An 84669-nucleotide genomic window follows, 5' to 3' on the forward strand; every position below is an offset into this window, starting at 1 on the left:
CCGCGTCGTCGGTCTGCGCCTGCGTCTCGGGAGCAAGGGTCGGCTCGGATGCCGGCGCACTGTAGAAGACCGACCTGCCCTGCTTGGTGCGTTCGGCCTGGCTCTTGGCTACGAGTCCCTCGAGCGTGACGCGTACGACCTTGGCGGCGATGTCGCGCTTGGGGTGTGCCTTGCTGAGCGCTGTGGAGATCTCCGCGGCGGATCGGGGCTCCTTCTGGTCGGCGAGGTGTCGCCGAATGAGCTCCACGAGGGTGGGCTGGGCCGCCTTCGCGGTGCCCGTCTTCGCGGTGCCCGTCTTGGCGGTGCCCGTCTTCACCGTGGTCGCCTTCGCAGTTCCCGCCCCTTCGGCCGAGGGCTTCTTGGCGGCGGCGCTCTTGCTCGGGGCGGCGGTGGAGGTACGCGCCTTGGCCTTCCCGCCGGATGCGGCACCGGCCTTCTTCCGCCGTGGAGAAGGAACCTCGGCCCTCTGGGGCTCGGCGGCACGCTCGGCCTGGGTCCCTGCGATACCGAGTGCCTTCTGCACGTTCACCAGTACGGTGTGGTCGCGTTGCAGAGCGGCGAGCTGCTCCTGCAGCGCGGCGATCTCCGCACTGATGCGTTCCTGTTCCTTGACGTTCGTCTCAAGGTCGCCGGTCACCTGGTTGATGTACTGCGATGCCAGTTCGGTGGCGGGAATTGTTGTCTCGGGCATGGTGGTGAACCTTTCCTGGGCTGTAGCCGTGCCGCGATGACGTCTGCTCTCGGGCAGGAGTCTCGTCGGCCGGCAGCGACGCCGCATGTGCCGCAAGATGCCTTGGTGTAGTGATGGTACGGACAAGGGGGGCCGGTTGTTCCCGTCGAGCGATGTTCTTTGCCCGGCACGATCCTCGGTGCTGTCTGTGCGGTGCCCAACGGGTCGGCTGTCAACGGAAGTTGTCTCATGCGATCGAGGCGACAGGTGCCCGAAGATTTCAAGCGACCAATGCGCACCGCGAAAAGGGTGGTGAGACAACCTGACGATCACCGGTCATCACCCCTGCTCCTCTACCCGATCCACAGAGACCGGCGCCAGAGTCTGGTTCATGTGGTGCTCGGCGATTCCCCGCCAGAAGGCCCGGTCGGGGAAGCCGCCCTCAAGCAGCCGGAGCGGCGCGGCCGTCAACGACAGCCGCCGGACCTACTGTCGAATCCGCTATCGAGGAGGACTGCTGATGCGCAGCGTGACCTATTCCATGAGCGTTTCACTGGACGGCTACATCGTCGGGCCGGACGGCGACTTCAACTGGACGATCCCGGACGACGACGTCTTCCGCTTCTGGATCGACGAGATCCGGGACGTCGGCGTCCACCTGTTGGGACGACGGCTGTACGAGACGATGCTGTACTGGGAGACCGCCGATCAGGACCCTTCCCTCGACGACTCCAAGCTCGAGTGGGCCGCGCTCTGGAAGCCGCTCCCGAAGGTGGTGTTCTCCACCACGTTGTCGGCGGTGCAGGGCCATGCCCGTCTGGCTTCCGGCGCTCTGGCGGAGGAGATCGAGCGGTTGCGGGCCGAACCGGGGGAGGGCGACATCGCGATCGGCGGCGCGACCCTCGCCGCCGAGGCGGCCGCACTGGATCTGATCGACGAGTACCGGACCATCATCTACCCGGTGTTGGTGGGCGGTGGCATTCCGTTCTTCCCCCGGCACGAGCGCCGGGTGGATCTCGAACTCGCCGAGACCCGCACCTTCAGTTCGAAGGTTGTCCACCTCCGTTACCGCGTGGTGCGGTAGGACGTCCTGGGACGCCGGCCTGCGTCGTCGGCTGATGCCGTACCGAGGGTGCCGGCCTGGCCCCCGTTCGGCCTATGCGTTCTTGGCGCGTTGCGGCCGTGACCTGTAGCAGTACCGGCATGAATCACAGATCAGTCAGGCGACTCGGGGTTGTCGCCGGTGTGCTGGCGCTCCTCCTGGGTTGTGCCGGATCAGGAAACGCCGCGGCGTACGGATCGGCTCGTCCGGCTGTGTCCGCACGGGACACATACAGCGGCCAGGCCACGTACTACGACGTCGGCCTCGGGGCCTGCGGCACTTTCCACCAGGACACCGACTTCGTCGCGGCCCTCAACACGGCGCAGTACAACCCGGGCCTGTGCGGCAGCAAGATCCGGGTGACTGGTCCGGGCGGCCGGGTGGACGTCACCGTCGCGGACCGCTGTCCGGGCTGTGGGCATGGCGACCTCGATCTGTCACCGGCAGCGTTCCAGGAGATCGCTCCCCTCAGCGCGGGGAGGGTCGCCGTGACGTGGACCTTCCTCTGACGGCCGACAGGTGGCCGGCGCGGGTTCCTTCACCGTCATGGGGCCGCCGTAGACGATCGTGCACCGGCTCTCAGGGACGGTAGCCGACGTCGTGCCGGAACCGGCGCCGCCGTCGGCCGGTATGCACCCACGCCACCGGTGCGCACACCATCCGTGCGGCATGCGTGGCGGATCAGGGGGTACTGGCACGGCAAGCGGGAGTGAGGGCGAGGCCAGTGGCATGTGCTGTTGATGGTGACGGATGTACAACTCCGGAAGGGCATCTGACGCGTGTCGGCATCGCCCTGGGCGGTGACGACGGCTGCATCGCGGACGCCCGCCAGCATGCCGTCGCCTTCCTGGACCAAGCCGGTGACGACTACGGCCTGTTGGTGCCGGCGCGCGCGATGGATCTCACCCAACTGGTGGTCAGCGAACTGGTCACCAACTCCTGCAAGTACGCCTCCGGCCCCGTCCTTGTGGAGTTCGGTCTCACCGTGCGTGCGGTGGAGGTCGTCGTGCGGGACAGCGACCCCACGGTGCCTGCGGCCCGGGCCGCGGACCCCGGCCGGATCGGCGGCCACGGGCTGGAGATCGTCGAAGCGGTGACCGAAGGCCTGTCCATCGATCGGGAGGCGGTCGGCAAGCGCATCACGGCCCGCATCGCTCTGGCCGAACCCGAGGCCGTCTTCTCCGGAGGCTCGCCGCTGTAGAGGGCCACGCCCCTCGAAGGTCTTGCCCAGGCCGAATGACGGCGCTTCAACGACGACCTTCTGCCGTCGTCGCTTCCCCTTCCCTCCGGGACTGTGGCTGCGGCGAGAGCGGTGCCCGGAGGCGGCATGACCCTCCAGGACGGCGGCGAAGGAGCTCGTCCGTTCGCGCTCGTCACGGGTCGCGCCGCCTGCGGCCACGGCGAAGCGGGGTTACCGCCAGTGACGCATGAGCAGCGCCGGAGCATGACGCGTGAGCCAGGCGCCGGCCAGACCGATCGCCGCGCCGGCGGCGACGTCGGTGGGATAGTGGGCCCCCGACTGCACCCGCTCCACGGCCACCATGGCGGCCGGAACAGCGCACAGCGCGCCCGCGACCGGCCAGATGGGGACGACGGCGGCGGTGAAGGCGACTGCGGCCGCGGTGTGCCCGGAGGGGAACGAGGAGGAGTCGGGGCGGTCGGCGACCTCGTCGTGCGGGATCCACTCCGCGGGCGGCCTGGGGCGGTCGGCGAGCTGCTTGCACAGGCCGTTCGACGCCAGCTGTGCCACGGCCATGGCCCCCAGTCCGGCTGCCGCTGCCTTGCGTCCCCGCCATCCGCCCAGCCAGGCCATGGCCGCGGCGGCCCCGCACCAGAGCTTCGTGTTCTCCGCGCACTCTTCCACCGCGGACAGCGCCTTGGCGACTCTCGGCGGGGTACGGGAAGCCGCTTGCTGTGTCAGAACGCGATCAGCCTCGAACAAACTTGTCAGTGACGTCATGAACTGCGGTTATCCCGAACGCTGCGAGGTAAAGCAACCAGACCTTCCGAATCTGTCCGGCATCCGCTGGGCGACGGTCATGGCTCGTCCAGTCGGCGCAGGTCCTTCGCGGTCCACTTCCTGGTGTCGCGCGGCTGGGTGTAGGGCTCCTCGTCCGGGCGCAGACCCCCGGCGATCGCCCGCTGCCGGACGATCTCCGCGTCGAATTCCAGGCCGAGAAGAATCGCCAGATTGCTGATCCACAGCCAGACGAGAAAGACGATGACACCGGCCATGGTGCCGTACGTCCTGTTGTACGAGGCGAAGTTGGCGACGTAGAAAGCGAAGGCACCGGACGCGATCATCCAGATGACCAGGGCGAGGAAGCTGCCCGGCGTGATCCACCTGAACCCCTTCACCCTGGCGTTCGGGCTGGCCCAGTACAACAGCGCGATCATGATCGTGACCAGGACCACCAGGACGGGCCACTTGGCGATCGACCACGCCGTCAGCGCGGTGTCGCCGATTCCGAGGGCCCTGCCGGCCTGGCGGGCCAGGGCGCCGGTGAAGACGACGATCAGGGCGCTGACGACGGCGAGCACCATCAGCACGACCGTCAGCCCGACCCGGACAGGAAGGATCTTCCACACCGGGCGGCCCTCCGGCATGTCGTAGACACGGTTGGCCGCGCGGATGAAGGCGGCCACGTATCCGGAAGCCGACCACACCGCCAGGACGATGCCGACGATGGCCATGATCGACCCGATACCCGCGTTGCTCTGCAACTGGGTGACGGCCCCGGTGATGATGTCGCGCGCGGAGCCGGGAGTGAACTGCTTGAGATTGTCCAGCACCGCGTCCGTGGCGGATTTTCCGGTGAGTCCGAGCAGCGACATCAGCACCAGCAGCGCGGGGAACAGCGACAACAGGCCGTAGTAGGTCAGCGCCGCAGCCCGGTCGGACAGCTCGTCGTCCTTGAACTCACGCAGGCCGCCTTTCAGCACCGCCGCCCACGCCCTCTTCGGCAGCTTCGTCGGCTTGTCCGGTGCGCGCCGCTCCACCGCGGGGCCGGGGCCCACTTCCTCGGGCGGCGGGATCTCACGTTCGGGTGCGTCGTCGCTGCCGTGGTGCTCTTTCCGCCTGGGAAGATGCGGCTTCATGTCGGCCGAGTACCCGCGGGCGGCGGCTCAATCGGGTGCCGGGGCAGCTGGGGACGTAGGACACACGCTTTCAGGACACACCTCGTCCCCGGGACCGGGCGCCTCGGGGCGGGCAGCCCTGTGGCTGCGTCAGGCTGCCTCGCCGCGTCGTGCGGAATGCCTGGCCGGACTCCGCTCGCTACGGGACGGGCCGGCGCTGTGGACCAGTCGAAGGTGACGCTTACGCGCGTGACGGGCCGCCGTCGGGCGGGCCGACAGGCGGTCCTCGACACGATCCATGACATACAGCAGCACACCCAGAGCCGGCAGCAGCAGCACGGCGACAGTGATCACAGCCCAGTTCCCTCCGGTCGGTGACACCCGGGTTCCCCGCCCAGGCTCCGTCGGCTGCGGACAAACGTGAAGGTGTGGTGACCGCATGGTGCAGGTGGCGCGTGGCCCCGGGGCTCTGTGTGCCGCCCGCGCATGGAACGCGGTGGCGGAAGCATCCGAAGGGGCATGGAGTGCGCGATCTACCGAGAGCAGACGGGCGAGTGCGAAACGATCGAGTGCCGGCCGGAGGGCGAAGGTTGCCAGGTCGTCCTCGACCGCCTGGCCGTGCTGAAGCCGGACGAGTTCGCCTGGATCAGGATGGACGAACCTGACCAGGACGAGCTGCAGCGGCTGGGCGAGTACCTGGGACTGCATCCCCTGGCGATCGAGGATGCCGTCCAAGCGCACCAGCGACCCAAACAGGAGCGCTACGGTGACGTACTGGCGGTCGCCGTGAGGACACTGTGGTTCGTCGAGCAGACCGCAGACGTGGAAACCGGCGAGGTGATGATCTTCCTCGGGCCGTCCTTCGCCCTGACCGTCCGGCACGGTGCGGCCGACCCCACGGTGGAGGCTGCCGACCGGCTGGCAGACGCCCCCCGGATGGCAGGACTCGGACCGGTGAGTGTCCTGCACGCGGTCACCGACGTGATCGTCGACGCCTACGCGCAGGCAGCGGCACAGGTCCGCTCGGACCTCACCGACCTGGAACGGTGCGTGTTCTCGCCGGCCCGCGACGACCTGACGGAGCAGATCTACTCACTCAAGCGGGAGGTCGTGGAGTTCCGCGACGCCGTCCGGCCCCTGGTGCCGGTGGTGCACGACTTCACCACACCGCGGGACGCCTGGCCGCGGCAGATGGTGCCGTACTTCCGCGACGTCGCGGACCACCTCACCCGCACCGACACCGAAGTTCGCGCCCTGGACGACCTGCTCGGCTCCGTCCTGGACGCCCACCTGGCGAAGGTGAGCACCTGGCAGAACGACGACATGCGCCGCATCAGCGCGTGGGCGGCCATCCTGGCCGTCCCCACTCTGGTCGCAGGAATCTACGGCATGAACTTCGCCGACATGCCTGAGCTGAACTGGCGCTACGGCTATCCGTGCGCGCTGGCCGTGATGGCCCTCGGGGCCGGACTGCTGTACCGAGCCTTCCGCCGCAACGGCTGGCTGTGACAGGCCGCGCCCTCCAACAAGGCCCGAACATCCCGTTCGTGTCGACGTGTTGTCGAGGGGTGCCGGGGCCGTCCCGGCATTCCTCGGACAGCACAACCCTCTGGGCGTGCGGTGAGTCTTCTGACCGATCACGTCGTGATCGGAGCCATGAGGAGACCATCATCAACCCCATACGCAAGACCCTGACCGCCACCGCAGTCGTCGGTGCTGTCCTCGCGGGCGCGGCCGCCTGCGGAACGGTGGAGCAACTGTCCGCCGGCAAGAAGCTCGACCGGGCCTTCGACAAGCTGGGCAAGAAGAACACACTCTCCTTCGAGCTCGATCTGGACACCGATGTCGCGTCCCTGAAGGCGCTGGACGCCAAGTCCGACCCCGGGCCCGGGGAGGAGATCCCGGACGAGGTCGCCGAGCTGCTCAGCGACGCGAAGATCACGGTGACGGTGCAGTCGAAGAAGTCGCTCGACGAGTCCGGCGAGAAGGACCTGGTCGGCACGGCCATGAAGGTCAGCACCCCGGACGGCGACCTCGCCGAGTACCGGGTGATCGGCGACTCCGCCTACATCCGCGCCGACCTGGACGCCATGGGCAGGATGATGGGCAGCCCCGTGCCGGAGGCCGACGAGCTGCCCCCGGAGGCCGGGGCGCTGAAGGACGTCATCGAGGGCAAGTGGGTGACGTTCAGCACCAAGGAGATGGGCAAGGCCGTCGCCGAGGGCCAGCAGGCCGAGGGCGGCCCCGCGCCCGCGCCGTCCCTCGATGCCGCAACGCAGAAGAAGCTCGTGAAGGCGCTCCGTGAGGTCGTCGCCCGCGATGTGAAGTTCAAGACGGGCGGCGGCAGCGACGGCACCGAGCACATCACCGCCACGGCCCCCTTCCGCACGCTGATCACCGACCTGTTCGGCGAGATCCGCCCGCTGGCGAAGGACCTGCCGCCGGGCATGGGCCTGCCGACGGACAAGGATCTGAAGGACGTTCCCGACGCCAAGGTGACGGCCAACTTCACGCTCAAGAACGGCGAGCTGTCCCAAGTGGATGTGGACCTCGCCAAGTTGGCCGAGAGCGCCACGGTCAAGAAGCTGGGTCTGACCGTGCGGCTGCGTGCGGGCGCCAAGCCCACCGCTCCGGCCGGCGCCACGAAGCTCGACCTGAACGAGCTCATGAACGGCTTCTTCGGGGGGCCGGTGTTGAACGACGCCGAGTTCGGTGAGACCGGTCCCCGCGACGGGGACGTCCCGCTGGACGAGATCTGATCGAGCGGAGCGCGGGTTTCCGCTGCTCGCCCGAGGGGTGAGCACGGAGCGGACCCGTGAGCGAGGGCTCCTGCCAGGCCGACTGCCTGGCAGGAGCGTGGGAGGCACAGGGACTCCGCGGTGTCCGGTTGGACGCGGTGTGGTGAGCCGGCTCGGAGTGTCACCGTCCTGGCCGTGGCCGCAACGGCGGTGGGGAACCCGGCCCGGGGGGTTTCGCCGCGTGCCGGTGGCGCGAGGCTGTCGGACGCCGACGACAAGAGCGGCGGCTACGCCAAGGACGGCGGCACATGAGGCGGCGAGCGCGGACATCGCCCCGCGCTGCACGCTCAGCATGATGTGAGCGTGCCGGCACCGGTACGTCCCCAGGGTGTTGGCCCGCCACGCCGGGTCGGCGCGATCGGAGACGGAGGCGATGAGGGCCGGGTGGACCATGGTGGTAACCAGGCCGAGGAAGGCCGTGGACAGGGTGTCCGCGAGCAGGGGGCGCTCCTCCGGCAGGGCGAGCGCCGGCAGGAAGCCGACGGCCGGGACGAGCATGCCGTGGACGATCAAGGGCTTGTGGCCGATGCGGTCGGCGAGGTGACCGGTGGGGATCTGCCCGGGCCCTCACAGGATCGGGCAGAGACCCTGACGGGGCCGACGGCGGCGAACTCGAGACCGTGAGCCGGCCTGCGCCGCTTTGAAGCGCGTGGCGGACATGGTCAGGACGCGCCGGAAGTCAGCCGGCGGTGAGGTGAACGCCGGTAACGGAATTGGGTCAAGTTCCCGCAAAGAGAGTGAAGAAACCAGGGAGATCGGCCGTGTCTTCTTCGAATCGCCGGGCACGAGGAGTGACGGAGGTTGATAACTATGGTTCCCCTGCTTCTCGTTCTGCTTCTGGCCCTGATCCTGTTCGGCGCGGGATTCGCGCTGAAGGCACTGTGGTGGATCGCCGTCATCGTGCTGGTCGTCTGGCTGCTGGGCTTCGTGATGCGCAGCGCGGACACAGGTGGCCGCAAGGGTCGCTGGTATCGCTGGTAACCCACCACAGCGCTGTCGGCCGGTGGGCCCCGGGATCACCCGGGGCCCACCGGCATGTCTCGCCCCTCCTCATGGCAGCCGGCATGTGGCCAGGCACCCGATGGGTGACGCGAACGAGTGGGCGTGGCCGCCTCCGCCCGGCCGGCGTGTCGCCTTTCCGGTGAACTCGATCGCGTTCAAGCGGCCGGATCCCGGCGACGGGACGCAGGCGCCGGGCACGTCGTCCGGGACGTGGATCCCCTTACGGATACGCGGGCGTGCAGTCGTGGCTCCGGTACCAGGTGACGTGGTGCATCCGGGCCGGACCGGCGTTGCCCGCGCCGCGGCGCAGGCGGGTGAAGCCTGAGCCGCCGTCACTTTCGCGGGGCATGCATGAGGATCTCCGCCGTATCCGGCCGGGTCGGCGGCATCGATGCGCTGGAGGCGAGAGTGATGAACGAACGAGCCGGACGGACGGGCCCCCACACCATCAGCGTCCCGGTTCTCATCGTGGGCGGCTCCCTGGTCGGCCTGTCGACCTCGTTGTTCCTGGGACGGCTGGGAGTACCGCACATGCTGGTGGAGCGCCACGCAGGCACCTCCATCCACCCACGAGGCCGTGGCAACAACGTCCGCACGATGGAACTGTTCCGGGTGGCGGGTGTCGAGAAGGCGATCCAGGAGGCGGCCGCCACCCTGTCCGTCAACCACGGCATCCTGCAGACGCCCACCCTGGTCGGCGACGCGGGCGAGTGGCTGTTCAGGGACATCGACCCGGGTGGTGGCCTGGCCCGCTTCAGCCCGAGCGCCTGGTGCCTGTGCAGCCAGAACGACCTCGAACCGGTCCTGCTCGACCATGCCCGCGAGCACGGGGGCGACCTGCGGTTCTCCACCGAACTGATGTCGTTCGACAGCGACCCCACCGGTGTGACCGCGGTGGTCAAGAGCCGCGAGACGGGTGAGCACACCACCATCCGTGCGGACTACCTCGTCGCCGCGGACGGCCCGCGCAGTCCCGTGCGTGAGCAACTCGGCATCGGCCAGAGCGGGCCCGGCGACCTGTTCCACAACGTCAGCCTCACGTTCCGCTCCCGCCGTCTCGCCGAGGTCGTGGGCGACCGTCACTTCATCGTCTGCTACCTGACGAACCCGGAGGCCGACGGTGCCCTGCTCCCGGTGGACAACCGCGAGAACTGGGTCTTCCACGCCCCCTGGCACCCTGAGCACGGGCAGGCCTTGGAGGAATTCACGGACGAGCGGTGCGTGGAGCACATCCGCCGGGCGGTCGGGGTTCCCGACCTCGATGTGGAGATCACCGGCAGGGCCCCCTGGCACGCCGCTCAGCGGGTCGCCCGCAGCTATCGGTCGGGACGGGTGTTCCTGGCCGGTGACTCGGCTCATGAGATGTCCCCCACCGGGGCCTTCGGTTCCAACACCGGCATCCAGGACGCCCACAACCTCGCCTGGAAGCTGGCCGCGGTGCTCGACGGCTGGGCGGGGGAGGACCTGCTGGACACCTACGACGCCGAGCGCCGTCCCGTCGCCGAGGCCACCAGCGCGCGGGCCGCGGCCCGGTCCGCCGAGCACAGCCACCCCGGGTTCGCCGCGCCCCCCGCAGCGGGCGGCGGTGGCCCTCAGAAGGGCATCCTCAACGTCGCCCTCGGCTACCGCTACCCGCAGGGTGCCGTGGTCGGAGCCGACCCTGAGGTCCCGGTGGTGCCGGAGCGCCTCGACCTGACCGGCGGCCCCGGCAGCCGGGCCCCCCACCTGTGGGTACGCCGAGGGGACGAACGGATCTCGACGCTCGACCTCTACGAGCGGTCCCTCGTGCTGCTCAGTGACGCCACTGAGCCGAACGAGTGGCACGAGGCCGCCCTGCGCCTCGCCGACAAGCTGTCCCTCCCGCTCAGGTCGTACCGAGTGGGCACGGGAGCTCAGGCCGACCTGGTGCCGGAGGGCACCGCCGACTGGGCGGAGCACCACGGCACGGGGCCCGGGGGCGCCGTGCTCGTCCGGCCCGACGGGTTCGTCGTCTGGCGGTCGCAGGGGCCGGACACGGATGCCGAGACGGCGCTGCACGAGGTTCTGCGGACCTCGCTGGCAGTCGCCTGATCACCGAGAGATCTGACCGCGGCCGGGGTCGGCTGCGGTCAGATCGTGTTCCGGTCCGGGCGAGCCGACGGGCGGGATGTCGGCTGCCCCGACCGGGACAGAAGACCGGCGACGCCGTTTCCCCTGATCGGTGTACCACGAAACCACTGGGACGCGGACGGGTGGTCGTCACCTGTGCGGGGGAGTGCGGCCGACAGGCCGAGGAGTGCGCGGATCGCCTGCTCCGTCGGGGCACTTCTCGTCCCGGGCACCCCCGCCCCGTCACTCACCTACTTCGTCCGAGTCGCGCGTGTGCGGGGGCGGCAACAGGATCGAGGAACGCTGACGTCGCACCACTGCGACCGGCGCTCACTTTCCCCTTTGCGAAGGAGATGTGCGCAGGATGACCACCACGTCCGAACAGGTGGCAGGTTCGCGGGCGCGTCAGGCGTCGCACCATGTCTCCCAGTCCGTGTTCGACGGTTCCCGGCTCCGAGTCGTCCTCCTGGTCGACGTCCACGACGGAGCCCAGCAGGAGTTCCTCGAGGCCTACGAGCAGTTGTGCAATCAGGTCGCGTCCGTCCCCGGTCACGTCAGCGACCAGTTGTGCCAGTCGATCGAGAACCCCTCCCAGTGGCTCATCACCAGTGAGTGGGAGAGTGCCCCGCCGTTCCTCGCCTGGGTCAACAGCGAGGAACACGTGCGGATGGTGGAACCGCTGCACAGCTGCGTGCGCGACACCCGCTCGCTGCGCTTCCACGTCGTGCGCGAGACCGGCGGCCCGGCGACGGACGCCGGCCAGGCGGACCGCCGGCTCCAGACCGCCCCCAGGATCGGCGACGGTGTGATCCGGCACGCGCTCACGTTCACCGTCAAGCCGGGCAGCGAGGAGATCGTCGCCAAGATCCTCGCCGACTACGAGTCGCCCGAGCCGAAGGTCGACGACACCACCCGGCTGTGCCGCACCTCGCTGTTCATGCACGGCAACCGGGTGGTGCGGGCCGTCGAGGTCCGGGGCGACCTGCTGGCCGCGCTGCGTCACGTCGCCCGGCAACCCGAGGTGCGGGCCGTCGAGGAGGCCATCAACCCCCATCTCGAGCAGGACCGGGACCTCAACGACCCCGAGTCCGCCCGGGTCTTCTTCACCCGGGCCGCACTGCCGGCCGTCCACCATGTGACAGCGGGAGAGCAGAACCCGCAGGCCGAGCGGTACGCCCTGTACTACCCGGCGCGGCCGGAGCGCGGAATGCAGCTGGCCGAACTCCTGGCCCGTCGTGACGAGACGGCGGCGGACGACCCGAGCAGCCCGGTGCTGCGCAGCACGATCTTCCAGCGCGACGACGTCGTCGTCCGGCTGATCGACGTACGCGGCCGACTCCAGGACGCCGACCCCGGCCTCCTTCTCGGTCTGTCCGACTCGGCGCAGGTGGCCGAGCTGACGACGCTCCTGGAGGACGCCGCGGGCATGGACGGGCCCGTGCCGAAGGACGGCGGCTTCGACCGCCTCCTCGAACTGGCACGCATGGATCTCGTCACCGACCGCCGGTCGCCCGACGCCTGACTCGTCATCCGGCGGGAGAGGCGGTGTCTGCCTCTCCCGCGTCGGTGCAGCACCCCAACGGAGGAACGCGTGATCACATCTCGTCCCAACATCGTGAGTCTGAGCGACGTCGAGCCCAACCGCCGGCGAGGCGGAGACCTGCGCGCCATGCTCACTCCGGCCACGGCGGGCGCCACCAGTGGATTCATGGGCGTGGCCCTCATCGAACCCGGTGACCGCATCGGTGAGCACTACCACCCGTACTCCGAGGAGTTCGTGTACGTGGTGTGCGGGCAGCTCGAGGTGGACCTGGACGGGGAGCCGCATCCCCTCCAGCCCGAGCAGGGGCTGCTGATTCCCGTCAACATGCGCCACCGCTTCCGCAACGTCGGCAAGGTGGAGGCCCGGCTGGTCTTCCACCTCGGCCCCCTGGCCCCGAGTCCGCCGCTGGGCCACGTCGACACCGAGGGGACGGAAGCCGAGGCCGCGGTGGTGGGAGCGGAGGCGGCCGAGCGACGTCAGGTCCGGTCATGACGAGGCGGGTGGTGGTCACCGGCATAGGCGTCGTCGCTCCCGGCGGCATAGGGGTGCCGGCCTTCTGGGACCTGCTGTCGGCCGGGCGTACGGCGACCCGGGCCATCACGTTCTTCGACCCGTCCGGACTGCGCTCGCGGATCGCCGCCGAGTGCGACTTCGACGCCCTGGCCCACGGCCTGGATGTGCGGGACGTGGAACGCTGCGACCGCTACATCCAGTTCGCCCTCGTCGCGGGGGACGAAGCGGTGCGGGACGCAGGTCTCGACCTCGGCGCCGAGGACCCGTGGCGTGTCGGTGTCTCACTGGGCACCGCGGTCGGCGGCACGACCCGGCTGGAGAACGACTACGTTCTGGTCAGCCACGGCGGGCAGCGCTGGGACGTGGACCACCGGGAAGCGGGTCCGCACCTGCAGCGCGCCTTCACGCCCAGCACGCTCGCCTCCACCGTGGCGGAGCGGTTCGGAGCGCGTGGCCCGGTGCAGACCGTCTCCACGGGCTGCACATCCGGCCTCGACGCGGTCGGATACGCCTTCCACACCGTGGAGGAGGGCCGGGCCGACGTCTGCATCGCCGGCGCCTCGGACTCGCCGATCTCGCCGATCACCATGGCCTGCTTCGACGCGATCAAAGCCACCTCCTCGAACAACGACGACCCGGCGCACGCCTCGCGTCCCTTCGACGCCGACCGCGACGGATTCGTCATGGGCGAGGGCGGCGCCGTACTCGTCCTGGAAGAGCTGGAGCACGCCAGGGCCCGCGGCGCCCATGTGTACTGCGAGCTCGGCGGCTACGCAACGTTCGGCAACGCCTACCACATGACCGGCCTCACCAGCGAGGGTCTGGAAATGGCCCGTGCCATCGAGGACGCCCTCGACCACGCACGGCTCGACCCCACCGCGATCGACTACGTCAACGCGCACGGGTCGGGCACCAAGCAGAACGACCGACATGAGACGGCCGCGGTGAAACGGGTGCTGGGCCCGCACGCCTACGAGACGCCGATGAGTTCCATCAAGTCGATGGTGGGCCACTCCCTGGGCGCCATCGGAGCGATCGAACTGGTCGCCTGTGTGCTGGCCCTGACTCACCAGGTGGTCCCGCCGACCGCGAACTACCAGACACCCGACCCCGAGTGCGACCTGGACTACGTCCCGCGCGTCGCCCGCGAGCGCAAGCTCGACAGCGTGCTCTCGGTGGGCAGTGGATTCGGCGGCTTCCAGTCCGCGGTGGTCATGAACCGGCCGAGGGAGAAGACACGATGAGCGAACCTCGCCCAGGGCGCGCGGTCGTCACGGGAATCGGTGTGATCGCGCCCAACGGAGCCAGTACCGAGACGTTCTGGAAGTCCACCAGGGAAGGCATCAGCGTCCTGGACCGGGTCACGCGGGAAGGCTGTGATCATCTGCCGCTGCGGGTCGCGGGCCAGGTACGCGACTTCGACCCGTCGGCAGCGATCGAAGAGCGCTTCCTGGTCCAGACCGACCGGTTCACACACTTCGCGATGGGTGCGGCCGACCTCGCGCTGGACGATGCCCAGCTCCACCGGTCCGAGACCGACGGCGCTCCGTACTCCGTCGGAGTGGTCACCGCGGCCGGCTCCGGCGGCGGCGAGTTCGGGCAGCGTGAGCTCCAGCAGTTGTGGGGCAAGGGCAGCCGCTTCGTCGGGCCCTACCAGTCCATCGCCTGGTTCTACGCCGCCAGCACGGGCCAGATCTCCATCCGCCGCGGCTTCAAGGGTCCCTGCTCGGTCGTCGCCGCCGACGAGGCCGGCGGCCTGGACGCCCTCGCCCACGCGGCGCGCGCCGTACGGCGCGGCACCGATGTGATCGTGGCCGGGGCGACCGAGGCGCCGATCGCGCCCTACTCGGTCGTCTGCCAACTCGGCTACGAGGAACTCAGCACCCTCGACGACCCGGCCCGCGCCTACCGCCCGTTCACGTCCGCGGCCTGCGGGTTCGTGCCCGCGGAGGGCGGAGCCATGGTCGTGGTGGAGGCGGAGAGCATGGCCCGGGAACGGGGCGCGCGGGTGCGGGCCCACCTGGCCGGGCACGCGGCGACCTTCACGGGTGCCTCCCGCTGGGAGGAGTCCGGGGAAGGGCTCGCCCAGGCCGTCCGGGGAGCTCTCGCGGAGGCCGACTGCGCCCCCGAGGAGATCGACGTGGTCTTCGCCGACGCCCTCGGCGTGCCGGAGGCGGACCGCGCCGAGGCCCTGGCCATCGCCGACGCTCTCGGGGCCCATGGCACCCGTGTGCCCGTCACGGCGCCGAAGACCGGGATCGGCCGGGGCTACTGCGCGGCGCCGCTGATGGACACCGCGGCGGCGGTGCTGTCGATGGAGCACGGACTGATCCCGCCCACCCCCAACGTCTTCGACATCTGCCACGACCTCGACCTCGTGACCGGCCGGGCCCGTACCGCCGAGGTACGCACGGCGCTGGTGCTGAGCCGCGGACTCATGGGGTCGAACTCGGCGCTGGTGCTGCGGCACGGCGCCACCGACGCCTCGCGGTGAGGTGCCGCGGAACAACAGAGGAAGGGAATGGCATGACGGACCGCATCACTGTGGAAGAGCTGGCCGAACTCATGAAGAAGTGCGCCGGTGCCAACGTCACCGCGGAGGAACTCCGCCGCGACGGGTCGGCCTTCGAGTCCATGGGCGTCGACTCACTGGGCCTGCTGGGCATCGTGGGCGAGCTGGAGAACCGGTACGGCACGCCGATGCCCACCGACGCCGAACGCTCCAAGACACCCCGGCAGTTCCTCGACCTCGTCAACAGTGCCCTTATGGCAGGAGCATGAGATGGCTGGACACACACAGAACGAGATCACCATCGCGGCACCCGTGGACCTGGTCTGGGACGTGACCAACGACCTGGAGAACTGGCCGCAGCTGTTCAGCGAGTACGCCTCCGTCGAGATCCTCTCCCGGGAGGGCCGCAGGACGACCTTCCGGCTGACGATGCACCCGGACGAGAACGGCACCGTGTGGAGCTGGATCTCCGAGCGTGAGCCGGACCGCGAGACCCTCACCGTCAAGGCCCGCCGGGTCGAGACAGGCCCCTTCGCCCACATGGACATCCACTGGCGGTACGAGGAGGTACCGGCCGGCACGCGCATGGTCTGGACGCAGGACTTCGCGATGAAGCCGGATGCGCCGGTCGACGACGAGTGGATGACGGACAACATCAACCGGAACTCGAAGGTGCAGATGGGCCTGATCCGCGACCGCATCGAGAAGATCGCCGCCGAGCGCGGTGCGAGCCCCGGTCTGACCGACTGAGCCGGACGGAGGACAGACCCATGCACCAGGCTCTGATCGTCGCCCGGATGGCACCGGGATCGGCGCCCGACATCGCCAAGGTGTTCGAGGAGTCCGACCGCGGGGAGCTGCCGCACCTCGTCGGCGTGACCCGGCGCAGTCTCTTCCAGTTCGGCGATGTGTACCTGCACCTGATCGAGTCCGAGCGCGAGCCCGGGCCCGCCATCGCCAGGATCACCGGACATCCCGAGTTCCGGGACGTCAGCGAGCGGCTGTCCGCGTACGTCAGCGCGTACGACCCCGACACCTGGCGTTCCCCGAAGGACGCCATGGCGCAGCGCTTCTACCTGTGGGAGCGCGAGCCGGCCGGCTGAGCAACGCCGGCACTCGACGGCCGCCGGGTCCGCAGCGTCGCGGACCCGGCGGCCGTCGTTCGGTCTGCATGGCGAGTCCCGGGATCACCGGGCCCGCGGGGCGCGGTCGGGTCAGCCGGGGATGTGGCAGTCGAACGCGTGCAGGTAGGGGTTGACCGGGCTGATGTCGTCGATGACCAGGCCCGCCTCGGTGAGCCGGTCCACCATGCTCTGGGTGGTGTGCTTCGCCCCGCCGACGTTGAGGAGCAGCAGCAGGTCCATCGCGGTGCTGAACCGCATCGACGGCGAGTCGTCGACGAGGTTCTCGATGACCACCACCCGCGTCCCGGGGCCGCCGGCCTCGCGGACGTTGCGCAGGGTGCGGGCCGTGCTCTCGTCGTCCCACTCCAGGATGTTCTTGATGACGTAGACGTCGGCCTTCACCGGGACGGCCGTCCGGACGTCGCCGGGGACCACGTGCGCTCGGTCCGCGAGGTCGCCGCCCGCGCGCAGTCTCGGCACGGCGTTCTCCACCACCCGGGGGAGATCGAGCAGCGTCCCGTGCATGCCGGGGTACTTGTCCAGCAGACTCGCCACCACGTGCCCCTGACCGCCGCCGATGTCGGCGACCGACGCACACCCCGTGAGGTCGAGGAACTCCGCGACGTCGCGAGCCGACTGCACGCTGGAGGTCGTCATGGCGCGGTTGAAGACGTCGGCCGACTCCGGGGCGTCCTCGTTCAGATAGGGGAAGAACTCCTTGCCGTACAGGTCCTCCACCACGTTGCGGCCGGTGCGCACCGCCTCGTCCAGCTTCGGCCAGACGTCCCAGGTCCACGGCTCGGTGCACCACAGCGAGATGGCGCGCAGGCTGTTGGGGTGGTCCTCGCGCAGCAGCCGGGAGACCTCGGTGTGCGCGAACGTCCCGTCCGGGCATTCGGCGAAGACGCCGTAACTGGACAAGGCCCGCAGGAGCCGTCGCAACGGGCCGGCTTCGGTCTTCACCGTGGCCGCGATGTCCTCCACGGACATGGGGCTGTCACCGAGAGCGTCGGCGACGCCCAGCCGGGCGGCCGCGCGGAGGGCGGCGGCACATGCCGCCCCGAAAGCGAGCTCCCGCAGCCGCATGGACGGCGGAGGAGCGGGCTGAGTGGTCGTCATGTGCCGCCTTTCTACTTGCATTCCACGTGGGTCATGTGAAGCACGAGGGTTTCCGTACGGTCGTGGGAGCCCTCAGGTTCGCGAAGCTCGGCGGTGGGTGTTCAGCACAGGCCGGCGGGCTTGGACGACAGGCAGGAGTTCCCTTGGAACGTGTTGTCCTTGCCGGGGTCGGTGTTGACCAGGTCCGCCGGGGAGTTGCCCAGCAGCAGGTTGTCGCTGATCCAATTCCGCTCGCTGGTCGTGCCGACGAAGCTCTTGAACACGACGACGCCGCCCGACAGCGGGGACGTGCCGACGTTGTCGCGGATCATGTTGTGGGTGATCAGGTTGTCCTCGGTGCCCGTCAGGACGATGCCCGATCCCTGCAGGGCGTCCAGCCGGGCGGTCTTCGGGCAGGACTTGTTGTTGCGCTCGATGCGGTTCTCGCGCACGGTCACGAGGCCGGCCTTCGGCTTGTTCTCGTCGCCGACGACGAAGACCCCCGCGCAGTTGCCGGTGAGGTGGTTGTCCGCGACGGTCAGGTTGCGCAGCCGGCGGACGGTGACGCCGATCCGGTTGCCCTCCAGCCGGTTGCGCTCCACCACCGTGCCCCGGGTGTCCGTGGCGCCCTCCTCTTCCGTCACCGTGTTGGCGAGGAAGAGGCCGGCGTCGCCGTTGTCCTGGGCGGTGTTGCCGCGGAACACACCACGGGCCGAGCGCTCCGAGGCGATGCCCCACACCCCGTTCTTGACCGCGGTGACGTTCCGCACGGTCAGCCTGTCAGCCGCATGGGCCTGCACGCCGGTCTTGCGGAAGCCGGTCACCGTCAGGGAAGCGATGGTGACGCCGTCGACGGTGTGGTCCTTCGTGCCCGTGACGCAGATGCCGTTCCCGGCCGCGGCGCAGCTGTCGGCGGCCTCCCGGGCGTCCGATCCGCTGCGGGCGGCGCTTGTGCCCGCCTCGGGCTGGAGCACCGTGCCGTGGCCCATGCCGCGCAGGGTGAGTCCGGGCGTGGTCACGGTGACGCTTCCGCGGTGGGTGCCGTACGCCAGCAGCACGGTGTCCCCCGGCCGGGCGGCGTCCACCGCCTTCTGGATCGATTCCCCGGGTCTCACCAGGTGGAGCGTGTGGGCGGCGGTCGACGGAACGGCACCGAGGCCCGTCCCGAGCAGCGCAGCCGCGCACGACAGGTATGCGATATGGCATTTGTTCATACCGGGCAGATTATGTCCGTTGAGGGCGTTAGCCAGTGATATGGGCCATCCGGCGGCGTGGCCTTACGGGGACGTACCGGGCCGGGCCGTGTGGTCGGGGTGTCCACCGGTGCGCCGCTCTTCCTTCAGCTCGGCCTCGTACAGGTGGTCCTTCCCGTCGGCCAGTTCCTGACGTGCTTCCCTTTCCGTGGCCTTGAACGGCTCGTAGTAGGTGTCGTTGTAGGCCTCGATGATCTGGAACGTCCAGTGCCCGGGAATGACATTGCGGCCCAGGATGTCGTGCCGGACCCGTTCCGCCCATCCGGGGTGTCCGGCCGCGTGCAGAAGGTCCACCGCGCGGTCCAGCTCGAAGTCGGCCCCGCCTGTGAGTTGGTGAAAGGCGTAGAGGTGGCCTCGCGCGCGCTCGGTCGTCTCCAGGGCCTTGGACAGGGCACCCAGGGCTCGCACGGTGGTGTCGGTCATGCCGGGCGGGCGGCGGTGGGCTGCGTCGGGTCTCTCGTGGTGATCGCTCATGCAGGACTGAATGCCCTGCCGGCGGCTGCTCGCATCACCCGCATTCGGGCGATGCCGTCTCCGCGCCCCGGACACCGGCTGCCCCATGGGTGCATCCGGCGTACGGGGCGGCCTCGAACGGTGGGTGAGGGTTCGGGACGACGTCCCGTTCGAGTGCCTGCCGACGCGAGGGATACGGGGAGGCGGCGCACTCCCGGGCCCCCGCGCGGCGGCGCGGAGGGCCCGGTCCGCGACGCGCCACGGCAGGCACCGTCGACGCCCGGCGCCCTCGCTCCAGCGACGCTGCCCGCGCAGAACCGCCCGCGACGTCAGCTGTTCGGTGGCGTAACCGCGGATGACCGTTGACGAAGCGCGTCATGTCCCGCGGAGTGGAGACGATCCCGCCCGAGGCCCACACGCCGGACGCGCCGGGCGCCTCACTGACGTCCTCCGGCGGCACGGGCGGCTCGACAGCGTAAGCGCGCATGTACGGTTCCGGGATCTCGTAGCCCAGGGGGAGGCTCGTGTCGCGCAGGCCGAGCCGCCGCCAGACGATCCGGCGCAGGCGTTCCCCGTACGGCCACTGGGCCGCGGCCTCCGCCGTCAACGCTACGGCGACGGTGCCGGAGTACCTGTCCTGCGACCCGGGGCGGAAACGCAGTGGTTCGTCCGCGACGATCACCCCCGGTGGCCCTCCGGGCGTGGCGACGCACTCATCGAGCTGCCGTTGCAGGGGCGTCTTCACCGTTGCCGCCGGAGCTGGCGGCAACGGCGCCCGCGGTCAGGGCGAAGGAGCAGCCCGCCGAGGCAGGAGGCGCCGAGCAGGGCCGGCAGGGACAGCCGCGGGAGGCGGGACGAGGACGGCACCCCCGGTACGGATACGGGCGCCCGGGCCGGCGAGGAGCATCACGGCATGAGGGTCCCGGAAGGCTCGCAGGACAGGAGCTTGCTCAGCATCGGCCGGGACCGAGCTCACGCGCTCGGCGAGCTCGCCCTGTCCGGCCTCGCGACCGCTCTCGTCGGGCAGGCCCTTGAATCTCTCACCGATGCTGGGGCCCGCTCCCGGCGCTCAGAAGGCATACCGCACGCGCAGCCACGGCGCGTGGCGGTCGATCAGGGTGCGCAGGGTCCGCACCGCCTCGCCCTTGACCGTGTCGCGGTAGCGGAGGTTCAGGGCTCCGTTCTCGGAGCGCTTGGCCTGCTGGAGTTCCGGCCGCCACAGGACCTCCTCGGCGCGGGGATGCCAGCCGAGGTTGACCTCGTGCAGCTCCCGGTTGTGGGTGAGCATGATCACCTCGGCGGCGGCCTGCCGCTTCACCCGCTCGGGCAGGACGTCGTCGAGGTGGACGAGCAGCTCGGCCCAGGCCTCTTGCCAGCCGGGGCGGACGACCACGGGGGAGAGGTTGAAGTGAACCTCGTACCCCGCGTCCAGGAAGTCCGCCGCGGCACCGATACGCTCCGCGACCGGCGAGGTGCGCACGTCGAGCAGCCGGGCGTCGTCCGGCGGCATCAGCGAGAAGCGGATGCGGGTGCGGCCCCGCGGGTCGAGGGCCAGCAGGTCGGGATTGACGAACTTGGTGGCGAAGGACGCCTTGGCCGTGGGCCACTGCCGGAACGCGTGCACCAAGTCCGCGGTGTTGTCGCAGATCAGCGCGTCCACCGAGCAGTCGCCGTTCTCCCCGATGTCGTACACCCACGCCTTCGCGTCGCACTGGTTCGGCTCGGGCTTGTGGCCCTGCCGCGCCACGTGCCGGGCGAGCTGGGCGATGATCCGGTCGATGTTGGTGAAGACGGTGATGGGGTTGGCGTACCTCTTGCGCCGGGGCACATAGCAGTAGGCGCAGGCCATGGCGCAGCCGTTGGAGGTGCCGGGAGCGATCCAGTCCGCCGACCGGCCGTTGGGGCGTGTGGTGAGGGTCTTCTTCTCACCCAGGACCAGCGTCTCCCCCTTGACGCGCACCCAGCGCTCGATGTTCCCCTCGTTGCCGTGCAGCCCGGGGACGCGCCAGTGGGACTCCACTGTCGTCACCCGCGCGTCGGGGAACCGGGCCCTCACCTGCCTCCCCCGCGGGGACGCGGCAGCGGCGGGCTCGGCGTAGATCTCACGCACGGGCAGCAAGCGGCGGGCCGTGTCGGAGGTGCGGAAGGACGGCCGCCGGCCGGTCACCGCGGGTCCAGGGGAGAGGGCGTCGAGCCCGAACAGTGCGCCGGAGTCGTCGTCCGGGCTGCCGGACGGGTGGTGCATGAGTGCTCTTCCGTACGGATCGGGGCGAGGGATGAAGGGATTCCCGTCACTCAACTGTACGAGGGGCGTGAGGCGGGCTGGGAACAGAAGGGCGCGTGGGTTCCGGCCGCGAGGGAACCCGTCGCTGCGACAGACCCGAGACGAGAGCGGGGTGACCGCAGATGTCGAATCCACAGCAGCCGGAACAACGACGCAGCGGCAAGGGCGGCGCGACACCGCAGGAGAGCGCGGACATCAAGGCCGGGCAGGACCGGACCGAAGGCGGCCAGGCCCATGGTCAGGACAAGGGCGACAAGGGTGGTGGCGAAGGCGGAGGCGTGCCGCCGGACCAGCGGCCGGAGCACCCTTGATGACAGGGCATGGAGCCGGTCGGGTCGGTGCTGAGCCCGGCTAGCCGTCCTCAGCCGCTCTGCTGCGGCCTCCACCGATCGAAGGGCCGCCAGGTGTGTCCTGGCGGCCCTTCGGCGTGGGTACTGCCGACGGCGGTGGCCGAAGCGCCCACCGCAGGGAGCGGAAGCCCGCGGCCGACGCGGTGATCGGCACGCTCTGCCCGAACTCCGCCCCAGGTCAGCCGTCCGGCCGGATGACCGCGCGGACGCAGCCGTCGCTCTTCTCCTTGAACATCTCGTAGGCCCGTGGCGCCTCCTCCAGGGAAACCGTGTGGGTCGCCAGATGGGAGGTGCTCAGTTCCCCGGAGGCCAGTCGGTCCAGCAGCATCGGGATGTAGCGCTGGCCGTGCTGCTGGGCGCCCCGGATCGTCAGGCCCTTGTTGATCACCGCGCCGAGGGGGAACTTGTCGACGGCCCCGGCGAAGACGCCGAGGATAAAGACGGTCCCGGCCTTGCGGCAGGCGTGGATGGCCTGGCGTACGGCGGTGGGACGGTCCGTCTGCAGCCGCAGTTGCTGTTTCACCTGGTCGTAGAGGTGTACGGGGCTGTCGCTGTGCGCTTCCATGCCGACGGCCTCGATGCACACGTCAGGACCGCGGCCGCCGGTGCGTTCGCGGAGTTCCGCACCGACGTCGGTGGCGGTGTAGTCGATGACCTCACTGCCGATGTGGCGTTCGGTCATCTCCAGCCGCTCGGGGATGCGGTCGATGGAGATCACCCGTTCCGCGCCCAGCAGGATCGCGGCGCGGGCCGCCATCTGCCCGACGGCTCCGCAGCCCCACACGGCGACGACGTCACCGGGCTTGACGCCCCCCAGGTCGGCACCCATCCAGCCGGTCGGCACCGAGTCGGACACGAACAGGGCGCTGGTGTCGTCGACGCCCTCCGGGACGGAGAAGGCACCGTGGTCGGCGAAGGGGACGCGCACGTACTCGGCGTGACTGCCGCGCAGCCCGCCCATGGCGTGCGAGTAGCCGAAGATGCCGCCGGTGTCGGCACCGAAGAGAGCCTGCCCGATGCCCGGGTTGGTGTTCGTGTTGTCGCACAGGGACCACAGGTCGTGGGTGCAGTACCAGCAGCGGCCGCAGCCGATGAACGAGCAGACCACCACCCGGTCGCCCACCTTGTGCTTGCGTACCGCCGGACCGACTTCGACGACCTCACCGATGAACTCGTGACCGATGACGTCACCGGACCGCATGAACGGGATGTAGCCGCCGATGAGGTGCAGGTCGGAACCGCAGGTGGTGCCGGCGACGAGCCGGACGATCACATCGTGGTCGTTGCGCAGGGCCGGATCGGGCACCTGCTCGACGGAGAGCTTGTTGACGCCTTCCCAGCACAGGGCCTTCACAGCACTCCCTCCCCTCCGGCGCGCCGGCTGAGCAGCCCGACGAGTTTGCCGCCGGGGGAGTCGTGAGTGGTGGGCGGTGCATCCGGTTCGAGGACCTCGCCCACCTCCAGCAGCGCTTTGGCGTCACGCAGGGCCCGGCGCAGGTCCTGGCGCGGGTCCTGGCCGGCGAGCCGTGCGGGCACGGAGTGTGTGATCGCCGGCTGCGGTTCCTTCAGCCGGACCGCGAGTTCCGTGCCGCGGTCGCCGGGGGCGGGCGTGATCCGTGTCTCGATGCGGTCGCCGTACTCCTGCAGAGGGGAGGGTAGTTTCCCGGGCTGTATCTCGCCGGGGGCGATGTTGACCGTCACCGTCAGCCAGCGCTCGTCGGTGACGGGGCCGTGGCCGCGTGCCGCCGAGCGCTGCCAGGCGATGACGGCGCCGGCGGTGAGTCCCGCGGCGGCCGTCCACAGTGTTTTCCGGTGAGTCATCGTCGGTCCTGTCCTCCAAGAGGTGGCCGGGCGCCGGGTGGGCAGCGCTCCGGCGGCCGTCATGCCGAGGCCGGGCGGGCCCGGTTCACCTGCCGTCGGGGACTCCGCGCCGTCCGGCAGGGCCCCCTGCGGGACAGGGGTGCGGGCGCCTCCCGCGACTGGGTGCGTGGGGTCATCTGGACGGTCTTCCGGCACAGGGGCGCGTCACCGTGAGCGCCCGGTGCGCGGCGGGTACCCCGCTTCCGGCCCCCATGCGTGGCCTCGCACCGCGAGGTGCGGAGGGTTTCGGCCGGGCGGATCGGGAACGCGTTGCGCAGTAACGCGTTGCACTGTCCGGAACCGCCCCGGTCACCGCAGGCCGTCGCCATGACACACGCTGGCCCCGGTGGTGCCCGCGTTTCCGGCCGGTGCCGGCGGGCACTCGCCGCGCCATGAATCAGAGTCGTCCACCGATCGCTGACAGCTCACTCGCGCTCCTGGCCAAGGGATATGCGTGGCTGCCCGACCGGAGGCGCCGCACCGACGCCCCACTCGTGCGCACCCGGCTCATGGGACAGCACGCCGTCGTCCTGCACGGCCCTGAGGCGGTGCGGTTCTTCTACGACGAGCGGCATGTGGAGCGCTGGACAGCGCTGCCCGGGCCGGTGCTGAGCACGCTGTTCGGGCACGGAGCCGTGCACACCCTGGACGGACGGGACCACCGCGTGCGCAAGGAGATGTTCCTGTCCCTCCTGACCGGGGCGGAGGCGGTCGCCGGTCTGGTGGACCGCGTGGCAGCGGAGTGGGACGAGGCGGTGGAGTCGTGGTCCGGCCGTCGGGTCGTGCTGTTCGACGAGACGAGCCGCGTGCTCACCAAGGGCGTGTGCCAGTGGGCCGGACTCGTCGTCGAGGATCCCGGCCCACTGGCCCGGGACCTGGTCGCCATGGTCGACGGTTTCGCCACGCCGGGGCCGCGCCACTGGCGGGCCCGCCGGGCCCGGGCCCGCTGCGAGGCCTGGCTGGGGCGTCTGGTCGAGGACGTACGGGCGGGTGCCGTCGCGGCGCCGGCCGGGTCGGTACTGGAAGGGATCGTCCGGCATCGGGACGCCGACGGCAGGCCCCTCGACCCGCACACGGCCGCGGTCGAACTGCTCAACGTCATCCGCCCGACCGTCGCCGTGTGCTGGTTCGTCACCTACGCCGCTCACGCGCTGCGCCGCAGGCCGGACCTTCGGGAACGCCTGCTGGGCGACGACCCCGCCTTCGCCGTGGCATTCGCCCACGAACTGCGGCGCTTCTACCCCTTCGCGCCCTTCGTCGGCGGCCGGGCCGTCACCGACCTCGAGTGGAAGGGCGAACCGATCCCGTCCGGCACGCTGGTTCTGCTCGACCTCTACGGGCAGAACCACGACCCCGCCCTCTGGAACGATCCGTACGCCTTCGAACCGCAGCGCTTCCTGGCGCGGCCGCCCGAGGGCGATGAACTGATCCCGCAGGGAGGCGGCGACCGGGACGCCGGTCACCGCTGTCCCGGTGAGGACGTCACGATCGCGCTGCTGCGGGCCCTCGGGCCACGGCTGGCCCGCCTGGAGTACGACGTGCCCGAACAGGACCTGCGCATCCCGCTGAACCGCATGCCGGCCCGTGTCCGCAGCGGCTTCGTCATGGACGCCGTCCGGGTGCCGGTGCCTGCGCACGGGGCTGTGCGGGCGGCATCGTGAGGACGAACCCGCCCTGGCCCGGTCGGCCGGGGCGGGAGCCCGAGCCGACCGGCCCGGCTCCTACGGCCCGGGCCGGGGGGTTGCGTTGGCGCGAGGCGGCTCAGCGCACCACGGCCTTTCGCTGCCCCGCAGCGTCGGTACAAACGGCGATCGGCGTAGGTGTTGCCCCGGGTGTCTGGCGGGTAGCCCTCGGCACCGCCTCAAGGGTGAGTCCGGCTGAGCGAGGGGGCGCGCAGGTTGTCGGTCGGTTCCGCCTCGTCCCTCTTGCGCTTGCCCGTCATCAGCCCCGCTTGAGACGGGGCAGGCGCACGGCCGCAGAGCGCGGGCACCGGGTCGGGCGGCCCTCCGGCTCGGGCCCCGATCCGCCCCTGCCCCCCGGCACGTGGCCGCGTCGGGCGCGTCCGCGGCAGCCGCGCCCGCGCGGCTCCCGTCGACTGCCGGAGCCGCCCGCTCCTGCTCAGCCGTGCCGCGCGGGTCCGGGACCATCAGGGCCCTGATGGTCCCGGGACCGGACCCGTCAAGCGCCGGCCGGGCGACTCATCCGCCGCCCGGCGGCCACGGCCGCTCCCGCCAGCGCGGCCGCGACGGCGGTCCTGCGGATCGCGGTGCGCCGTCGGCCGCCCCAGCCTCCGTGCACCGCCCCTTCCCCCGGGGCCGGGACGTGCAGCGTGCCGTGCGTGGCCGGAGCCTGCTCGTCGTGGGACAGATGGGTCCGGTCCGTCTGCCGCGCCATGGCCCGCTCCGCGAGTCCCGGAGCCATCCGCGACTGGCGCACCAGCGCCCGGCCGGCGGGTCCGACCACCACCTCGCGATGCGGCCGGCGGACGAGACGCACCACGGCCCGGGCGACTCGCTCGGGAGCGTAGACGGGCGGCATGGCCACCACCTTGCGGCCGGTGTAGTTGGCCGCTTGCTCGAAGTGCGGGGTGTCGATGGTGGCGGGCAGTACCGTGCAGACGTGAATGCCCTTCACCCCCTCCACCCGGAGCTGCTGTCGAAGGCTTGAGCCGAGGCTGCGTACGGCATGCTTGGACATGCCGTACGGGTGGCTGTACGGCTGTGCCACGGCACCCACGATGCTGGATATGTTGATCAAGGTGCCGGTGCCCTGCTCGCGCATCACCGGCAGAGCCGCTCGGGCCCCGTGGACGTAGCCCATCACGTTGACGTCCAGGACCTTGCGGAAGTCCTCCAGTGGCACGTCCTCGAAACGGCCGAAAGCGTTGACGGCCGCGTTGTTGACCCAGACGTCGATCCGGCCGAACTCCTCAACCGCACGCCGCGCCAGGTCCTCGACCGCGTTGACGTCCGTCGTGTCGGTCGGCACGACCAGGGTCCGCGCCCCGCGATGCTTCGCGCACTCGTGGGCCACGGCTTCCAGCGCCTCCTCGCGTCGCGCGGCCAGCACCACGGCGCAGCCCTTGCGTGCGAAAGCCACCGCCGTGGCCCGTCCGATCCCGCTGGACGCCCCGGTCACCACCACCACGTGGTCTCGCAAGCGCATCGCCAACCTCCTCACCTCGCCCGAAGCCGGGCGCTCGTGCCCGCCTTCGCGGCGGACCGAGTACCCGGCAGAGCCGAGTCACCGCCTCCGTCACCGTTTGCGGGGAGACGGGGGAGCCTTGGTGGCGAGGCAGGGTGAGGGTCCCGCGCAGGGGCCACAGCCGGGCGATGCGTCCCGGTGGAAGCCCTCCACACGCTTCGATATCTGTGTCCGCCGGGTCAGAATTTGACGAACCGGGCAGGCAGCTTTATTGCGGTGTTGATCCGGCGGAGATCTTTACATGTACTCGGGCCGTTTCAGCGTGCTACTGTCGTTGTCAGTTGCAGTTGTGGTTCCCGAATTTCACATGCTCCTGACCGGCCTTCGGGTTGCAGGAAGCGCATTTGTTTTCCGGTCTTTTTCCGGGCGGGGTCATCATCGCGGCGACACGGTGTCCGTACAGTGCGGGCACCGATGCACTGCCCCAAAGGAGATTGACATGGCTACTGGCACCGTGAAGTGGTTCAACGCGGAAAAGGGCTTCGGCTTCATCGAGCAGGAGGGTGGCGGCGCTGACGTGTTCGCCCACTACTCGAACATCGCCGCCCAGGGCTTCCGCGAGCTGCTGGAGGGCCAGAAGGTGAACTTCGACATCACGCAGGGCCAGAAGGGTCCGCAGGCCGAGAACATCGTTCCCGCCTGACGCTGACTGTCGCGTACGTGCAGCTGGGGCCCGCATCCTTCGGGGTGCGGGCCCCAGCTGCGTGCTTTTTGCCGCAGTGCTCCCTTGCCGGACACCCCGGAATCGGAGACACGCCGTAACCGGGGTCCACTCGGTTTCGATTGTGCAGTTCGGTCATTTTGCGTTTCTCCGTGCTCATCGCTGCGGAAATTCCTTGACTGCGCCGCATCGAGGAAGGTTCTGCATGAACCGCACACGCACGAACGACCGCTTCACCCCTACCCGTGGCGAAAGCGCCGCCCCCGGGAAGAGCAGCGGACGATTCGTCGTCGCAGCTCCGAGCCGCCACTCGACCCGCTCGGGTGCCCCTGGCCGCCGTCCCGCCCAGGTGCAGGGTGAGTTCGCCCTCCCCGCGACGATCACCCCGGCGATGCCCGCCGCGGCGAGCTTCGCCGATCTCGACATGCCCGCGGAACTGCTGGCCGAGCTCGGCCGGCAGGGCGTGACCGTGCCGTTCCCGATCCAGGGTGCGACCCTTCCGAACTCCCTCGCCGGACGCGACGTCCTCGGCCGGGGGCGTACGGGTTCCGGCAAGACCCTCGCCTTCGGGCTGGCCCTGCTGGCCCGCACGGCTCGGCAGCGTGCCGAGCCCCGTCAGCCGCTGGGACTGATCCTCGTGCCGACGCGTGAACTGGCGCAGCAGGTCACCGACGCGCTCACGCCGTACGCCCGAGCGCTGAAGCTGCGTCTGGCCACGGTCGTGGGCGGCGTGTCGATCGGCCGCCAGGCGAGCGCGCTGCGCGGCGGTGTCGAGGTCGTCGTCGCCACCCCGGGACGTCTCAAGGACCTCATCGAGCGCGGTGACTGCCGACTGGACCAGGTCCGCGTCACCGTGCTCGACGAGGCGGACCAGATGGCCGACATGGGATTCATGCCGCAGGTCACCGCCCTGCTCGACCAGGTGCGCCCCGAAGGACAGCGCATGTTGTTCTCCGCCACGCTCGACCGCAACGTCGACCTGCTGGTGCGCCGCTACCTGAGCGACCCGGTCGTACACTCCGTCGATCCGTCCGCCGGCGCGGTCACGACGATGGAGCACCACGTGCTCCAGGTCCACGGCGGCGACAAGCACGCGGCCACCACCGAGATCGCCGCACGCGACGGCCGGGTGCTCATGTTCCTCGACACCAAGCACGCCGTCGACCGCCTCACCGAACACCTTCTGGCCAGCGGGGTGCGGGCCGCCGCCCTGCACGGCGGTAAGTCGCAGCCGCAGCGCACCCGCACGCTGACGCAGTTCAAGAGCGGACACGTCGACGTGCTGGTCGCCACGAACGTCGCCGCGCGCGGCATCCACGTCGACCATCTCGACCTCGTCGTCAACGTCGATCCCCCGACCGACCACAAGGACTACCTCCACCGCGGCGGTCGCACGGCCCGCGCCGGTGAGTCCGGCAGTGTCGTCACCCTGGTCGTTCCGCATCAGCGCCGCGCCATGGCCCGTCTCATGGCCACGGCCGGCATCGTCCCGCAGATCACCCAGGTCAGCTCCGGCGATGAGGCCCTGCACCGCATCACCGGCTCCCGGACGCCCTCCGGCGTCCCCGTCGTCATCGCCGCACCGGTCGCCGAACGCCCCAAGCGTCGCGCCACCACCCGCGGTCGGCGCAGCCCCGCCTCCGCAGCCCGGCGTGCGTCCGCACAGCGGTCCACCGGCGTCGCGGCAGCGTAGAACCGTCCAGATCAGGAAGCCGACGCCCCCAGGAGGCACCTCTTGACGCCGACCCGAACGCAGCACCACGCGATCAACGCCGATCTTCAGCACAGGACGGTGGCCGACGCCATGGAGGCGGCCGGGCCGCAGGTCTGGGACGACATGACCGTGGAGGTGGCGCTGTCCGTCATGGCAGCCGCCCGCTCGGGCCACCTCGTCGTCTGTGACGAGGACGGCCAGTGCACGGGCATGGTCACCCACGCCCGGCTGACCGCCGTCTGCGACGGCCTGGGATACACCGGCCGGGTCCCCTTGCGCGACATCGTCGGCGACAACGAGTCCTTCGCCACGCCGCTCACCACCATCGCCGACGCCGAGCGCACGATGCGCCACCGGCGGATCGGGGCCCTGCCCGTGGTCGACGAGCACGGCAACGCCCTGGGCGTGCTCGCCCTCTCGCACTGAACCGCCTGAACCGCGGCCGGCTCTCGCCCCTCTCCCTTCCCTCCTTCTCCCTGTGAGGCATCATGCGCTGCGTCATCGCCCGCTTTCCGTTCGACCTGACCAAGAAGGGCGTGCTGGAAACGATGAAGGGTGTCAAGCCCGAGCCGGTCGTCGGCGACTCCGTCATCGTCGGGCGGCGGCACTACCCCGCCAAACAGGTCGGCCAGGTGATCACTCGCCAGGACCCCCGCGACTTCAGCACGGGCGAGGTGCTGCGGGCCATGACGCAACTCGGCTTCACCTGTCGCACCCTTCCCAAGGCCGCGCCCGCGAGGATCGTCGATCCGCTCCAGCGGGCCTCCGCGATGCTCGGCGGCTCCGAGTCGGCGTGACACCCACGCCGGGGGCACCCGTTGTCCATCAGGCGAACCGTCATGCCGCCGAACGGGGACACACCTTCGCCACCTCCGACGCATGCGCGGGGCGTCCATGACACGACGTGATGATCCGTTCGGTGGGAGATCCCCGTCTTCTGCCTGTCGTCCCCATAGCGTGGGCGGCAGCCATCGAAGGGAGGTCGCCATGTCGGACGAGCCGACGCGCCCGCTGGGTACGGAGATGCGGGAGGTCACGTTCCCGGACCAGTCCCGCGGGATCATCCTGGTGCAGGCGGGAACGCCGCAGGACGAGGCCGATGTCATGGCCGCACTCGTGTGGGCCGACCTGCCGAAGGGTTAGAGACGACGGTGGCGCCTCACCCGTCGGACGGGTGAGGCGCCACCGCCCGCGGCGGTGGCCCCTGGTCCGCCGTGGTCGACCGGGTCGTTCACATCAGCCGGCCCGCCGGATGCCCGCCGGGATCGTCGGCCAGCACGATGGCGGCCTTCACGCGCTTGCCGACCGGTTCGCGACGGATCTCGAAACTGCGGCACACGGCCATCACGATCTCCAAGCCGTGTTTGCCGACCCGGTGCGGATCGGCCTCCTGGGGCACCGGCAGGGCGGGTTCGCTGTCCCAGACGCTGATTTCCACGGCGCCGTCGCGGACCTCCACATCGAGCAGGCACGGGCCGGGGGCGTACTTGTGCGCGTTGGTCACCAGTTCGCTGACCACCAGCTCCGCCAGGCCCATCACACGTTCCGAAACAGGAATCCCGTGAACGGTCTGCACCTCGGTCATGAAACGGCGGGCCGCATCCCGTGCTTCACCGATCCGCTCCCCGCTCTCCAGGGCGATCGAGGACCGGGGAGGACTGCCGGCCAACGGCTGATCCTCGTTTTCGGGCACCACTGACCCCATACCGCCACCCTCGTCCTGAGCAACCCGGCTAAGGCGTTCGACTACCCCCGAAACCCGCCCGCACACCACTGACGGAGTCGGTGGGCCGTTCCCTTCGCGCGGGGGCGTCCTGGGGTGTATGATCGGAGCGGGGCGACGCTCTCATCCGCCGTGCGCGCACCCGCCCCGCGGGAGCGGCGGACGACGGCACACTCGATCCTCGATAAGGGCCCATGGCCGGCGAGGCTTCGGTTCGTGAGCTCTGTGGCGCGGAGGGAGGGCGGGGCGGCGCGGGGCCGCGACCGGTCCCCTGCTCCGGTCGCGGCCCCGCGAGTGGGTTGCCCGGGTCGGTCAGGAGCCGCAGCAGCCATGCGGCGGCGCCGCCTCGTCAGGCACCCCGACCGTGCCGGGGGCGACAAGCCGGAGGGACTGCGGTGCCGGGGCGCAACAGCCGCCGCTGTCGGCCCGCTCGGTGTCGGGGGCGTCGAAGAGTCCGGCGCCGCCGCATACTCCGGTCTCCGGGAGGGCGAGTTCCACGCGGTCGGCCGCGTCCATGTCGCCGGCGATCGCGGCGGCGACGGAGCGGACCTGCTCGTAGCCGGTCAGGGCGAGAAAGGTGGGTGCGCGGCCGTAGGACTTCATCCCCACGAGATAGAGGCCGGGTTCCGGGTGGGACAGCTCGCGGTGGCCATGGGGGTAGACGGTGCCGCAGGAGTGCTGGTTGGGGTCGATCAGCGGTGCCAGGGCGACGGGCGCCTGGAGGCGTTCGTCGAGGCCCAGGCGCAGCTCGTCGAGGAAGGACAGGTCGGGGCGGAAGCCGGTCAGCACGATCATCTCGTCGACCGCGTCCAGGCGGCGGCCGTCCTCGCCGACCAGGACCAGGCGGCCGTCGGTGTCGCGCTCGATCACGCCCGTACGGAAGCCGGTGACCACATCCGCGTGCCCCTCGTCGACGGCGGCCTTCGCCGCCAGACCCAGAGCGCCGCGCGCCGGGAGCTGGTCGGCTTCTCCGCCCCCGAAGGTGGAGCCCGAGATGCCCCGTCGCAGGATCCACACTCCCTTCGTCCCGGCGCCGTCCCCCGACGTGGCGAGGTCGGCGAGGTAGGCCAGGGCGGTGAAGGCGGAGGCGCCGGAGCCGATGACAGCGGTGCGCTTGCCCGCGTACCGGGCCCGGACGGCCGGGTCGCCGAGGTCCGGCACCCGGTAGGTGATCCGGTCGGCCGCGGCCTTCTCGCCGAGGGCGGGCAGCCCGCTGCCACCGGCCGGGCCGGGCGTGGCCCAGGTGCCGGAGGCGTCGATGACGGCGCGGGCGAGGACCCGCTCCTCCCGGCCGTCGGCGTAGGCGATGTGCACGATGAACGGCTGCTGCTCGCGGTCGGCGTCCACGATGCGGTCCCGGCCGCTGCGCGAGACGCCGGTGACCGTCGCACCGAGACGGAGGCGGGTGCCGAGGACATCGGCCAGCGGGCGCAGGTAGAGGCCCGCCCAGTCGCCGCCGGAGGGGTAGGTGGCCGGGGCGGGGCGTGTCCAGCCGGTGGGAGCGAGGAGCTTCTCGGCAGCCGGGTCGACGACCTCGCCCCAGGTGGAGAACAGGCGCACGTGCGCCCACTCGCCCACCGCGGCGCCGGCGGTCCGGCCGGCTTCCAGGACCAGGGGCTCGATGCCCTGGTCGACCAGGTGGGCGGCGGCGGCCAGACCCACGGGCCCGGCCCCGATCACCACGACGGGCAGTTCGGCAGGCGCGTTCACGGCGACTCCTTGCGTGTTTCGACATCTGTCGATGGCTTGTGCGGCCCAGCATGGCACTTGTATCGATGGGCGTCAACATAGACATGTATCGAAGTGGCGGCAGGGTGAACGTGCCTCCTTGGCCGGCGGTGGACGGTCCGGTGTGGACGTCGCCGACGGGCTGCCATGCCGTGCTCGCATCGGGAGGACCGCGGTCGGCCGTCCTGGTTCGATGTGTGTCAACATAGACGCATGTCGAATGCGAAGGCGTTGCCGCTGATCGAAACCGTAGGTCAGGGCGTCGTGCCGTGCTGCCCGCCGCTGACCGAGCGCCCGATGAGTGCCGAGGAGGCCGAGACGGCCGCACGGATGTTCAAGGCGCTCGGCGACCCGGTGCGTCTGCGACTGTTCTCCGCCGTGGCCTCGCACGAGGGCGGGGAGGCGTGCGTGTGCGACATTTCCGACGTCGGCGTCTCCCAGCCCACGGTGTCCCACCACTTGAAGAAGCTGAAGGAGGCCGGGCTGCTGACGTCCGAGCGGCGTGGCACCTGGGTGTACTACCGGGTCGAGCCGGCGGTGCTGGCGGCCATGGGCAAGCTGCTGGCCATGCCGGCCGCGGCCTGAGGGCCGTCGGGGGCTTTGTCGGCGTCGTGCCACTCGCGGCCTCACGGCCGGTGTCGTCGCCGACTCGACACCTCTCGCGTCCAGCGCCGACTCGACACCGCTCGCGTCAGCGCGGCAAGAGCGTCGAGATCCAGCGCGGTAAGGGCGTCGAGACGACCGGCCCGACCGGCCCGACGGCCTCGGCCGCGGCTGGTGGCTGCTCGGTGTGCTGATCCTCGCCGGCTTTCTCGCCGGTCTCGTCTGGGGCTGGCTGTCGCGCTGGCGGGTCGCGGTCTGGAGGACCAACTGATGAGAACGGTTCAAGCGTTGAGCGCGGCATTGCTGACCCTCACGGTGGCGGCCGCCCCGGCGGCGGCCCCGGCGCCCCGGTTGCACGGCAGACTCGGCGGCGGGCCCGCGGCCGGCCGCGGACCGCGCTGTGGACGACGTCGGGCCGGCGTCCATGCCGGACGGACGCCGGCCCGACGGGGCTGTTGCAGAGCAGCGGCTAGCCGCGCAGGAGCTGTGCGATCTCGCCGGCAGCGTCTCGGGCCGGGCGTCCCACACCGATCAGGGTGGCCGACGCCGGCCCCGTCCAGTCCCCGTAACCGAGCAGGTGCAGCCGGGGCTCGGCCCGGGCGCGGGTGCCGTCGGTGGGAATGTGTCCGCGCTCATCGCGCAGGTTCAGCGGGGCGAGGTGGCCCAGAGCGGGCCGGAAGCCGGTGCACCAGATCACCGCGTCCGCGCCGGTGTGGCGGCCGCCGGCCCAAAGGGCACCGTCGGCGGTGAGCCGGGCGAACATCGGCTTCCCGGCGAGGAGCCCGGCGTCGCGGGCGGCGCGCACGGGCGGGACGGCGACGATGTCGCCGAGCGAGGCGATGCCCCGGGTGTCGCTGCGGCCTTCCTCCAGCGCGCGGCGGCGAGCGGTGGCGACGTCGAACAGGGCGCGGCCGTCGATGTCGTCGGCCAGGAACCGGGGCGAACGCCGGGTCACCCAGGTCACCTCGACGTGGCCGTCCAGGGCGAGGTCGGCGGCGATCTGGGCGCCGGAGTTCCCGCCGCCGACCACCAGGACGCGCTGCCCGGCGAAGTCGGCCGGCGAGCGGTAGTTCACCGTGTGCAACTGCCGGCCGGCGAAGACTCCTCGCCCGGGTACGGCGGGTAGGAAGGGGCGCGACCAGGTGCCGGTCGCGCTGATGACCGCCCGGGCCCGCCAGGCGCCGTTGTCCGCCTCGGCCACCAGCGTCTCACCGTCGCGGCGTACGGCACTGACGCGGGTGCCGTGCAGCACGGGCAGGGCGTAGCGCTTCTCGTAATCGGTGAGGTATTCCACCACGTGCCTGGCGTCCGGGTACGTCTCACCTCTCGGGGCGGGCATGAGCCGTCCTGGCAGGGAGGAATGGTTGGGCGGGGAAAAGAGGTGCAGAGAGTCCCACATGTGCTGCCATGCCCCGCCCGGCGACGCGGCGGCGTCCAGGATGACGAAGTCCAGGCCTCGGCGGCGCAGGTGATAACCGGCAGCGAGCCTGCCTGGCCGCCGCCGACCACCACCACGTCCGAGTGCCGCGTCACGGAATCGTGGTCACGGAGGCGGCGGCGAAGCTCCTGCGCCAGGCGAGCGCCACGTACACCAGCCCGATGAGGACCGGCACTTCGATGAGGGGGCCGACGACTCCGGACAGGGCCTGGCCGGAGGTGACGCCGAAGGTGGCGATGGCGACCGCGATGGCCAGCTCGAAATTGTTGCCCGCCGCGGTGAACGCCAGCGTCGCCGTGCGGTCGTAGGCGAGCCCCAGGCCCTTGCCGAGGAGGAAGCTGCCGAAGAACATGATCGCGAAGTAGACCAGCAGCGGCAGCGCGATCCGGGCGACGTCCAGCGGCTGGGAGGTGATGGTCCTGCCCTGCAGGGCGAAGAGGATGACGATCGTGAACAGCAGCCCGTACAGCGCCCACGGGCCGATCCTGGGCAGGAACTTCGCCTCGTAGTCGGTGCGGCCCATCCTCTGTTCGCCGATGCGGCGGGTGAGGAAGCCGGCGAGCAGCGGGACGCCGAGGAAGATGATGACGTTCAGCGCGATGTGCCAGACGGACACGTCCAGGCCCTGGCCGTCGCCGAGGTTCATCCAACGCGGCAGCACATCCAGGTAGAACCAGCCCAGCAGGCCGAACGCGAGGACTTGGAACACCGAGTTCAGCGCGACGAGCACGGCGGCGGCCTCGCGGTCGCCGCACGCCAGGTCGTTCCAGATGATGACCATGGCGATGCAGCGGGCGAGCCCGACGATGATCAGGCCGGTGCGGTACTCGGGCAGGTCCGGCAGGAAGATCCACGCCAGCGCGAACATCACCGCCGGGCCGACGATCCAGTTGACGACCAGCGAGGACGCCATCAGTTTCTTGTCGCCGGTCACGCGGTCGAGCCGGTCGTAGCGGACCTTGGCCAGGACCGGGTACATCATGACCAGCAGGCCGAGCGCGATCGGCAGGGAGATCCCGCCGATCTCGATCTTCGCCAGCGCGTCGTTCATCCCCGGGACGAGCCGGCCGAGGCCCAGGCCGACGGCCATGGCGAGCAGGATCCACACCGCGAGGTAGCGGTCCAGGGTGGAGAGCTTCTTGACGATTGAGTCGTCCCCGGCCGGGCCGGCGCCTTCGGCGGAGGCGGTGGTGGGCTCGGTGGAGGTCACGGGCAGGCCCTCTTGTTCTCGTCAGCGGTGCGGGCGGAGGCGGCCAGCTCGGCGAACTGCTCGGACAGGCCGGCCAGGACCTCGGGCTTGAGCCTGTAATAGGTGAACCGGCCGCACGGCTCGGTCTCCACCAGCCCGGCCTCGCGCAGCACCTTCATGTGGTTGGACAGATTCGTCTGCTTGGCTCCCGTCTCCTCCACCAGGTGCGTCGTGCAGAGCGTCTCGCGCGCCAGCAGGGTCACGATCCGCAGGCGGAGCGGATCACCCAGCACCCGGATCACATCAGCGTCGACTGAAGTCAGCATGCGCTGATATTCTCACATCATCGACCGCTGATGTCAGCGGGGGCTGAAGTCAATTGGCGGCTGGGTCCGTCCTGGACGAGAGAGAACGATCACCATGGCCGACAAGCCGTCCGTCCTGTTCGTCTGCGTGCACAATGCCGGACGCTCCCAGATGGCCGCCGCGTGGCTGACTCACCTGGCCGGAGACCGCGTCGAGGTCCGCTCGGCCGGCTCCGACCCGGGCAGTGCCGTCAACCCGGCCGCTGTCGAGGCCATGGCCGAGGTCGGCATCGACATCTCCGGGGAGACGCCGAAGGTCCTCACCGTGGACGCGGTGAAGGAGTCGGACGTCTGCATCACCATGGGCTGCGGTGACGCCTGCCCCGTCTTCCCCGGAAAGCGCTACCTGGACTGGAAGCTTGAAGACCCGGCCGGCCAGGGAGTCGAGGCCGTCCGGCCGATCCGCGACGAGATCAGGACCCTTGTCGAGGGCCTGATCGCCGAGATCGCCCCGGAGCGGACGGCATGAGCGAGATGCGAGACGCCGTCGTCATCGGCCCCGGCCGCGCCCGTGGCTCCGCCGCCTTCGCACGGCCCGCACCGTCGCCGTGCACCTCGCCAAGCGGGGCGTTGGTGCCAACGTGGTCGCGCCGGGACCGGCTTGGACCCCGCTGAACGAGGCGGACCCGCACAGGCCGGCGGACGGACTCGCCCGGATCGGCAGCGAGGCCCCGCTCGAGCGCGCGGCCCAGCCGGAGGAGATCGCGTCGGCGTACGTCTACCTCGCCTCGGACGCCGACTCCAGCTGCACGGTCGGTGAGGTGATCGCGGTGACCGGCGGCATCGTCGACACACGGTAGGTGCCGGCTCGGGGGCCGGGACCTGCGAGGTGGTCCGCCACCGGGACGGGAGCCGCCGCGGCCCGATGCCGGGCCGGCCTCACTCGTACCCGGCCTCCGGGACCGGTCCCTGCCGCCGTCCCGCTGTGAACGCCACCGGGGTCGGCCGGCAGGGCAATGCCGACCCCGAACGGGTCGTCCGGCAGGGACACGACGAACCCACCCGGAGACGGCTTCAGCACCGTGCTCTTCGCAGGGCCGTGTTGAGGGCCTGCTGAACATCGTCGGGCATGCGTTCGCTGCTGGCCCAGTCGACGATGTGGTCGGCGATCGTGCGGAGCTTGATATTGGTGTGCTGGGAGATGTCCTTGAGGACGTCGAAGCCCTGCTGGGGCCGCAGGCCGCCGACAGCGATGATGACGCCGATCGCCTGATCGATCACGGCGTGTGAGGTGATGGCCGCCTGCAGGTGATCGTTGTCCCGTTCCAAGATCTCGATCTTGGTCGCGGGATCGTCCGCCTTTCCAGGCCGGCGCACTTCAGCCGTCTCGGTGTGGCTGCTGTGCGGGCGATCCATCGTTCTCACGCTCCTGTCGGTCGGCATGTGACTGCGGCTGCGGCGCCAGGGGATGGTGAAGGCGGCGCCGCCCCTATCGCTTACCCCCAACCCTGCTCATCGTGCTGGCTTTGTGGAGCGCGCCCGCCGAGCGCCACGGCGGGCTGTCTCCGGCGGCGAGCGGGGGAGTAGCCTCGTTGGTAAGCGGAGGTAGGTTCCCGGGAGCCCATCAGCGCCAGGCTCCCTCGGTTCGAACCGCGAGCCGAGGGAGCTGCCCCCGGCCCCGTGGATCCCGGGCCTTCTGCTGTCGGCCTTTCCCCGGCCGGCCCACCCGGCGAGAACGGGACACGAGGGGTTCAGTTTCCCGTGCCGAGAGCTTCTCCGACCAGCCCGCGTACGGCCTCCATCGCCTCGGCCCGGTCTGCCGGGACCAGTCCGATGCGCGTGCGTCGGTCCAGCAGGTCGGCCTCGTCCATGGCGCCCTCGTGCCGCAGTGCCCACAGCACTTCGGCGCCGGTGACGGGATGGCCCGGGACGACGGGCTCGCCCAGTCGCGGTTCTCGCACGGACAGGGCGTGCACCGCCGGTGCCTCGGTGCCGTAGCGCTGGACGAGGCGGCGGGGAGCGCGCAGCGCTGCGAGGGTCCTGGGGGCCGCGGCGCCGACCAAGGGGAGAGTGGCGGTGGGTGAGGGGCCGGCGGCCAGGCCGTGTGCGTCGATCGCGGCGTCCACGGCGTCCTCGGCCATCCGGCGGTACGTGGTGAGCTTGCCGCCGACCACGCTGACCACGCCGTCGGACGAGGTCAGCACCGCGTGCCGGCGGGAGATGTCGGCCGTGCGGGAGGCGGCGCCGGACGATGCCGTGTCGCTGGTGTCCAGCAGGGGGCGCAGACCGGCGAACGTGCCGACGATGTCGCTGCGGCGGACGGGGACGTCGAGTACGCAGCCGAGAACGTCGAGCAGGAAGCCGATGTCGGTCTCGGGTGCCTCGGGGACGTCGGGCACGGGCCCCTCGAGGGGTTCGTCGGTGAGTCCGACGTAGACGCGGCCGTCGCCCTGCGGCAGGACGAGGACGAAGCGGTTGGTCTCACCGGGGACGGGGATGTGCAGGCCGGCGGGGAGCGGGCCGATGCGCTCCGAGCGCAGGACGAGGTGGGTGCCGCGGGAGGGCCGGATCCGGATGCCGTCCACGAGCTCGCCGGCCCACACTCCGGATGCGTTGATCACCGTGCGGGCTCGGATCTCGCCTTCCTCGCCGGTGCGTTCGTCGCGTATGCGGGCACCGCTCGTGGTGAGTTCCAGGACCCGGGCGCGGGTCAGTACGCGGGCGCCGTGCGCGGCGGCGGTGCGGGCGAGGGCGGTTACCAGGCGGGCGTCGTCGGTGAGCTTTCCGTCCCACGACAGCAGGCCGCCGCGCAGCCCGTCGGGGCGCAGCGCCGGGGCCAGATGCCGGGTCTCGAGCGGGGAGAGCCGGCGCGGGGCGGGCAGTGTGGCGCGAGCCGTGCGGGCCGACAGCCGCAGGGCGTCGCCGGCCCGGAAGCCGGCCCAGGCCAGCGCGGCCTGGCCGCGCGAGACGAGACGGGTCAGGGGCAGGACGAACGGCTGGGCACGTACCAGGTGGGGGGCCGTACGCTCCATGAGCACACCGCGTTCGACGGCGCTCTCGTGGGCGACGTCCAACTGCGCCGAGGCCAGGTAACGCAGCCCTCCGTGGATGAGCTTGGAACTCCAGCGGGAGGTGCCGAAGGCCAGGTCGTGGGCGTCCACGGCGACGACGTCGAGTCCGCGGGCGGCGGCGTCCAGGGCCGCTCCGGCACCTGTGGCGCCGAGGCCGACGACCAGTACGTCCACCACACGGCCGTCGGTCGCCTCGGACAGTTCGCGCGCGCGCCGGGCTGCGGACAGGGAGGCCCCGGCGGCCGGGACGGCGGTCTGGCTCATGGGGTGAGGGTCCTCTCCAGGACGGTGCGCAGTTCGGCGAGGAACGCCTCGGTGGTGAGCTCTTCGTCGTCCTCGTCGGTCATGGTGCGCAGGGACAGGGCGAAGGACTGGAGGATCAGAAGCACGGTCCGGGCCTGGCGTTCGGCATGGGCTTCCCGCACGGAGCCGTCCGCGTGACCCTCGCGCAGGGCCCCCGCGAGCAGTTCCAGCAGGGCTTCCTGACTGGCGCCGCGCCGGTCCAGTACGTAGGGCAGGAGGAGTTCGGGGTCCACGTCGACGATCTTCTGGAAGAGCGGGTGGGCGCGGAACGCCCTCACTCCCGCGACCAGTCCGTCGATCAGCGGCGGGCGCGTGCCCACCTCGGGCCGGCTCTCGGGCATGGCTCCGGTCGCGGCGGCGATCCACTCGCGGGTCATCAGATCACCGACGAGGGAGCGGACGTCGGGCCAGCGACGGTAGAGCGTCATACGGGAGACGCCCGCCCGGCGGGCCACGTCGGTCATGGTCGTCCGGCGCACCCCGACCGCGAGGACGCAGTCGCGGACGGCGTCGAGCACCACGTCGCTGTCGGAGGACTTCTGCTGAACCGAGCTGTTGTGACGATTAGGCGTCATGTGTAACAGTGTAACGGCTAGAGCCGCTCCAGCGGCAACCCCCGACGACCGGCGAGGACGACAGGCATGGACATGCTGTGGAATGGCTGGGGTGACCCGGCCAGGGCGACGCCGCTGCCCGACACCGTGACAGGGCTGCTGCGCGACTGGCTCGGCGTCAAGCCGCAGCCCACGGCATCAGCGCGGCTGGAGGACATCGAGATCGCCACGCCCGCCCTGGAGGGCGCCGCCCTCCACGCCCTGCGGGCCGCACTCGGCGATCGGGCGGAGGACGTCCGCACCGACACGGAGAGCCGTGTCCGGCACACCCGCGGCAAGTCCACCCCGGACCTGCTGCGCATCCGCGCCGGCGACACCGCCGACGCACCCGCGGCGGTCGTCCTTCCGCAGAGCCACGACGAGGTGCTCGCCGTGCTCCGCGTCTGCGCCGAACACCGCCTCGCGCTCGTCCCGTTCGGCGGTGGAACGTCCGTCGTCGGAGGACTCGCACCCACCGGCCGGGCGCCCGTGATCGCCCTGGACCTGCGGCACCTGAACCGCCTGCTCGACCTCGACACCGTCTCCCGGACCGCCACCCTGCAGGCCGGTCTGCGTGCACCCGAGGCCGAGGCGCTCCTGGCCGAACACGGTTTCACCCTCGGCCACTTTCCCCAGTCCTACGAGTGGGCCACCATCGGCGGCTTCGCCGCGACCCGCTCCAGCGGGCAGGCCTCGGCTGGCTACGGCCGCTTCGACGAGATGGTCCTCGGCCTCACGCTCGCCACGCCCGAAGGCACCCTCGACACAGGCCGTGCACCCCGCTCGGCCGCCGGCCCCGACCTGCGACAGCTGCTGCTCGGTTCGGAGGGCGCCTTCGGCGTCATCACCTCCGTCACCGTCCGCGTCCGGCCCGTCCCGCAGACTCGCCGCTACGAAGGGTGGCGCTTCACCTCCTTCGACGCGGGCGCCGCCGCCCTGCGCCGGCTCGCCCAGGACGGCCCGCGTCCCACCGTCCTCAGGCTGTCCGACGAGACCGAGACGCTGATCGGCCTGGCCCAGCCCGATGGCATCGGCTCCGGCGCCGAGCAGCGGAGCGCGGGATGCCTCGCCGTGGTCGGCTTCGAGGGAACCGAGGAGGACACCGCGCAACGCCGGGCAGCCGCCGCCGCCGTACTCACCGACTGCGACGGCGAGTTCGCGGGCGGCGAACCGGGCCGGCGCTGGGCGCACGGCCGCTATGCGGCACCGTACCTGCGGGACTCGCTCCTCGAGGCGGGAGCGTTCGCCGAGACGCTGGAGACCGCCGCCTACTGGTCGCGGCTGCCCGGTCTGTACGCGGCCGTCCGCGACGCGCTGACCGTCACACTCACCGAGAACGGCACCCCGCCGCTGGTCATGTGCCACATCTCGCACGTCTACGAGAACGGTGCCTCGCTGTACTTCACCGTCGTCTCGGCCCAGGGCGGGGACCCGGTGGCGCACTGGACGCGCGCCAAGCACGCCGCGAACGAGGCGATTCTCGCGGCAGGCGGCACGATCACCCACCACCACGCGGTCGGCACCGATCACCGCCACTGGTACGTACGGGAGGCCACCGACCTGGGTGTCGCGGCACTGCGGGCCGTCAAACGACGCCTGGATCCGGACGGCCTGCTGAACCCCGGCGTCCTGCTGCCGACCGACTGACCACAGCCCCACCGCCACACCCCCCGCTCGAGCGCGCACCACCCCATCAGACGACAGACCGGCACCACCGTCAGCCCGGAGGCACATCGATGCGACAGTTCACCGCCGTCGTCAACCCCACCGCGGGCGGAGCCACCAGCGCTGCGGCGCTGCTGAAGGTGGCCCGACTGCTGCGGGAGGCGGGCGCCGGGCTGGAGACCGAGTACAGCCACAGCCTCGCCCACGCCCGCGAACTCGCCCGCAGCGCCGGGGAACGCGGCCGCGTGGTGCTCGCCGTCGGCGGCGACGGGATCACCGGAAGCATCGGCGGAGCCCTCAGCGGCACCGGCGCACTGTTCGGCATGGTCCCGGCCGGGCGCGGCAACGACTTCGCCCGGGCCCTCGGCCTGCCCGGCGACCCCGACGGCGTGGCCCGGGTGCTGCTCCACGGCACACCACGTGCCGTGGACACCATCGAGGTCACCTCGTCGGTCCACGCCGGTACCGTCGTGCTCGGCAGCGTCTACGCAGGCGTGGACGCGCTGGCCAACCTGCACGCCAATCGATCCCGGATGCTGCGCGGTTCGGCCTCCTACTACGCCGGTGCCCTGCGTGCGATCAGCACCTGGCGTCCCGTCAGCTACCGGATCACCGTCGATGGCAAGGATCACGCCTGCACCGGCTACACCGTCGTGGCGGCGAACTCCAGCTACTACGGCTCCGCGCGCCGTATCGCTCCCGAGGCCCGGCTGGACGACGGCCTGCTGGACGTCGTGATGATCCGTGACGCGCCGCGCCGGCTGTTCTTCGCGCTGATGAAGGAACTCGACACCGGCGCCCACATCCACCGCCCTCAGGTGCGGGTCGTGCGCGGCCGGGAGATACGCATCGAGGCCGACAGGGAGCTCCCCTACGGCGCGGACGGCGAAATCGAGGCCGTCCTCCCCGTCACGGCCAGAGTGCTGCCCGGCGCACTGCGCGTGCTGTGCTGAGGCGGGGGCCGCGTATGTCGCGACGAGCCCGATCGCGGCGCTCGCCCCTGACGGCCTGTCCTTGCCGCCGGAGGCTGTTTGGTGACAGCGGCCTTCAGCGCTGCGGCGGCTGCGCACACGGCACGGATCTCCTCGCGCGGAGCGCTGCTTCGCTGAGCCCCTACAAGGCCTGCCCACCGGCCTGCCGGTGACCACCGTCCTGCCCGGACCGGTCAGGACGACTTCGCTGAGGCATCGACGAACGCACAGGCGAGAGCCCAGATCGCGGAGATACGCGACCAGATGGCGACTCCTCCCGAAGCGATCGCCCAAGCCATCGCGTTCACCACCGAGCAACCGGCGGGCGTGGACGTCAACGAGATCGTCGTCCGGCCCACCGCTCGGAACCGACCTCGCCCAGTGTCGGGCACCTGTGTCGCGGCGGCCGGGGACTCGGCCGCGAGGCTGATGCCGAGAGGGGGCATCCCGGTGACGCCTTGGCAACGTGAGGACGAGCAGCGGACTTGGTCTGTCCCTGATCAGCCACCAGACGCACGTCGACGTCATGGTCGCGGATGTCGACGCGGCCGAGCCGCGAGTGCTCGCGTCGGGTGCAGCCCTGCCCATCGGTTCCACCGTCGTACGGGCCCCATCGTCGGCAGCCGCCACGCCACCGGCAGGACGCCGATCAGTGGCCCGAGGTTCTGTTCACGGTCCTGGCCGCCCGGTCCGGGTGGTCGTCAGCCTCGAAAACCGGCGCCCAGGGCACGGGGCACTGCCGTGCGGGCGGCAGCTCGCAACGGGTGGCGGTCACGGGATCAGGAACTCCAGCTCGGGCCGGTCCCAGGCCACTGCCGGCGGGTTCGCGGGGGCGGTCCCCGTAGGCAGCGCGCCCACGCTGCGGTAGAAACCCTCGGCCGGAGGATGCGACACCACCCGGACACGGTCCAGCCCCGCCGTGCGGGCCTCGGACCTCATGTGCTCGACGAGCAGTCGCCCGATGCCGCGGCCCTGCATCCCGTCCTCGACGAAGAGCAGGTCCAGCTCCGGCGGTGCGAGGAGAAGCGAGTAGAAACCGAGCACCCGGTCCGCGCCCTCATCGCCCTCGACCGCCACGAAGACCCGGTGAGCTTCGATGTAGTCGGGTCCGACGCGGTAGTCCGCGACCATGGCCGCGTAATGGCCCTCATAGGCACGCGAGCCGCGCACGAGTCGCGTCAGCCGCTTGGCGTCCCGGGCGACGGCCCGTCGTACGACGGTTCCACCCCGCACGGACGTAATACTCGACCTCATGCGGTGCATGTTACTCGTAGGTGGCCGGGCCTTCGGTGACGGCATGGGCGTACCACAGGCGCAGACCGAAGCGTTCGGCGCGTTCGGCGAGGCGTCCGAGGTCGCTGCGGTCGTAGAGGAGGGCGTCGATGAACTCGCGGCGCGCGGCCTCCTGCCGTCGTACGGCCCGGCGCTGGGCCCGCTCGAGGCCCTCGGCGAAGGCGTCTGTCACTCGCGGCACGGCGCTCCTCCCACGTCAACCACCTTTCGCGCGGCCTGCGCCGTGTCGCCGACGCAGTTGGCGCGCGACCGCCGAGGCGAAACGGCGTCCGAAGGCGGACCGGATCCGGCCGGCCTGGCACAGCACCGCCCGGGAGAACGCCGAGCGGGCTGACCCGCCTCCCTCGCCTTCTTCCTGTTCCGGGACAGCAGGTAGTGATGGGCTCTCCCGGACGGCTCGACGCGGCGCCCGGATCCCGTTGCACGGGCGGGCGGGGCACGGGGCTCCGGTCGTGGACGGCGGGGCCCGTTTCACCGGCTGGGTCCCCGGTTCCCCGTGCGGCCCGACGCCCGCACCGGCGTCGACCGCATCGGCTTCCCGACGTGACCTACCGTTGTGCGCTGAACGGCAGTTGGCGTGCAGTCGGCTCTTCCGTGATCACGTGTACAGAAAGCGGCCTCCTGCGCGCAAAGTTCTCCCCGCACCATCGGCATGTCCACGACGTCGATCAAGGAAGCGCTTGTGAGAACACACCGCACCGGATGCAGAACCGCCGCCCTCGTCCTGTCCACCGCCGCGCTCTTCGTGCTGGCCCCCGCCCGGGCCGGGGCCGACGGTGGGAGCCTGCCGACGGTGACACCCGTCAGCGAGACACCCGCCCTCTACGACGACGAGGCGGGCGGCAACTCCGACGCCGACGATCCGGCGATCTGGCGCAACACGGCCGACCCCGGCCGCAGCCTCGTCATCGCGACCGCCAAGGAGGGCGGACTGCGGGTGTACGACCTGGGTGCCCGCCTGGTGCAGTCGCTGCCCGCGCCCCGTCCGCCCGCGGAGGACGACGCACCGGGCCGGTACAACAACGTCGACGTCGTCACCGGTCTGCGCACCACCACCGGCCGGGCCGACGTCGCCGTGGTCAGCGACCGCGGTAACGACCGCCTGCGGATCTACCGCATCGACCCGTCCAGGCCCGGCGGCCCACTGACCGACATCACCGACCCGGCCGCCACCCCGGTCTTCTCCACCGACCAGGCCGACATCAACGACCAGCGCACGGCCTACGGCCTCGCCACCTGGCAGGACAAGTCCACGGGGCGTACCTACGCCCTGGTCAGCCGGCGGGAGCGGACCCGCCTCGCGCTGGTCGAGCTGAAGCCCACCGCGAGCGGGACCGTCACCTACCGGAAGGTCCGTACTCTCGACCTGCCCGCGTCCTTCCGCCTGCCGAACGGCACGATGTGGTCCCCCTGCGCGGAGCCCGGTGAACTTCCGCAGGTGGAGGGCATGGTGGTGGACCCCGCCACCGGTACGCTCTACGCGGGCCAGGAGGACATCGGCATCTGGCGGATGCGCGCCGACCTCACCGGCGAGCCGGTCCTCGTGGACAAGGTCCACGAGTACGGCGTCCCCGGCGTCTACGACGAGGCGACCGAGGAGTGCACGGCCGGCGCCGACCCCGGCTTCGGAGGCGAGCGGCTCTCCGCGGACGTCGAAGGCCTGACCCTGTTTCAGGAGCCGGACGGCGACGGCTACCTCTTCGCCTCCAGCCAGGGCGACGACACCTTCGCCCTGTACGACCGTGAGGTGAGCGAGAGCAACGAGTACGAGGGGGGCTTCCGCGTCGGCGCGGCCTCGGCGACCCTCGACGGGTCCGAGGAGTGCGACGGCGCCGCCGTCCTGAACGCACCGCTCGGCAGCCGCTACCCGAACGGCCTGCTGGTCGTCCAGGACGGTCACGAGACCCCCGGGGTCCCCGACGGAGAGGGCGGCACGCGCACCGCGACCGGCTTCAAGTTCGTCGACCTGCGCGACGTGGTGGACGCCGCCGACCTGTAGATCCGATCCGCGCGTGAACCTCACTGCTGCCGGGTGGCGCACGGCACCCGGCAGCGGACTCCGATGCCGGGGTGCCCGGTCGCCCCAGCTCCCGTCCGTGGCGGGGATGCGGCGAACGGGACCGGACCGCCCGCCGGGCCGGCCCCCGGCCGGGGCGCGCAGCGGCTCGCCGACACTCCTGAGGTGGCGCAGCGCCTCCCGGTGCGAGGCGATCAGCCCGGCCCGGTGGTACGGGATGCCCACCTCCGGCCGCGACGTCCCCGGGAGGCGGGCTCCTCGGGGCGTCACCCGGTCAGGTGGGTGACCACCGAACGCATCGCCCGGTGCAGGGCCGGGCGCGTCTCCTCTGGAGGGTTGAGCGTTTCGAACCCGTGGTGGCCGTTGGGGAGGTCGACCAGTTCGAGCCGCAGCGCGCAGTCCTCGGCCGCGGTCACGAACGCATCGACCGTCGTGGCGATCTCGGGTGTCTCCCGCCCGGCGCGGAGGAGGACGACGGGCAGGGGCCCCGCCTGATCGGCCGCGCTGGCCGGGTGGAAGCGGCTGCCGGACATCCCCCAAGCGGGCAGAGGGGCCAGGACGGGGTAGGAAGCGGCCAGGCAGCGCAGCCAGGCGGGGGGCCGAGCCAGCCAGTCCGTCATGAGGAGGCCCCCGCCGGAGAAGAACCACAGGGCGATCCGGTCGGCGTCCACCCGGGCGTCGGCCCGCACCCGTTCCACCCCGGCGGCGATGTCCGCGGCGGCACGTTCGTAGTCGCCGACGTCGTGGAGACGGTGGTCGAGGGTCGCGCCGACCATGCCCGCGGCGGCGGCCAGGCGGGCGTAACCCACCAGGGTCGGCCACTCACGCGGGCCTGGCCGCGCACCGGCGGGCACCGGTCCGCCGTGCACGAAGACCACGGCCGGTCGCGGCCCATCGCCGTTGGGGACGTACAGATCGACATGACCTTGGCGATCGCGGGGCAGTTCGGGCACGTCCAGCGGGAACGGCCGCAGGTGGGCAGGCACCGGCGCGTCGCCACCGGCCGCCCGCAGGCGGTGCCCCTCACCGGCCGCGGCCCGCAGCAGGACGTCGGTCAGTGCGGCGGGGCAGGAGAGCATCGGCCAATGCCCGGTGGGGAGTTCGAAGAAGGTGACCTGAGGCTGGGTCAGGACGGCCAGAGCGGGGTCGCCGAAGTCGACGAGCCTCTGCACCATGCCGATGCCGGCGCCGTTGCGGGCACACAGCACGCCCGTGACGGGGACCGCGGCCACCGCTCCGGTCAGCCGCAGCGGCTGGAGCAGGGTACCCAGCGGCTGCGGCGCCGCCAGGGCGGTCAGCCGGTCCAGGGCCGCCTCGCCCACGCCGGCGGTACTGCCCCAGCGCTCCCACTCGTCACGGGCCGGTGCCGGAAGCACCCCCTTGCGCTCGCCTGCCTCGGCGCGTTCGGCCAGCCGCGCCCGCAGTGCCTGGTCCGGCACCGCGGCCAGCGCCGGAACGCCGTTCTGCGGCATCCCGCAGTCCAGGTACACGACGCGTGCGATGCGTTCTGCCCGCCGGTCGGCGGCACCGAGCACCGGATGGATCCCGTAGTCGTGACCGACGAGCACGATCTCCCGCCCGGAGGTCAGGTCCACCGCGTCGATCGCCGCGATCACGTCATCGATGTGCGTCTCGAGAGCGACGTGCTCCGGCGCGGCGGGCCGGGCCGGGTCGATGCCCGTCAGCGGGACCGCGTGCGCCCAGCCGCCCGCCGCGGTCAGCCGCGCGGCCGTCTCCTGCCAGACATGGGCCCCGGTGAACGCACCCGCCACCAAGATGAACACCTGCACAACGCCCTCCCCGGTCCGTCACATGACGCCGCGCCGGTCGCGTACGCCATCGTCCGCGGGCCGCAGCGTGTGCCCGGCCCGCGCACCGGTACCGTAGGAACTCCCCTTAAGGGAGGTTCAACTGTCCACGCAGCACGAGCCGTTGTGGAGCATCGGAGAGCTCGCCGAACGCACCGGTGTCACCGTGAAGACCGTCCGCTTCTACTCCGACCAAGGCCTGCTCCCCGAAGCCGCCCGCAGCAGTGGCGGACACCGCCGCTACGGCGTCCCGGCACGGGAACGCCTGCAGCTGATCCGCTCCCTGCGCGGCCTTGACCTGCCCCTGCCCGAGATACGCCGCATCCTCGAGGACGAAGACGCGACCGGCCGTGCACTGGAGAACGCCGTCGACAGCCGCCTGCGTGAGCTCGGTGGTGAGGTGAAGGCCCTGCGCTGGCGGGAAGCGGCACTCCAACTGGTGCGGGACTGCCCGCCGGCTCAGCGCGCCGGTCGGCTGAGGCTCCTCAGCACGCTGAGCACCCCGCCGAGCACCGCACCACTGGCCAGGTTCTGGCGCACCTGGCTGCCACCACGGATGCCGCGCCCGGCAACCGCGGCATTCCTGGAGGTGGCCGTCCCTCAGCCGCCTGACGAACCGCACTCGTCCCAGGTACTCGCCTTCGCCCGGCTGAACGCCATGACGACGGCTCCCTGCCCGGGCGGTCGGCAGCCCCAGCCGGAGGTGCACCGAGTGGCAGGAGCCGACGGCGCCGCCCTGCTGTACGCAGGCCTCGCCGAAGCATTCGAACTCGCGGCCCCGCACCTGCGCAGGGCACGCGACCCGCATTCCGGTGAGGCGTTGGACGCCTACGTCGCCGCATACGCGAGCGCCTACCGCAGCCGCGACACCCGCGACTTCCGCCGCTTGCTTGCGGCCCGGCTATCGGCCGAGCCACGCCTGGACCGGTATTGGGAACTCGCCGCCGTCGTCCTGACTCCGCCGGGCGGCCGCCCGCGGCCGACTCCGGGCTCCGCCGACGACTGGCTGCGCGCGGCACTGCGGCGGGACAACGCCGAAGCGGCGTGAGTCACGTCCCATGAGGCAGCCGTCGGACGCCGGCCGCCTGCGAAGCGCCGGACAACCGGCCCGGGCTCGTCGGGCGGAATGGCTCAACGCACCGGGAAGCCACAGGAGTAGCCCTGTTCCTCGAGCCAGGGGAGGATCCGCCGCAGCGCCTCCACGGTCTGGGACCGGTCGCCGCCCGCGTCGTGGAAGAGAAGCGTCGGACCGTTGGGCAGTTCCCTCTTCACGGTGGCGACGATGGCTTCCGTGCCGGGCCGCTCGAAGTCCTTGGTGTCCACGTTCCAGCCCAGGGGGCGCATGCCCCGTGAGGCGGCGAGCGTGCGGCTGTACGGGGTGAAGGCTCCTCCGGGAGCCCGGTAGTACATCGGCCGGACGCCTCCGGACGCCTTGGTGATCATGCGTTCGGCGTCGAGGATCTGCTGGGACTGGTAGGCCTCGGAGTTCTTGTCCATGGCGGTGTCGTGCGACACGGAGTGGTCGCACAGTCGATGCCCGGCCGCGACCACCTTCTTCACCAGGTCCGGGTGGGCCCGTGCCTGCGTACCCACCATGCAGAACGTGGCTTTCACCCCGTACTCCCGGAGTACACCCAGCACTTGAGGAGTCCAGACGGGGTCGGGACCGTCGTCGATGGTGATGTTGACGCCGCGCGTCCCCCTCTCCGAGGCATGCGCGATGGTGGCGGCGACCGGCTCGGCGTCACCGCCGGGCGAGACGGACGCCGTCGCCTTCGGCGTTGCAGTGCCGGGGGCACCGGCCTGCGCGGTCCACACCGAGGCGCCGGTGGCCAGCGCCGTCACTCCGAGCGCCGCTCCGAGCACCTTGCCGTACCAGCCCCGCCCACTGTGCCGCGCCATGCCCGCCCCGCTTCTTCGAAGTTCCTCGCCCGATCCCCGGACACCTGACAGGACGAAGGACGGCGGCTTGGGGATCCGTTCGTTACGGACCTCGGACAATTGAGCAGGGAGTCACGGACAAGCCGGCGAACAGCGGCCGCCGGCTCCGCATCCGGCCGGGCAGCTTCCGCCCGCAGCCGATCCCGGCCCCTCCGATCCTTCGCCGACCGCGTCGACGACGCCTGCCGCGTGAGGCCGGCGGCGTCCGCGGCGCCGGATGCGGAGCCGTGGGCTCACCTCCCTGCGTCGCCGCGCAGACGGAGGTAGGCGACCGTGAGGTAGGTGTGCGCCGGTGGCAGGGCGAGCACGGTCCACAGGAGCGCTGCCGTCGCCGGCGGGGTGAGCGCTCCGGCGGCGTGTGCGACGTAGGTGTTGTGGGTGAGGTCGGCCAGGACCGCCTCTCGCGCGGCGGTGCGCAGCGGCGCGGCGACCTGCTGAACCAGCAGCCAGACGGCGCCCGCGCAAGCGGCACCGATCACGCAGGCACCCAATAGCCAGGGCACGGCGGCCCGTTGCCCCATGAGCGACCACGACCGTCGCAGCGCGGCGCGGGGTGCGAGGCCGTCCACGGCGCAGGCGGCCGGGGCGAGCAGAAAGCCCGCGCGGAGCAGGACCGCGCTCGGGGCGAGCATCAGGGCGATCCCGATCGGTGTGAAGGGCCCGTCGGTGCTGAACGGGTCGACTCCGGTGAACGTGTCCACCGCGAGGCCCAGTCCGACACAGAGGGCGCCGCTGGCCAGCGCCGCCGAGAGCACCAGGACGCCGCGAAGTACGCAGACCGCCGCGACGCTCGGGACCCGGGGCAGGGTCCGACTCCACAGGCGGCGAGCTCCCATGGACGGGTGTTCCTGCGCGGCGGTGACGCACACCGTGCACGCCGCCTGCAGCACCGCGCCGACGAGGCCGGCGCTCAGCAGCAGGGCGGGCAGTGCACCGAGGGCCGACAGCAGCACCGCCTCGGGATGGGGGAAGTTGGAGTCTTCGGCCTGTTCGGCCGCGAGCTTGTCGTTCCAGGCCTGCGCGAACTGGGGCCGGGCCAGGGCGAAGGCCGGCACCGTCGCCGACAGTCCCGTCACAGCGGCAAGCACGACGGCGCCGAGCACGATCAGCGGCAGGGATCCACCCTGCCGCCGTACGGCGGCGAACACGGATCTCCCGGGCACTGCCGCGACGCTTTCCCCCGACTCGGTATCGGCCGGTCCATGAGCGCTCAATCTCCTTTCGGATGACTGCCTCGTCCACCACCGGTCACCTCGGCGGACCATCCGCACGAGGTGTCCGCGCCGGCTCGCCGCTCTTCCGGGCCGCTATTCCTTCAGGCCGTCCACCGCTTGCTTGGCCTCCAGCAGCCCGGCGCCGGTGGCCTCGCGGTACTTCTTGATCGCTGGGACGTGCCGTCCGGCACGCGCCAGGGCCGCCACTTCCGCCAGGGCGGGGTCGTCGTCCTCCACGCCATGATGGTGCAGGAGAAGGCCGAGCTTGTGCTCCAGACGGGCCATCCGCCTCTCCAGCCGACGGGCCCGGCTCTCCACGGTCGCGACGGTGGTCAGCCCGACGAGGACGACGAGCAGGCCTATCAGGGTGTACATGACACTCTCCCTTGGGTGTGATGGGCACGCGCCGCGAGGCGCGGGGCGTTCGGGATGAGGAGGAGAAGACTCACAGGCCCGGCGGAGCCCGGTCCCGCCGCATCAGGACGGTTCGGATCCGCGGGCCGGACGCGGGGAGACCAGTCCCGAGTCGTAGGCGAGGATCACCGCCTGCACGCGGTCGCGCAGGCGGAACTTCTCGAGGATGTGGGCGACATGCGTCTTCACCGTCGTCTCGCCGATGTCCAGCTCGACGGCGATCTCCGCGTTGGACAGGCCGCGCGCCAGGATCCGCAGCACGTCCAGTTCGCGGCCGGTGAGCACGTCCAGGCGCGGCGGGACGGGCGGCGGGGACTCCGAGGGCAGGCCGGCGAAACGCTCCAGCAGACGCCGGGTGACCCGAGGAGCGAGCACGGCCTCGCCGGCGGCGACCGTCCGAATGGCCGAGACGAGGGAATCGGCGGGACCGTCCTTCACGAGGAAGCTGCTCGCCCCCGCACGCAGGGCGTCCACCACGTGCTCGTCGAGGTCGAACGTCGTCAGGATGACGACCCGGCTGGGCAGGCCGCTCTCGGAGATCAGACGGGTCGCCTCGACCCCGTCCATCCGCGGCATGCGGATGTCCATGAGGACGACGTCCGGTGACAGCCGCCGCGTCTCCTCGACGGCCTCCTGGCCGTCGGCGGCCTCTCCGACGACCTCGATGTCCGGCTCGGCCTCCAGGATGAACCGGAAGCCGGTCCGGATCATCGGCTGATCGTCAGCCAGCAGGACGCTGATGGACCGCATGGTGCCCCGTTCCTCCGTTGTTCGCCGAACCGTCGGTCTCGGGCAGGTTCAGCACGGCGTGGACGCAGAAGCCGCCGCCCGGCCGAGGACCGGTGTGCAGGGTGCCGCCCGTCGCGGCGACCCGCTCCCGCATCCCCAGCAGACCATGACCGGAACCGTATCCGGGCACGGGAGTCCCCGTCGCGCCACCCGGTCCGTCGTCACAGACGCGGACGTGCAGCCGGTCCGGTTCCTCCTCCCACAGCAGACGCACCCGGGTACGCGCCGTGCCCGCGTGCTTGACGGTGTTGGTGAGCGCCTCCTGCACGATGCGGTACACCGTCAGCTGGTACCCGGCGGGCAGCGCGACCACCGAGCCGGAGACCGCATAGTCGACGTCCAGACCGGTGGCCCGCACGGCGTCGACGAGGGAGGGCAGGGCGTCGATCGTCGGCTGGGGCGGCTCCTTGGACGGTGTGCCCTCCCCCTCCTCGTCGGTGCGCAGCACGTCCAGCAGCCGACGCAGCTCGGTGACGGTGTCCCGGCCCGTCTGCTCGACGGTGGCGTGCAGCTCGTGCGCCTTGTCGGGCGACCGGTCCTGGATCCGGTCGGCCGCGATGGTCTGCACCACCATGAGGCTCACGTTGTGGGCCACGATGTCGTGCAGTTCCCGGGCGATCCGCGCACGCTCCTGCATCACCGCGGCGCGCGCGTTGGCGGCCTGCTCGCGCTCCAGCGCCGCGGCGCGCTGCATGGCCTCGTCCCGGACGGCCGTCCGGGCCCGCGAGAGCCGGCCCAGGGCCCATGCCGCCAGCAGGAGCACCGCATCGGTCAGCAACGCCGCGAGCCGGTGCCCTCTCGGCGCGAGGAACGCCTCCGTCAGCGCGCTGAGCGGAATGAACACGGCGGCCACGAAAGCCGTCACCCGTGGCGCGCCCCGCACGGCCGTGAGGTACACGGCGATGGCCACGGACAGGTAGGTGGGACCGATCGACGTGCCGTCCGGCCCGGCGAGTTGGGGGATGTAATCCAGGTACTGCAGTGTCCCGGACGCCACCGCCATGACCAGCAGGCCGGCCAGCGGCACACGACGGTGCACGGCGAGGGGCAGCGTGGACAACAGCACCAGGAGGAGCCACCACTGGTCCGGCTGGCGCAGCGGGACGCCGTCCGGGGGGATCGCCTCCGGCAGTGCCAGGCACGCGGCCGCCGCCAGGACGGCCAGGGTCACGTCCGTCACCGCGGCAGGCACCTGGCGGCCTGCGAGTGACCCCGGTTCTCTCATGCCCCCCACGGTAAAGGGCCTGCTCACCCGGCCCCCCACCCTGAGGTCGGAGTCCTGCCGACCGCCTTCCTCCTCCCGGTCTCCTCCGTGAGGAGGAGACGCGTCGCGCACGGCGTGGTGGGACACCGTGCGGCCTCGTCCGGACGGTGGAAGCGGTCCTCTCCCTCACCCGCCGGGCGGAGGGCGTGATTCGACGTGAGGACGGAGGCTGCGGACCTGTAACGCCGGTGGACTGGAAGGACCCATCACCCACGACCGACCCAGGGGTCCCACATGCCCGGAGCACACAGTCGGCCAGCGCCTCCCGGCGCCCCCATCGGCATCGATCCGTCAGGAACCGCCGTACGGCTGACCAAGGTGACCAAGAAGTACGGCCGCGGGGCGTCCGCGGTCGTCGCGCTCGACGACGTCAGCACCGGCATCGCCGCCGGTGGTTTCACCGCCGTCATGGGCCCGTCCGGCTCCGGGAAGAGCACCTTCCTGCACTGCGCCGCCGGGCTCGACCGGCCGACCTCCGGAACGGTGCAGCTCGGCGGGCAGGACCTCGGCGAGCTGGACGAGCGGCGGCTCACCCGGTTCCGCCGGACCCGTATCGGGTTCGTCTTCCAGGCCTTCAACCTGCTGCCGTCGCTCACCGTGGAGCAGAACATCACCCTCCCGCTGCGGCTGGCCGGAGAGGGAACCGACCATGACTCGGTCCGCGGCGTGACGGCCGCGGTCGGACTCGCGGGCCTGCTCGGCCGCCGCCCCTCGGAACTCTCCGGCGGGCAGCAGCAGCGGGTCGCCATCGCCCGCGCCCTCATCACCCGCCCTGAAGTGATCTTCGCGGACGAGCCGACCGGCGCGCTCGACCCGGACACGGCCGACGACATCCTCGGGCTGCTCCGGCAGGCGGTGACCGACCTGCACCAGACCGTGGTGATGGTCACGCACGATCCCGTGGCCGCCCAGCGCACCGACCAGGTCGTCTTCCTCGCCGACGGACGCGTGGTCCGCCGTGTGGACGCGCCGTCCGTCGCACAGGTCAAGAGCGTCATGACCGAGCTGCGGAGGCCCCGTTGATGCTGCGTATCGCCTTGGCCACCTTGCGCGCCCGCGCAGGGGCCTTCGCCGCCACGTTCGCCGCGCTCCTGCTCGGGGCGGCCGTGGTCAGCGCCTGCGGCGTACTCCTGGAATCCGGGCTGCGCTCCGCCCTGCCACCGGAACGGTACGACAGAGCCCCGCTGATCGTCGCGGGCCGTCAAGCCGTCGACCTCGACGTGAAGTCCGCCGACGGATCCGAGTACCGCAGTTCCCAGCCGCTGCTCGAACGACCACGGCTCGACGCCTCCCTGGCCCGCGACCTCGCCGCGGTCGACGGTGTCGCCTCCGTGGTGCCCGACCGCCGTGTCACGGTCCGCCTGCCGGACGCGGACCGTGCCGTCACCGGCGCCAACGGGGCCGTGCCACAGGCGCACACCTGGTCGAGCCGAGTCCTTGGAGGATTCCGCCTCACCGAAGGGCACGCGCCCCAGGGTGCCCGGCAGATCGTCCTGGACACCCGTCTCGCGGCCCGGGCCGGGCTGCGGACCGGCGACAGCGTACGGCTCATGACCACGTCCACTCCGCTCACCTTCGAGGTGGCCGGACTGGTGGCCCTCGACGAGGACCGCACTCCCCGGCAGTCGGTGCTCTACGTCTCCGGGGCCGCGATGCAGCGGCTGGCTCCCCTGTCCGGTGCGTCCGCCGACGCCTTCGGCGTGTTCACCACGCCGGGTACACCGTCCTCGGAGGTGGTGCCCGCCGTCGAACGGGTACTGGCCGGGCACCGTGCGGCGGTGTACACGGGTGACGAACGCGGCGAGGCGGAATTCACCGACATCGCGGTCGGTGCGGCCAACCTCGTGGAGCTGGCCACCGCCATCGGCGGCAACGTGCTGCTCGTGGCCGTGTTCGTGCTGTGCGCCACGACGTCCCTCGCCGTCCGCCACCGCCATCGCGAGATGGCCCTGCTGCGCGCGATCGGCACCACCCCGGGACAGCTGTACCGCATGATCACGGCGGAGTCAGCGGTGGCGGGTCTCGTCGCGGGCGTGCTCGGCTGCCCTCTCGGCGTCGGTGTGGTCCACTGGCTGAGCGGACAGTTCGCCGGTCGCGGCCTGGTACCGCCGGACTTCCGGCCGGTCATCGGCCCGCTCCCGTTCCTCACCGCCGTCGGTGTGACGGTCCTGACCGCAGTGACGGCGGCCCTCGTCGCCGCCCGGAGAGCCGCACGCGTCCGCCCCACGCAGGCGCTGCGCGAGGCCTCCGCCGAGCCCGCGCTCCTCGGCAGGGGCCGTCTGATCACCGGCGGTGTCCTGCTCGCGCTGGCGGTCTGCGTGCTGGGTCTCGGCATCGGCTTCCGCACCGACTTCCTCACCCTGGTCGGTCTGGCCAACTCCCTCGTCCTGCTGCTCGTGATCGCCGCTGCGGTCCTCGGTCCGCTGATCAGCCGCACCACCACGGCCCTCCTCTCCCCGCTCCTCGACCGGACCGGTGTCACCGGCTGGCTCGCGGCGGCCAACTCACGTGCCCGTGCCGCCCGGACGGCGGCCGCGGTCACCCCGATCGTCCTGGCTGTCTCCTTCGCGGCGACGGTCGTCTTCACCCAGACCACTCAGCTGAGCCGGTCCACCGAGGAGATCCGCTCCGGCACGGTCGCCGATCACGTGCTCACCGCTCCCACCGGCATGTCGCCGGAGCTCGCGCGCCGGGCCGCCGAGCTGCCGGGGGTGGCGGCCGCCACCGGTGTGGTGCGGTCCAAGGCGGTCGGTGTGGGTTCGCTGCTCGGCACGGAGGAAACCGTCTCCCTGACCGCGCAGGGACTCCGGCCGTCGGCCCTGTCCGCCACCGTCGACCTGGACGAACGCAGGGGGAAGCTGTCGGCCCTGGCTCCGGACACGGTGGCCCTCAGCACCACGGCGGCCTCGTGGCTGGGGCTCGACGTCGGGGACCGGGCGCGGCTGTACCTCGGGGACGGAACGCCCTTCACCGGTGAGGTGATCGCCGTGTACGGCAGGGGACTCGGCTTCGCCGACCTCACCTTCGACCACGACCTGCTCCTGTCCCACACCACGGCGGGCGTCGACCAGTCGGTGCTGATCCGGTCGGCCCCCGGCGCCTCCGGCGACATCGCACACCGGCTGTCCGCTCTGGCGCGGGCCTTTCCGGGAGCCGAGCTGAGCGGAGCACTGGCGGCCGATGCCCAGGTCGAAGAGCAGAGGGCGATGGCGTGGGTGAACTACGTGGTGGTGGGTGTCATCATCGCCTACACCGCTCTCACCGTCGTCAATACACAGGCGATGAACACCGCGTCCCGGCGCCGGGAGTTCGCGCTGCTGAGGCTGACCGGCAGCAGCCGGTCGCAGGTACTGGGCATGCTGCGTCGGGAGAGCTTCACGGTGGTCGCGGTCGGAGGGCTCCTGGGAACGCTGCTTTCGGTGCCGCCGCTGGCCCTGGTCGCGCTGGCGCTGACCGGCGGACCGATACCGGCGGTGCCGGTGCTGGGCTGGCTCGTGATCGTCGGATCGACGGCACTGCTGGCCATGGCCGGGACGATGCTGCCCGCCCGCCTGGTGCTGCGTGTCCGTCCGGTCGACGCCATCGGGACGAAGGAGTGACGAGCGAGTGGCCGCGGGGGGAGCCCTCAGGGGACACGCGGGATGCGCGTCAGGGACGGGCCGGGGCGGCCATGCGATCCGGACGCGTGGTGAGCACGGCGGACCGTGGGGCCGGAGCATGCTCGGTGGGGCCGGAGCATGCTCGGCGGCGCGTCGGGCGTGAGGCGTGGCCGGGCCCTGCCGGCGATCACTGCGCCCCGCCCGCCCGGATCGACGGGCGGGGCCGGGCAGAGAAGGGGTCAGCTGGTCGGGAAGTCGTCAGGGGTGCGGATCTGCTCCCTGATCCAGGTCCCGGCCGGCTTCAGCTGGGCCGTGCCGGTCCAGGGGCCGTCGGCGTTGCATGTGCCGGGCTTGAAGACGGCTCCGGACCGCTCGTCATCGGAGAAGTTCCAGTTGACCCAGCTGATCTTCTTCGCTGCCATCAAGTCGATGTAACGCTTGGTCATGGTGAAGTCGTTCGCCCCTTCGCCGGCGGAGTTCTGCGTGCCGAACTCGGTGACGAAGACGGGCAGCTTGTCGGCGGCGCGAGACAGGGTGTCGAGGTACTCCTCGCGGTGCGAGGACGCGTAGAAGTGGAACGTGTACAGGATGTTGGTGGCGTTGACCGGGTCGGCGGTGACCTCGTTCTCGCTGCTGCCGTCGGAGACGCCGAGTGAGGACCAGGCGCGGGTGCCGACCAGTACGGGTGTCTCCGGGTCCTTCTGCCGGATGACCGGGATCAGCTGTTCGGCATAGGACCTGATCCTCGACCAGCTCACGCCGTTGGGCTCGTTGGCGATCTCGTAGAGCAGGTTGGTCTTGTTCGCGTGGCGCTGAGCGATCTCGGTGAAGAACGTCCTGGCGCGCGACAGGTTGTAGTGGGGGTCACCGGGGGTGAGCTGGTGCCAGTCCACGATGACGTAGAGGCCGCGGGCGGTGGCCTGCTCGATCAGGCTGTGCACCATGTCGGTGAAGCGCCGCGGGTCGCTCTCGTAGCCGCCTTCCTGTACGTAGGTGGACACGCGCAGGACGTCGGCGTGCCAGTCCCTGGCCAGCGCGTCGAGTGAGCCGCTGGTGAGGCACTGGCTGTACCACTGGGTGCCGTGGCTGCTCATCCCGCGTAGCTGGACGGGCTTGCCGTGCCGGTTGCACAGCTTCGTTCCGCACACTCGAAGCTGCCCGTTGACGGCAGCGGGTGTGTCGCCGGCCGGGCCGCCGGAGGTCTCCAGCGAGATGCGGTCCACGTTCGGTCCGCCGTTGGCGGTGGTCGCGGTCGCCCTGATCGTGTTCGCCCCGGTCCTGAGGTTCACGTTGAGCGTGGTGGTGGTCCAGTTGGTCCATGCGCCCGTGCCCGGGAAGGCTTTGCCGCTGGATGCCATCGCACCGTTCACCGTGATGTCCATGGGGCGGTTGGTGGCGGTGCCGTTGGCGAAGCGCAGGGTGAGGCCGGTCGGGCCGGCCTGCGTGACGTTGACGGTCCACTGCACGTAACCGCCCCGGACGTTGTCGTAGTTGACGAAGCCGTCACCGGTGAAGCCGGCGTGGTCGGACTCCACTGCACCGCGCGAGATGACGGCGGATTCAGCCTCGTGCACGGTGGCGGCACGGGGTGAGGCGGCCGCACTGTCCGCCGAGACGGCTGCCGTAGCGGGAAGGGCAGCGGATAGGGCCAGCGCCAGGGCGACGGCCGCGCCGGAGCCGCGCGGTGTGGGATGGGACGAGCGTAGCCAACTCATGGTCAGGACTCACTCCATCGAAGAGGGGGCGGGCTCCTGCGGCCGCGACGAGCGTGGGGGTGACCGCGGGAACCCTCAGACAGGAAACCTTCCTAACGATCCCCAGAAGTAGCAGGGCCGTGGCGCGCTGGGCAAGGGGCGGGCAAGCATGTCATGTGCACGCAATGGCGGACGCGTCCGTCCGGGAACCGGGCTCCTGGGAGAGGGTGGTTCACGGATCTTCCTCTGTGGGTAAAACGGCCCCAAAGACGGAGGTAGCCTGCGCGGAATCCATAGGGCACCGGTAGATCTCCGGTCGTTCGGCAGGATTCCCGTTCTCGGGGGTATCCATCCCGGCTGTGCCGTATCAGGGTGCAATGGTGGAGGTCAGCCCTTCGGCAACCACACCGATCAGTAGAGGCACGCAATGGATCCATGGCTGATCTGGTTGATCATCGCAGCGGTTTTGGCCGCGGCGGAAATCTTCACGCTCACTGCCGCGCTCGGAATGCTGAGTGCGGCCGCATTGGTCACGGCGGGGTCCGCCGCGGTCGGGCTGCCGCTGCCGTTGCAGTTCCTGGTGTTCACCCTCGTGGCCACAGTCACCGTGCTGTTCGTACGCCCCCTTGCGCTGCGCCACGTACTCCAGCCTCCGGCGGAGAGATTCGGCGTGGACGCACTGGTCGGCAGGGGTGGCTATGTCGTCTCAGAGGTGACGGGCATGGGAGGCAGGGTCCGCATCGACGGTGAGGAGTGGACGGCCCGCGCCTACGACGAGACGCTGGTGATTCCCCCCGGAAAGATCGTCGACGTCATGGAGATCAGCGGCGCCACCGCGATTGTCTACCCCCGGGACTGAAACCATGGAAACCTCGGCCTTTCTGATCGCCGGCCTGTTCGTCGCATTGCTCGCGGTTTTCACGGTGGTGCGAGCGGTGCGCATCGTGCCCCAGGCGCGTGCTCGCAATGTCGAGCGCCTCGGCCGTTACCATCGGACCCTCAATCCGGGCCTCAGTCTCGTGATCCCTTACATCGACCGCGTTCATCCGGTGATCGATCTCCGGGAACAGGTGGTTTCCTTCAAGCCGCAGCCGGTTATCACCGAGGACAATCTCGTCGTCGAGATCGACACTGTTCTGTACTTCCAGGTCACCGATCCGCGAGCCGCCTTTTACGAGATCGCGAATTTCCTTCAGGCGGTCGAGCAGCTCACCGTCACCACCTTGCGCAACGTGGTGGGATCCATGGACCTGGAGAAGACCCTCACCTCACGGGACACCATCAACAGCCAGCTGCGTGGAGTCCTGGACGAGGCCACCGGAAAGTGGGGGCTGAGGGTCAACCGGGTGGAGATCAAAGCCATCGATCCTCCGCAGTCCATCAAGGACGCGATGCAGAAGCAGATGCGAGCCGAACGGGACAAGCGGGCCGCGATTCTCGGAGCGGAAGGGCAGCGCCAGTCACAGATCCTCACCGCCGAGGGCGACAAACAGGCCGCCGTCCTGCGCGCGGAAGGGAACCGTACCGCTGCGATCCTCCAGGCCGAGGGGCAGTCACGGGCCATCGACGAGGTGTTCCAGGCCGTACATCGCAACGACCCCGACCCCAAGTTGCTCGCCTACCAGTACCTCCAGACGCTGCCCCAGCTCGCGCAAGGCTCGGGCAACAACTTCTGGGTGATCCCCAGCGAGATCACCGCCGCACTCCAGGGCGTGTCCCGCGCCTTCACCGAGGTGCTGCCCCAGTCGCCGGCCACCCGCGAGAAACCCCCTGACGACATGGTCGCCCAAGCCGCCACCGACAAGGCTCAGGCCGAGGAAGCCGCGGCCGCGGCCCTGGCCGACGCGGCCGAGGCCGAGGGCGCCACCCCCGATGCCTTCCCGTCTCACCCGCCCCGCTGACGGCGAACGGCGTCTCTGCCGGCACCACTCGCCCGTCCCGTCGGCCGATTCCAGCGCGACGCGCCACCCGGCTCGTCACGCTCCTCGACCTCCCACGGCGCGGGACGCGCCGGGGATATCGCGGATTGCGCCCGGTGTGTCTTCGCTCCGGGTGCCGCGCACGCCGCTGTCCCTCCCGGGAGTCGCCCGCGGTGGGCGGCCACCAGGCGGTACACGCCGTGCGCGGCCCAGCGCACGGGCGGCAGAGTCAGGACCGCTCCCACGACGGACCACACCCCGCCCCCGCTCAGCAAAATCCTCGCCACCGCCTGCGCCCCGCCGTACGCCCGCCCGGTGGGTGTCACCCACAGGGCCTCGTACCGGGCACGCTCCGCGGTGACGCCGAGCGACGCAAGCTCCGCGTGCTGCCACGCCACGGCATCGCAGCGGGGCCGCACCAGACGCTGGACGACGCCCACCGACGTGGTGCAGAAGCCGCAGTCCCCGTCGAAGATCAGCACTGGTCGCATCCGCACGCCTCCATCGTGCCGCACTCTCGGCCGGTCCGGGGCGTGGAGCGCCGGCCGCACGCGGCGGGGAGGGGCGCCGGTGTCTCGGACCGGCCCGAGGCGGTGGGTCCGTCGAGGACGAGGTCGTAAACCTTCAGGGCGGCCGGGTCTGCCGGACCTGCTTTCCCGCGGGCGTACAGGGACGGCGACTTGATGCCGGCGAACGGGTTCGGACCGTTGGAGATGGTGGAACTGATCATGGGTGGGCAGCACTTGATCCCGGGAAGCATTCCGGGGGTGGGCCCCCGGGAGGGGCGGTGACGACGAGTGAGTGAGCAGGGTGGCCGCGACTGGGTGTGCATGACTCCCGACGAGTTCGACCGTGACGCGCCGCCGCGCCCGGAGGTGGACGGACGGATCCCGGCCGAGCTGGACGAGTGCGGTACGGCTCCCCTCTTCGGCGACGAACCGGCCCCGGCGGGGGCCGGCCGGCCCGCTCCCCGCTCTGCCCAACGAGGCTGCCAGGGGCGCCTGTTCTGACAGTGATCCCTGCCGGCGGTGGCTATTTTGGGGTGCGCTCATGCCCGCGACTTGTGCAGACTCCACGCATGGTTGCCGACACCGCCGTCTCGCTTCACGAGAGGGCTCTGCGACATGTCGCGGCATCGTCCAGGGGGAAGCCCCTGCCTCCGGACCTGCGGGTGACGATGCACTTCCATCCTGACCGAGCCGCGGGGAACCGTCCCATCCTGGCCCAGATGGCTCACGACGGCGTCTACCGGTCACAGTTCGTCACAGGAACGAGCAACGACGGACTGACCGCTCACCCGGGCGGAGACCGATGGCGCTGGGAGAGCCGCCTCTTCGCCGGCGCGTATGACGACGCCCCACCCGACCAGCGTCCTGTCTACGGTGCGTTGAACCACCGTCGTGATCCGGTCGGCGGTGCTCCGCGATTCGGCTCCTCCTACTTCCGGCTCACGCCTGAAGCTCTCACGCGCGCTACTTTCTGCCACCCGGACAGCTCCGCCGAGCCGTCTGCGTTCGGCATCGCCGGTCGATGCTCGCTGCTCGAACTCGCTGAGGCAGCGGACACGGATCTCCTGGACAACCACATCGAGGCACAGATCCACGGGCCTGTCAGATTCGACCGGGACGTGGAAGCGCTGGTGCTGGACCCCAGCTATCGCGGTACGGCGGTCGAAGCCGCGGCAGAACGCCTGCCGTGCCCCGTCGAGTGGCATCCCGGTTTTCGACTCGGTGTGGACGAACTGCGGCAGCATCGGCATTACCGCGGTCAGGTGTCTGTGGATCTGGGAATCGAGATCGCTGTCGCAGGCCGGCTCACTCCCCGGGTTGTCGGAGATGCCGCCCGCACCGGTCGCTACGCCCTCCAGGACCTCAAGAAGGTCTGGCACCGCCTGGCCCGGTTCGGGAAGCTGAGCGGCTGACTTCACCACGCCACCGCGCACCGTCGGACACCCCCACGCCCGACCATGGGAACGCACGCGCCTGGGCGGCAGCCAGGGGCGACGGCGGTCGGCGTAGCGGGCGGCGCCGCTCACGCGGTGCCCGGCATGACAAGCTGTGCTTTCCAGCGTCCTAGCCCAGGAGGTCACTATGGCCGCAGAGTCTGCATCACACGAAGGATCGGAGTCGGCTGACGCCGAGAACACCGACCTCTCGCCCGACGACGACGGTCAGTCCGACCTGAAGCGCAAGTTTCGGGAGGCTTTGGCGCGCAAGCGCGGCCTGCAGGCGGATGCCGCCGACCTCGCTGCGAACACCCACGCGTCAAAGATCCGCGGCGCGCACGGCCCGGCCGCGAATCAGCGGTCGTTCCGGCGCAAGAGCGGAGGCTGAGTAGGCGCGGCCGCCAGATGAGACTCGGCAGGACACGGCCTGGCAGCCCTACCGATGAGGGGGGCCGGGTCCTGCCCGGTTGGCGAGGAAGGGGCCGTTGGGCCCGCCGCCGGGGAGCCGTGCTCCTTGTCGAGGTGTACAGACGCCGCCGCACCCTCACGCCCGCATCTGACCGCACCGGCTGAGGACGATCACCCACGCCGGCCACGGCGAGCACTGTCCCGCCGAGAGCGGCACCGGAAGGGTGGAGGCATGCGCCGACTGCTGCTGCTCGCACCGCTGTTGCTGTTCACCGTCGGCTGCGCGGCGGTGCAGTCCTTCCGGGAGTGAGGGCGACGTACGCACGGGAGCTGGCCGGGAAGGTGGCCGAGCGGCTCTACGGCCGGCGTCCGCGCACGGCGGAGGAAGTCGGCTCTCCGCTTCCGGAACCGACGGGGTGGAGGTGCTGCGGGTCACGGGTACCTCGACACACGACGGGGGCGGCATCGACGCGGTCCTCGCACATGGGGCGCGGCGTACAGCGGACGGCCCGACCCTGAGGAGCGTTGTGCGGCGCTGTTTCGCGGGCGCGTGTCGCCCGGGTCGAAAGTCGGGTCCCCCGAGGACCGGCAGGAGGGCCCGGCCGTACGAAGACTCCTCGCACAGCGCTTCCCGCTGCCCACCCGGGGCCGCAGGTACCCCTTGGGCCTCGGGTACGCCCAGGGCGACCGGAGACATGGCGTGCCGGTCGCCTCATTCCGGCACCGGCCGCATCTCCACGACCCGCAGTCCCAGTGACTGGCAGCGCGCCAGCAGCCCGTACAGGTGCGCTTCGTCCACGACCGGGCCGAACAGGACCGTCTGGCCGGCCATCACCACATGGCCCAGCTCCGGAAACGCTCTGGCCAGTGTCTCCGAGAGATGCCCCTCGACGCGGATCTCGTAGCGCACGAGCTTGTCCTCCCACGGCTGCCCGGGACAGGCGGACGCCCTTTCCGCCATCGTCCGCCTCCCTGCCCGGTCGAACCTCACCCGAAGCAGGTGACCCGACGGTGACAGCCATGAGCCGCAGTGATGCGCCGGCGACCTGAAAGCGGCCGCCGACCTGCGCATACAGAGGGGTGACGGACTGGATGGCGGTCACCGGTGCCGGTTCTGCCGACGGCGGAGAGGGCGGACGTCGGCCTCCCGCCTCAGCCGAGGTTCTTGCCCATCCGCCGCGGCCTGTGTGGCTGTGCGGCCCCCGCACCGCCACGTCATCACAGCATGCGAAGGTCCCGTGCGCGGCGCACCGCTTCGCCCCGCCGGTTCACTGCCAGTTTTCGGTAGATGCTCTTGAGGTGGGTCTTCACCGTGTTCACCGACAGGCAGAGGTCGGCGGCGATCTCCTCCGTCGACATCATCCGGGCCACACGCTCAAGGACATCCTGCTCGCGTGCGCTCAGCTCCACCGCGACGAGCGGCGCGGGCCGCGGCTGTGGCCCCGTCGGCTTGCCGCGCAGTGACGGAGCGGGCGTCAGCCAGCCTGCCGCCAGATCGCGCAGCGGACCCGTGGCCATGAGAGGCCGGATCCATGCCTCGCCATCCAGGAACGGACGCCTCAACCGCTCACGCCGGGCGTCGAGGAGCGCCCGTGCCAGAAGCTTGCGGGCGGTGGCTGTGTCTCCGGCCGCGTCGGCGGCCCGAGCCCTCACCAACGAAGCCCCCACTGTCAGCGCCGGGCCGGTCCGTTCCTCCGCGTGGAGGCTGTCCAGGAGGTCGAGGGCTGCCGCGGGACGTCGCGCGGCGAGCTGGATCGACGCGGCCTGCACAGCGCACACGGGCTGGTCGACGGAGACCGACTGAAGCGCCTCGGCGGCTCGGTCCGCCCGCCCCTCGCTCAGGTGGGCGGCCGCGGAGACGAGCGCTTCCTGGCTTGTCGCCCACGGGGAGGCCACGGCGGCGGGGACGGCCGGGTCGGCCGCCTCGACAGCGGCGCGCATCTTCCCCCTGGCCATGAGGAGGCGCGCCGCGGCGAGGGCTCGCGCCGCGGCCGTCACCGGATCACGTGTGCTCGAGGGGAGAGCGGCCGCTTCGTCGATGAGAACTTGAGCCCGGTCCAGTTCGTCGCGGTCGACTGCCACGGCGGCCAGGACGAGCCGTCCGATCCCCGATCCGGAAGGCTGGTGAGAACCGGGCCGGTCAGTCTCGGACAGTGCGGCCAGTGCCTTGCGCTCCGCCCTGCCGGGCCAGCCGTTGAGATAGTCGAGCAGGGCCAGGTGTCCCATGGCCTCCTCCCGGGGCGCCACGGTGGATGCTCCGCCGGGAGTTCCGACCACGGTGGTCAGGACGGCACGAGCGTCCTCGAAACGCCCGGCCCACAGGAGCGTCGAGCCGACGTGGGTCAGCAGCAGGGCGGTGAGTTCGGGATGCTTGTCCAGCAGATGAGCCGGTACCTCCTGCCGTAGTTCAGCGGCCGACTCGGCGGCCTTCTCCACCTGCGGCGGGCATCCGGTCAGCCGGGCGGCCAGGGCCTCCAGCAGTGCACAGCTCAGCCGGGCGGCCGCCCCATCGCGGGTGCCACCGGCAAGCTGCTCCTGGACGTGGTGCAGACGGACCAGGCCGTGACCGAGGTCGTGGCGGGACAGGTCGTGGGCTGCACGCACGAGGTCCGTGGCCGGGCTCTTGACCTCGGCCCCCATGGGGGAGAACAACTGCGCCAGGTCGTGCGAGCTCGGCCCGGTGAAGAGTCGTCCGATCGCCAGGTCGTCCACGAGGGCACCGGCCGCGAGATCCCAGTCGTCCGCGGCGGCACTGTGGGCGAGTGTCTCCGGCAGGTGGCCGTGGCGACGCAGCCACTGCGCGGCCCGCCTGTGAAGTTCCGGCTCCAGACCGGGCAGGCGAACGCGCAGGTGTGCCCGCAGTATCTCCGCGAACAACGGGTGGAGCTGGTACCACGCGTGCTCGAGACCTTCGACGAACGCGTTTCGGCGGTGCAGTCCGGTGAGAATCGGTTCGGCATCGGTACGGCGGGTCAGCGCATTGGCCAGATCGGGACAGAAGCGCTCCAGGACGCTGACGCGCAGCAAGAGGTCCTGTGCCTCCTGGGTCTGCCCCTTGAGGACCTCGGCCAGCAGGAAGTCCGCGACCGTGCTGCGGTCCGCTTCGAACTCTTTGAGATAGCGCTCGGGGTCGGAGCTGTCTCTGGCGGCCAGGGCGGACAGGCTCAGACCGGCCGCCCAGCCCCGGGTGCGGTCCACCAGGTTCCGCGCTGCCTGGATCGGAACGTCCACGCCGTGCAACTCGAGCAGGGTGGCGGCCTCTTCGGGAGTGAAGGCCAACTCCGCGGAGCGGATCTCCGTCAGGTCGCCGGCCGCCCGGTGGCGGTGCAACGGGAGCAGCGGCTCGGTGCGGCTGACCAGGACGAGGCGCAGGCCCGGGCCGGCGTGGTGCAGGACGAACTCCAACTGCTCCGCGACCTTCGCATCGGTCACACGGTCGTACTCGTCGAGCACGAGGAGCACGGGCCGGTCTCGGACGTTCAGCTCCGCGGCAAGCGAGGACAGGAGCCTGTCGCCCACCCCGGAGGCGTTGTCGGGGGTCCCGACCGCGTCGGATGCCGGCGCACCACAGGCGCGCAGGGCCTGCAGAACGTAGGCCCAGAACACTCCGGGACGGTGGTCGCCGCCATCGAAGGTGACCCAGGCGACCGGCGGGACCACCCCGGAGACCCAATCGGCGGCCAGCAGGGTTTTACCGGCTCCGGCCGGGCCGTTGAGCAGGGTCAGCGGGGTCCTGAGCGCTTGGTCGAGGTGGTCGACGAGTCGCTGTCGCCGCAGGTACGTCTGGGGCCTCGCGGGGAGGGCGAACCGGGTGCGAAGAAGCGGATCGCCCAGAGGATCGGTGGGCGACAGCGCCGGAACAATGGGAACCGCGGATCCTTGAGCACTCGCATGGATGTCCGCCACGGTGCTCATCACCCCTGTCCGGTCAGGGCCACGTCATGGGCAGCGCTTCCTTCCTCAGCATCCCAGCCTTCGTGTGCAGGCGCATGTCAGACCGAGCCATCGACCCGCTGACCTGCGGGTGCGTGCGGGGTCCGCTCCGGGAACCTCTTGACAGGGCCGTGCCGGACGAGGCGATGCATCGGGAGCCCTGCGCCGTCGGTCGGGAAGAGCCGGTCCCGTTTCATCCGCCGTGCTGATGTGGCCGTCACCGGCGTCGACGAACGCCGGACCGGCCCGTCGCCACAGGCGGCTGTCCGGCGAGGAGGCGGCCGTCGTCGGAAGTGTTCGGCCGGGCGAACACCCCCGGCACATGTGAGCGGACCGGGGCCGGCACAGCCGCGCACGGCAAAGCGAAGTGCTCCGGCCCACCGCACGGTCTGGCGCGAAAGGACCGCAAGGTTGGCTGCCCGTGCCGGGTAACGGCAGGGAGTCCCCAGGCGGCATGCGGGAGTGAGGACGCTGAATGACGTCGTCGCCGGCCAGGTCAATCGGTCCGGCGACCGGACGCAGCCGGCGGGAAGCCCTCGCACCTGGGGTGGAACCGGCGGCGGACCGCACCGTGAAGTCGGCCCGGGCGGTGAGCGTCAGGACGTCACGTCCCACGTAGCCTCTTTCCCATGCCGGCCTCCCGACTGCATCGTGTCGCTGTCCTTGTGCTCGAGGGCGCCAAGCCGCTCGATGTCGGTATTCCCGCGCAGGTGTTCACGACCCGCGCGAGCATGCCGTACGAGGTGCGGGTGTGCGGTGCGACACCCGGTCTCGTGACCGGCGGCGATGGCCTGTCCTACTCCGTCGCCCACGGCCTGGACGCGTTGGCGTGGGCCGACATCGTCTTCGTCCCCGGCTACCGGCACCCGGACCGCGAGGACCCGCCGCGCGCCGTCGTGGACGCACTGATCGCCGCCCATGCGCGGGGCGCGCGGCTCGCCGCCATCTCGACGGGGGCCTTCGCTCTCGCCGCCACGGGCCTGCTCGACGGCAGGCGCGCCACGACGCACTGGCACTACGCGCGAGCGCTCATGGCCAGGCATCCGCTCGTCCAGGTCGACGAGAACGTCCTGTTCGTCGACGAGGGCAGTGTGCTCACCTCGGCCGGCGCCGCCTCGGGCATCGACCTGTGCCTGCACGTCCTGCGCGGCGACCTGGGGGTCGCCGCGTCCAATCACGCGGCGCGCCGTCTGGTGGCCGCCCCCTACCGCAGCGGCGGCCAGGCGCAGTACGTTCCGCGCAGCGTCCCCGAGCCACTCGGTGAGCGCTTCGGCGCCACCCGTGAGTGGGCGCTGCACCGACTCGGCGAGCCCCTTTCCCTCGACGTACTGGCGCGGCAGGCCGGGGTGTCGGCGCGTACGTTCTCCCGGCGCTTCGTCGAGGAGACCGGCTACACCCCGATGCAGTGGGTGATGCGTGCCCGCATCGACCTGGCCCGCGAACTGCTGGAGCGCTCCGAGCGCAGCGTCGAACAGATCGCCACCGACGTCGGGCTCGGTACGGGGGCGAACCTGCGCCTGCACTTCCAGCGCATCCTGGGCACCACCCCGAGCGAGTACCGGCGCACCTTCACCCGGGGCGAGTAGCGGCTGTCGCGGGCTCGTGTGGCGGGATCCTTTTGAACCGTGGCGATCACGCCACTGTCGGCGGCGCGAACCGCGGGCGAGCCTGGTGGCGAAGGAAGGGAGAACACTCATGACTCGCATCGCCATCAACGGATTCGGCCGCATCGGACGCAATGTGCTGCGCGCCCTGCTGGAGCGCGACAGCTCCCTCGAGGTCGTCGCCGTCAACGACCTCACCGAGCCCGCCACGCTCGCCCGGCTGCTTGCCTACGACAGCACGGCCGGCCGGCTCGGGCGTCCGGTGACCGTCGAGGGGGACACCCTCGTCGTCGACGGCCGCCGGATCACGGTGCTGGCCGAGCGCGAACCGGCTCAGCTGCCCTGGGCCGAACTCGGCGTCGACATCGTCCTGGAAGCCACGGGCCGCTTCACCTCGGCGAAGGCCGCTCGCGCCCATCTCGACGCGGGTGCGAAGAAGGTGCTCGTCAGCGCGCCCTCGGACGGTGCCGACGTCACCCTCGCCTTCGGGGTCAACAGCGACGCCTACGACCCGGAGTTGCACACGATCGTCTCGAACGCCTCCTGCACCACCAACGCGCTCGCCCCGCTGGCCAAGGTGCTCGACGACCTCGCCGGTATCGAGCACGGGTTCATGACGACGGTGCACGCCTACACGCAGGAGCAGAACCTGCAGGACGGTCCGCACCGCGACGCCCGTCGCGCCCGGGCCGCCGGCGTCAACATCGTGCCGACCACGACCGGCGCCGCCAAGGCGATCGGCCTGGTGCTGCCGAACCTCGACGGCAAGCTGTCGGGCGACTCGATCCGTGTGCCGGTGCCGGTGGGCTCGATCGTCGAACTCAACACGACGGTCGCCCGCGACGTGACCCGCGAAGACGTGCTCGCGGCCTACCGAGCCGCGGCGCAGGGGCCGCTCGCCGGGATCCTGGAGTACTCCGACGACCCGCTCGTCTCCTCCGACATCGTGGGCAACCCCGCCTCGTCGATCTTCGATTCGGCTCTCACCCGCGTCGACGGCCGCCACGTGAAGGTGGTCGCCTGGTACGACAACGAGTGGGGCTTCTCGAACCGGGTGATCGACACGCTGCAGTTCCTCGCCACCCGCTGACCGGACGCCGGCATCGGCCTGAGCTGACGTCGAATCACGCCGGATGTCCGACGGATGCTCCAGCAGTCGGTCCAGCGCGGACGGGCCCCGCCGCCCGTCTTCCTCACCCCGGAGCACCGCGCGCGGGAGTCGGGTTTGGCTTGAGGTGTGTCGTCGGTCGGATAAGCAGGGTGATCGGGGGTAGAACGGCTTCTGGCTCGTGCAGTTGCAGAGCTGGGGCACGCCCGCGGTGAAGGGCTGCTCCCTGGTATGAACGAAGGATCGATGGTATGGCCAGCGGCACCGTGAAGTGGTTCAACTCTGAGAAGGGCTTCGGCTTCATCGCACAGGACGGCGGGGGCCCGGACGTCTTCGCGCACTACTCCGAGATCCAGGGCAACGGGTACCGCGAGCTGACCGAGGGCGAGCACGTGACCTTCGACATCGGCCAGGGACAGAAGGGGCCGCAGGCGCAGAACATCGTCCGCGGCTGAGCGGGCACCACAGGCGCGGAGTGAGGCGGCTGCCGGACCGGCGGCCGCCTCACTCGTGTCGCGTCGCGCCGGCGCGGCAGAACCCTCACAACGACCGCACAGCCGAACTGCAGGCCCTCATCGAGGCCATGGAGAAGATGTAGATGTCCTACCTCGACTTCTACGCCCATGTCGCCGCCCACGCCGACGTCCTGGGCGTGGGTATCGGCGCGCAGCCCGCCGAGTGGGAGAACAAGCTCGGCGCCGACTGCCTCGACACCGAGGACGGAAGCCTGCTGCGCCGGGACTACGGGCTCGTGGAGCTGTCGTTCCAGGAGGAGGGCGGCGCCTGGCCCTGCTTCGGGGTGAGCGTGCAGGCGCACCGCCTGCGGTGGGACACCGAGTCGTCCGTACCGACGGCCCTGCGCGGCGTGTACGGCGAATTCGCCCCCTCGACGCGCTTCGAGGACCTGGCCGCCGCGATCGCCGGACTCGGCTGCTCGATCGAACCCGAACCGGGCGAGGCCGGTACGGCCGGCGGCATCCACCGCTACCGGGTGCCCGAGTCAGGCGTGCGGATCTTCGTACGCGCTGACGAAGACGCCCCAGGGTCAGCGGGCGAGGTCTGGAGCCTCGGTGTGTCTCCCGCGTGGTGGCGCGAGTCGGGCTGATCAGGCACCTCGGGGCCGCCGCGCCATCATTCGGGCGGCTCACCCTTGCCGAGTGGCCGGTTCCGAGGTCTGCCCGACCTCGGAACCGGCTGCCCCGGTGGTTGGGCAGTGACCGCTCGGTCAGGCTTGGTCTGCGGCGCGCAGGGCCCGCGCCAGCCACTCCAGTTCCTCGGTCGCGTCGGGTGACGCGTACTGTCCGCGGACGCGGGCGACGAGCGTGCGGTAGCGCTCCGCTTCCGCCGCGATCCCGGCGTCCAGGCTGCGCAGCACGGCGGCCCGGTCGGCGTCCCCGAACAGCTCGGACAGCACGCCGGCCGCCTCCGGTCCCTCCGGCGACGCTCCGCGTTCTCTGACCTCCGCGACGGTCTGCACGACCTGCCTGGCCCACCAGATGGACGCGCCGGGGGGACGACCCTGCCCCGGGGCGGGCGTGTTGAGGTCCATCCAGGCCCGCAACCGGGCGCGGAAGCCGGGATCCTGTACCAGTTCGGCCAGTTCGATCCAGGCGTCGACCTGGTCAGGTGTGGGATCGTCGGGCAATTCGATGCTGACGGCGCGTATGCGGTCGCGCAAACGCGGCTCGATGTCGAGGCCGCCGAACACCTCCTCCTTGAACTCGTCGACGAATTGTTTGCGTTCGGCTGCGGACAGCCGGGCCAACCGGTTCATCAATGCCGTCTCCTCAGCGGTCGAACCACGTGTCGCCACGGTGGACAGAACGGCCCGGCTCACCTTGAGGGAGCGGATCTGCGCGTCGAGTGCCGCCACGTGCGCGTCGGCGATCTCGGCGACCGTGGTCCGGCCGCTCAGTACCCGGCACACGTCGTCGAGCCCGAGGCCCAGCTCCCGCAGGGTGCGGACCAGTTCGACGCGGGCCACGGACGTGGCGTCGTACAACCGGTAGCCGCTCGCGGAGCGGGCCACGGGTGGTACCGCTCCATGGTCCGACCAGAAGCGCAGGGTCCGCACCGGAAGTCCGGTGCGGTTCGCGAGCCGGCCGATGGTCAGTACCTCGGGGCGTTCATCGTCCATGGGTGAGATCCTGGACCTTCCAGCCACTGGAGACTCAAGTGCCTCGATGCGAGAGGCCGTGGGTTCGCCGCGACTCGCTGATGCCGCGCAGTCCGCCGGACGGCAGGAGACGCGGACGAAGTGAATCATGTTCAGGAGATCGTGCGGCTGGTCCCGGCGCAGGTCTCGACCCGGTTCCGCGGACCGACCCGGTCCGGGCGGGCGTGGCGGGCATCCCCGGCCTGCTCGAGGACCTGGACGGCGACACCCGCGACGTCCTGCTGACCTTCGCTCGCATACGGACCACTCTCGCCACCGGCCGGATCAAGCCGAAGGACGCCGCCGACCGGGCCCTCGCCCGGCTCCCGCCCGAGCACCGCCCAGCCCTCGAACACGCCGGGCAGCCCCGTCTCACCTGCCCCTGACTCGAGGAGAGCTGGAGTGATGCTTGCGGGCGCAGGCGCGTCCGCTCGTGGACCGCGTGCTCGCCGAGATCGACCGGCTCGTCGACCCGGCCCGGCCGGAGTCCCCGAGCGGCGACGACACCCCGTAGCCCGCACAGTCGCGATCCGGTCGCGAGCAGCGGGAACGTCGAGGGCGGGCCGCTTGGTCCTGGCAGGCCGGGGGAGAGGCGCCCGTTCAGCCGGGGTCCCGCGGGTCCCTGTGCGCCCGCCTGGTCCGCCGAACGGCGGTGACTGCGCCGAGCACCGTACCGACGGCGACGATCGTCAGTCCGCGCAGCCACACCCGGTCCTCGATCTGCGTGCGAGCACGGCACAGGACGCGATGCCCAGCACCGGCAGCGCGGTCGGGGTGAAGAAGCGGTCGGCTTCACGCGGGCCCCGGCGCAGGGCCGGCACCGCCGTGTCGACCATGAGGAAGACGGCCGGCAGCCCGGGCGAGGCACGGCCCCGTCACGGCATCCGGTCAGAGAACCTCGCCGTCTGGAGCCCCGAGGGTGTCACGCCCCGTCGGGCCGGGAGCGCCGAGCGGCGCGGCGACGCAGACGCAGCGGCAGCGCGTACCAGCACAGGGCGAACCACAGCATGACCCCGCCGGTGAGCACCTCGGCGAGGACGCCGGGAACGACGACACGGAGGATCAGCAGGAGGGTGCAGCCGATGGTCAGTGCGAGCAGGACCATGCCGCACATCATCAAGCGGCCGGCGGCTTCCACCACTTCGTCCTTCATGCGCTGGCCGGACAGGAAGCGGTGGATGGAGACGGGTGCTATGAGCGATCCCGTGGCCGCCGCGCCGAGCACCACGGTCGTGACGTAGATGACGCGATCGAACGTCTCCAGCTCCCGGAACAGCGGGGTGAAAGCCACACTGAGCAGGAACCCGAAGAGGATCTGCACGCCCGTCTGGGTGACCCGTGTCTCCTGAAGGATCTCGTTCCACCGCCGGTTGACCCGTTCACGAGCTGTTTCCGCATCGGCGCCGGGGCCAGAGCCGTGGGTGTTGTGGCATGAGCTGCAGGCGGTGTCCCGTCCCGGAAGCTGAACCGGCTGCTCCGTCATGGTCATGGCATCCTCCATATTCCAGGAGAACCGCTTGCCCTGCCCGGAGCCCTTTCATGCAGGTCGGGGCATGGACGGGGACGGTCTGCTCGTGGCCAGGAGATGAGAGGTCACGCGCCCGCTACCGGCACCGGCCGGGCCGGGCCGCCGACGGTGAAATCCGGGTAATCCTCGGTGTGTGCCACCGTCACCGGGGCCGATGGGCCACTCGGCCCTGATCGAAGGTGACACCTTCGTGTTTCCGGTGCCGCCCGGCAGGTACTGAAACCCTCTGAGAGGGACAGACGGCCAGACAGCGGCGCCTCGCCATCCTGCGCCGCCCGAGACAGGACGAGGTGGGCGATGCGTGCAGTGACGGTGCGGCCCGGCGCCAAGGACTCCGTAGAGGTGAGGGAGGTGCCCGACCCCGTCCCGGCTGCCGGAGACCTGCTGGTGGACGCCCTGGCGGTGGGGGTGTGCGGGACGGACAAGGAGATCGTCCGGGGCGAGTACGGTGCGGCCCCACCAGGCGGTGAGCGGCTGATCCTGGGGCACGAGTCCCTCGGACGGGTGCGGCAGGCACCACCCGGAAGCGACTTCTCGGCCGGTGACCTTGTCGCCGGGGTGGTGCGCCGCCCGGACCCCGAGCCGTGCGGGGCATGTGCCCGTGGGGAGTTCGACATGTGCCGCAACGGCCGCTACACCGAACGCGGCATCAAGGAGCTCGACGGCTACGGGGCCGAGGCGTGGCGCGTGGAGGCCGACTACGCGGTGAAGCTGGAGCCGCATCTGGACCGCGTCGGTGTGCTCATGGAGCCGACCACCGTGGTGGCGAAGGCGTGGGAACAGGTGGAGCGGGTCGGCGCCCGTTCGTGGTTCGAGCCACAACGCGTCCTGGTGACCGGCGCCGGGCCCATCGGCCTGCTCGCCGCCCTCCTGGGCATCCAGCGGGGCTTGGAAGTGCATGTGCTGGACCGCGTCACCGAGGGCCCCAAGCCCGGCCTGGTCCGGGACATGGGCGCCACGTACCACGCCGAGGACATCGAGAAGGTCATCTCCGCCGTCTGCCCGGACGTCGTCATCGAAGCGACCGGCGCGAACGAGCCCGTGCTCGCCTCGCTGACCGGCACCGCCGCCTACGGAGTGGTGTGTCTGACCGGTGTGTCGCCCTCCGGCCGCAGGGCGACCGTGGACGCCGGTGCCGTGAACAGGGAGATCGTGCTGCAGAACGACGCGGTGGTGGGCTCGGTCAACGCCAACCTGCGCCACTACCGACTGGCCGCCGACGCCCTGTCCGGGGCAGATCCGGCATGGCTCGAGCGCGTGATCACCCGGCGGGTACCGCTGGAACGGGCGGCGGAGGCGTTCAGGGAGCAACCGGACGACGTGAAGGTAGTCATCGAGTTCTAGACCGCGCAGACGAGATTCGAAGGGAAGGTTCTGCATGTCGTACGACTGTGCTCCCTTGGTTGTGGTCATGGGCGTGTCAGGCTCGGGGAAGACCACGGTGGGCCGGTCGCTGGCCCGCCGTCTGGGTGTTCCGTACGCCGAGGGGGACGACTTCCACCCCCCGCGCAACGTGGCGAAGATGCGAGCCGGCCACCCTCTGGACGACGAGGACCGCCGCCCCTGGCTGGAAGAGATCGCACGATGGCTCGCCGGCCATGCGGACAGCGGAGGGGTAGTGACCTGCTCGGCGCTGAAGCGGCGCTACCGTGACCGGCTGGTCTCCGCCGCGCCGCGCACCTTCTTCCTGCATCTCGACGGCTCGCCCGAGCTGATCGCCGGACGGATCACCGCCAGGAAGGGCCACTTCATGGCGCCCGAGCTGCTGCGCAGCCAGTTCGCCGACCTCGAACCGATGGGAGAGGACGAAGCGGGGGCGGCCATCCCGATCGACGGTACGCCGGAGGAGACCGCCGCCCTCGCACACGCAGCCGTCACTTCTGCCTGAAGCGGTTGCTCCGCGGAGTTGGGCGGCGGGGTCCCAGAGCCCTGTGTGCCGCCACTGCGGTCAGCAGGGGACCATAAGGCCGGTGCGGTCGGGTATCCGACCGCACCGGCCGTCCGGTTGATCTCCGGCCGTTCGGCCCGGACTTCCCCCCGACGCGGATCGGTCGACGACCGTCGGCTACGACGAGGGCACCGAAACCGTCGGCATCACCTTCCTGGCCGGCACTCCGTGATCGCCCGTTCTGCCACGCGATCGCGGACCAAGGCGGCGGTGTGGGTGTGCGCGAACCGTGCGGGCCGCTGTGACGGCCCGCACGGCCACCGCCGGCGGCCGGATCGCTCTGCCTGTTACTGCCAGACGTACCAACGGCAGTGGTCTCGGCCGGAGTCGTCCCACACCTGTTCGCTCGTTGTATCGCGCCGATTGCCGCACAGTGGATCTCGTGCCGCACCGAACGCCTGATGAGGGCGGCTGAAGCGCATCAATGCCCGCCTGCCGCGCTCTTCGCGGGCCGAACACCCGGCTCGTTCGCCGGGCGTGAAGGTGTCCCGTGCTGTCACGCCGGTTCGTGCACATGAGGGCGTTCAGCGCCGCCGACCGTCCTTCGTCGACCGAGGAGGTGTTCATGTCCACCGAGTCTCCCGAGTCACCCGTCCATCCTCCCGAGGGAGCGGCGTCCGTCCCGTTGCGGCGCACGTTCATCGCGACCACCTCCGCCGTCGGCGGTGCGGTCGTGACGGGCGGCCTGACAGCGGGGCCGTCCGTGTTCGGCGCCGAGCCCGCGGCTGCCGCCGAAGCGCCGCCCGGCAGCAAGGTCTCCTTGACCGTGAACGGCAAGCGGCACACCGTCAGGTCGACAACCGGACCTCGCTGCTGGACCTGCTGCGCGAACACCTGGGGCTGACCGGTTCGAAGGTCGTGGCGAAGGCCCCGGCGGGGCGGGGAGAAACGGTCCTGGTGGCTGGGCCAGTTGGTGGAGGCGGCACCACGCGGCGTGCAACTCGCCCTGCCAGTCGTCCGCCACCGCAAGCGCGACGATCTCCCGGGGCGTACGCCCGCCGAGCCGCCGTGACCAGTTTCCGAGGTGCCGCCTCCACCAACTGGCCCAGCCACGGAAGTGGTGTCAGCATCACGGCCCTCTGGTCCGGCCGGTCCGAGCAGGGCTCCCACCATGTCGCGCTGGGAGCCGACGCCGACGGCGAATTCTTCCTGCAAGCGCTGCGTAGGGCAGTCGCGGCGGCAGAACAAGGCTGAACCACATCAAGACGCCACTGCCCGGTCAGTCCTGCATGGCCCGCGCCACCCCCTGCCTTCGGAGCCACTCACCTGCGCGGGGCCGTGTCACCGCCGTCCCGTAGGCTCCCGGCCATGAACGACGGGGAATCCGGCAGACGGGTCATAGACGGGCGCTTCGAACTGCAGGCGCGGCTCGGCGGTGGCGGCATGGGCATGGTGTGGCGGGCTCGCGATCTCATCCTCGACCGAGCCGTGGCGCTCAAAGAGGTACGGCCGTCCGATCCGGGTCTTGCCGAGTACGACCCGCAGGCCGCGGCGATGCTCCGGGCCCGGGTGTTGCGAGAGGCACGGGCCCTCGCGCGTGTCGACCATCCCAACGTGGTGACCATTCACCACGTGGTGGACGGCGAGGAACACGCCTACCCCTGGATCGTCATGGAGCTGGTGACCGGCGGATCGCTCCAGGACCGACTGGACAAGGGGCCACTGGCGCCCGCCGAGGCCGCCCGGCTCGGCCGCGAAGTGCTGGCCGCGCTGCGCGCCGCGCACGACGTCGGCATCCAGCACCGGGACGTGAAACCCGCCAACGTCCTGATGCGGCCCGACGGGCGTCCCGTCCTCACCGACTTCGGCATCGCGGCCATCAGGGAGTCGACCGTCCTGACCGTGACCGGGTCCATCATCGGCACGCCCGACTACATGGCACCCGAGCGCATCTCCGGCGGTGACGGCGGTCCGGGCTCCGACCTGTGGTCGCTGGCGATGATGCTGTACGTCGCGGTCGAAGGGCATCACCCGCTGCGCAGGGGAACCACCCTCGCGACGCTGGCGGCTGTCCTGAGCGAGGAGCTTCCGCCGCCCCTCCGGGCCGGAGCACTGACCGGCTTCCTGAACGCCGTGCTCGTCAAAGACCCGGCCGGACGACCGGACGCGGAGAACGCCGACCGGATGCTCGCGGACGCGGCGCAGGGCGGCAACGCGGCGCAGGGCGGCAACGCGGCGCCGGGTGCTCCGGCCGGGGCGGGTGCGACCACCTCGTACCACCTGGCGCCCGCGCCGGGGCAGACCCTCACACCTTCCGTGCCGCCCGGCTTCGGACCGGCTTCGGGCTTCGGGCCACCGACCGGCTTCGGACCGGCGGGACCGCGCGACGCCGTGCCCGGCCCTCTCGGCCCGCCGGCCCCCTACCCGGCGGGCCCCACACGGCCTACCTCGTATCCGGCGACCCCCACACGGCAGACGCCGCCGCCAGGAGGCAGCCGTGCGAAGAGCCGTGTCGCGATCGCCTCGTCCGTCATCGGGACCGTGCTGGCGGGAGTCCTCGTGTGGAGCCTGCAACCGGACGGCGGCGACAACGAAGGCGGAAAGTCAGCCGACCAACCCGGTTCGGCCTCGACCGGGGCGAAGGACCCGACGCCCACACCGCCGCAGGCGTCCCGTTCGGCGCCGGCGTCCCAAACCGGCGAGAAGACCGATCTGCTCACCCCGGACGGCATCCGGACGGCGGTGAAGGAGATCGAAGCCGCAACAGGCACGGACCGCGCGTGCGACCTCACCGTCTATCCGGGCTACGTGTCCGCGGACATCATGGTCGAGGGAAGCGACACCCGGTACGACAGCTACACCTACCGCCCGGGACGGGGCGTCGAGAAGGGCATCATCAGCAGCTCGCTGAGCGGCGGCGAACGCCCGTTCAGCCTGAACGCCTTCGACTGGGACGTCCTTCCCTCCCTGCTGAAGCGGGCGGAGAAGGACCTGAACGTGAAGCGGCCGACCACCCGTTACGTCCTGGCCCGCCCTGCCGACGACACGTTCGGTACCCCGCTGGAACTGGCCGTCTATCTCGCCGACGAACACGTCACCGGCTATCTGAGCGCCGACGTGAAGGGCAAGGTGACCCGCGTGATGCCGGCCCAGGACTGAGGCGTGCGGACGGCCTCACAACCGCCCGCCACGTACTTGACCGCCATACCCGCCATGGTGCCGTCGGGCACGGACAGCGAGCTGCGGCTGCTTGCCCCTACCGCACGGTGCCGGCCGGGAGGGAGCCGAGCAGGACCTGTCGCAGATCGCCGCGCTGCGCCTCGGGGCGACCGCCGGTGCTGTCGTCGGCTTGGTCGAGCAGGACGGTCCCTTCCGGTCGAGGACCCGCAGCGTCCGGCGGCCCTCCAGGACGATGGCATGGAACTCGTCCATCGATCCGGCTGGGTTGAGAGCGAGTTGACCGTGGTAGTCGTGGACGTCGAGCAATTCGCCCTGGGCGCGCGCCTCGTGGAATCGACGCTGACCATGCTCGGTGGATCCGGCCTTCGGTATCGGCGTCCGCCTGGACGGCCCGCAGGATTGTCTCCCACGTGCCGTGCGCCGGCCACCTCCGGTGACGGTCTCTAACCGTCTTCCCCTTACCGAACCGGGGCGACAGGTCCGGGAACCACCGGTGGGCTGTGGCCCGTAGGGCCAGAACGAAGGGGCGACAGCCGTCACGAGCAACCCGGCGGGCGCCCCGAAGATGCTTGCCGCCAGGGCGTCACGGTCCCTGTACCGACGACGGCCGCCGCCCCTGCGGCGCAGAGGGAGCGGGCGTGACCCACCCGCTCGAACAACTGCCGCTGTTCCAGCCCGCACGAGACGCTCAACGATCCCCACGACGCCAGGACGGCCGAACAGCGGGCTGGAGACGGCCTCTTGCGGTCAGAGAGTCCCGCAGTCGGCGATGGTGATGGTGGCCGAGGTACGGCCGGACCGTGAGCCGTAGCTCTCGATCTTCCGCACGAGCTCCATGCTGCTCTCGTCGGCGACCTCACCGAAGACGACGTGCTTGCCGTCGAGCCACGACGTCACGATCGTGGTGATGAAGAACTGCGAGCCGTTGGTGTTCGGGCCGGCGTTGGCCATGGAGAGCTGGCCGGGCTTGGTGTGCTTGAGCGTGAAGTTCTCGTCGGCGAACTTCTCGCCGTAGATGCTCTTGCCGCCCGTGCCGTCGCCGCGGGTGAAGTCACCGCCCTGGAGCATGAACTCCGGGATGACGCGGTGGAAGGACGAGCCCTTGTAGCCGAAGCCCTTCTCGCCGGTCGCCAGCGCGCGGAAGTTCTCCACGGTCTTGGGGGCGACGTCGTCGAACAGGTTCATGTTGATCCGGCCGGCGGGAACGTCGTCGATGGTGATGTCAAAGAAAACCTTGATAGTCATGCCCCCATCTTGACATCCGGCACCCTGCGGAACCGTCCCGGGCACCCCGGGCGCCTTCCCCGGGGCGCTGCCAGAAGCCGCGACGGTCTGGTCTTCTGCCGGATGGTCGAGGCATCGCCGGCGTGGTCGTCGCCCTCACCACCGGCACGCCGGCCTCCTCCGCGGCCCTGCTCGGCTTCGGAATCGGCTCGGTGATCGACGACGGGCGCCGCGCTCGTCAGGAACCTCCGGCGTTGTGCTTCGGCGACGACGAAGGCCGACGAGCAGGCGCGGACCAAGGCGGGGTACGCACCGGGCGTCACTGATGTCATGAGCCGCTCCTTCCGTCGGCCGGGACCTGTAGCCGGTGACGCGGGGACCGATCGGCCCTGGTTCGGTCATGCCGCTCACCCGAGGATGAGGACACGCACTATCAGGAGCATCGGGTGAGAGACGAGACGGCAGATGTACTCCAACGACGGATTCCGTGAACTGAACCGGCAGGAGTGCCTGCGCCTTCTGGCCGGGGTGCCCGTGGGGCGCATCGTGTTCATTCGGCAGGCACTGCCTGCCGTGCTCCCCGTGAATTTCCGCCTGGCCGACGACGGGGCGGTTCTGCTGTGCACCTCGGCGACGTCCGAGCTGGCGAGCGCCATCGCGGGAGCGGTGGTGGCCTTCGAGGCCGACTAGTTCGACAGGCACACCCGCGCGGGCTGGAGTGTCGTGGTCACCGGCACCGAGGTCGTGCCCGCAGGGCCGGTGCCCGTACTCCGTGACGCCGCACGCAAGGCCTCCGCGCTCGTCCTGGGCTCCGCGGTCGTGGGAGCACCGCGGAACTGCTGCTGGGCTCGGTCGGCCTGGCCGTTGCCGGGCGGGCCGACGGTCCGGTGCCCTGTGGCTGATGTCGCGCAGCATCGACGTCTTGTCACCGGGGATGTGGTCATGCTCGCCGGCCGGCTGGAACGCCGGAGCGAGAAGGGGTTCGCCGCCATGACCTGGCAGCTCGGCGGGGTGGTCTCGGTCCTCGACCGGCTCACCTGGCGTCCGGACGACACACGTCCTCGGCCGGACGAGCAGACACTGCACGGCGCGGCCGACGGCCGGCTGCGCGCGAATTGTGAGAGGAGGCGGACCGTCATGACGAAGAACGTGCTGGTCGCGTACGGAACGACGAACGGATCCACTGCGGAGATCGCCGAGTTCGTCGCCGAGGTTCTGCGCAGGGACGGACTGAGGGCCGAGGCTCTCCCGGCCCGTTCCGTGACCGGTGTGGCGTCGTACGACGCCGTGGTGGTCGGCGGAGGCTTGTACGCCGGCCGCTGGCACAAGGACGCCCGCCGTTTCGTGCGGCGCCACCGCAAGACACTGAGCGAACGCCCGCTGTGGTTGTTCAGCAGCGGGCCGCTCGACCCTTCGGCCTCGGAGCCGCAGAACTCGCCGCAGTGACGGGCTGTCGCTGACCAGGCGCAGCCGCCCGCGCCGCGCCAACACGCGGTTGCGCACCCGGCACAGCACTCCCAGTCCCGCGCAGTCGATGAAGGACACCAGGCGCAGATCCAATACCAGGTCGACGCCGGGGCCGCCCGTCAGCGCGTCGAGACGCGTTCTCAGTGCCTGCGCCGTGGACAGGTCGATCTCGCCGGTCAGCGTCGCGACGTCTGCCCTTCGCTCCGGCGGCTGCGGGAGGACGGACCTGCTGGAGATGTCAGCCATGGTCAGAGCAAAGCCGGGCGGCCGGGACGTGCGGTAGGGCCGTTCGGTCCCGCCCGCGAGGCCGGTGGGACCCTCGCGGCGCGAGGCAGGGGCATCGCGTCGTGGATGCGCCCCTGTGCCGGTCGGCGGTGGGGCCGACCGGCACAGGCGCGTCACACCGATCCGGTACAAGCTGGAAGTGCGGTGAAATCCGGTCGACTCGCCCGCGCCAGGAAGGTGGGAACGCCATGAAGGCCTACGTTTTCCACGGCCCCGGACAGTCCGCCTGGGAGGACATCCCGGACCCCGCTGTCGAGGAGGCGACCGACGCGATCGTGCGCGTCGACGCGGTCACCATCTGCGGTACGGATCTGCACATTCTCAAGGGCGACGTTCCGGAGGTGAGGCCGGGGACGGTGCTGGGGCACGAGGCGGTCGGTGAAATCGTCGACGTCGGCGACGACGTGCGCACGGTGCGGCCGGGCGACCGGGTGCTGGTCTCCTGCATCACCGCCTGCGGCCGCTGCCGCTACTGCCGCGAGAGCAGGTACGGCCAGTGCCGGGGCGGCGGGGGCTGGATCCTCGGCCACCTGATCGACGGCACCCAGGCCGAGTACGTCCGCGTGCCCCACGCCGACCTCTCCGTGCATGCCCTGCCCAGCACCCTGGCCGGCAAGGACGCCGTGCTGCTGGCCGACATCTTTCCGACTTCCTACGAGGTCGGGGTGCTGAACGGACACGTCCGGCCCGGTGACACCGTCGCCGTCGTCGGCGCCGGTCCCATCGGGCTCGCCGCCGTCGCCACGGCCCGGCTGTTCGCACCGGAACGGATCGTCACCGTGGATCTGGCCCCCGCGCGGCTGGACGCGGCCCGGCAGCTCGGTGCGGACGCGGTGGCCGATGCCCGGGAGGACCCTGAGCAACTGGTCGCGGACCTCACCGACGGGCTCGGCGCGGACGTGGTCGTCGAGGCGGTCGGTGTCCCGGAGGCCTTCGAACTCTGCACCCGCCTGGTGCGACCCGGCGGACACGTGGCCAACGTCGGTGTGCACGGCAAGCCCGCGACCCTGCACCTGGAAGACCTGTGGATCAAGAATGTCACCATCACCACGGGTCTGGTGGACACCAATTCCACGCCCACCCTGCTCCGGATGGCGGTCGCCGGCCGCCTGCCCACCGGACAGTTGGTCACACACACCTTCCCCCTGAGCCGCATGGAGGAGGCGTACGACGTCTTCGCCCGGGCCGCCGACACCGGGGCGCTCAAGGTCGTGCTGGGTGAGGAGCAGCACGAGGAAGTCGTCCCCTACCGGGCGGCATGACGAAGGAGAGGGGTGACGGACCATGACCGATCCGGCCTCGTCGAACGCCGTCGAAGGGCGCCCGATGGGCGACCTCGGACGTCGGATCACCCAGCGGCGCACGGAACTCGGCCTCAGCCGGCAGGAGACGGCCGCACTGGCCGGCATGGCACCGGCCTACCTCCAGCGAAGGCGGCTGGCGCTGGGTTCACGGCGAGGGCGAGAGCGACGTGGGCGCCGCCGCAGCGGTCAACTCCGGCCTCCGGCGCGGTGGGAAGCTCGTCATGGTGGCCCTGCCGGCGCAGGGCACCGTCCGGCTCCCGATCTTCGACACGGTACTCAACGGCACCTCGGTGATCGGTTCCATCGTCGGCATCCGGCAGGACCTCGCCGAGGTCTTTCAGCTCCACGCGGCGGGCCGGACGAAGGTCATCAGCGAGACCCGGCCGCTCGCGGCGGTCAACGAGTGCATCGACGCGGTGCTGCGCGGCCAGGTCAAGGCCCGGATCGTCTTCGACCTCGGAACCGGAGGGTGAGGACCGTGGACCTCCCCCTGGTCGTCGGTGTCGACGGGTCGGAACCGAGTCTGCGGGCCCTCGACTGGGCCGCCGACGAGGCCGCCTTGCACGGCGTGCCCCTGCGGGTGGTCTACGCCTGTCTTGTCGTCGGCGTGTCCGACGCTCCCACGAGGGCGGTGCGCGTCGCCTATGAGGAGGCGCGGCGTCGCAAGGCCGTACTGGAGGCCGTGCGGACCTGGCGTCGCCCTTCACACGAAACGGTCGATCACCCGCTGCTCACCGGCTCGTCCGAGCTCCTGCACGAGGAACGCGCCGCCAAGGAACTGGACGCCGCCCTCGCCGACGCCCCGCCGGACGTGACCCTGCACCGGCGCACCGCCGAGGGGCACGCCCGGCATGTGCTGCTCGCCGCCTCGCAGGAGGAGCGACGGGAGGAGACACGCGATGTCGTGTCGTTCCTGCTGCGACCGTCCGACGGCGAGCCCGCACCGCCCGCCCGCGCCGGACAATACGTCAGCGTCCGGCTCCGCATGCCCGACGGCGTCCACCAGATCCGCCAGTACAGCCTGTCGAACGCCCCCGGCGAACAGATGCGGCGTATCACCGTCAAGCGAGTGGAGGCCGTGGCCGGGGCCCCGGAGGGCGAGGTGTCCAACCAACTGCACGGCAGCGTCCGTACAGGAGACGAACTCACCCTCTCCGCCCCGTTCGGCGACGTCGTCCTCGACGACACCGACACCCCGCTGCTGCTGATCTCGGCGGGCATCGGCTGCACGCCCATGACCGGCATGCTGGCACACCTCGCGGCCGGCGGCGACACTCGCCCGGTGCACGTGCTCCACGCCGACCGCTCCCCGGCCGACCACGCCCTGCGCGCGGAAACCCATCGACTGGTCGGCCAACTGCCGGATGCCCGGGCCCGATTCTGGTACGAGAGGGACGCCGCCGACGAACCCGGTGCCCGCACGGGCCTGATGGACCTGGCCGCGCCGGGCCTGCCGGAGAACGCCGATGTCTATCTGTGCGGCCCCGTGCCCTTCATGCGGGCGATACGCTCCCAGCTCCTCCGGGCCGGCATCCCCGCCCGGCACATCAGGTACGAGGTCTTCGGCCCCGACCTGTGGCTGGCTCACGCGGAAGACTGAGGCCCTCACGGCCCCACACCCGCCGGGACACGCCCCTGCCTCCCCGGTTGTCCAGCAGGCCGGACGAAAGCATGCAGGATCGTCCTCACCCCGGCCGCCTAGCTGTTCTGCCCGGGGAGGTTGTGGACAGGTGAGCCAGGTCTCGGTTGAGGGATCTTGAACAGGTGAGGGCCTTCCGGGTTCGGTGTGGAT

General features: G+C 71.0%; 78 protein-coding genes and 10 pseudogenes (1 of these 88 cut by a window edge). 49 read left to right on the forward strand and 39 right to left on the reverse strand.

The window, feature by feature from the left end:
• Nucleotides 1-691, reverse strand: the 5' portion of a protein-coding gene (locus ACIQHQ_RS29225; RefSeq protein WP_402617256.1) for a hypothetical protein. 8 nt of this gene lie to the left of the window's left edge; the window shows 691 of its 699 coding nt (coding positions 1-691); the start codon lies at nt 689-691; its stop codon lies beyond the left edge, outside the window.
• Nucleotides 692-1190: 499 nt separating this feature from the next.
• Here ACIQHQ_RS29225 and ACIQHQ_RS29230 point away from each other — a divergent pair, with 499 nt between their 5' ends.
• The 3 genes from ACIQHQ_RS29230 (at nt 1191) to ACIQHQ_RS29240 (ending at nt 2973) form a co-directional block, all read left to right on the forward strand.
• Nucleotides 1191-1754 carry a dihydrofolate reductase family protein gene (locus ACIQHQ_RS29230; protein WP_402617259.1) on the forward strand — a complete coding sequence of 188 codons (564 nt, stop codon included), beginning with the start codon at nt 1191-1193 and terminating at the stop codon, nt 1752-1754.
• Between the two features lie 230 nt (nt 1755-1984).
• Nucleotides 1985-2281: an RlpA-like double-psi beta-barrel domain-containing protein gene (locus ACIQHQ_RS29235; protein ID WP_402617261.1), complete on the forward strand. Its 297-nt coding sequence runs from the start codon at nt 1985-1987 to the stop codon at nt 2279-2281.
• Between the two features lie 215 nt (nt 2282-2496).
• A complete protein-coding gene (locus ACIQHQ_RS29240; protein ID WP_402617264.1) occupies nt 2497-2973 on the forward strand; it encodes an ATP-binding protein in 477 nt (158 codons plus the stop codon).
• 210 nt (nt 2974-3183) lie between these two features.
• Here ACIQHQ_RS29240 and ACIQHQ_RS29245 read toward each other — a convergent pair whose 3' ends face one another.
• Both ACIQHQ_RS29245 and ACIQHQ_RS29250 read right to left on the reverse strand, forming a co-directional pair.
• Nucleotides 3184-3732 carry a phosphatase PAP2 family protein gene (locus tag ACIQHQ_RS29245; protein ID WP_402617267.1) on the reverse strand — a complete coding sequence of 183 codons (549 nt, stop codon included), beginning with the start codon at nt 3730-3732 and terminating at the stop codon, nt 3184-3186.
• Between the two features lie 77 nt (nt 3733-3809).
• Complete coding sequence (locus ACIQHQ_RS29250; RefSeq protein WP_402617270.1) at nt 3810-4871, reverse strand: YihY/virulence factor BrkB family protein; 1062 nt, start codon at nt 4869-4871, stop codon at nt 3810-3812.
• A gap of 498 nt (nt 4872-5369) precedes the next feature.
• On the opposite strand from ACIQHQ_RS29250, the gene ACIQHQ_RS29255 reads away from it, so the two are divergent.
• The 3 genes from ACIQHQ_RS29255 to ACIQHQ_RS29265 all read left to right on the forward strand — a co-directional run bounded on the left by ACIQHQ_RS29255 (nt 5370) and on the right by ACIQHQ_RS29265 (nt 8629).
• Entirely contained in the window at nt 5370-6359 is a 990-nt protein-coding gene (locus tag ACIQHQ_RS29255) for a magnesium and cobalt transport protein CorA (RefSeq protein ID WP_402617273.1), read from the forward strand.
• A 239-nt stretch (nt 6360-6598) separates the two neighbouring features.
• A complete protein-coding gene (locus ACIQHQ_RS29260; RefSeq protein ID WP_402617276.1) occupies nt 6599-7609 on the forward strand; it encodes a hypothetical protein in 1011 nt (336 codons plus the stop codon).
• Between the two features lie 849 nt (nt 7610-8458).
• Nucleotides 8459-8629: a DUF5670 family protein gene (locus ACIQHQ_RS29265; protein ID WP_030933194.1), complete on the forward strand. Its 171-nt coding sequence runs from the start codon at nt 8459-8461 to the stop codon at nt 8627-8629.
• 241 nt (nt 8630-8870) lie between these two features.
• Here the strand turns inward: ACIQHQ_RS29265 and ACIQHQ_RS29270 are convergent, their stop codons facing one another.
• Nucleotides 8871-8999, reverse strand: coding sequence for a hypothetical protein (locus ACIQHQ_RS29270; protein WP_402617279.1), 129 nt, complete (start codon nt 8997-8999; stop codon nt 8871-8873).
• Nucleotides 9000-9061: 62 nt separating this feature from the next.
• Here ACIQHQ_RS29270 and ACIQHQ_RS29275 point away from each other — a divergent pair, with 62 nt between their 5' ends.
• The 8 genes from ACIQHQ_RS29275 (at nt 9062) to ACIQHQ_RS29310 (ending at nt 16409) form a co-directional block, all read left to right on the forward strand.
• The gene (locus ACIQHQ_RS29275) at nt 9062-10720 is read left to right on the forward strand and encodes an FAD-dependent oxidoreductase (protein ID WP_402617471.1); all 1659 of its coding nucleotides are present in this window, start codon (nt 9062-9064) and stop codon (nt 10718-10720) included.
• A gap of 382 nt (nt 10721-11102) precedes the next feature.
• Nucleotides 11103-12260 carry a SchA/CurD-like domain-containing protein gene (locus ACIQHQ_RS29280; RefSeq protein WP_402617282.1) on the forward strand — a complete coding sequence of 386 codons (1158 nt, stop codon included), beginning with the start codon at nt 11103-11105 and terminating at the stop codon, nt 12258-12260.
• Between the two features lie 93 nt (nt 12261-12353).
• Complete coding sequence (locus tag ACIQHQ_RS29285; RefSeq protein WP_402617475.1) at nt 12354-12773, forward strand: cupin domain-containing protein; 420 nt, start codon at nt 12354-12356, stop codon at nt 12771-12773.
• Nucleotides 12770-14038 (forward strand): beta-ketoacyl-[acyl-carrier-protein] synthase family protein, encoded by a 1269-nt coding sequence (locus ACIQHQ_RS29290; protein WP_402617285.1) that lies wholly within the window; start codon nt 12770-12772, stop codon nt 14036-14038. The genes ACIQHQ_RS29285 and ACIQHQ_RS29290 overlap by 4 nt, the downstream gene beginning before the upstream one ends.
• Nucleotides 14035-15288: a ketosynthase chain-length factor gene (locus ACIQHQ_RS29295; protein WP_402617288.1), complete on the forward strand. Its 1254-nt coding sequence runs from the start codon at nt 14035-14037 to the stop codon at nt 15286-15288. Before ACIQHQ_RS29290 ends, ACIQHQ_RS29295 begins: the two co-directional genes overlap by 4 nt.
• 32 nt (nt 15289-15320) lie before the next feature.
• Complete coding sequence (locus tag ACIQHQ_RS29300; RefSeq protein ID WP_402617290.1) at nt 15321-15575, forward strand: acyl carrier protein; 255 nt, start codon at nt 15321-15323, stop codon at nt 15573-15575.
• A 1-nt stretch (nt 15576) separates the two neighbouring features.
• Nucleotides 15577-16056, forward strand: a complete 480-nt coding sequence (locus tag ACIQHQ_RS29305) for an SRPBCC family protein (RefSeq protein ID WP_402617292.1) — start codon at nt 15577-15579, stop codon at nt 16054-16056.
• A gap of 20 nt (nt 16057-16076) precedes the next feature.
• A complete protein-coding gene (locus ACIQHQ_RS29310) occupies nt 16077-16409 on the forward strand; it encodes a TcmI family type II polyketide cyclase (protein WP_402617294.1) in 333 nt (110 codons plus the stop codon).
• Between the two features lie 111 nt (nt 16410-16520).
• Here ACIQHQ_RS29310 and ACIQHQ_RS29315 read toward each other — a convergent pair whose 3' ends face one another.
• The 5 genes from ACIQHQ_RS29315 to ACIQHQ_RS29335 form a co-directional block, all read right to left on the reverse strand.
• Nucleotides 16521-17549: a methyltransferase gene (locus ACIQHQ_RS29315; RefSeq protein ID WP_402617296.1), complete on the reverse strand. Its 1029-nt coding sequence runs from the start codon at nt 17547-17549 to the stop codon at nt 16521-16523.
• A gap of 101 nt (nt 17550-17650) precedes the next feature.
• Complete coding sequence (locus tag ACIQHQ_RS29320) at nt 17651-18742, reverse strand: nitrous oxide reductase family maturation protein NosD (RefSeq protein WP_402617299.1); 1092 nt, start codon at nt 18740-18742, stop codon at nt 17651-17653.
• A gap of 63 nt (nt 18743-18805) precedes the next feature.
• Entirely contained in the window at nt 18806-19255 is a 450-nt protein-coding gene (locus tag ACIQHQ_RS29325) for a hypothetical protein (RefSeq protein ID WP_402617302.1), read from the reverse strand.
• Nucleotides 19256-19289: 34 nt separating this feature from the next.
• The gene (locus tag ACIQHQ_RS29330; protein WP_402617305.1) at nt 19290-19979 is read right to left on the reverse strand and encodes a serine hydrolase; all 690 of its coding nucleotides are present in this window, start codon (nt 19977-19979) and stop codon (nt 19290-19292) included.
• A 324-nt stretch (nt 19980-20303) separates the two neighbouring features.
• Entirely contained in the window at nt 20304-21479 is a 1176-nt protein-coding gene (locus ACIQHQ_RS29335; RefSeq protein WP_402617308.1) for a spore photoproduct lyase family protein, read from the reverse strand.
• Nucleotides 21480-21640: 161 nt separating this feature from the next.
• Here ACIQHQ_RS29335 and ACIQHQ_RS29340 point away from each other — a divergent pair, with 161 nt between their 5' ends.
• Entirely contained in the window at nt 21641-21829 is a 189-nt protein-coding gene (locus tag ACIQHQ_RS29340) for a hypothetical protein (RefSeq protein ID WP_402617311.1), read from the forward strand.
• 217 nt (nt 21830-22046) lie between these two features.
• Here the strand turns inward: ACIQHQ_RS29340 and ACIQHQ_RS29345 are convergent, their stop codons facing one another.
• Both ACIQHQ_RS29345 and ACIQHQ_RS29350 read right to left on the reverse strand, forming a co-directional pair.
• Nucleotides 22047-23222, reverse strand: a complete 1176-nt coding sequence (locus tag ACIQHQ_RS29345) for a zinc-dependent alcohol dehydrogenase (RefSeq protein ID WP_402617313.1) — start codon at nt 23220-23222, stop codon at nt 22047-22049.
• Complete coding sequence (locus ACIQHQ_RS29350; RefSeq protein ID WP_402617316.1) at nt 23219-23689, reverse strand: hypothetical protein; 471 nt, start codon at nt 23687-23689, stop codon at nt 23219-23221. Before ACIQHQ_RS29350 ends, ACIQHQ_RS29345 begins: the two co-directional genes overlap by 4 nt.
• A 431-nt stretch (nt 23690-24120) precedes the next feature.
• Between ACIQHQ_RS29350 and ACIQHQ_RS29355 the strand changes: the two genes are divergently transcribed.
• On the forward strand, nt 24121-25389 hold the full coding sequence (locus ACIQHQ_RS29355; RefSeq protein WP_402617319.1) for a cytochrome P450: 1269 nt from the start codon (nt 24121-24123) through the stop codon (nt 25387-25389).
• 517 nt (nt 25390-25906) lie between these two features.
• Here ACIQHQ_RS29355 and ACIQHQ_RS29360 read toward each other — a convergent pair.
• Nucleotides 25907-26893 (reverse strand): SDR family oxidoreductase, encoded by a 987-nt coding sequence (locus tag ACIQHQ_RS29360; RefSeq protein WP_402617321.1) that lies wholly within the window; start codon nt 26891-26893, stop codon nt 25907-25909.
• 478 nt (nt 26894-27371) lie between these two features.
• On the opposite strand from ACIQHQ_RS29360, the gene ACIQHQ_RS29365 reads away from it, so the two are divergent.
• The 5 genes from ACIQHQ_RS29365 to ACIQHQ_RS29385 all read left to right on the forward strand — a co-directional run bounded on the left by ACIQHQ_RS29365 (nt 27372) and on the right by ACIQHQ_RS29385 (nt 30450).
• Nucleotides 27372-27575, forward strand: coding sequence for a cold-shock protein (locus ACIQHQ_RS29365; protein ID WP_283974026.1), 204 nt, complete (start codon nt 27372-27374; stop codon nt 27573-27575).
• Between the two features lie 223 nt (nt 27576-27798).
• Nucleotides 27799-29286: a DEAD/DEAH box helicase gene (locus tag ACIQHQ_RS29370; protein ID WP_402617324.1), complete on the forward strand. Its 1488-nt coding sequence runs from the start codon at nt 27799-27801 to the stop codon at nt 29284-29286.
• A 42-nt stretch (nt 29287-29328) separates the two neighbouring features.
• Nucleotides 29329-29733 (forward strand): CBS domain-containing protein, encoded by a 405-nt coding sequence (locus tag ACIQHQ_RS29375; protein WP_402617326.1) that lies wholly within the window; start codon nt 29329-29331, stop codon nt 29731-29733.
• A gap of 62 nt (nt 29734-29795) precedes the next feature.
• Nucleotides 29796-30104 carry an SCO5918 family protein gene (locus tag ACIQHQ_RS29380; protein WP_402617328.1) on the forward strand — a complete coding sequence of 103 codons (309 nt, stop codon included), beginning with the start codon at nt 29796-29798 and terminating at the stop codon, nt 30102-30104.
• A 190-nt stretch (nt 30105-30294) separates the two neighbouring features.
• Nucleotides 30295-30450 (forward strand): hypothetical protein, encoded by a 156-nt coding sequence (locus ACIQHQ_RS29385; RefSeq protein WP_402617331.1) that lies wholly within the window; start codon nt 30295-30297, stop codon nt 30448-30450.
• Nucleotides 30451-30538: 88 nt separating this feature from the next.
• Here the strand turns inward: ACIQHQ_RS29385 and ACIQHQ_RS29390 are convergent, their stop codons facing one another.
• Both ACIQHQ_RS29390 and ACIQHQ_RS29395 read right to left on the reverse strand, forming a co-directional pair.
• Nucleotides 30539-31000, reverse strand: coding sequence for an ATP-binding protein (locus tag ACIQHQ_RS29390; RefSeq protein WP_402617334.1), 462 nt, complete (start codon nt 30998-31000; stop codon nt 30539-30541).
• Between the two features lie 342 nt (nt 31001-31342).
• Nucleotides 31343-32740 carry an NAD(P)-binding domain-containing protein gene (locus ACIQHQ_RS29395; RefSeq protein ID WP_402617337.1) on the reverse strand — a complete coding sequence of 466 codons (1398 nt, stop codon included), beginning with the start codon at nt 32738-32740 and terminating at the stop codon, nt 31343-31345.
• Nucleotides 32741-32971: 231 nt separating this feature from the next.
• Between ACIQHQ_RS29395 and ACIQHQ_RS29400 the strand changes: the two genes are divergently transcribed.
• A complete protein-coding gene (locus tag ACIQHQ_RS29400) occupies nt 32972-33343 on the forward strand; it encodes an ArsR/SmtB family transcription factor (protein WP_402617339.1) in 372 nt (123 codons plus the stop codon).
• A 487-nt stretch (nt 33344-33830) separates the two neighbouring features.
• On the opposite strand, the pseudogene ACIQHQ_RS29405 reads toward ACIQHQ_RS29400, so the two are convergent.
• The 3 genes and pseudogenes from ACIQHQ_RS29405 to ACIQHQ_RS29415 form a co-directional block, all read right to left on the reverse strand.
• A pseudogene (locus tag ACIQHQ_RS29405) lies at nt 33831-34894 on the reverse strand (ArsO family NAD(P)H-dependent flavin-containing monooxygenase).
• Complete coding sequence (arsB, locus tag ACIQHQ_RS29410) at nt 34891-36009, reverse strand: ACR3 family arsenite efflux transporter (RefSeq protein ID WP_402617342.1); 1119 nt, start codon at nt 36007-36009, stop codon at nt 34891-34893. The pseudogene ACIQHQ_RS29405 and the gene arsB overlap by 4 nt, the downstream one beginning before the upstream one ends.
• Entirely contained in the window at nt 36006-36314 is a 309-nt protein-coding gene (locus tag ACIQHQ_RS29415; RefSeq protein ID WP_402617345.1) for an ArsR/SmtB family transcription factor, read from the reverse strand. The genes arsB and ACIQHQ_RS29415 overlap by 4 nt, the downstream gene beginning before the upstream one ends.
• Before the next feature lie 94 nt (nt 36315-36408).
• On the opposite strand from ACIQHQ_RS29415, the gene ACIQHQ_RS29420 reads away from it, so the two are divergent.
• Together ACIQHQ_RS29420 and ACIQHQ_RS29425 are read left to right on the forward strand one after the other, a co-directional pair.
• Entirely contained in the window at nt 36409-36822 is a 414-nt protein-coding gene (locus ACIQHQ_RS29420; protein ID WP_402617348.1) for an arsenate reductase ArsC, read from the forward strand.
• 73 nt (nt 36823-36895) lie between these two features.
• A pseudogene (locus tag ACIQHQ_RS29425) lies at nt 36896-37153 on the forward strand (SDR family oxidoreductase); the annotation flags it as partial.
• Between the two features lie 214 nt (nt 37154-37367).
• Here the strand turns inward: ACIQHQ_RS29425 and ACIQHQ_RS29430 are convergent.
• The 3 genes from ACIQHQ_RS29430 to ACIQHQ_RS29440 all read right to left on the reverse strand — a co-directional run bounded on the left by ACIQHQ_RS29430 (nt 37368) and on the right by ACIQHQ_RS29440 (nt 40242).
• Nucleotides 37368-37709, reverse strand: coding sequence for an ANTAR domain-containing protein (locus tag ACIQHQ_RS29430; protein ID WP_402617351.1), 342 nt, complete (start codon nt 37707-37709; stop codon nt 37368-37370).
• 335 nt (nt 37710-38044) lie between these two features.
• Complete coding sequence (locus tag ACIQHQ_RS29435) at nt 38045-39628, reverse strand: glycerol-3-phosphate dehydrogenase/oxidase (RefSeq protein ID WP_402617354.1); 1584 nt, start codon at nt 39626-39628, stop codon at nt 38045-38047.
• The gene (locus ACIQHQ_RS29440; RefSeq protein WP_402617357.1) at nt 39625-40242 is read right to left on the reverse strand and encodes a TetR/AcrR family transcriptional regulator; all 618 of its coding nucleotides are present in this window, start codon (nt 40240-40242) and stop codon (nt 39625-39627) included. The genes ACIQHQ_RS29435 and ACIQHQ_RS29440 overlap by 4 nt, the downstream gene beginning before the upstream one ends.
• 66 nt (nt 40243-40308) lie before the next feature.
• Between ACIQHQ_RS29440 and ACIQHQ_RS29445 the strand changes: the two genes are divergently transcribed.
• Nucleotides 40309-41907 carry an FAD-binding oxidoreductase gene (locus ACIQHQ_RS29445; RefSeq protein ID WP_402617360.1) on the forward strand — a complete coding sequence of 533 codons (1599 nt, stop codon included), beginning with the start codon at nt 40309-40311 and terminating at the stop codon, nt 41905-41907.
• Between the two features lie 89 nt (nt 41908-41996).
• The gene (locus ACIQHQ_RS29450; RefSeq protein ID WP_402617363.1) at nt 41997-42878 is read left to right on the forward strand and encodes a diacylglycerol/lipid kinase family protein; all 882 of its coding nucleotides are present in this window, start codon (nt 41997-41999) and stop codon (nt 42876-42878) included.
• Nucleotides 42879-43667: 789 nt separating this feature from the next.
• Here ACIQHQ_RS29450 and ACIQHQ_RS29455 read toward each other — a convergent pair.
• Both ACIQHQ_RS29455 and ACIQHQ_RS29460 read right to left on the reverse strand, forming a co-directional pair.
• Entirely contained in the window at nt 43668-44150 is a 483-nt protein-coding gene (locus tag ACIQHQ_RS29455; RefSeq protein WP_402617366.1) for a GNAT family N-acetyltransferase, read from the reverse strand.
• Between the two features lie 13 nt (nt 44151-44163).
• Nucleotides 44164-44376 (reverse strand): annotated as a pseudogene (locus ACIQHQ_RS29460) (PucR family transcriptional regulator); the annotation flags it as partial.
• Nucleotides 44377-44871: 495 nt separating this feature from the next.
• On the opposite strand from ACIQHQ_RS29460, the gene ACIQHQ_RS29465 reads away from it, so the two are divergent.
• Nucleotides 44872-46188 carry a phytase gene (locus tag ACIQHQ_RS29465; RefSeq protein ID WP_402617369.1) on the forward strand — a complete coding sequence of 439 codons (1317 nt, stop codon included), beginning with the start codon at nt 44872-44874 and terminating at the stop codon, nt 46186-46188.
• 284 nt (nt 46189-46472) lie between these two features.
• Here ACIQHQ_RS29465 and ACIQHQ_RS29470 read toward each other — a convergent pair whose 3' ends face one another.
• Nucleotides 46473-47996 (reverse strand): alpha/beta hydrolase, encoded by a 1524-nt coding sequence (locus ACIQHQ_RS29470; protein WP_402617372.1) that lies wholly within the window; start codon nt 47994-47996, stop codon nt 46473-46475.
• 121 nt (nt 47997-48117) lie between these two features.
• Here ACIQHQ_RS29470 and ACIQHQ_RS29475 point away from each other — a divergent pair, with 121 nt between their 5' ends.
• Nucleotides 48118-49062 carry a MerR family transcriptional regulator gene (locus ACIQHQ_RS29475; protein WP_402617478.1) on the forward strand — a complete coding sequence of 315 codons (945 nt, stop codon included), beginning with the start codon at nt 48118-48120 and terminating at the stop codon, nt 49060-49062.
• Nucleotides 49063-49145: 83 nt separating this feature from the next.
• Here ACIQHQ_RS29475 and ACIQHQ_RS29480 read toward each other — a convergent pair whose 3' ends face one another.
• From ACIQHQ_RS29480 to ACIQHQ_RS29500, 5 genes are all read right to left on the reverse strand, one after another.
• Complete coding sequence (locus tag ACIQHQ_RS29480; RefSeq protein ID WP_402617375.1) at nt 49146-49916, reverse strand: polysaccharide deacetylase family protein; 771 nt, start codon at nt 49914-49916, stop codon at nt 49146-49148.
• A 272-nt stretch (nt 49917-50188) separates the two neighbouring features.
• Nucleotides 50189-51118 (reverse strand): hypothetical protein, encoded by a 930-nt coding sequence (locus ACIQHQ_RS29485; RefSeq protein WP_402617378.1) that lies wholly within the window; start codon nt 51116-51118, stop codon nt 50189-50191.
• A 144-nt stretch (nt 51119-51262) separates the two neighbouring features.
• A complete protein-coding gene (locus ACIQHQ_RS29490; protein WP_402617381.1) occupies nt 51263-51544 on the reverse strand; it encodes a hypothetical protein in 282 nt (93 codons plus the stop codon).
• Between the two features lie 102 nt (nt 51545-51646).
• Complete coding sequence (locus ACIQHQ_RS29495) at nt 51647-52333, reverse strand: response regulator (RefSeq protein ID WP_402617384.1); 687 nt, start codon at nt 52331-52333, stop codon at nt 51647-51649.
• Nucleotides 52305-53552, reverse strand: a complete 1248-nt coding sequence (locus ACIQHQ_RS29500; RefSeq protein ID WP_402617387.1) for a sensor histidine kinase — start codon at nt 53550-53552, stop codon at nt 52305-52307. Before ACIQHQ_RS29500 ends, ACIQHQ_RS29495 begins: the two co-directional genes overlap by 29 nt.
• A 318-nt stretch (nt 53553-53870) precedes the next feature.
• On the opposite strand from ACIQHQ_RS29500, the gene ACIQHQ_RS29505 reads away from it, so the two are divergent.
• Together ACIQHQ_RS29505 and ACIQHQ_RS29510 are read left to right on the forward strand one after the other, a co-directional pair.
• Nucleotides 53871-54659: an ABC transporter ATP-binding protein gene (locus tag ACIQHQ_RS29505; protein ID WP_402617389.1), complete on the forward strand. Its 789-nt coding sequence runs from the start codon at nt 53871-53873 to the stop codon at nt 54657-54659.
• Complete coding sequence (locus tag ACIQHQ_RS29510) at nt 54659-57235, forward strand: FtsX-like permease family protein (protein ID WP_402617392.1); 2577 nt, start codon at nt 54659-54661, stop codon at nt 57233-57235. Before ACIQHQ_RS29505 ends, ACIQHQ_RS29510 begins: the two co-directional genes overlap by 1 nt.
• 239 nt (nt 57236-57474) lie before the next feature.
• Here ACIQHQ_RS29510 and ACIQHQ_RS29515 read toward each other — a convergent pair whose 3' ends face one another.
• The gene (locus ACIQHQ_RS29515; protein WP_402617395.1) at nt 57475-58950 is read right to left on the reverse strand and encodes a cellulase family glycosylhydrolase; all 1476 of its coding nucleotides are present in this window, start codon (nt 58948-58950) and stop codon (nt 57475-57477) included.
• Nucleotides 58951-59356: 406 nt separating this feature from the next.
• On the opposite strand from ACIQHQ_RS29515, the gene ACIQHQ_RS29520 reads away from it, so the two are divergent.
• Nucleotides 59357-59788, forward strand: a complete 432-nt coding sequence (locus tag ACIQHQ_RS29520) for an NfeD family protein (RefSeq protein WP_402617398.1) — start codon at nt 59357-59359, stop codon at nt 59786-59788.
• A 4-nt stretch (nt 59789-59792) separates the two neighbouring features.
• On the forward strand, nt 59793-60830 hold the full coding sequence (locus ACIQHQ_RS29525; protein WP_402617401.1) for an SPFH domain-containing protein: 1038 nt from the start codon (nt 59793-59795) through the stop codon (nt 60828-60830).
• A 140-nt stretch (nt 60831-60970) separates the two neighbouring features.
• Here the strand turns inward: ACIQHQ_RS29525 and ACIQHQ_RS29530 are convergent.
• Together ACIQHQ_RS29530 and ACIQHQ_RS29535 are read right to left on the reverse strand one after the other, a co-directional pair.
• Nucleotides 60971-61345: pseudogene (locus ACIQHQ_RS29530) on the reverse strand (thiol-disulfide oxidoreductase DCC family protein); the annotation flags it as partial.
• Nucleotides 61324-61578, reverse strand: coding sequence for a hypothetical protein (locus ACIQHQ_RS29535; RefSeq protein ID WP_402617404.1), 255 nt, complete (start codon nt 61576-61578; stop codon nt 61324-61326). The pseudogene ACIQHQ_RS29530 and the gene ACIQHQ_RS29535, both read right to left, overlap by 22 nt.
• A gap of 67 nt (nt 61579-61645) precedes the next feature.
• Here ACIQHQ_RS29535 and ACIQHQ_RS29540 point away from each other — a divergent pair, with 67 nt between their 5' ends.
• The 3 genes from ACIQHQ_RS29540 (at nt 61646) to ACIQHQ_RS29550 (ending at nt 63181) form a co-directional block, all read left to right on the forward strand.
• Nucleotides 61646-61858: a hypothetical protein gene (locus tag ACIQHQ_RS29540; RefSeq protein ID WP_402617407.1), complete on the forward strand. Its 213-nt coding sequence runs from the start codon at nt 61646-61648 to the stop codon at nt 61856-61858.
• Between the two features lie 68 nt (nt 61859-61926).
• The gene (locus tag ACIQHQ_RS29545) at nt 61927-62769 is read left to right on the forward strand and encodes a DUF3626 domain-containing protein (RefSeq protein WP_402617410.1); all 843 of its coding nucleotides are present in this window, start codon (nt 61927-61929) and stop codon (nt 62767-62769) included.
• Nucleotides 62770-62938: 169 nt separating this feature from the next.
• Entirely contained in the window at nt 62939-63181 is a 243-nt protein-coding gene (locus ACIQHQ_RS29550; RefSeq protein WP_402617413.1) for a DUF5302 domain-containing protein, read from the forward strand.
• A gap of 732 nt (nt 63182-63913) precedes the next feature.
• Here the strand turns inward: ACIQHQ_RS29550 and ACIQHQ_RS29555 are convergent.
• Together ACIQHQ_RS29555 and ACIQHQ_RS29560 are read right to left on the reverse strand one after the other, a co-directional pair.
• Complete coding sequence (locus tag ACIQHQ_RS29555) at nt 63914-64111, reverse strand: hypothetical protein (protein ID WP_402617480.1); 198 nt, start codon at nt 64109-64111, stop codon at nt 63914-63916.
• Nucleotides 64112-64419: 308 nt separating this feature from the next.
• Nucleotides 64420-67116: a LuxR C-terminal-related transcriptional regulator gene (locus ACIQHQ_RS29560; protein WP_402617416.1), complete on the reverse strand. Its 2697-nt coding sequence runs from the start codon at nt 67114-67116 to the stop codon at nt 64420-64422.
• A 647-nt stretch (nt 67117-67763) separates the two neighbouring features.
• Between ACIQHQ_RS29560 and ACIQHQ_RS29565 the strand changes: the two genes are divergently transcribed.
• From ACIQHQ_RS29565 to ACIQHQ_RS29580, 4 genes are all read left to right on the forward strand, one after another.
• On the forward strand, nt 67764-68720 hold the full coding sequence (locus ACIQHQ_RS29565) for a GlxA family transcriptional regulator (RefSeq protein ID WP_402617419.1): 957 nt from the start codon (nt 67764-67766) through the stop codon (nt 68718-68720).
• Between the two features lie 109 nt (nt 68721-68829).
• The gene (gene gap, locus ACIQHQ_RS29570) at nt 68830-69828 is read left to right on the forward strand and encodes a type I glyceraldehyde-3-phosphate dehydrogenase (protein ID WP_402617422.1); all 999 of its coding nucleotides are present in this window, start codon (nt 68830-68832) and stop codon (nt 69826-69828) included.
• Between the two features lie 269 nt (nt 69829-70097).
• Entirely contained in the window at nt 70098-70301 is a 204-nt protein-coding gene (locus tag ACIQHQ_RS29575; RefSeq protein ID WP_107458844.1) for a cold-shock protein, read from the forward strand.
• Nucleotides 70302-70444: 143 nt separating this feature from the next.
• Nucleotides 70445-70951 carry a hypothetical protein gene (locus ACIQHQ_RS29580; RefSeq protein ID WP_402617425.1) on the forward strand — a complete coding sequence of 169 codons (507 nt, stop codon included), beginning with the start codon at nt 70445-70447 and terminating at the stop codon, nt 70949-70951.
• A gap of 120 nt (nt 70952-71071) precedes the next feature.
• Here ACIQHQ_RS29580 and ACIQHQ_RS29585 read toward each other — a convergent pair whose 3' ends face one another.
• Nucleotides 71072-71983, reverse strand: coding sequence for a MerR family transcriptional regulator (locus tag ACIQHQ_RS29585; protein ID WP_402617427.1), 912 nt, complete (start codon nt 71981-71983; stop codon nt 71072-71074).
• Between the two features lie 203 nt (nt 71984-72186).
• On the opposite strand from ACIQHQ_RS29585, the gene ACIQHQ_RS29590 reads away from it, so the two are divergent.
• Nucleotides 72187-72387 carry an aminoglycoside adenylyltransferase domain-containing protein gene (locus tag ACIQHQ_RS29590; protein ID WP_402617430.1) on the forward strand — a complete coding sequence of 67 codons (201 nt, stop codon included), beginning with the start codon at nt 72187-72189 and terminating at the stop codon, nt 72385-72387.
• A gap of 536 nt (nt 72388-72923) precedes the next feature.
• Here ACIQHQ_RS29590 and ACIQHQ_RS29595 read toward each other — a convergent pair.
• On the reverse strand, nt 72924-73490 hold the full coding sequence (locus tag ACIQHQ_RS29595) for a DUF6328 family protein (protein WP_402617433.1): 567 nt from the start codon (nt 73488-73490) through the stop codon (nt 72924-72926).
• A 336-nt stretch (nt 73491-73826) separates the two neighbouring features.
• On the opposite strand from ACIQHQ_RS29595, the gene ACIQHQ_RS29600 reads away from it, so the two are divergent.
• The 4 genes from ACIQHQ_RS29600 to ACIQHQ_RS29615 all read left to right on the forward strand — a co-directional run bounded on the left by ACIQHQ_RS29600 (nt 73827) and on the right by ACIQHQ_RS29615 (nt 78576).
• Complete coding sequence (locus ACIQHQ_RS29600; protein ID WP_402617436.1) at nt 73827-74873, forward strand: glucose 1-dehydrogenase; 1047 nt, start codon at nt 73827-73829, stop codon at nt 74871-74873.
• A gap of 34 nt (nt 74874-74907) precedes the next feature.
• The gene (locus ACIQHQ_RS29605) at nt 74908-75417 is read left to right on the forward strand and encodes a gluconokinase (protein WP_402617439.1); all 510 of its coding nucleotides are present in this window, start codon (nt 74908-74910) and stop codon (nt 75415-75417) included.
• Between the two features lie 625 nt (nt 75418-76042).
• On the forward strand, nt 76043-76321 hold the full coding sequence (locus ACIQHQ_RS29610; RefSeq protein WP_402617482.1) for a hypothetical protein: 279 nt from the start codon (nt 76043-76045) through the stop codon (nt 76319-76321).
• Between the two features lie 464 nt (nt 76322-76785).
• Nucleotides 76786-78576: a protein kinase gene (locus ACIQHQ_RS29615; protein WP_402617441.1), complete on the forward strand. Its 1791-nt coding sequence runs from the start codon at nt 76786-76788 to the stop codon at nt 78574-78576.
• Between the two features lie 100 nt (nt 78577-78676).
• Here the strand turns inward: ACIQHQ_RS29615 and ACIQHQ_RS29620 are convergent.
• The 3 genes and pseudogenes from ACIQHQ_RS29620 to ACIQHQ_RS29630 all read right to left on the reverse strand — a co-directional run.
• A pseudogene (locus ACIQHQ_RS29620) lies at nt 78677-78921 on the reverse strand (FAD-dependent monooxygenase); the annotation flags it as partial.
• 2 nt (nt 78922-78923) lie between these two features.
• Nucleotides 78924-79078: pseudogene (locus ACIQHQ_RS29625) on the reverse strand (IS5/IS1182 family transposase); the annotation flags it as partial.
• Nucleotides 79079-79344: 266 nt separating this feature from the next.
• Nucleotides 79345-79842 (reverse strand): peptidylprolyl isomerase, encoded by a 498-nt coding sequence (locus tag ACIQHQ_RS29630; protein ID WP_389971741.1) that lies wholly within the window; start codon nt 79840-79842, stop codon nt 79345-79347.
• Between the two features lie 444 nt (nt 79843-80286).
• Here ACIQHQ_RS29630 and ACIQHQ_RS29635 point away from each other — a divergent pair.
• Both ACIQHQ_RS29635 and ACIQHQ_RS29640 read left to right on the forward strand, forming a co-directional pair.
• Nucleotides 80287-80595, forward strand: a pseudogene (locus tag ACIQHQ_RS29635) (pyridoxamine 5'-phosphate oxidase family protein); the annotation flags it as partial.
• Between the two features lie 363 nt (nt 80596-80958).
• Nucleotides 80959-81261: pseudogene (locus ACIQHQ_RS29640) on the forward strand (flavodoxin domain-containing protein); the annotation flags it as partial.
• Nucleotides 81262-81300: 39 nt separating this feature from the next.
• On the opposite strand, the pseudogene ACIQHQ_RS29645 reads toward ACIQHQ_RS29640, so the two are convergent.
• Nucleotides 81301-81534 (reverse strand): annotated as a pseudogene (locus ACIQHQ_RS29645) (STAS domain-containing protein); the annotation flags it as partial.
• 227 nt (nt 81535-81761) lie between these two features.
• On the opposite strand from ACIQHQ_RS29645, the gene ACIQHQ_RS29650 reads away from it, so the two are divergent.
• The 3 genes and pseudogenes from ACIQHQ_RS29650 (at nt 81762) to ACIQHQ_RS29660 (ending at nt 84477) form a co-directional block, all read left to right on the forward strand.
• Complete coding sequence (locus ACIQHQ_RS29650; RefSeq protein WP_402617443.1) at nt 81762-82835, forward strand: zinc-dependent alcohol dehydrogenase family protein; 1074 nt, start codon at nt 81762-81764, stop codon at nt 82833-82835.
• 215 nt (nt 82836-83050) lie between these two features.
• Nucleotides 83051-83350: pseudogene (locus tag ACIQHQ_RS29655) on the forward strand (zinc-dependent alcohol dehydrogenase); the annotation flags it as partial.
• A gap of 5 nt (nt 83351-83355) precedes the next feature.
• On the forward strand, nt 83356-84477 hold the full coding sequence (locus tag ACIQHQ_RS29660) for a universal stress protein (RefSeq protein ID WP_402617446.1): 1122 nt from the start codon (nt 83356-83358) through the stop codon (nt 84475-84477).
• Nucleotides 84478-84669 lie beyond the last annotated feature (192 nt).

This window comes from Streptomyces sp. NPDC092370 (assembly GCF_044755265.1).
Lineage (GTDB): Bacteria > Actinomycetota > Actinomycetes > Streptomycetales > Streptomycetaceae > Streptomyces.

Bases quoted from the DNA above. Each gene is read 5' to 3' on its own strand.
- ACIQHQ_RS29230 (WP_402617259.1), top strand. From the start codon at position 1,191: ATGCGCAGCGTGACCTATTCCATGAGCGTTTCACTGGACGGCTACATC.
- ACIQHQ_RS29245 (WP_402617267.1), bottom strand. From the start codon at position 3,732: ATGACGTCACTGACAAGTTTGTTCGAGGCTGATCGCGTTCTGACACAG.
- ACIQHQ_RS29250 (WP_402617270.1), bottom strand. From the start codon at position 4,871: ATGAAGCCGCATCTTCCCAGGCGGAAAGAGCACCACGGCAGCGACGAC.
- ACIQHQ_RS29255 (WP_402617273.1), top strand. From the start codon at position 5,370: ATGGAGTGCGCGATCTACCGAGAGCAGACGGGCGAGTGCGAAACGATC.
- ACIQHQ_RS29265 (WP_030933194.1), top strand. From the start codon at position 8,459: ATGGTTCCCCTGCTTCTCGTTCTGCTTCTGGCCCTGATCCTGTTCGGC.
- ACIQHQ_RS29270 (WP_402617279.1), bottom strand. From the start codon at position 8,999: ATGCCCCGCGAAAGTGACGGCGGCTCAGGCTTCACCCGCCTGCGCCGC.
- ACIQHQ_RS29275 (WP_402617471.1), top strand. From the start codon at position 9,062: ATGAACGAACGAGCCGGACGGACGGGCCCCCACACCATCAGCGTCCCG.
- ACIQHQ_RS29280 (WP_402617282.1), top strand. From the start codon at position 11,103: ATGACCACCACGTCCGAACAGGTGGCAGGTTCGCGGGCGCGTCAGGCG.
- ACIQHQ_RS29290 (WP_402617285.1), top strand. From the start codon at position 12,770: ATGACGAGGCGGGTGGTGGTCACCGGCATAGGCGTCGTCGCTCCCGGC.
- ACIQHQ_RS29295 (WP_402617288.1), top strand. From the start codon at position 14,035: ATGAGCGAACCTCGCCCAGGGCGCGCGGTCGTCACGGGAATCGGTGTG.
- ACIQHQ_RS29300 (WP_402617290.1), top strand. From the start codon at position 15,321: ATGACGGACCGCATCACTGTGGAAGAGCTGGCCGAACTCATGAAGAAG.
- ACIQHQ_RS29305 (WP_402617292.1), top strand. From the start codon at position 15,577: ATGGCTGGACACACACAGAACGAGATCACCATCGCGGCACCCGTGGAC.
- ACIQHQ_RS29310 (WP_402617294.1), top strand. From the start codon at position 16,077: ATGCACCAGGCTCTGATCGTCGCCCGGATGGCACCGGGATCGGCGCCC.
- ACIQHQ_RS29315 (WP_402617296.1), bottom strand. From the start codon at position 17,549: ATGACGACCACTCAGCCCGCTCCTCCGCCGTCCATGCGGCTGCGGGAG.
- ACIQHQ_RS29320 (WP_402617299.1), bottom strand. From the start codon at position 18,742: ATGAACAAATGCCATATCGCATACCTGTCGTGCGCGGCTGCGCTGCTC.
- ACIQHQ_RS29325 (WP_402617302.1), bottom strand. From the start codon at position 19,255: ATGAGCGATCACCACGAGAGACCCGACGCAGCCCACCGCCGCCCGCCC.
- ACIQHQ_RS29335 (WP_402617308.1), bottom strand. From the start codon at position 21,479: ATGCACCACCCGTCCGGCAGCCCGGACGACGACTCCGGCGCACTGTTC.
- ACIQHQ_RS29340 (WP_402617311.1), top strand. From the start codon at position 21,641: ATGTCGAATCCACAGCAGCCGGAACAACGACGCAGCGGCAAGGGCGGC.
- ACIQHQ_RS29350 (WP_402617316.1), bottom strand. From the start codon at position 23,689: ATGACTCACCGGAAAACACTGTGGACGGCCGCCGCGGGACTCACCGCC.
- ACIQHQ_RS29355 (WP_402617319.1), top strand. From the start codon at position 24,121: ATGAATCAGAGTCGTCCACCGATCGCTGACAGCTCACTCGCGCTCCTG.
- ACIQHQ_RS29360 (WP_402617321.1), bottom strand. From the start codon at position 26,893: ATGCGCTTGCGAGACCACGTGGTGGTGGTGACCGGGGCGTCCAGCGGG.
- ACIQHQ_RS29365 (WP_283974026.1), top strand. From the start codon at position 27,372: ATGGCTACTGGCACCGTGAAGTGGTTCAACGCGGAAAAGGGCTTCGGC.
- ACIQHQ_RS29370 (WP_402617324.1), top strand. From the start codon at position 27,799: ATGAACCGCACACGCACGAACGACCGCTTCACCCCTACCCGTGGCGAA.
- ACIQHQ_RS29380 (WP_402617328.1), top strand. From the start codon at position 29,796: ATGCGCTGCGTCATCGCCCGCTTTCCGTTCGACCTGACCAAGAAGGGC.
- ACIQHQ_RS29385 (WP_402617331.1), top strand. From the start codon at position 30,295: ATGTCGGACGAGCCGACGCGCCCGCTGGGTACGGAGATGCGGGAGGTC.
- ACIQHQ_RS29400 (WP_402617339.1), top strand. From the start codon at position 32,972: ATGTCGAATGCGAAGGCGTTGCCGCTGATCGAAACCGTAGGTCAGGGC.
- ACIQHQ_RS29415 (WP_402617345.1), bottom strand. From the start codon at position 36,314: ATGCTGACTTCAGTCGACGCTGATGTGATCCGGGTGCTGGGTGATCCG.
- ACIQHQ_RS29420 (WP_402617348.1), top strand. From the start codon at position 36,409: ATGGCCGACAAGCCGTCCGTCCTGTTCGTCTGCGTGCACAATGCCGGA.
- ACIQHQ_RS29430 (WP_402617351.1), bottom strand. From the start codon at position 37,709: ATGGATCGCCCGCACAGCAGCCACACCGAGACGGCTGAAGTGCGCCGG.
- ACIQHQ_RS29435 (WP_402617354.1), bottom strand. From the start codon at position 39,628: ATGAGCCAGACCGCCGTCCCGGCCGCCGGGGCCTCCCTGTCCGCAGCC.
- ACIQHQ_RS29440 (WP_402617357.1), bottom strand. From the start codon at position 40,242: ATGACGCCTAATCGTCACAACAGCTCGGTTCAGCAGAAGTCCTCCGAC.
- ACIQHQ_RS29445 (WP_402617360.1), top strand. From the start codon at position 40,309: ATGGACATGCTGTGGAATGGCTGGGGTGACCCGGCCAGGGCGACGCCG.
- ACIQHQ_RS29450 (WP_402617363.1), top strand. From the start codon at position 41,997: ATGCGACAGTTCACCGCCGTCGTCAACCCCACCGCGGGCGGAGCCACC.
- ACIQHQ_RS29455 (WP_402617366.1), bottom strand. From the start codon at position 44,150: ATGAGGTCGAGTATTACGTCCGTGCGGGGTGGAACCGTCGTACGACGG.
- ACIQHQ_RS29480 (WP_402617375.1), bottom strand. From the start codon at position 49,916: ATGGCGCGGCACAGTGGGCGGGGCTGGTACGGCAAGGTGCTCGGAGCG.
- ACIQHQ_RS29490 (WP_402617381.1), bottom strand. From the start codon at position 51,544: ATGTACACCCTGATAGGCCTGCTCGTCGTCCTCGTCGGGCTGACCACC.
- ACIQHQ_RS29495 (WP_402617384.1), bottom strand. From the start codon at position 52,333: ATGCGGTCCATCAGCGTCCTGCTGGCTGACGATCAGCCGATGATCCGG.
- ACIQHQ_RS29505 (WP_402617389.1), top strand. From the start codon at position 53,871: ATGCCCGGAGCACACAGTCGGCCAGCGCCTCCCGGCGCCCCCATCGGC.
- ACIQHQ_RS29510 (WP_402617392.1), top strand. From the start codon at position 54,659: ATGCTGCGTATCGCCTTGGCCACCTTGCGCGCCCGCGCAGGGGCCTTC.
- ACIQHQ_RS29515 (WP_402617395.1), bottom strand. From the start codon at position 58,950: ATGAGTTGGCTACGCTCGTCCCATCCCACACCGCGCGGCTCCGGCGCG.
- ACIQHQ_RS29520 (WP_402617398.1), top strand. From the start codon at position 59,357: ATGGATCCATGGCTGATCTGGTTGATCATCGCAGCGGTTTTGGCCGCG.
- ACIQHQ_RS29525 (WP_402617401.1), top strand. From the start codon at position 59,793: ATGGAAACCTCGGCCTTTCTGATCGCCGGCCTGTTCGTCGCATTGCTC.
- ACIQHQ_RS29535 (WP_402617404.1), bottom strand. From the start codon at position 61,578: ATGATCAGTTCCACCATCTCCAACGGTCCGAACCCGTTCGCCGGCATC.
- ACIQHQ_RS29545 (WP_402617410.1), top strand. From the start codon at position 61,927: ATGGTTGCCGACACCGCCGTCTCGCTTCACGAGAGGGCTCTGCGACAT.
- ACIQHQ_RS29550 (WP_402617413.1), top strand. From the start codon at position 62,939: ATGGCCGCAGAGTCTGCATCACACGAAGGATCGGAGTCGGCTGACGCC.
- ACIQHQ_RS29560 (WP_402617416.1), bottom strand. From the start codon at position 67,116: ATGAGCACCGTGGCGGACATCCATGCGAGTGCTCAAGGATCCGCGGTT.
- ACIQHQ_RS29565 (WP_402617419.1), top strand. From the start codon at position 67,764: ATGCCGGCCTCCCGACTGCATCGTGTCGCTGTCCTTGTGCTCGAGGGC.
- gap (WP_402617422.1), top strand. From the start codon at position 68,830: ATGACTCGCATCGCCATCAACGGATTCGGCCGCATCGGACGCAATGTG.
- ACIQHQ_RS29575 (WP_107458844.1), top strand. From the start codon at position 70,098: ATGGCCAGCGGCACCGTGAAGTGGTTCAACTCTGAGAAGGGCTTCGGC.
- ACIQHQ_RS29580 (WP_402617425.1), top strand. From the start codon at position 70,445: ATGTCCTACCTCGACTTCTACGCCCATGTCGCCGCCCACGCCGACGTC.
- ACIQHQ_RS29585 (WP_402617427.1), bottom strand. From the start codon at position 71,983: ATGGACGATGAACGCCCCGAGGTACTGACCATCGGCCGGCTCGCGAAC.
- ACIQHQ_RS29595 (WP_402617433.1), bottom strand. From the start codon at position 73,490: ATGACCATGACGGAGCAGCCGGTTCAGCTTCCGGGACGGGACACCGCC.
- ACIQHQ_RS29600 (WP_402617436.1), top strand. From the start codon at position 73,827: ATGCGTGCAGTGACGGTGCGGCCCGGCGCCAAGGACTCCGTAGAGGTG.
- ACIQHQ_RS29605 (WP_402617439.1), top strand. From the start codon at position 74,908: ATGTCGTACGACTGTGCTCCCTTGGTTGTGGTCATGGGCGTGTCAGGC.
- ACIQHQ_RS29610 (WP_402617482.1), top strand. From the start codon at position 76,043: ATGTCCACCGAGTCTCCCGAGTCACCCGTCCATCCTCCCGAGGGAGCG.
- ACIQHQ_RS29615 (WP_402617441.1), top strand. From the start codon at position 76,786: ATGAACGACGGGGAATCCGGCAGACGGGTCATAGACGGGCGCTTCGAA.
- ACIQHQ_RS29630 (WP_389971741.1), bottom strand. From the start codon at position 79,842: ATGACTATCAAGGTTTTCTTTGACATCACCATCGACGACGTTCCCGCC.
- ACIQHQ_RS29650 (WP_402617443.1), top strand. From the start codon at position 81,762: ATGAAGGCCTACGTTTTCCACGGCCCCGGACAGTCCGCCTGGGAGGAC.